Origin of the sequence: Microbacterium abyssi, from assembly GCF_015277895.1 — a bacterium.
GTDB lineage: Bacteria > Actinomycetota > Actinomycetes > Actinomycetales > Microbacteriaceae > Microbacterium > Microbacterium abyssi.
In genome coordinates, this window is the sequence record NZ_CP063815.1 from 787,773 (window position 1) to 899,997 (window position 112,225).

General features: G+C 68.4%; 112 protein-coding genes, 4 tRNA genes and 1 other RNA gene (1 of these 117 running past the window's edge). 78 read left to right on the forward strand and 39 right to left on the reverse strand.

Annotation, left to right across the window (positions count from 1 at the left end):
* The first annotated feature begins 70 nt into the window (after positions 1-70).
* From IM776_RS03880 to IM776_RS03890, 3 genes are read left to right on the forward strand one after another with little or no spacing between them, the layout of a single operon-like run.
* Positions 71-880, forward strand: coding sequence for an amino acid ABC transporter substrate-binding protein (locus tag IM776_RS03880; RefSeq protein ID WP_194421718.1), 810 nt, complete (start codon positions 71-73; stop codon positions 878-880).
* A gap of 2 nt (positions 881-882) precedes the next feature.
* Entirely contained in the window at positions 883-1,545 is a 663-nt protein-coding gene (locus IM776_RS03885) for an amino acid ABC transporter permease (RefSeq protein WP_194421719.1), read from the forward strand.
* Complete coding sequence (locus tag IM776_RS03890) at positions 1,532-2,347, forward strand: amino acid ABC transporter ATP-binding protein (protein WP_194421720.1); 816 nt, start codon at positions 1,532-1,534, stop codon at positions 2,345-2,347. Before IM776_RS03885 ends, IM776_RS03890 begins: the two co-directional genes overlap by 14 nt.
* 12 nt (positions 2,348-2,359) lie before the next feature.
* Here IM776_RS03890 and IM776_RS03895 read toward each other — a convergent pair whose 3' ends face one another.
* Positions 2,360-2,986 (reverse strand): LysE/ArgO family amino acid transporter, encoded by a 627-nt coding sequence (locus IM776_RS03895; protein WP_194421721.1) that lies wholly within the window; start codon positions 2,984-2,986, stop codon positions 2,360-2,362.
* A 69-nt stretch (positions 2,987-3,055) separates the two neighbouring features.
* On the opposite strand from IM776_RS03895, the gene IM776_RS03900 reads away from it, so the two are divergent.
* A complete protein-coding gene (locus IM776_RS03900) occupies positions 3,056-3,943 on the forward strand; it encodes a LysR family transcriptional regulator ArgP (protein ID WP_194421722.1) in 888 nt (295 codons plus the stop codon).
* A 5-nt stretch (positions 3,944-3,948) separates the two neighbouring features.
* Here IM776_RS03900 and IM776_RS03905 read toward each other — a convergent pair whose 3' ends face one another.
* The 4 genes from IM776_RS03905 to IM776_RS03920 form a co-directional block, all read right to left on the reverse strand.
* Entirely contained in the window at positions 3,949-4,452 is a 504-nt protein-coding gene (locus tag IM776_RS03905) for a MarR family winged helix-turn-helix transcriptional regulator (protein ID WP_194421723.1), read from the reverse strand.
* The gene (locus IM776_RS03910) at positions 4,433-6,109 is read right to left on the reverse strand and encodes an MDR family MFS transporter (RefSeq protein WP_194421724.1); all 1,677 of its coding nucleotides are present in this window, start codon (positions 6,107-6,109) and stop codon (positions 4,433-4,435) included. Before IM776_RS03910 ends, IM776_RS03905 begins: the two co-directional genes overlap by 20 nt.
* Positions 6,110-6,249: 140 nt before the next feature.
* A complete protein-coding gene (locus IM776_RS03915) occupies positions 6,250-6,927 on the reverse strand; it encodes a YqaJ viral recombinase family protein (RefSeq protein ID WP_194421725.1) in 678 nt (225 codons plus the stop codon).
* Between the two features lie 64 nt (positions 6,928-6,991).
* Positions 6,992-8,356, reverse strand: coding sequence for a glucose-6-phosphate dehydrogenase (locus IM776_RS03920; RefSeq protein ID WP_194421726.1), 1,365 nt, complete (start codon positions 8,354-8,356; stop codon positions 6,992-6,994).
* Between the two features lie 56 nt (positions 8,357-8,412).
* On the opposite strand from IM776_RS03920, the gene IM776_RS03925 reads away from it, so the two are divergent.
* From IM776_RS03925 to rplL, 4 genes are all read left to right on the forward strand, one after another.
* Entirely contained in the window at positions 8,413-10,221 is a 1,809-nt protein-coding gene (locus IM776_RS03925) for a glycoside hydrolase family 15 protein (protein WP_194421727.1), read from the forward strand.
* A 195-nt stretch (positions 10,222-10,416) separates the two neighbouring features.
* Positions 10,417-11,394 (forward strand): hypothetical protein, encoded by a 978-nt coding sequence (locus IM776_RS03930; RefSeq protein ID WP_194421728.1) that lies wholly within the window; start codon positions 10,417-10,419, stop codon positions 11,392-11,394.
* Positions 11,395-11,751: 357 nt separating this feature from the next.
* Positions 11,752-12,240 carry a 50S ribosomal protein L10 gene (gene rplJ / locus IM776_RS03935; protein ID WP_175985310.1) on the forward strand — a complete coding sequence of 163 codons (489 nt, stop codon included), beginning with the start codon at positions 11,752-11,754 and terminating at the stop codon, positions 12,238-12,240.
* Positions 12,241-12,289: 49 nt separating this feature from the next.
* Complete coding sequence (gene rplL / locus IM776_RS03940; RefSeq protein ID WP_147040488.1) at positions 12,290-12,670, forward strand: 50S ribosomal protein L7/L12; 381 nt, start codon at positions 12,290-12,292, stop codon at positions 12,668-12,670.
* Positions 12,671-12,737: 67 nt separating this feature from the next.
* On the opposite strand, the gene IM776_RS03945 is transcribed toward rplL, so the two are convergent.
* Positions 12,738-13,742 carry a LacI family DNA-binding transcriptional regulator gene (locus IM776_RS03945; protein WP_194421729.1) on the reverse strand — a complete coding sequence of 335 codons (1,005 nt, stop codon included), beginning with the start codon at positions 13,740-13,742 and terminating at the stop codon, positions 12,738-12,740.
* 266 nt (positions 13,743-14,008) lie between these two features.
* Between IM776_RS03945 and IM776_RS03950 the strand changes: the two genes are divergently transcribed.
* The 7 genes from IM776_RS03950 (at position 14,009) to IM776_RS03980 (ending at position 21,502) form a co-directional block, all read left to right on the forward strand.
* Positions 14,009-15,334, forward strand: a complete 1,326-nt coding sequence (locus IM776_RS03950; RefSeq protein ID WP_194421730.1) for an ABC transporter substrate-binding protein — start codon at positions 14,009-14,011, stop codon at positions 15,332-15,334.
* 107 nt (positions 15,335-15,441) lie between these two features.
* A complete protein-coding gene (locus tag IM776_RS03955) occupies positions 15,442-16,581 on the forward strand; it encodes a carbohydrate ABC transporter permease (RefSeq protein WP_228479905.1) in 1,140 nt (379 codons plus the stop codon).
* The gene (locus IM776_RS03960; protein WP_194421731.1) at positions 16,578-17,531 is read left to right on the forward strand and encodes a carbohydrate ABC transporter permease; all 954 of its coding nucleotides are present in this window, start codon (positions 16,578-16,580) and stop codon (positions 17,529-17,531) included. Before IM776_RS03955 ends, IM776_RS03960 begins: the two co-directional genes overlap by 4 nt.
* A 54-nt stretch (positions 17,532-17,585) precedes the next feature.
* On the forward strand, positions 17,586-18,968 hold the full coding sequence (locus IM776_RS03965; protein WP_194421732.1) for a cystathionine beta-synthase: 1,383 nt from the start codon (positions 17,586-17,588) through the stop codon (positions 18,966-18,968).
* Positions 18,969-19,041: 73 nt separating this feature from the next.
* Positions 19,042-20,196, forward strand: a complete 1,155-nt coding sequence (locus IM776_RS03970) for a cystathionine gamma-synthase (protein WP_194421733.1) — start codon at positions 19,042-19,044, stop codon at positions 20,194-20,196.
* 43 nt (positions 20,197-20,239) lie between these two features.
* Positions 20,240-20,884: a phosphatase PAP2 family protein gene (locus IM776_RS03975; protein WP_194421734.1), complete on the forward strand. Its 645-nt coding sequence runs from the start codon at positions 20,240-20,242 to the stop codon at positions 20,882-20,884.
* Between the two features lie 21 nt (positions 20,885-20,905).
* Positions 20,906-21,502: a GNAT family N-acetyltransferase gene (locus IM776_RS03980; RefSeq protein WP_194421735.1), complete on the forward strand. Its 597-nt coding sequence runs from the start codon at positions 20,906-20,908 to the stop codon at positions 21,500-21,502.
* Between the two features lie 112 nt (positions 21,503-21,614).
* Here IM776_RS03980 and IM776_RS03985 read toward each other — a convergent pair.
* Positions 21,615-21,702 (reverse strand) — tRNA-Ser (locus IM776_RS03985).
* A gap of 88 nt (positions 21,703-21,790) precedes the next feature.
* On the opposite strand from IM776_RS03985, the gene IM776_RS03990 reads away from it, so the two are divergent.
* From IM776_RS03990 to IM776_RS04000, 3 genes are read left to right on the forward strand one after another with little or no spacing between them, the layout of a single operon-like run.
* Entirely contained in the window at positions 21,791-23,032 is a 1,242-nt protein-coding gene (locus IM776_RS03990; protein ID WP_194421736.1) for an LCP family protein, read from the forward strand.
* 23 nt (positions 23,033-23,055) lie between these two features.
* Positions 23,056-23,952, forward strand: coding sequence for an oxygen-dependent tRNA uridine(34) hydroxylase TrhO (gene trhO / locus IM776_RS03995; protein ID WP_194421737.1), 897 nt, complete (start codon positions 23,056-23,058; stop codon positions 23,950-23,952).
* Positions 23,953-23,967: 15 nt separating this feature from the next.
* Positions 23,968-24,828: a hypothetical protein gene (locus tag IM776_RS04000; RefSeq protein WP_194421738.1), complete on the forward strand. Its 861-nt coding sequence runs from the start codon at positions 23,968-23,970 to the stop codon at positions 24,826-24,828.
* A gap of 186 nt (positions 24,829-25,014) precedes the next feature.
* Here the strand turns inward: IM776_RS04000 and IM776_RS04005 are convergent, their stop codons facing one another.
* From IM776_RS04005 to IM776_RS04025, 5 genes are read right to left on the reverse strand one after another with little or no spacing between them, the layout of a single operon-like run.
* Positions 25,015-26,001: a hypothetical protein gene (locus IM776_RS04005; protein ID WP_194421739.1), complete on the reverse strand. Its 987-nt coding sequence runs from the start codon at positions 25,999-26,001 to the stop codon at positions 25,015-25,017.
* A gap of 4 nt (positions 26,002-26,005) precedes the next feature.
* Positions 26,006-26,515 (reverse strand): DUF1990 family protein, encoded by a 510-nt coding sequence (locus IM776_RS04010; RefSeq protein WP_194421740.1) that lies wholly within the window; start codon positions 26,513-26,515, stop codon positions 26,006-26,008.
* Positions 26,512-28,734: a transglutaminase TgpA family protein gene (locus IM776_RS04015; RefSeq protein ID WP_194421741.1), complete on the reverse strand. Its 2,223-nt coding sequence runs from the start codon at positions 28,732-28,734 to the stop codon at positions 26,512-26,514. Before IM776_RS04015 ends, IM776_RS04010 begins: the two co-directional genes overlap by 4 nt.
* Complete coding sequence (locus IM776_RS04020; protein ID WP_194421742.1) at positions 28,721-29,920, reverse strand: DUF58 domain-containing protein; 1,200 nt, start codon at positions 29,918-29,920, stop codon at positions 28,721-28,723. Before IM776_RS04020 ends, IM776_RS04015 begins: the two co-directional genes overlap by 14 nt.
* 4 nt (positions 29,921-29,924) lie before the next feature.
* A complete protein-coding gene (locus IM776_RS04025; RefSeq protein ID WP_194421743.1) occupies positions 29,925-30,902 on the reverse strand; it encodes an AAA family ATPase in 978 nt (325 codons plus the stop codon).
* 110 nt (positions 30,903-31,012) lie between these two features.
* Here IM776_RS04025 and ffs point away from each other — a divergent pair.
* The 10 genes from ffs to IM776_RS04075 all read left to right on the forward strand — a co-directional run bounded on the left by ffs (position 31,013) and on the right by IM776_RS04075 (position 42,943).
* An RNA gene (gene ffs, locus IM776_RS04030) (signal recognition particle sRNA small type) lies at positions 31,013-31,108 on the forward strand.
* Between the two features lie 63 nt (positions 31,109-31,171).
* A complete protein-coding gene (locus IM776_RS04035; RefSeq protein WP_228479906.1) occupies positions 31,172-31,780 on the forward strand; it encodes a rhomboid family intramembrane serine protease in 609 nt (202 codons plus the stop codon).
* A complete protein-coding gene (locus IM776_RS04040) occupies positions 31,777-32,379 on the forward strand; it encodes a hypothetical protein (RefSeq protein ID WP_194421744.1) in 603 nt (200 codons plus the stop codon). Before IM776_RS04035 ends, IM776_RS04040 begins: the two co-directional genes overlap by 4 nt.
* Before the next feature lie 28 nt (positions 32,380-32,407).
* Complete coding sequence (gene pta / locus IM776_RS04045; RefSeq protein WP_194421745.1) at positions 32,408-34,522, forward strand: phosphate acetyltransferase; 2,115 nt, start codon at positions 32,408-32,410, stop codon at positions 34,520-34,522.
* Positions 34,519-35,742 (forward strand): acetate/propionate family kinase, encoded by a 1,224-nt coding sequence (locus IM776_RS04050; RefSeq protein ID WP_194421746.1) that lies wholly within the window; start codon positions 34,519-34,521, stop codon positions 35,740-35,742. The genes pta and IM776_RS04050 overlap by 4 nt, the downstream gene beginning before the upstream one ends.
* A 96-nt stretch (positions 35,743-35,838) precedes the next feature.
* Complete coding sequence (locus tag IM776_RS04055) at positions 35,839-36,600, forward strand: HAD family hydrolase (RefSeq protein ID WP_194421747.1); 762 nt, start codon at positions 35,839-35,841, stop codon at positions 36,598-36,600.
* Complete coding sequence (locus IM776_RS04060) at positions 36,597-39,089, forward strand: glycoside hydrolase family 65 protein (RefSeq protein ID WP_194421748.1); 2,493 nt, start codon at positions 36,597-36,599, stop codon at positions 39,087-39,089. Before IM776_RS04055 ends, IM776_RS04060 begins: the two co-directional genes overlap by 4 nt.
* Positions 39,090-39,127: 38 nt before the next feature.
* Positions 39,128-41,392, forward strand: coding sequence for a DNA polymerase III subunit gamma and tau (locus IM776_RS04065; RefSeq protein WP_194421749.1), 2,265 nt, complete (start codon positions 39,128-39,130; stop codon positions 41,390-41,392).
* Positions 41,392-41,985: a recombination mediator RecR gene (gene recR, locus IM776_RS04070; protein WP_144797588.1), complete on the forward strand. Its 594-nt coding sequence runs from the start codon at positions 41,392-41,394 to the stop codon at positions 41,983-41,985. Before IM776_RS04065 ends, recR begins: the two co-directional genes overlap by 1 nt.
* 34 nt (positions 41,986-42,019) lie before the next feature.
* A complete protein-coding gene (locus tag IM776_RS04075; RefSeq protein ID WP_194421750.1) occupies positions 42,020-42,943 on the forward strand; it encodes a DMT family transporter in 924 nt (307 codons plus the stop codon).
* A gap of 10 nt (positions 42,944-42,953) precedes the next feature.
* Here IM776_RS04075 and IM776_RS04080 read toward each other — a convergent pair whose 3' ends face one another.
* Entirely contained in the window at positions 42,954-43,421 is a 468-nt protein-coding gene (locus IM776_RS04080; RefSeq protein WP_194421751.1) for a DUF2871 domain-containing protein, read from the reverse strand.
* Positions 43,422-43,516: 95 nt separating this feature from the next.
* On the opposite strand from IM776_RS04080, the gene IM776_RS04085 reads away from it, so the two are divergent.
* The 8 genes from IM776_RS04085 (at position 43,517) to IM776_RS04120 (ending at position 52,335) form a co-directional block, all read left to right on the forward strand.
* A complete protein-coding gene (locus IM776_RS04085; RefSeq protein WP_194421752.1) occupies positions 43,517-44,713 on the forward strand; it encodes a sensor histidine kinase in 1,197 nt (398 codons plus the stop codon).
* The gene (locus tag IM776_RS04090) at positions 44,713-45,330 is read left to right on the forward strand and encodes a response regulator (protein ID WP_194421753.1); all 618 of its coding nucleotides are present in this window, start codon (positions 44,713-44,715) and stop codon (positions 45,328-45,330) included. Before IM776_RS04085 ends, IM776_RS04090 begins: the two co-directional genes overlap by 1 nt.
* A 93-nt stretch (positions 45,331-45,423) precedes the next feature.
* Positions 45,424-46,710: an aspartate kinase gene (locus IM776_RS04095; RefSeq protein WP_194421754.1), complete on the forward strand. Its 1,287-nt coding sequence runs from the start codon at positions 45,424-45,426 to the stop codon at positions 46,708-46,710.
* A 153-nt stretch (positions 46,711-46,863) separates the two neighbouring features.
* Positions 46,864-47,934 (forward strand): aspartate-semialdehyde dehydrogenase, encoded by a 1,071-nt coding sequence (locus tag IM776_RS04100; RefSeq protein WP_194421755.1) that lies wholly within the window; start codon positions 46,864-46,866, stop codon positions 47,932-47,934.
* An 84-nt stretch (positions 47,935-48,018) separates the two neighbouring features.
* The gene (locus tag IM776_RS04105) at positions 48,019-49,491 is read left to right on the forward strand and encodes a malate:quinone oxidoreductase (protein ID WP_194421756.1); all 1,473 of its coding nucleotides are present in this window, start codon (positions 48,019-48,021) and stop codon (positions 49,489-49,491) included.
* Positions 49,492-49,500: 9 nt separating this feature from the next.
* The gene (locus IM776_RS04110; RefSeq protein WP_194421757.1) at positions 49,501-50,154 is read left to right on the forward strand and encodes a thymidine kinase; all 654 of its coding nucleotides are present in this window, start codon (positions 49,501-49,503) and stop codon (positions 50,152-50,154) included.
* A 203-nt stretch (positions 50,155-50,357) separates the two neighbouring features.
* Positions 50,358-51,065: a FadR/GntR family transcriptional regulator gene (locus IM776_RS04115; protein WP_194421758.1), complete on the forward strand. Its 708-nt coding sequence runs from the start codon at positions 50,358-50,360 to the stop codon at positions 51,063-51,065.
* Between the two features lie 10 nt (positions 51,066-51,075).
* Positions 51,076-52,335: an alpha-hydroxy acid oxidase gene (locus tag IM776_RS04120; RefSeq protein ID WP_194421759.1), complete on the forward strand. Its 1,260-nt coding sequence runs from the start codon at positions 51,076-51,078 to the stop codon at positions 52,333-52,335.
* 31 nt (positions 52,336-52,366) lie between these two features.
* Here IM776_RS04120 and IM776_RS04125 read toward each other — a convergent pair whose 3' ends face one another.
* The 5 genes from IM776_RS04125 to IM776_RS04145 form a co-directional block, all read right to left on the reverse strand.
* Entirely contained in the window at positions 52,367-53,200 is an 834-nt protein-coding gene (locus IM776_RS04125; protein WP_194421760.1) for a DUF1295 domain-containing protein, read from the reverse strand.
* 9 nt (positions 53,201-53,209) lie between these two features.
* Complete coding sequence (locus tag IM776_RS04130) at positions 53,210-53,992, reverse strand: HAD-IIB family hydrolase (protein ID WP_194421761.1); 783 nt, start codon at positions 53,990-53,992, stop codon at positions 53,210-53,212.
* Positions 53,993-54,047: 55 nt separating this feature from the next.
* A tRNA-Pro gene (locus IM776_RS04135) sits at positions 54,048-54,121 on the reverse strand.
* Positions 54,122-54,181: 60 nt separating this feature from the next.
* Positions 54,182-55,123 (reverse strand): metallophosphoesterase, encoded by a 942-nt coding sequence (locus tag IM776_RS04140; protein WP_194421762.1) that lies wholly within the window; start codon positions 55,121-55,123, stop codon positions 54,182-54,184.
* Positions 55,120-57,714 (reverse strand): transglycosylase domain-containing protein, encoded by a 2,595-nt coding sequence (locus IM776_RS04145; protein WP_194421763.1) that lies wholly within the window; start codon positions 57,712-57,714, stop codon positions 55,120-55,122. Before IM776_RS04145 ends, IM776_RS04140 begins: the two co-directional genes overlap by 4 nt.
* Positions 57,715-57,808: 94 nt before the next feature.
* Here IM776_RS04145 and IM776_RS04150 point away from each other — a divergent pair, with 94 nt between their 5' ends.
* Both IM776_RS04150 and IM776_RS04155 read left to right on the forward strand, forming a co-directional pair.
* Complete coding sequence (locus IM776_RS04150) at positions 57,809-58,033, forward strand: Sp36 family protein (RefSeq protein ID WP_194421764.1); 225 nt, start codon at positions 57,809-57,811, stop codon at positions 58,031-58,033.
* Positions 58,030-58,488, forward strand: a complete 459-nt coding sequence (locus IM776_RS04155; protein WP_194421765.1) for a RidA family protein — start codon at positions 58,030-58,032, stop codon at positions 58,486-58,488. Before IM776_RS04150 ends, IM776_RS04155 begins: the two co-directional genes overlap by 4 nt.
* 13 nt (positions 58,489-58,501) lie before the next feature.
* On the opposite strand, the gene acs is transcribed toward IM776_RS04155, so the two are convergent.
* Positions 58,502-60,469 carry an acetate--CoA ligase gene (acs, locus tag IM776_RS04160; RefSeq protein ID WP_194421766.1) on the reverse strand — a complete coding sequence of 656 codons (1,968 nt, stop codon included), beginning with the start codon at positions 60,467-60,469 and terminating at the stop codon, positions 58,502-58,504.
* A gap of 200 nt (positions 60,470-60,669) precedes the next feature.
* Here acs and IM776_RS04165 point away from each other — a divergent pair, with 200 nt between their 5' ends.
* The 10 genes from IM776_RS04165 (at position 60,670) to IM776_RS04210 (ending at position 70,131) form a co-directional block, all read left to right on the forward strand.
* Positions 60,670-61,674: a TadA family conjugal transfer-associated ATPase gene (locus IM776_RS04165; protein ID WP_194421767.1), complete on the forward strand. Its 1,005-nt coding sequence runs from the start codon at positions 60,670-60,672 to the stop codon at positions 61,672-61,674.
* Positions 61,668-62,564, forward strand: a complete 897-nt coding sequence (locus IM776_RS04170) for a type II secretion system F family protein (RefSeq protein WP_194421768.1) — start codon at positions 61,668-61,670, stop codon at positions 62,562-62,564. Before IM776_RS04165 ends, IM776_RS04170 begins: the two co-directional genes overlap by 7 nt.
* A gap of 28 nt (positions 62,565-62,592) precedes the next feature.
* Positions 62,593-62,790 carry a DUF4244 domain-containing protein gene (locus IM776_RS04175; protein WP_194421769.1) on the forward strand — a complete coding sequence of 66 codons (198 nt, stop codon included), beginning with the start codon at positions 62,593-62,595 and terminating at the stop codon, positions 62,788-62,790.
* Between the two features lie 4 nt (positions 62,791-62,794).
* The gene (locus IM776_RS04180) at positions 62,795-63,142 is read left to right on the forward strand and encodes a TadE family type IV pilus minor pilin (protein WP_194421770.1); all 348 of its coding nucleotides are present in this window, start codon (positions 62,795-62,797) and stop codon (positions 63,140-63,142) included.
* Positions 63,142-63,471, forward strand: a complete 330-nt coding sequence (locus IM776_RS04185; RefSeq protein WP_194421771.1) for an Rv3654c family TadE-like protein — start codon at positions 63,142-63,144, stop codon at positions 63,469-63,471. The genes IM776_RS04180 and IM776_RS04185 overlap by 1 nt, the downstream gene beginning before the upstream one ends.
* A 91-nt stretch (positions 63,472-63,562) precedes the next feature.
* A complete protein-coding gene (gene topA, locus IM776_RS04190) occupies positions 63,563-66,400 on the forward strand; it encodes a type I DNA topoisomerase (protein ID WP_194421772.1) in 2,838 nt (945 codons plus the stop codon).
* Positions 66,397-67,023 (forward strand): dTMP kinase, encoded by a 627-nt coding sequence (gene tmk / locus IM776_RS04195; protein ID WP_194421773.1) that lies wholly within the window; start codon positions 66,397-66,399, stop codon positions 67,021-67,023. The genes topA and tmk overlap by 4 nt, the downstream gene beginning before the upstream one ends.
* Before the next feature lie 257 nt (positions 67,024-67,280).
* Complete coding sequence (locus IM776_RS04200; RefSeq protein WP_194421774.1) at positions 67,281-68,435, forward strand: DNA polymerase III subunit delta'; 1,155 nt, start codon at positions 67,281-67,283, stop codon at positions 68,433-68,435.
* Positions 68,432-69,997 (forward strand): alpha/beta hydrolase, encoded by a 1,566-nt coding sequence (locus IM776_RS04205; RefSeq protein ID WP_228479907.1) that lies wholly within the window; start codon positions 68,432-68,434, stop codon positions 69,995-69,997. Before IM776_RS04200 ends, IM776_RS04205 begins: the two co-directional genes overlap by 4 nt.
* Positions 69,998-70,055: 58 nt before the next feature.
* Positions 70,056-70,131: transfer RNA gene (locus IM776_RS04210), tRNA-Thr, on the forward strand.
* Positions 70,132-70,171: 40 nt separating this feature from the next.
* Here the strand turns inward: IM776_RS04210 and IM776_RS04215 are convergent.
* Positions 70,172-70,615: a VOC family protein gene (locus tag IM776_RS04215; RefSeq protein WP_194421775.1), complete on the reverse strand. Its 444-nt coding sequence runs from the start codon at positions 70,613-70,615 to the stop codon at positions 70,172-70,174.
* A 71-nt stretch (positions 70,616-70,686) separates the two neighbouring features.
* On the opposite strand from IM776_RS04215, the gene IM776_RS04220 reads away from it, so the two are divergent.
* From IM776_RS04220 to IM776_RS04230, 3 genes are read left to right on the forward strand one after another with little or no spacing between them, the layout of a single operon-like run.
* Complete coding sequence (locus tag IM776_RS04220; protein ID WP_194421776.1) at positions 70,687-71,286, forward strand: isochorismatase family protein; 600 nt, start codon at positions 70,687-70,689, stop codon at positions 71,284-71,286.
* Entirely contained in the window at positions 71,283-71,816 is a 534-nt protein-coding gene (locus tag IM776_RS04225) for a DUF1697 domain-containing protein (protein WP_194421777.1), read from the forward strand. Before IM776_RS04220 ends, IM776_RS04225 begins: the two co-directional genes overlap by 4 nt.
* Positions 71,813-72,463 carry an IMPACT family protein gene (locus tag IM776_RS04230; protein WP_194421778.1) on the forward strand — a complete coding sequence of 217 codons (651 nt, stop codon included), beginning with the start codon at positions 71,813-71,815 and terminating at the stop codon, positions 72,461-72,463. Before IM776_RS04225 ends, IM776_RS04230 begins: the two co-directional genes overlap by 4 nt.
* On the opposite strand, the gene IM776_RS04235 is transcribed toward IM776_RS04230, so the two are convergent.
* Positions 72,464-72,670: a hypothetical protein gene (locus IM776_RS04235; protein ID WP_194421779.1), complete on the reverse strand. Its 207-nt coding sequence runs from the start codon at positions 72,668-72,670 to the stop codon at positions 72,464-72,466.
* Between the two features lie 25 nt (positions 72,671-72,695).
* Here IM776_RS04235 and IM776_RS04240 point away from each other — a divergent pair, with 25 nt between their 5' ends.
* Both IM776_RS04240 and IM776_RS04245 read left to right on the forward strand, forming a co-directional pair.
* Entirely contained in the window at positions 72,696-73,214 is a 519-nt protein-coding gene (locus IM776_RS04240) for a CGNR zinc finger domain-containing protein (protein WP_194421780.1), read from the forward strand.
* 65 nt (positions 73,215-73,279) lie between these two features.
* Complete coding sequence (locus IM776_RS04245; protein ID WP_194421781.1) at positions 73,280-73,609, forward strand: hypothetical protein; 330 nt, start codon at positions 73,280-73,282, stop codon at positions 73,607-73,609.
* A 449-nt stretch (positions 73,610-74,058) separates the two neighbouring features.
* Here IM776_RS04245 and IM776_RS04250 read toward each other — a convergent pair whose 3' ends face one another.
* Both IM776_RS04250 and IM776_RS04255 read right to left on the reverse strand, forming a co-directional pair.
* A complete protein-coding gene (locus IM776_RS04250) occupies positions 74,059-74,685 on the reverse strand; it encodes a trimeric intracellular cation channel family protein (RefSeq protein WP_194421782.1) in 627 nt (208 codons plus the stop codon).
* Between the two features lie 186 nt (positions 74,686-74,871).
* Positions 74,872-75,528, reverse strand: coding sequence for a fasciclin domain-containing protein (locus IM776_RS04255; protein WP_194421783.1), 657 nt, complete (start codon positions 75,526-75,528; stop codon positions 74,872-74,874).
* A gap of 152 nt (positions 75,529-75,680) precedes the next feature.
* Between IM776_RS04255 and IM776_RS04260 the strand changes: the two genes are divergently transcribed.
* The 6 genes from IM776_RS04260 (at position 75,681) to IM776_RS04285 (ending at position 82,207) form a co-directional block, all read left to right on the forward strand.
* On the forward strand, positions 75,681-77,387 hold the full coding sequence (locus IM776_RS04260; RefSeq protein ID WP_194421784.1) for a cytochrome c biogenesis protein DipZ: 1,707 nt from the start codon (positions 75,681-75,683) through the stop codon (positions 77,385-77,387).
* A gap of 44 nt (positions 77,388-77,431) precedes the next feature.
* Positions 77,432-78,031, forward strand: coding sequence for an ECF RNA polymerase sigma factor SigK (gene sigK / locus IM776_RS04265; protein WP_194421785.1), 600 nt, complete (start codon positions 77,432-77,434; stop codon positions 78,029-78,031).
* A complete protein-coding gene (locus IM776_RS04270) occupies positions 78,028-78,756 on the forward strand; it encodes an anti-sigma factor (protein WP_194421786.1) in 729 nt (242 codons plus the stop codon). Before sigK ends, IM776_RS04270 begins: the two co-directional genes overlap by 4 nt.
* A 19-nt stretch (positions 78,757-78,775) precedes the next feature.
* Positions 78,776-79,402: a DNA-directed RNA polymerase subunit beta gene (locus tag IM776_RS04275; RefSeq protein WP_194421787.1), complete on the forward strand. Its 627-nt coding sequence runs from the start codon at positions 78,776-78,778 to the stop codon at positions 79,400-79,402.
* A gap of 191 nt (positions 79,403-79,593) precedes the next feature.
* Positions 79,594-80,478, forward strand: coding sequence for an aminodeoxychorismate lyase (locus IM776_RS04280; RefSeq protein WP_194421788.1), 885 nt, complete (start codon positions 79,594-79,596; stop codon positions 80,476-80,478).
* Between the two features lie 31 nt (positions 80,479-80,509).
* Positions 80,510-82,207 carry a long-chain-fatty-acid--CoA ligase gene (locus IM776_RS04285; protein WP_194421789.1) on the forward strand — a complete coding sequence of 566 codons (1,698 nt, stop codon included), beginning with the start codon at positions 80,510-80,512 and terminating at the stop codon, positions 82,205-82,207.
* Positions 82,208-82,229: 22 nt separating this feature from the next.
* Here IM776_RS04285 and pstB read toward each other — a convergent pair whose 3' ends face one another.
* The 7 genes from pstB to IM776_RS04320 all read right to left on the reverse strand — a co-directional run bounded on the left by pstB (position 82,230) and on the right by IM776_RS04320 (position 90,301).
* A complete protein-coding gene (pstB, locus tag IM776_RS04290) occupies positions 82,230-83,009 on the reverse strand; it encodes a phosphate ABC transporter ATP-binding protein PstB (protein WP_194421790.1) in 780 nt (259 codons plus the stop codon).
* A 23-nt stretch (positions 83,010-83,032) separates the two neighbouring features.
* Positions 83,033-84,109: a phosphate ABC transporter permease PstA gene (pstA, locus tag IM776_RS04295; RefSeq protein ID WP_194421791.1), complete on the reverse strand. Its 1,077-nt coding sequence runs from the start codon at positions 84,107-84,109 to the stop codon at positions 83,033-83,035.
* Between the two features lies 1 nt (position 84,110).
* The gene (pstC, locus tag IM776_RS04300; RefSeq protein ID WP_194421792.1) at positions 84,111-85,088 is read right to left on the reverse strand and encodes a phosphate ABC transporter permease subunit PstC; all 978 of its coding nucleotides are present in this window, start codon (positions 85,086-85,088) and stop codon (positions 84,111-84,113) included.
* 114 nt (positions 85,089-85,202) lie between these two features.
* Positions 85,203-86,306, reverse strand: coding sequence for a phosphate ABC transporter substrate-binding protein PstS (locus IM776_RS04305; RefSeq protein WP_194421793.1), 1,104 nt, complete (start codon positions 86,304-86,306; stop codon positions 85,203-85,205).
* A gap of 131 nt (positions 86,307-86,437) precedes the next feature.
* Complete coding sequence (locus IM776_RS04310; RefSeq protein ID WP_194421794.1) at positions 86,438-87,403, reverse strand: NUDIX hydrolase; 966 nt, start codon at positions 87,401-87,403, stop codon at positions 86,438-86,440.
* Positions 87,400-89,565 (reverse strand): RNA degradosome polyphosphate kinase, encoded by a 2,166-nt coding sequence (locus IM776_RS04315; protein ID WP_194421795.1) that lies wholly within the window; start codon positions 89,563-89,565, stop codon positions 87,400-87,402. The genes IM776_RS04310 and IM776_RS04315 overlap by 4 nt, the downstream gene beginning before the upstream one ends.
* Before the next feature lie 52 nt (positions 89,566-89,617).
* A complete protein-coding gene (locus IM776_RS04320) occupies positions 89,618-90,301 on the reverse strand; it encodes a winged helix-turn-helix transcriptional regulator (RefSeq protein ID WP_194421796.1) in 684 nt (227 codons plus the stop codon).
* Between the two features lie 136 nt (positions 90,302-90,437).
* On the opposite strand from IM776_RS04320, the gene IM776_RS04325 reads away from it, so the two are divergent.
* From IM776_RS04325 to ygfZ, 3 genes are all read left to right on the forward strand, one after another.
* Complete coding sequence (locus IM776_RS04325) at positions 90,438-90,728, forward strand: hypothetical protein (RefSeq protein WP_194421797.1); 291 nt, start codon at positions 90,438-90,440, stop codon at positions 90,726-90,728.
* A 181-nt stretch (positions 90,729-90,909) separates the two neighbouring features.
* The gene (locus tag IM776_RS04330) at positions 90,910-91,512 is read left to right on the forward strand and encodes a heme-binding beta-barrel domain-containing protein (protein ID WP_194421798.1); all 603 of its coding nucleotides are present in this window, start codon (positions 90,910-90,912) and stop codon (positions 91,510-91,512) included.
* 3 nt (positions 91,513-91,515) lie between these two features.
* A complete protein-coding gene (ygfZ, locus tag IM776_RS04335) occupies positions 91,516-92,631 on the forward strand; it encodes a CAF17-like 4Fe-4S cluster assembly/insertion protein YgfZ (RefSeq protein ID WP_194421799.1) in 1,116 nt (371 codons plus the stop codon).
* A 19-nt stretch (positions 92,632-92,650) separates the two neighbouring features.
* Here ygfZ and IM776_RS04340 read toward each other — a convergent pair whose 3' ends face one another.
* On the reverse strand, positions 92,651-93,472 hold the full coding sequence (locus IM776_RS04340; RefSeq protein ID WP_194421801.1) for a class I SAM-dependent methyltransferase: 822 nt from the start codon (positions 93,470-93,472) through the stop codon (positions 92,651-92,653).
* Positions 93,473-93,505: 33 nt separating this feature from the next.
* On the opposite strand from IM776_RS04340, the gene IM776_RS04345 reads away from it, so the two are divergent.
* Positions 93,506-94,249: a phosphoglyceromutase gene (locus IM776_RS04345; protein ID WP_194421802.1), complete on the forward strand. Its 744-nt coding sequence runs from the start codon at positions 93,506-93,508 to the stop codon at positions 94,247-94,249.
* Between the two features lie 77 nt (positions 94,250-94,326).
* Here IM776_RS04345 and phoU read toward each other — a convergent pair whose 3' ends face one another.
* The gene (gene phoU / locus IM776_RS04350; RefSeq protein WP_194421803.1) at positions 94,327-95,037 is read right to left on the reverse strand and encodes a phosphate signaling complex protein PhoU; all 711 of its coding nucleotides are present in this window, start codon (positions 95,035-95,037) and stop codon (positions 94,327-94,329) included.
* Between the two features lie 197 nt (positions 95,038-95,234).
* On the opposite strand from phoU, the gene IM776_RS04355 reads away from it, so the two are divergent.
* Together IM776_RS04355 and IM776_RS04360 are read left to right on the forward strand one after the other, a co-directional pair.
* A complete protein-coding gene (locus IM776_RS04355; protein ID WP_194421804.1) occupies positions 95,235-96,455 on the forward strand; it encodes a sensor histidine kinase in 1,221 nt (406 codons plus the stop codon).
* Positions 96,452-97,135, forward strand: a complete 684-nt coding sequence (locus IM776_RS04360) for a response regulator transcription factor (RefSeq protein ID WP_194421805.1) — start codon at positions 96,452-96,454, stop codon at positions 97,133-97,135. The genes IM776_RS04355 and IM776_RS04360 overlap by 4 nt, the downstream gene beginning before the upstream one ends.
* 57 nt (positions 97,136-97,192) lie before the next feature.
* On the opposite strand, the gene IM776_RS04365 is transcribed toward IM776_RS04360, so the two are convergent.
* Positions 97,193-97,666, reverse strand: coding sequence for a DNA modification methylase (locus IM776_RS04365; RefSeq protein WP_194421806.1), 474 nt, complete (start codon positions 97,664-97,666; stop codon positions 97,193-97,195).
* A gap of 132 nt (positions 97,667-97,798) precedes the next feature.
* On the opposite strand from IM776_RS04365, the gene IM776_RS04370 reads away from it, so the two are divergent.
* From IM776_RS04370 to IM776_RS04395, 6 genes are read left to right on the forward strand one after another with little or no spacing between them, the layout of a single operon-like run.
* On the forward strand, positions 97,799-98,281 hold the full coding sequence (locus tag IM776_RS04370) for a CarD family transcriptional regulator (protein WP_147039792.1): 483 nt from the start codon (positions 97,799-97,801) through the stop codon (positions 98,279-98,281).
* A gap of 36 nt (positions 98,282-98,317) precedes the next feature.
* Positions 98,318-99,517, forward strand: coding sequence for a 2-C-methyl-D-erythritol 4-phosphate cytidylyltransferase (gene ispD / locus IM776_RS04375; protein WP_194421807.1), 1,200 nt, complete (start codon positions 98,318-98,320; stop codon positions 99,515-99,517).
* Between the two features lie 47 nt (positions 99,518-99,564).
* The gene (locus IM776_RS04380; RefSeq protein WP_194421808.1) at positions 99,565-100,023 is read left to right on the forward strand and encodes a GNAT family N-acetyltransferase; all 459 of its coding nucleotides are present in this window, start codon (positions 99,565-99,567) and stop codon (positions 100,021-100,023) included.
* A gap of 58 nt (positions 100,024-100,081) precedes the next feature.
* Entirely contained in the window at positions 100,082-101,485 is a 1,404-nt protein-coding gene (cysS, locus tag IM776_RS04385; protein ID WP_194421809.1) for a cysteine--tRNA ligase, read from the forward strand.
* Positions 101,478-102,479: a 23S rRNA (guanosine(2251)-2'-O)-methyltransferase RlmB gene (gene rlmB, locus IM776_RS04390; RefSeq protein ID WP_194421810.1), complete on the forward strand. Its 1,002-nt coding sequence runs from the start codon at positions 101,478-101,480 to the stop codon at positions 102,477-102,479. Before cysS ends, rlmB begins: the two co-directional genes overlap by 8 nt.
* Complete coding sequence (locus IM776_RS04395; protein WP_194421811.1) at positions 102,476-103,114, forward strand: NAD(P)-dependent oxidoreductase; 639 nt, start codon at positions 102,476-102,478, stop codon at positions 103,112-103,114. Before rlmB ends, IM776_RS04395 begins: the two co-directional genes overlap by 4 nt.
* Before the next feature lie 98 nt (positions 103,115-103,212).
* On the opposite strand, the gene IM776_RS04400 is transcribed toward IM776_RS04395, so the two are convergent.
* Together IM776_RS04400 and IM776_RS04405 are read right to left on the reverse strand one after the other, a co-directional pair.
* Positions 103,213-104,517 carry a DUF4032 domain-containing protein gene (locus IM776_RS04400; protein WP_194421812.1) on the reverse strand — a complete coding sequence of 435 codons (1,305 nt, stop codon included), beginning with the start codon at positions 104,515-104,517 and terminating at the stop codon, positions 103,213-103,215.
* A gap of 67 nt (positions 104,518-104,584) precedes the next feature.
* Positions 104,585-105,688, reverse strand: a complete 1,104-nt coding sequence (locus IM776_RS04405) for an ABC transporter ATP-binding protein (protein WP_194421813.1) — start codon at positions 105,686-105,688, stop codon at positions 104,585-104,587.
* Positions 105,689-105,903: 215 nt separating this feature from the next.
* Between IM776_RS04405 and IM776_RS04410 the strand changes: the two genes are divergently transcribed.
* Together IM776_RS04410 and IM776_RS04415 are read left to right on the forward strand one after the other, a co-directional pair.
* Positions 105,904-106,848: a DsbA family protein gene (locus IM776_RS04410; protein ID WP_194421814.1), complete on the forward strand. Its 945-nt coding sequence runs from the start codon at positions 105,904-105,906 to the stop codon at positions 106,846-106,848.
* A 42-nt stretch (positions 106,849-106,890) separates the two neighbouring features.
* Positions 106,891-106,966: transfer RNA gene (locus tag IM776_RS04415), tRNA-Thr, on the forward strand.
* Between the two features lie 20 nt (positions 106,967-106,986).
* On the opposite strand, the gene IM776_RS04420 is transcribed toward IM776_RS04415, so the two are convergent.
* Positions 106,987-107,286, reverse strand: a complete 300-nt coding sequence (locus IM776_RS04420) for a hypothetical protein (protein ID WP_194421815.1) — start codon at positions 107,284-107,286, stop codon at positions 106,987-106,989.
* A 65-nt stretch (positions 107,287-107,351) separates the two neighbouring features.
* Here IM776_RS04420 and IM776_RS04425 point away from each other — a divergent pair, with 65 nt between their 5' ends.
* The gene (locus IM776_RS04425) at positions 107,352-108,083 is read left to right on the forward strand and encodes a tyrosine-protein phosphatase (protein WP_194421816.1); all 732 of its coding nucleotides are present in this window, start codon (positions 107,352-107,354) and stop codon (positions 108,081-108,083) included.
* A gap of 3 nt (positions 108,084-108,086) precedes the next feature.
* Here IM776_RS04425 and IM776_RS04430 read toward each other — a convergent pair whose 3' ends face one another.
* Positions 108,087-108,752 (reverse strand): SOS response-associated peptidase family protein, encoded by a 666-nt coding sequence (locus IM776_RS04430; protein WP_194421817.1) that lies wholly within the window; start codon positions 108,750-108,752, stop codon positions 108,087-108,089.
* Positions 108,753-108,819: 67 nt separating this feature from the next.
* On the opposite strand from IM776_RS04430, the gene IM776_RS04435 reads away from it, so the two are divergent.
* Positions 108,820-109,761, forward strand: coding sequence for a DMT family transporter (locus IM776_RS04435; protein ID WP_194421818.1), 942 nt, complete (start codon positions 108,820-108,822; stop codon positions 109,759-109,761).
* 6 nt (positions 109,762-109,767) lie between these two features.
* Here the strand turns inward: IM776_RS04435 and IM776_RS04440 are convergent, their stop codons facing one another.
* Together IM776_RS04440 and msrB are read right to left on the reverse strand one after the other, a co-directional pair.
* Positions 109,768-110,310 (reverse strand): nitroreductase family protein, encoded by a 543-nt coding sequence (locus IM776_RS04440; protein ID WP_194421819.1) that lies wholly within the window; start codon positions 110,308-110,310, stop codon positions 109,768-109,770.
* The gene (gene msrB, locus IM776_RS04445) at positions 110,307-110,720 is read right to left on the reverse strand and encodes a peptide-methionine (R)-S-oxide reductase MsrB (RefSeq protein WP_194421820.1); all 414 of its coding nucleotides are present in this window, start codon (positions 110,718-110,720) and stop codon (positions 110,307-110,309) included. The genes IM776_RS04440 and msrB overlap by 4 nt, the downstream gene beginning before the upstream one ends.
* Before the next feature lie 104 nt (positions 110,721-110,824).
* Here msrB and IM776_RS04450 point away from each other — a divergent pair, with 104 nt between their 5' ends.
* The 3 genes in view from IM776_RS04450 to IM776_RS04460 are tightly spaced (at most 9 nt apart) and all read left to right on the forward strand, a layout consistent with a single transcriptional unit that may run on beyond the window.
* Positions 110,825-111,820, forward strand: coding sequence for a DUF2332 domain-containing protein (locus tag IM776_RS04450; RefSeq protein ID WP_194421821.1), 996 nt, complete (start codon positions 110,825-110,827; stop codon positions 111,818-111,820).
* A gap of 9 nt (positions 111,821-111,829) precedes the next feature.
* On the forward strand, positions 111,830-112,087 hold the full coding sequence (locus tag IM776_RS04455; RefSeq protein ID WP_194421822.1) for a DUF3263 domain-containing protein: 258 nt from the start codon (positions 111,830-111,832) through the stop codon (positions 112,085-112,087).
* Between the two features lie 9 nt (positions 112,088-112,096).
* On the forward strand, positions 112,097-112,225 hold the beginning of the coding sequence (locus tag IM776_RS04460; RefSeq protein ID WP_228479908.1) for a LytR C-terminal domain-containing protein. Its footprint extends 429 nt past the window's final position; 129 of the gene's 558 nt are visible here — the first part of the coding sequence; it begins with the start codon at positions 112,097-112,099; its stop codon lies off the right edge, out of view.

A 112,225-nucleotide genomic window follows, 5' to 3' on the forward strand; every position in this document is an offset into this window, starting at 1 on the left:
CCACCCAACGCAGGGTGGCCATTTTGCGTTAACATCCACATCGGATGAAGTTCCCCCAGAAAGGTCGCACATGTCACGTCGCGTCACCGTTGCAGCAGTCCTCGCCGTCGCAGCATTGGCACTTACCGCCTGCAGCGCGAACAGCGACCCGGGTGACGGCGGCGATGCAGCAGGCGGTCAGTACGGTCTCGTGACCGACGGCACCCTGACAGTGGCCACAGAGGGCACCTATCGTCCCTTCAGCTTCCACGAGGGCGACGGTTCCGGCGCGCTCGTCGGCTTCGACGTCGAGATCATCGAGGCCGTGGCCGAGAAGCTCGACCTCGACATCAAGTTCGAAGAGACGCAGTGGGACGCGATCTTCGCGGGCCTCGACGCCGGACGCTTCGACCTGATCGCGAACCAGGTCACGATCAACGACGAGCGTGAGGCGAACTACCTCTTCAGCGAGCCGTACACAGTCTCGCCCGGCGTCATCGTCGTGAACGCGGACGACGACTCGATCAGCTCCTTCGACGATCTTGCGGGCAAGACGACCGCGCAGTCGCTCACCAGCAACTGGTATGAGCTTGCGACCTCGAGCGGCGCCCAGGTCGAGAACGTCGAAGGCTGGGCCCAGGCCGTCTCGCTGCTCAAGCAGGGACGCGTGGACGCGACGGTCAACGATAAGCTCACGTTCCTCGACTACGAAGCGACCGAAGGCGACACGGGCCTGAAGATCGCGGCCGAGACCGATGAGGCGGGGCTCTCGGCCTTCGCGTTCACCAAGGACAAGCAGGAGCTCGCGGACGCGATCGACGGTGCTCTCGCCGAGTTGCGCGAGGACGGCACTCTCGCCGAGATCAGCGACAAGTACTTCGGCGCCGACATCACCGAGTAGCCATGGACCTGTGGGATGTGTTCCTCAGCTCGGTAGGGCCGATCGCCCTGGCCGGAGTGACCGCAACGATCCCGCTCGCCCTGCTCTCGTTCGCTCTGGGGCTCGCGCTCGCGCTCGGAGTCGCACTCATGCGCATCTCGGAGCACCGCGTGCTCTCCGGCATCGCGCGCGTCTACATCTCGATCATCCGCGGCACTCCGCTGCTGGTGCAGCTATTCGTCATCTTCTACGGGCTTCCCTCGATCGGGATTCTCGTCGACCCGTGGCCGAGCGCCATCATCGCGCTCTCCTTGAACGTCGGCGGCTACGCGGCCGAGGTCATCCGCGCGGCCATCCTGTCCGTCCCGAAGGGCCAGTGGGAAGCCGCCTACACCGTGGGCATGGGGCGCTCGCGCACTCTCACCCGCGTCATCCTCCCTCAGGCGGCCCGCGTGTCGGTGCCGCCGCTGTCCAACACATTCATCTCGCTGGTGAAGGACACCTCGCTCACGTCGTTGATCCTCGTGACGGAGCTCTTCCGCGTGGCTCAGCAGATCGCGGCTTTCAACTACAAGTTCATGGCCGTGTATCTGACCGCGGCGCTGGTCTACTGGGTGATCTGCCTTGTGCTCGCCGGCGGACAGAACCTGCTCGAGAAGAGGCTCGATCGTCATGTCGCCCACTGACCGCCGCCCGATCGACAACGAGCGGACGCCTCTCCTCGCCGCACGTGGCCTCCACAAGAGCTTCGGTGCGAACGAGGTACTCAAGGGCCTGGATCTCACCGTGCACCGCGGCGAGGTCGTCGTGCTGATCGGACCGAGCGGTTCGGGCAAGACGACGGTGCTCCGCTCGCTGAACGGACTCGAGACACCCGACGCCGGAACGCTCGCGATCCAGGGCGGGCCCGACATCGACTTCGCCACCCGCCCGACCAAGAGCACGCGTTTCGCGCTTCGCGACCGTTCAGCGATGGTGTTCCAGCATCACAACCTCTTCCCGCACTTCACCGTCCTGCAGAATGTGATCGAAGGTCCTTGGCGGGTGCAGGGTCGTCCTAAGGACGAGGCCGTGGATGCCGCGCGGAAACTGCTGTCACGGGTGGGGCTGGCGGAGAAGGAGGACGCGTACCCTCACGAACTCTCCGGCGGACAGCAGCAGCGCGTCGGCATCGTGCGCGCGCTCGCCCTCCGGCCGGACGTGCTCCTGTTCGACGAGCCGACCAGCGCCCTCGACCCTGAACTCGTCGGCGAGGTGCTGCTCGTGATCAAGGAACTCGCCGACGAGGGATGGACGATGGTCGTCGTCACCCACGAGCTCGAGTTCGCGCGCGAGGCCGCCGACCACGTGCTGTTCCTGGACGGCGGCGTCGTCGTCGAGGAGGGTCCGCCCGAGCAGTTGTTCACCGCACCCGCGCATGAGCGCACCAGGCGCTTCCTCGCCAGGATCATGCGTCCACTCGACGCGGAACCCACCGAAGACGACTGATCCGGCGCGCGTTCAGATGCTGACCGCCTGCACCACCAGGCTCACCGCCAGGGCGATCATGATCACGGCGATCACGCCGTCGAGGATGCGCCATGCCCTCGGGGTGTTCAGCCAGCGTCCGAGATGGCGCGCCCCGTAGCCGAGCGCGGTGAACCAGAGGATGCTGGCGAGGACCGCGCCGGCGGCGAAGATCCATCGGGCATCGCCGTGCGTCGCGGCGATCGACCCGAGCATGAGCACGGTGTCGAGGTAGACGTGCGGATTCAGCCAGGTCAGCGCCAGCGTCGTCAGGATGACGGCTGCCAGTCGCCCTCCGGAGCGGCCGGCGAGAGGAGCATCGCCGCTGAGACCGAGGTCGGTACCGCGCAGCGCTCTGCGGGCAGCGCCCACTCCGTACACGAGCAGGAACGCGGCGCCCAGCCACTGCGCGACCACGATGAGCCACGGCATCCGCTCTACGAGGAATCCGAGCCCGGCGACGCCGGCGAGGATCAGCACCGCATCGGATGCCGCGCAGATGGCGACCACGGCGAAGACGTGCTCGCGTCGGATGCCCTGCCGCAGCACGTAGGCGTTCTGAGCGCCGATGGCGATGATTAGCGAGAGGCCGAGGCCGAGGCCGGCGAAGAACGAGAGCACCCTTCGACGCTACGAGAACGTCAGCGTAAGCGCCAGCGCACGATGCTTATGTTCCATTAGCATCGCTTCATGGCATCCATCGCCCCGGAGCTCGCGTCCACCGTCGCGGCGATCGTCGACGGCGGAAGTCTCGAGGCCGCGGCGCGCGCCCTCAGCATCACGCCGTCGGCGGTCAGTCAGCGGCTCAAGACGCTCGAGCAGCAGCTCGGCCGCGTCCTGGTCGTGCGCGGACGCCCGGCGACCGTGACTCCCTCCGGCGAAGCGGTGGTGCGGATGGCGCGCCAGATCTCACTGCTTGAGCATGAGGCGCTCGCAGAGCTCGGAATGGAGGGCGCGGGCCGACGGGCGAGCGTGCCGCTGGCGGTGAACGCCGACTCGATGGCCACCTGGTTCCTCGCACCGCTCGCGCGCCTCAGCGCCGTCCACGACATCGACTTCGACCTGCACCGCGACGATCAGGACTTCACCGCGCGACTCCTGGAATCCGGCGAGGTGATGGCCGCGGTCACATCGGAGGCCGTTCCCGTGACCGGTTGCTCGGTCTCGGCGCTCGGAGTGCTCACCTACGAGGCCGTGGCCACGCCCGAGTTCTCGCGGCGCTGGTTCGGCGAAGGCGTCGGACCCGAGGCGCTCCGCCGTGCGCCGTTCGTCGACTTCGACCGCCGTGACGGTCTGCAGCATCAGTGGCTCGCCTCCCGGGGCATCGACGCACACGGCGTCCCGCGCCACTACGTGCCCGCCTCGCACGATTTCGCGCAGGCGGTCACTCTGGGGCTCGGCTGGGGGCTGCTGCCTGGGTCCCAGCTGACGGAGGCCGTGGCTTCCGGCGCCGTCGTCCCGCTCGGCGGGGAACCCGTGCGCGTCCCGCTGTACTGGCAGCAGTGGAACCTGCGCTCCACGCTCCTCGAGGCGATCGCCGCCGCGGTCGCTGAGGAGGCCCGACGGGTGCTCGGCTGACTTCGTCAGAGCTCGCGTGCGGTGCTGGTCAGCCTGTGCAGGAGATCCGTCAGAGACCGGATGTCCTCCACCGGCCACGGTCCGAGCGCACGCAGCACAGCGCCCTCCTGCGGGCGCCGCGCGGCGGCGAGACGCGCCAGCCCCTCCTCGGTGGGGGAGATCACGACGGAGCGCCGATCCGCCGGATCCGGGACCCGCTGGATCAGGCCGAGATCCTCGAGCTCGCGGATCGTGCGGCTGAGCTGCCCCTTGTCCATCTGCAGCACTTCGGCGAGGGTCGATGCGGTGCTCGACCCGTAGCGCACGATCGTCGTGAACGTCTTATAGGCACCCGGCAGCATTCCGGGGCTCAGGCGCGTGGCGTTCGCCATGATGGTGCGCCGGAAGTGGGTGATGAGCTCGCCGAACTCCGACTCCAGCGCGGTCACCGCGGCGATGCGCTCCTCATCGATCTCGGGAACGGACGAGTCCGTCCCCGAGATCGAGGGATCATCGCCGACGGTCGCCATCGCTCTGCTCCTGCTCGACGGCGTGCACCGGGATCGATCCGGTCTCCGCCGTCGCCACGGCGAACTCGTTCTCGCGGCGCTGCTCCCGCACTCGCTCCACGTTGTTCTGGCGGAGCAGCGGGACGTTCGGCAGGAAGACGATCGCGATCAGGCTGAGCACGGCCAGCGGTACGCCGATGAGGAACGCGTGCGAGATCGCCTGCGCCGAGGCATCCTCGATGATGATGCGGATCGACTCCGGCATGTCACGCGTGGTCGGCAGCGACCCGGAGGCGAGCTGAGCGGCGATGACCTTGCCCTTCTCTCCCAGCGTCGCGATCGCCGCGCCCACTTCGGCCGCGCGATCCGACAGCTGCTGGGACATGCTGGCAGCCAGGACGGAGCCCATCACGGCGACGCCGACGGTGCCTCCGACGGTGCGGAAGAAGTTGACTCCGGAGCTCGCGACGCCGACCTCCCGCGGGCTGGTCGTGTTCTGCACCACCAGGACGAGGTTCTGCATCGTCATACCTGTCCCCGCTCCGAGCAGGAACATGTACAGACCGACGAGCCAGAGTGAGGTGTCGTAGTGCAGCGTCGACAGCAGCGAGGTGCCGGCGATCATCAGGATCGCGCCGATCACGAGGTAGCGCTTCCACTTGCCCGTCCGGGTCACCAGCTGCCCGATCACGGTGGAGGCGAGGAGCATGCCAGCAGCCATCGGGATGGTGAGCAGCCCGGCCTCGGTCGGACCGTATCCGCGGGAGATCTGCATGTACTGCGCGAGGTACACCGAGGTGCCGAACATGGCGACGCCGATCGAGATCGACGCGAGGACGGAGAGCGTGAAGGTGCGGTTGCGGAACAGCGTGAGCGGGATGAGCGGCTCGGAGACCTTCAGCTCGACGACGATGAACAGCACTGTGGCGACGACGGCGATGCCGACCATGTACAGCGTCTCCCAGCTGATCCAGCCGTAGGAGGCGACGTTCGAGACCCAGACGAGCAGGAATCCGGATCCCACCGAGAGCAGCACGATGCCGAGGTAGTCGATGCGGACCTTCGCCGCCCTGATCTGCTCGATCCGCAGCGTGCGGATCAGGACGACGATGGCGATGATGCCCAGGGGCACGCCGACGTAGAAGTTCCAGCGCCAGCCGACGCTGTCGGTCAGCACGCCGCCGAGCAGGGGTCCCCCTACTGTGGCGACCGCCATGACGCCCGCGAACAGGCCCATGTACTTCCCGCGCTCGCGCGGCGAGAGGATGTCGGCCATCAGGACCTGGCTGAGAGCTGCCAGGCCGCCGCCGCCGAGGCCCTGGAGGCCGCGGAACATGATCAGCATCTCGGTGTTCTGAGAGAGGCCGGCCCCGGCACTGGCGAGGACGAAGATCGTCAGGGCGAGGATCATGAGGTTCTTGCGGTTCACCAGGTCGGCGAGCTTGCCCCAGATCGGCGTCGAGATCGCCGTGGTGAGCAGCGTCATCGTGATGACCCAGGTGTACGACGTCTGGGAGCCGCCCAGCTCGGGGACGATGATCGGCAGCGAGGTGCCGACGACGGTCGTCGAGACCATCGAGCAGAACATCGCGAGCATCAGGCCGGACAGCGCCTGCAGGACCTGACGATGCGACATCCGGGTCGTCGTCGTGGCGGTCGATGGGGAATGCGCGCTCATGTGCACACCTTTCATGTCGCGGACAGTGCGGACACGACAGCGCTGGCGTGAGAAGTTGAAAAAAGTCAACGATACCCGCGATGTTGATCTTTGGCAACTATTGGTAGACGGATCGCCAGGAGGGCCACCCGCCGAAGTGGTCAGTCGGCGAGCGCGAGCGCCCGGAACGCATCGCGTTCGCGGAGTGCTTCGCGGCGGGATGCGACGACAGCCTGCGCGCTCGGCGGGCGGTTGCCGGTGGTGCGGTGATAGAGCTCGTCGATCAGGCGAGTGGCGAGTCCGACCAGTTGGCCGATCTCACGGTCGTCGCGGTCGATCCACACGCAGCGCGGCTCGTCGTCGACGGGACGGAAGTCGTCGTGCTCCTCCCACACGAACAGGGTGCGCTCGGCGCCGAGCACATGCTGCTGCCACCAGACCTGCCGCAGGTACGTGCGGGGGATCGTGCGCCAGTTCTTGTTCGTGGTCTTGATCTCCGCGAGAAGGATGCGGCCGCCGGCGTCCTGCACGATGCCATCCGGAGTCGCGAGGTGGCGATGTTCGGTCTCGGCGCGGAAGAGCGCGGAGGACGGCCGGATGCCGTGCGTCGCGGCCACCCACGCCGCGATCTCTGGCTCGCGCTTACGGCCATGATCGGTGTACGCGTTGCCGCCGAAGCGCGCGCCGCCGCCGAGCTTGGCGTCGGCCGCGCGGGTGATCGACTTCTCTCCGGAGAGACCGGCGACGTCCGTCGCGGTGATGCCTCTGGCACGTGCCCGGAGCCAGGCGACGCGATCGCGGGAGTCCGCGACGATTCGAGCCTGAAGTTCCGGGGTCACCTCTCGAGATTACCCCGGGGTTACGACGTCACTCGCCGGCCGCGCCGACGAGTGCGGTCACCGATCAGCGTATGCGCGGCCAGTGCTCCGGCCCGCCGGATCCTGCCTGGTACTCGTCGATCGGGACCTCGCCGTGGGCCCATGAATCCAGCACCGACTGGACGATCCGCCAGCACTGTTCGGCCGCGTCGCCGCGTACGGAGAGCGTCGGGTCGGCGTCGAGGATGCCGGAGAGGACCTCCGCGTACGCGAGCAGTTCACCGGGGCCGAGGTCGGCGGACAGCGTGGCGCGCTCGAGTACGAACGGATCGTCCGCCCCGTTGAGGTTGAACTCGAGCGATATCCGGTCCGGGCCGAGTGAGAACCTGAGGATGGCGCCTTCCGCCGTGCCTGTCAACCCGGCCGGAACGTGCCGCACAGCCTTGAACCGCACGACGATCTCGCGCGCGGGATCGCTCAATGCCTTGCCCGATCGGAGCGTGAACGGCACTCCCGCCCAGCGCGCGTTGCGCACTTCGAAGGTCGCCTCGGCGAGGGTCTCGGTGTCGCGCTTCGGATCGACGCCGGGCTCGTCCACGTAGGACGGCTTGTCGACGCCGTCGACGGCCCCGGCGGTGTAGCGCGCGCGTCGGGAGGATGCCGTCGGATCGTCGTCCATGATCCTGGTTGCGCGCAGTACGGCGGACGTCGCCTCGCGGAAGTCCGCCTCGTCGAGCGTCGCGGGTTGCTCCATCGCCAGCACCGCAAGCACCTGCAGCAGATGGCTCTGGATCATGTCCACCAGCGCGCCGGCCCGATCGTAGTAGCCGGCTCTGCCTTCGAGGCCGAGCTTCTCGTCGTAGACGATGTCGATCGATTCGATGCTCTCCGCCGACCAGAGCGGCTCGAGCAGCCGGTTCGCGAAACGCGCACCCAGAAGGTTCAGCGTGGTCGATTTGCCCAGGAAATGATCGACGCGGAACACCTGCTTCTCCGGCACGAGCTCGGCCAGTCGGGCATTGAGAGCTCGCGCGCCCTCCTCGTTCGTGCCGAACGGCTTCTCCAGCACCAGCATCACGCCATCCGGCAGCATCTCGGGCGTCAGCGCGTCGCACGCGGCCGCTGCCACGGCCGGGGGCACGGCGAAGTACAGCGCGACCTGTCCGTCCAGGCCCCTCAGCAGCGCCTCGAGATCCGACGCCTTCGTGATGTCGGCCTGCTGGTACGAGATGTCGACGCGATCAGTGGAAGCGTCCGCATCCGATGCTGCGAACGAGGCGTGCACCACCTTCTGAAGGTCGGCGGTGGACCAGGCCTCAGTGCCGGCGCCGATGACCCGGACGCGCCTGTCCGGTTCCGAGGTGAGCAGCTGGCCGAGCGCCGGGAGGAGGAGGCGCGAAGCCAGGTCGCCGGTCGCACCGAAGATGACGAGTGTGGTCGCAGCATCCATGCGCTCACCGTAACGCGACGCGTGCATCCTGGCCAGGGGCGTGCGAGAATCGGGCGATGCCTGCTCCCATCGAGGATTACGCACTTCTCAGCGATTGCCGCACCGCAGCGCTGGTATCGAGTGAGGGGAGCATCGACTGGCTCTGCCTTCCCCGCTTCGACGCCGCGTCGGTCTTCGGTGCACTGCTGGGTGATCAGGCTCACGGATGCTGGACCCTCCGCCCGCGCGATCCCTCGGCGACCGCGCGCCGATGGTACTTGCCGGACACGTTCATCCTCGTCACGCGCTGGGAGGCCCGGGACGGCGTTGCCGAGGTGCAGGAGTTCCTGCCGATGACCGAGGACCGCACGGATCTGGTGCGACGGGTGACGGGCGTCACAGGAACCGTGGCGTTCACCACCGAACTGCGCATGCACTTCGACTATGCGCGTGCGCTGCCATGGGTGCGGCAGGTGGGAACGGACGACGCGCCGGCGCTCAGCGCGATCGCCGGCCCCGACGCGGTGGTCGTCCGGGGCGTCGCGCTCGCAGCATCCGATCACGTGCACACCGCCGACTTCACGGTCGCCGCCGACGAGCGCCGCGAACTGGTCCTCACCTGGCACGCGTCGCATGAGACCGAGCCACCGCCGCTGGACGTCGAGGACGCGATCGCGCGGACGCGAGCGTGGTGGCAAGGATGGGCGAGTCCCATCGAGCACGACGGACCGCACCGCGAGGCAGTCGTGCGGTCGCTGCTGGTGCTGCGGGCACTGACGGATCGCGACACCGGCGGCATCGTCGCGGCGCCCACCACGTCGCTGCCGGAGGAGTTCGGCGGTTCGCGAAACTGGGACTACCGCTACGTCTGGCTTCGGGATGCCGCCCTCACGCTGGAGTCGCTCGTCGCACATGGTTTCCTCGAAGAGGTGCACCACTGGCGGCGCTGGCTGCTGCGTGCGGTCGCCGGGGAGCCGGCCGAGGTGCAGATCATGTACGGCATCGCCGGGGAGCGCGACCTTGCCGAGCGCGAGCTGACGAGCCTGCCCGGTTATGACGGGGCGGCGCCCGTGCGCATCGGAAACGGCGCAGTGGAGCAGTACCAGGCCGATGTTCTGGGGGAGGTTCTCGTGGCGATGGAGGCGGCGCGGATCGCAGGCCTTGAGGAGACCGCGTTCTCGTGGCCGCTGCAGCGCGCGCTGATCGGTCGCGTGGTCGCGGGCATCGACCTGCGGGACAACGGGATCTGGGAGATCCGCGGTCCCCTGCAGTGGTTCACGCACTCGCGGGTGATGATGTGGGCGGCCCTCGACCGCGGTGTGCGAGCGGTCCGCGAGCATCACCTCGACGGTGACGCGGAGCTCTGGGAGAAGATGCGCGACCGGCTGCGCGCCGAGATCGACGAGCGCGGTGTGCATCCGGACGGGTACTTCGTCCAGCACTACGACACCGACGAGGTGGATGCATCGCTGCTCACGCTCCCGCAGGTCGGGTACTGTGCGGCGGACGACCCGCGGATGCTGCGGACGGTCGAGCAGATGGAGCGCACGCTCATGCGGGATGGACTGCTGCTGCGCTACCGTACGTCGTCCGGAGTCGACGGGCTCGAGGGCGGAGAGCATCCGTTCCTCGCCTGCAGCTTCTGGCTCGTGGAGCAGTATGCGGCCAGCGGCAGGGCCGACGACGGCCGTGCTCTGATGGAGCGGCTGGTCGGATTCGCGAACGACGTCGGGCTGCTCTCCGAGGAGTACGACGTCGGCGGCGGGCGGCAGGCGGGCAACATGCCGCAGGCGTTCTCGCATCTCGCGCTCGTGGGCGCCGCGGATGCCCTCGCCGGTCACGCCGGCCGCGCCGCCCACCGCCACGGCGGCGTCACCTCGCGCTGAGCGAGGATTGCAGCCTGCGGGGTCGCGGTCGGCGCCCCCTGTTCTCGTCGGCGCCCCCAATCCCGTGCGGCTGCAGGTGGGGGCCTCGGGCGGAACGGGGGCGTCGACGCGCGCGACTCATTCTGCACAGGGGCGGGTGCGGCGCGAGGGTGTGGATACGGCGGATGCTGCGCGCGAGACCGAGAGTATGGCGGGATGCCGCGCGCAATCGACATCGCACAGGGAAACGCGCTGCTGCGCTCGCGGGACGCGATGCTCGGCACCCGCACTGAACGGGAGTTGCGAGCCATGGTCACGGCCGGGGCGATCATCCGCGTGCACCGAGGCTGGTACGTGGATGGCGAGGACTGGCGTGGTCTGTGGAACGAAGGCCGCCATCTCGTCCGTGTCCTCGCCGTCGCGAGGGCCGCGACCGGGGCCGGTCCCGTCTTCTGCGGTGTATCCGCCGCAGTCGTCTGGGGACTTCCGCTGTACCGGCTCGCTCCCAAGCGCGTGCACGTCGTGATCGTCGGAGCGCGACACGGGCGGACAAGGGGGAGCGTCGTGCACCACAGCGTGAGCGTTCTCCCTGGCGACATCGTCGAGGTCGACGGCATCCGCTGCACTTCGCTCGACCGCACGGTCCTGGATCTGGCGTGCTCCCTGGGCCCGGAAGCGGCTCTATCGAGCGCGGATGCAGCGCTCCGCAGAATTGCGGTGCGAGGTCAGCGGCAGGACGAGGAGCTCGCGCACGCGTGGCGCGCGCGGATCGGTGAGCGCGCTGCGACCTTGCACGTGCCAGGGGCGCGCCGGGCCCGTGAATTGCTCGCGTTCGCCGATGGCAGGGCGCAGCTGCCCGGCGAGAGCGTCAGCCGCCTTCACCTGCGGCGCCTCGGGTTCACCGACATCGGGCTCCAGGCCAGGGTGGTCGGCCCGGCCGGTGAGGAGTACTGGCTGGACTTCGCGTTCGGCGGCGCACGCGCATTCGGCGAGTTCGACGGCAAGGCGAAGTACCTGAGTGAAGAGTTGCGAGGTGAGCGCACCGCGGAGATGGTGGTGCTGGAGGAGAAGGCGCGCGAGGATGCGGTCCGCGGGGTGACCGAATGGCGAGTGGTGAGATGGGGCTGGGACGATATCGCCTCGGCCGAGGCTCTCGGCGCGCGCCTCGCCGCCTTCGGCGTCCGTCCCACATGACTGCCCGAGCATCTGCGCCCCTGGTTGCCGTCAGCGCCCCCTGTTGCCGATGACTGCAGCTGGGGGCGCGGGCGTTACGTGGGGGCGCGGGCGGACGGGAGCGCGCGCTGATTTTGGGGGAGCGTGGGCGGTGAGGTAGAGTTGGCGTAACCGAAGACCGCTGGTCATCGTCATGCGCGCAAGCGCAAGTCGATTGAAGCACTGCAATGCAGGGGCCCGCGCAGGGGACATGATCGTTCTCCAGGAAACTGGATTCCACGCTCCGTCGCTTGCGCCGGAGCGTTTTGTTTTGCATGCGGGCGGTCCAGGTCGATGCCTCACCACCGTGCGGCATCCCGTACCCACCAAGGAGTGACCATGGCGCAGAAGGATGCATCGGTTGCCGAGCTCACGAAGTCATTCGAGAACTCGAACGCCGTCCTGCTGACCGAGTACCGCGGTCTGACGGTTGCCCAGCTCAAGGAGCTGCGCAACAGCATCCGTCAGGACGCCGAGTATGCCGTGGTGAAGAACACGCTGACCAAGATCGCCGCCAACAAGGCCGGCATCTCTGCGCTGGATGACGACCTCAAGGGTCCGTCGGCAGTCGCATTCGTGCACGGCGACTTCGTCGCCACCGCGAAGGCTCTTCGTGATTTCGCCAAGGCCAACCCGCTTCTCGTGATCAAGGGCGGCGTATTCGAGGGCAACGCCCTCACCGCCGACGAGGTCAACAAGTACGCCTCGCTCGAGAGCCGTGAGGTTCTGCTGGCGAAGGCTGCGGGCATGATGAAGGCGACGATGGGCAAGGCTGCCGCGACCATCGACGCGCTTCGCGAAAAGCTGGAGACCGCACAGGCCGCGTGAGCGACCGTCGATCTCGTTCCACACACCCCATCAATCTAGGAGATACATCATGGCTAAGCTCACCACTGAGCAGCTGCTCGAGCAGTTCGCAGACCTGACCCTCGTCGAGCTCAGCGAGTTCGTCAAGGCGTTCGAGGAGAAGTTCGACGTCACCGCTGCCGCCCCCGTCGCCGTTGCCGGTGCCGGTGGCGCAGGCGCTGCTGAAGAGGTTGAGGAGAAGGACTCCTTCGACGTCATCCTCGAGGCTGCCGGCGACAAGAAGATCCAGGTCATCAAGGCTGTCCGCGAGCTCACCTCGCTGGGCCTCGGCGAGGCCAAGGCTGTCGTCGACGGCGCTCCGAAGGCCGTCCTCGAGGGCGCCAACAAGGAGACCGCCGAGAAGGCGAAGGAGTCCCTCGAGGCTGCCGGCGCCACGGTTACCCTGAAGTAATCACGCCTGTACTGTCACGAAGGCCCTGGGGTTCGCCCCGGGGCCTTCGTTCTGTCCGTGGACCGTTTCAGCGGGACGCGGCGGACGAGCTGCGCACGACGAGGGCGGATGCCGCGACCACGTACTCGCGCGGAGAGTCCGGAGTGTCCAGTTGGCGCAGCAGCAGGCGTACGGCGGCTCTGCCCTGCTCCCGCGGCTGCTGCCGGATGGTCGTCAGCGAGAACATCTCGGCGTGCTGGTGATCATCGATGCCGACCACGCTCAGCTCCGTCGGCACAGCGATGCCCATGCGGCGTGCGGCGATGATCGCCCCGATCGCCACCTCATCGCACACCCCGACCACGGCCGTGGGCCTTGTGCGCCGGTTGCCCAGCAGGTCGACGGCGGCTTCGTAACCGCTCGGCATCGTGCCCGCTGCCGGTGCCACGCGTGACCGATCGTCGAGCCCCGCGGCATCCATCGCCGATCGGAAGCCCTCGAGCCTGCGCGCGTCGCCGAAGGTGAGGGCTTCGGCCTCCGTCGTCCCGCCGACGAACGCGATCTCGGTGTGGCCGAGATCGATGAGGTGCTCCGTCGCGATCCGCGCGGCTGCCGCATCGTCGATCGATACCGCGTTCACGTGCTCGCTGTGCGGTCCCACACTCACCACCGGGCGCCCGAGGCGCAGCAGCTGCGTCATCTCAGGCGAGTCCGGCGGGACCCCGACGGCGATCACGCCGTCGAACCGACGGCGGGGGAGAACTTCGTCGAGCACCTGCTTGCGTGCGGCGGAACGCTCCGGCACGCCGAACAGTGCGAGGTCGTACCCGTGCTCGAGCATCGCCGTCTGCGCCCCGGTGAGCAGCTCGGAGAAGAACCACCGTCCCACATCGGGAAGGATCACCCCGATCGTCTGGGTGCGACCGGTCGCCAGGCTGGTGGCGGAGGAGTGCGCGACGTACGACAGCGCGCGCGCGGCCGTCTCGACCCGGTCCCGGGTGTCGTCCGAGACGTACCCGCGACCGCTCAGTGCTCGGCTCGCCGTCGCCTTCGAGACGCCGGCACGTGCGGCGACGTCCGCGATCGTGCTCATGCGCATCCTCCTCGATGACCGGGCGCACCGGTGCGCCCGTGCACAGCGTAGTAGTGGGAGGCCCGGAAGGGAACCGGTTCCAGGCATCCGGGGCGGGAGCGCTCCCATCCTGGGCGCGGCGTGCGCGTCAAAGGTTGCCAGCTTGTGATCTGTTCCCATTGTGCGGGGAACTGCCGCCCAGTATGTTGGGCCTGGAAGCGGTTCCCGATCCGTTGGCCTTCGGATGGCGACGCTCTGGGGACGTGAACTCGAAGAGGAGAAATCACATGGCACAGTCACAGCGTTACCGGCGCCTCGCACCGCTCGCCCTGCTGGGGGCCGCGGGCATCGCCCTGGCAGGATGCGGCGCCCCTGGTGCGCCCGAAGGGGGCGGCGACGCGGGCAGCGAGGACGTCTCCGGCGAGACGGTCACGATCTACGGCACCATCGTCGACAGCGAAGCGGAGCTCCTGCAGCAGTCCTGGGCCGACTTCGAAGAGGAGACCGGTATCGAGATCAAGTACGAGGGCAGCCAGGACTTCGAGACCCAGCTCGGCACGCGCGCTCAGGGTGGCAACCCGCCGGACATCGCGATCTTCCCGCAGCCCGGTCTGTTCGCCGACTTCGCGAACCGCGACTTCCTCATGCCCGCCCCCGAGGAGGTCGAGCAGAACGCCAACGAGTACTGGACCGAGGACTGGGTCAACTACGGAACGGTCAACGACACCTTCTACGGGGCACCGCTGATGGCCAACGTCAAGGGCTGGATCTGGTACTCCCCGGCGAAGTTCGCGGAGTGGGGTGTGGAGGTCCCCGAGACGCTCGACGACCTGCAGGCGCTGACCGATGACATCCAGGCCGCCACCGGAAGTCCCGCCTGGTGCGCCGGCTTCGAGTCCGGCACCGCGACCGGTTGGCCGGGCACGGACTGGATCGAGGACTACGTGCTGCGCCAGGCCGGGCCGGACGTCTACGACCAGTGGGTCACCAACGAAGTGCCCTTCACCGACCCGCAGATCAAGAGCGCGTTCGACTCGGTCGGCGAGATCCTCCTGAATCCGGAGAATGTGAACGCCGGATTCGGCGACGTGCGCTCGATCAACTCCACGGCGTTCGGTGACGTGGCCCCCAAGGTGGCCGACGGCTCGTGCGCACTGACGCACCAGGCGTCGTTCCTCTCGGGCTTCTTCCCCGAAGGGACGAACATCGCCGAGGACGGCGACGTGTGGGCGTTCATGCTCCCCGGCGAGAGCGCTGACGACAGCGCCGTCACCGGCGCAGGCGAGATCGTCGGTGCATTCAGCGACTCGGCGGCGACGCAGCAGGTGCTCGCATACCTTTCGAGCCCCGAGTGGGCGAACAGCCGGGTGAGCCTCGGCGGTGTCACCTCGGCGAACAACGGCCTCGACCCGGCCAACGCTCAGGACCCGATCCTTCAGGAGACCATCAAGATCCTGCAGGATCCTGACACGACGTTCCGCTTCGACGCCAGCGACCTGATGCCGGGTGCTGTCGGTGCGGGCACGTTCTGGAAGGGCATGGTCGCCTGGGTCAACGGCTCCGCCACGGACGAGGTCCTCGAGCAGATCGAGACGGGCTGGCCGGCCGGCTGATCCGCCTCCGGGTGGGCCGCCGCGGAGTGAATCAACTCCGGGCGGTCCACCCGATCTGGTCCGCGCAACGATGCTCGGACCGTCGATGATCTTGCAAAGGGGACTCTGTGACCGCGACTGACTTCTTCCAGTGGATCGGGACTCTGCCGTCGGTGCTGCAGGCGGTGGCCGTCGTCATCGCCTTCGCCGCGGTGATCGCTCTGATCCTGTTCCTCGTCGACATCGCGCCGCGAACGGGCACCTGGTACACCGTCGCGCGCCTGGCGATGTGTCTTCTCATCCCGCTCGCGGTGATGTGGTTCTTCCGCTCCTACTACTGGGCCATCGGTGTGGCCGTCGTGGTCGGCGGCATCTTCTTCCTGCTCGACTACCGGTCGAAGGCGGGCAAGGGGTATCTCATCCAGCTGATCGCCTTCATGGCACCGGCAGTCCTGCTGCTGACCGTGGGGCTCATCCTTCCGTCGCTGCAGACGATGGTCGCCTCGTTCCTGAACTCCTCCGGAAAGACGTTCGTCGGACTGGACAACTACCTCTGGATCTTCGGGCAGCCCGATGGCATCCGCGTCGTCGTCAACACCATCGTCTGGGTGCTCCTCGTTCCGACGGTCTCGACCATCGTCGGCCTCGCCTACGCCGTGTTCATCGACCGCACCCGCGGAGAGAAGATCTACAAGGTCCTCGTGTTCATGCCGATGGCGATCTCGTTCGTCGGCGCCGGAATCATCTGGCGGTTCATGTACGAGTATCGCGGCCCGCAGTACGACCAGATCGGTCTGCTCAACCAGATCCTGGTCTGGTTCGGCGGTGAGCCGCAGCAGTTCCTGCTCAACCCGCCGTGGAATACGCTGTTCCTCATCGTCGTGCTCATCTGGGTGCAGACCGGTTTCGCGATGGTGATCCTGTCGGCATCCATCAAGGGCGTGCCGATGGAACTGCTCGAGGCCGCAGAGCTCGACGGCGCCAACGCGTGGCAGCGATTCAAGTCCGTCACAGTCCCGTCCATCCGGCCGGCGCTCATCGTCGTGCTGACCACGATCTCGATCGCCTCGTTGAAGGTCTTCGACATCGTCCGAACCATGACCGCCGGAAACTACGAGACCAGCGTTCTCGCCAACGAGATGTACACCCAGTTCTCGAAGTTCGAGGCGGGGCGCAGCGCTGCGCTCGCCGTCATCCTGTTCATCCTCGTGCTGCCGATCGTCATCTACAACGCACGCCAGATCCAGAAGCAGCGGGAGATCCGATGAGCGCCCCGACAACGACTGACAGCACCCGCTCGATCACCACCGAGGGGCGCCTCAGCTCCTCCGCGGCCCGCACGCGCAAGAAGCTCTCCCGGCCGTGGGCGTCCGCGGCGTCCATCATCATCGCGGTGCTGTGGACGATCCCGACGCTGGGACTGTTCATATCGTCGTTCCGTCCGCGCGATCAGATCCTCACCAGCGGGTGGTGGGAGTTCTTCCTGAACCCGCAGGTGACCGGCGAGAACTATGTCGATGTGCTGGCATCCGGCACCACGCAGCTCACGATGCTCGAGTCGTTCGTGAACTCGATCGCCATCACGATCCCGGCGACGCTCGTCCCTCTGATGATCGCCTCGATGGCGGCGTACGCGTTCGCGTGGATCGACTTCAAGGGGCGCAACTTCCTCTTCATCTTCATCTTCGCGCTGCAGATCGTGCCGATCCAGATGGCGCTGGTTCCGCTGCTGAGCACGTTCTCACGAGGGCTGAGCCTGTTCGGGCTGCAGATCACCCTGCCGCTCGGGGCATCCGGCGGGTACGCGCAGGTGTGGTTCGCGCACACGATGTTCGCGCTCCCGCTGGCGATCTATCTGCTGCACAACTTCATGTCCGAGATCCCCGGCGAGATCATCGAGGCGGCGCGCGTGGATGGCGCCTCCCGCGGTCAGATCTTCTTCCGGATCGTGCTGCCGCTGACGATGCCGGCGATCGCGTCGGTCGCGATCTTCCAGTTCCTGTGGGTGTGGAACGACCTGCTCGTGGCACTCGTGTTCGCCGACGGCGGTGCCGCTCCGATCACGAAGCTGCTCGCTGAGATCACGGGAACGCGCGGCAACGACTGGCACCTGCTCACCGCAGGGGCTTTCGTGTCGATCATCGTTCCGCTGATCGTGTTCTTCGCGTTGCAGAGGTACTTCGTGCGCGGACTGCTCGCGGGCTCGACCAAGGGCTGACGGATGCAGCGGATGCCGCGGTAACACGGCATCCGCTGCCCGTACCCTGGAACCATGGATTACGCCGAGCACATCGTCGACCTCGTCGGCAACACCCCCCTGGTGAAGCTTCAGCACGTCACCGAGGGCGTCGCGTGCACGGTGCTCGTCAAGCTCGAGTACCTCAACCCGGGCGGGTCTGCCAAGGACCGCATCGCCACGCGTATCATCGATGCGGCCGAGGCGTCCGGCGAACTGAAGCCCGGCGGAACGATCGTCGAGCCCACCAGCGGCAACACCGGCGTGGGACTCGCTCTCGTCGCTCAGCAGCGCGGTTACCGCTGCGTGTTCGTCCTGCCCGACAAGGTCGGCGAGGACAAGATCGACGTGCTGCGCGCCTACGGCGCCGAGATCGTCATGACCCCGACCTCGGTGCCCGCCGACAGCCCTGAGTCGTACTACAGCGTGAGCGACCGGCTCGCGCGCGAGATTCCCGGCGCGTTCAAGCCGAACCAGTACGAGAACCAGAACGGACCGCGCAGCCACTACGAGACGACGGGGCCGGAGATCTGGCGCGACACCGATGGGAAGGTGACGCACTTCGTCGCCGGCGTCGGCACCGGCGGCACGATCACCGGCACAGGGCGGTACCTCCGCGAGGTCTCCGACGATCGGGTGCGAATCATCGGCATCGACCCGGAAGGCAGCGTCTACTCCGGCGGCACCGGACGCCCGTATCTCGTCGAGGGCGTCGGAGAGGACATCTGGCCCGGCACCTACGACCCCGCCGTGCCGCACCAGATCGTCCCGATCGACGACGCTGAATCCTTCGCAATGACCCGCCGCCTGGCGCGCGAGGAGGGCATCCTCGTGGGCGGATCCAGCGGCATGGCGGTCGCTGGAGCGCTGCGCGTGGCGAAGACCCTGCCGGCGGAAGCCGTCATGGTGGTGCTGCTGCCCGACGGCGGTCGCGGCTACCTGTCGAAGATCTTCAACGATTCCTGGATGCGCTCCTACGGGTTCAGCGAGGTCGGGGCGGGAGAGACCGTCGCCGACGTGCTCGAGGCGCGCGATTCCGCACGACAGGCGCAGGGCGCGATCCCTGATCTCGTCCACGCGCATCCCAGCGACACCGTGCTGGACGCGATCAACATGATGACCGAGTTCGCGGTCTCGCAGCTCGTCGTGCTCAGCGCGGAGCCGCCGGTGATGATGGGCGAGGTCGTCGGCACCGTCGACGAGCGCGGCCTGCTGGATCTGCTGTTCCGCGATGCGGCGAAACCCACGGATGCCGTCGGCAACCACGTCGGCGAAAGGCTGCCGCTCATCGGCATCCACGCCCCCGTCGACCAGGCGCGCACGGCGCTCGCCGGGGCTGACGCACTGCTGGTCACGGTCGACGGTCGACCGCACACGGTGCTCACCCGGCAGGACCTCATCGCCTACCTCGCTCACTGAGCGGCCGCAGGAGCGCTCCGTCGCGCGGCGTAACGCAGGCGCGCCCGGTCAGCGCCGGACGTAGGCTGAAGACATGTCCGATCACGCCTTCGCCACCCGTGCCATCCACGCAGGTCAGGATCCCGATCCGCTCACCGGAGCGATCATCCCGCCGATCTACCAGGCGTCCACGCATGTGCAGGACGGCATCGGAGGTTTCCGGTCCGGCTACGAGTACAACCGCGCGGCCAACCCGACGCGCAGCTCGCTCGAGACGCAGCTGGCGGCACTCGAAGGCGGCGTCGGCGCGCTCTCGTTCTCGTCCGGCCTCGCCGCAGAGGACGCGCTGCTGCGCGGCATCCTGAAGCCCGGCGACCACGTGCTGCTCGGCAACGACGTGTACGGAGGCACCTACCGCCTGCTGACCAAGGTGCACGCGGCGTGGGGTGTGGAGACGACGACCGTCGAGCTCGGCGACGCCGATGCCGTCCGCGCAGCTCTGCGCCCGGAGACGAAGATCATCTGGGTCGAGACGCCCAGCAACCCGCTGCTGAAGATCGTCGACATCGCGAAGACCGTCGAGCTCGCGCACGCCGCTGGCGTTCTCGTCGTCGTGGACAACACGTTCGCCTCGCCCGCGCTGCAGAACCCGATCGCGCTCGGAGCCGACTTCGTGGTGCACTCCACGACCAAGTACCTCGGCGGGCACTCGGACGTACTCGGCGGAGCGGTGATCTTCGCCGACGACCGGTTCTTCGATCAGGTGAAGTTCCAGCAGTTCGCCGTCGGCGCGGTCTCGGCGCCGCTGGATGGCTGGCTCACCACCCGCGGCATCAAGACCCTCGCCGTGCGGATGCGGCAGCACAGCGCGAACGCGCAGGCGATCGCCGAGTGGGCGGCCGCGCGTCCCGAGTTCGAGACGGTCTACTACCCGGGGCTCGACATTCATCCAGGCCACGAGATCGCCGCCCGCCAGATGAGCGGATTCGGCGGGATGCTGTCGTTCGGACTCGCCGCGGGCCCTGATGCGGCTCGTGCCTTCGCCGAGTCGACCGAGCTCTTCCAGCTCGCCGAATCGCTCGGCGGGGTGGAGTCGCTGATCGGGTACCCGCCGGACATGACGCACGCCTCGGTCCGCGGCACCGAGCTCGCCGTCCCCGAGAACGTCGTGCGGCTTTCGGTCGGGATCGAGGACGTCGCCGACCTGCTCGCCGACCTTCAGCAGGGCCTCGTTCGCTCCACACGCTGAACGCGTCGCCGCGGCCGGCGCGTGGATCAGGCACAATAGCCGGATGACGCGTCCGGTGCTGCTGTGGTGGGGGATCGGTGCGATCCTCGCCGCCATGGCTCTCGGCGCGGCGTTGACCGCGGAGGGACCGGACATCCCGTCGGCGATCGACGCGTGGTGGAACTCGCTGATGGACGGCATCAGGTCGCCGTTCTTCGTCGGGTTCGGCTCAGCGCTCGATCGAGTCGGCGGGAGCAGGATCGCGACGATCGTCGGTCTCGTCGCCGTCGCGGTGCTGCTGATCGTGCGTCGATGGCGCGCCGCGGTCTTCGTGGCGGTCTCGCTGCTGGCCAGCGTTCTGGTGGTGCAGTTGCTGAAGGGTCTGTTCGGCAGGACGCGGCCGGAGGACATCCTCGTCGACTCGGACTTCGGTTCATTCCCCAGCGGGCATACGGCGAATGCGACGACGTTCGCCGTACTGGCGGTGATGCTCTTCCCGCGCCTGTGGGTGTGGCTGGTGGCCGGGCTGTGGATCGTCTGCATGGCCTTCTCGCGCACGGTGCTGTCCGCCCACTGGCTGAGCGACACCGTCGGCGGCATGCTGATCGGAGCAGGTGTGACGCTGGTGGTGGGCGGGCTGCTGCTCGACTGGGTGCGATCGACGAGCAGCAGCCCGCCACGTACCGCTGACGACGCGTCGTCGGCTTGAGGCAGAAATGAGGAGTGTGCAGTGATCGGCATTCGCCAGTACCGTGTCGAGGATCGACCGGCGATATTCGAGGTGTGCCTCAAGACCGCTGACGCCGGCCAGGACGCCACCGGACTGTTCTCCGACGATGAGCTCTGGGGGCTCGTCTTCGCGGTGCCCTACGTCGAACGGCATCCCGATCTGGCTTGGATCGTCGAAGCAGACGATGGCCGGGTGATCGGCTACATCGTCGCCACCGACGAAACGGATGCCTTCGAGAAGTGGTTCCGAGATGAGTGGTGGCCGCAGTTCGCCGATCGCTTCCCGCGGTCGGTCACTCCGCAGACGCGCGAAGAGAAGATCGTCGAGTACGCGTATGCACGTGGGCCGGGACGCGAGCCGAGCGCAGCGGAGTATCCCGCGCACCTGCATATCGACCTGCTGCCCGAGACGCAGGGGCAGGGGCTGGGCCGACGGCTCATCGAGACGCTCTTCGCCGAACTGCGCAGGCGGGGGGTGCGGGGCCTGCACCTCGGCATGGACCCTGCGAACACCGGCGCCGCGAGCTTCTACGAGCGGATCGGGATGCACCGGCTGCCGGTCGAGCCAGGCTCGCTTGCCTACGGCATCCGGTTGTAGTTCTCTCAGGTCGCAGAAGTTGCCGCTCACATCGCTGCGAAGCGGCGTTTTCTGCGACCCGGAGCGGCCGGGAACGACTGAAGGCCCCGCTTTCGCGAGGCCTTCAGTCATCTGGCGGTGACGGCGGGATTCGAACCCGCGGTTGCTTGCACAACACACGCTTTCCAAGCGTGCTCCTTCGGCCGCTCGGACACGTCACCAGGAAACAACCTCAACAGTCTATCCGATCGTGCGCACCGCCCGTGCCGCTGCCAGGTGACGGCGACATCGCACGATTAGGCTGACCTCATGAAGCGGGAATCAGCGCCGAACGTGCGCGCCAGACACGGTCGCGAACGGTCGCGATCCCGCGCACGGCGGGTGCTCGGCTGGATCGCGATCGGCCTTGGCACCGTTCTCGTCGCCATCCTCGGCGTCGCCGTATGGCTGTTCCTCGACCTGAGCGCGATCTACAGCGAGGATGCCGTCGAGCTGCAGAGCGAGACGGAGGCTCCGCCCGAGTTCACCGAGCTCGAGGGCAGCGCGAACATCGTCATCGCGGGCACCGACAACTGCGAGCCCGAGTACGCCGATCTGTTCGGCGACCGCTGCTCGGATGCCGAGGAGGGCGTCCGCAGCGACGTCCTCATGCTGGTTCACATCTCGGAGCAGCCCCGCCGTGTGACAGTCGTGAGCTTTCCGCGAGATCTTCTGGTCGACATCCCGTCCTGCACGGACGCCGACGGCAACGAGACGCCGGAGATGTACGGGCAGATGATCAACTCCGCCTTCAGCGCAGGCGGGCTGGCCTGTTCTGTGCAGACGGTCGAAGAGCTCACCGGCGTCGACGTCGGGTACGCCGCGTCCATCAACTGGGGCGGCGTCATCGACGTCACCAACGCGATCGGCGGCGTTCCGGTCTGTCTCGCCACGCCGATGAAGGATGCCGACTCCGGCATCGACCTCCCCGCAGGCACCCATGAGCTGCAGGGAGCGGAGGCACTCGCCTTCCTGCGCGCCCGCTACTCGACAGAGGACGGCAGCGACACCGCGCGCATCGGCAACCAGCAGTTGTACATGTCGAGCCTGGTGCGCAAGGTCACCAGCGAAAAGGTGCTGACCGATCCCGTGGTCCTGTTGCCGCTGGCGCGGACCATCGTGTCGGCGGTCGATCCCAGCACCAGCCTCACCGATCCCGTCACGCTCGTGCGGATGGGCCTTGCGCTCAAGGACATCCCGGTCAGCGACTACGTGTTCGTGCAGTACCCGGCTGTGACCTCGGAAGTCGACGCCAACCGCCTCGAACCACTCACGGATGCGGCGGCCACCCTGTTCGAGGCGTTGGAGGCGAACGAGCCGCTGACTCTCACTCCGGAGGACGACGGCAACTCTGAGACACCCGCGCCGGAGGCGCCCGAATCAGAGGCTCCCGCACCGGAGACGACGGCGCCGGCGACGCCGACGCCCGGGGAAGGCACAGTGACCCTGCCGAGCGACGTCACGGGGACCACCGGCGACGACGAGGGGTGTGCGACGGGGCGCGTCTACTGAGCCGACTCGCCTAAAATCTCAGGGTGAGCACCCCCAAGATCGTTCTGTTCTACGCTTTCGTGCCCCTCGACGACCCCGAGGCGATCCGGGTGTGGCAGCGCGACCTGGGTGAGGCGCTCGGTCTGCGCGGGCGCCTGATCATCTCGAAGCACGGCATCAACGGCACGCTCGGCGGTGACCTGCCCGTGCTGAAGAAGTGGGCCAGGTCGTTCCGCTCGTACGCGGCGTTCAAGGACTCTGACATCAAGTGGAGCGAGGGCACGGGTCTGGATGCGGACGGCCGAAGCCTGGACTTTCCGAAGCTCAGCGTGAAGGTGCGCGACGAGATCGTCTCGTTCGGTGCTCCCGGCGAGCTCCGCGTCGATGAGAACGGCGTCGTCGGGGGCGGCATCCGCCTCACTCCCGAGTCGCTGCACGAGCTCGTCGAGTCGCGCGAGGACGTCGTCTTCTTCGACGGACGCAACGCGCTCGAGGCCGAGATCGGCCGGTTCAAGGATGCCGTCGTGCCCGACACCGAGACGACGCGCGATTTCGTGCAGCTGCTCGACTCGGGCGCCTACGACGACCTCAAGGGCAAGCCCGTGGTCACCTACTGCACCGGCGGCATCCGCTGCGAGGTGCTCTCCAGCCTGATGGTCTCGCGCGGTTTCGGCGAGGTGTACCAGCTCGACGGCGGCATCGTCCGTTACGGCGAGAAGTACGGCGACGACGGACTGTGGGAGGGGTCGCTGTACGTGTTCGACAAACGCGGCTCGGTCGACTTCAGCGATCACGCCACCGTCGTGGGGGAGTGCGCCGGATGCGGTGGGCCGACGAACCGCACCGCGAACTGCCCTGATGCCTCGTGCCGTCGTCAGTTCGTCGTCTGCGACGCGTGCGACGCCGTGGCCTGCGATGAGCACGCCGCGGCGGCAGTCTGATGGTTGGATGATCCGATGAGAATCGCCCCGCGCCGGATCGCCGGCCTGACCGGCCTGGCGGCAGTGAGCATGCTGCTGGCGGGGTGCGCGACACCGGCAGGTGAGCCCGGCGCCACGCCGGCGTCGATGGATGAGCTGTGCGCAGAGCCGCTGGTGCTCACGTGCGAAACCGGCGGCGGCACGACCATCATTGTGGTGCCCGGTGATGCCGCAGACGAGCGCGTGACGGAGTTCGCGCACAGGCTGTACGACTCCGATGCCGCAGCCTCGGGCGGTGACATCATCCTTCGCGGAGAGCACAGCGACCCGCGGGTTCTCGACCCGGAGGTCTCGCCACCGCCGAAGTGGGAGCTCACGGTGCACCCAGGCGAACCCGAGCAGTTCGAAGCGGCGCTGTCGGGCACGCTCGCGGCGGCGGCCGTTCCCGGTGCGGTCGGCGTCTTCGCACAGGGGTGGCCGCACGTCACGGTCGAGACGCTCGACGAGTTCGATGAGGTGTTCACGCGGCTGTCGTCCATGCCGCTGTTCCGGGGCGGCGGAACCTACACGCTGCAGTCCCTCGACGAGCACCTTCGCCTCGTCCACGTCCCGAGCCGCACGGCGGACTCGGCGGTCCTCGAGATCATCGGCATCGCCCGCGACTATCCCGCCGCCGAGGTGCTGCTGGAGGCGCCCGAGAGCGGGCCGCAGTATCCGGCCCTCTACGTCTCCGGACTGACCCCGGCGCAAGCAGCAGAACTGGATGCGCGTCTCAGCGACCCGCGGCTGGCCACGGCAGACGTGGACGGATACGCGCTCGAGTACGTCCTCGGTTCCCTCGGCGAAGACGGCACGACCTACCTCGGCGGAACCTTCGGAGGCGTGCCGGCAGGTTGAATTCGGCGCGGCAGCGGTCGGTCATTGCTCGCAGCCGGCGAGAGCGATCGTGAGCGCCATGAGAGCGAGGGTCGCCGGTCCGTGTGCGCGAAGCGGGGGATTCACGGACGCAGTCGTGGGTCGAGCCTATTCGCCTCCGGTTCGTCGTCGCTCGGTCGCGCGTTCCGGAGCAGGCCCGGCACTCATCTACAGAGCGTCGCGGAGTCGGGTCAGCTCCGCGATCCGGCTCTCGAGCGACGGCGCGTTACCGGCGCGCAGCTCGCGCAGTGGGGAGTCGTAGATCGATTGCGCTCCGTCCTCGCCGCAATCCAGGAGCTGGGTGATTCGGGTCACCGCTTCGCGGTCCGTTTCTGCCGTCGCGATCGCCTCGGCGATTCTGGTCAGCGATGCTCCCGCGGTGATCATCGCACGCGTCTGCGTGATCTGAGCGTCGATCATCCGACGGCGTTCTGTCGGTTGCAGGCTGTGGCGGGGCGATAGGGCGCGATGCCGGGCGATCTGCTCGGCAGACACGTCCAGCCGCAGTGGTCTGTCAGTCCGCAGATCGAGTCCGGTGAGGATGGCGTGGAGGTCATGCTCACCGGGTTCGAGCGTCGCCCAGGTGGCTGAATTGACCGTGACCGGCACTCGAGCGTAGTCGCCGGGATCAAGCGGGACGGCACGGTGCCCGCCGCTGCTGGCCCAGCCGAAGCTGAACGCGGTCACCCCCGGCTCGGTGAAGACTCCGACGGCCTGGAACCCGTCGCCATCCGGGATCCATCGTGAGTGGCCGGCGTTCACGATATCGATGAAGAAGTCATCGGCGACCTGGCGCGTCGTCATCGTCTCCGGCCAGCGCAGCATCAGTCCGCGGCGCCGTTCGGAACGGCTCGCACGCAGGGGCATCACATCGGGATGCACGCGAATCATCGCATCGGCCGCTCTGGTCTGCACATACGCAACGCGCCAGCTCTTGTTCTCAAGATCCGTCGGCGCTCCGAGCAGGATCGAGCCCGCCGAATGGTGGTGCTTGACCACGCGCCAACGGTCGACCGGCGCACCCTGCGCCGACTGCTCGTCGATCTGCACTCCGAGTTCTTCAGCGAGCGCAGCAAGGTCGGCTCCGTCCGCAGCGAGTGCTTCACGATCGACATCGGCGTCACCGAGCTGAGGAGACTCGTCAGTGGGTTCCACGCCTTCATCCTTCCATCTCGTCGGTGGATGGCCGGTTCGCGGACAACGCACGCAGGTAGCGGCGTCGAGCGATGACCTGGGCGATGCGCAGGACGGGATACAGCGCTCGCCACGGTTGCCGTTCGGCGGGCCTGGTCAGTGACCTGACGGTGAACGTCACGTTGTCGCGGTCGCGGGTCACGATGAACGCCTCTTCTCCGGCTACGGGGTGACCGGGGAGGGTGCGGTAGGAGAACCCGACGCGCGCGTCGGTGTCGACCACGGCGACGACTTCGACCGGCTCGCGGACCGTGATGCCCAGCATCCGCGCCGTGATGGTGAGCCGGTCGCCGGCCCGCACCGGTCCCGGGCGGTCGACGGCGAAGCCGCTCCGTGTCTTCACCCTCCAGCGAAGAACGTCATGGGCGGCACGCTGCCAGGCAGCTTCACCCTGGCCGACCACGGCCGACGCCTCGACGCGACGACCGAGCGACGCAGACGTCTCCGGCCACCCCGCCTGCCGAGGCGCCGTCACCTCGCCGCCGAAATGGACGTCCGCGCGGCGAACAGCGATCTCGGCACCAGAACCGCCGAGATTCGGTCGCGCCCGTCGACGCTGCGATGCAGGTCGGCGACGACCGTGCTGAGCGCCTTCGAAAGGTCGTCCGCATCCGTGCCGGACGGTGCGTAGCTCGCGCGCTCCACTGCGTCGACCAACTGCTGCACCGCGCTCGCATCCGCTCCGCGTTTGACGAGCGCCGCTCCGCGTGTGCGGGGTGTGTCGGCATCCGACGCCGGGAGCTGCAGATCGACGAGCGTCGCACGCACCTCCTGCCACGCCGCGCTCGCATCGCCGCCTCGCGCGCGCATTCTCCGTCGCATCCGCACCCCGGCGCGCACCAGCGCCGGGAGCATCAGGACGAGCACGATGCCGGCACCGACCAGCACCACGGGCGTGGGATCCAGCCGCCGCAGCGAATCGGTGCCCGCACCGGTCGAACTGCCCGGGTCCTCGTCCAGCTCCGGTCCACGCGTCGGCGCGGCAGACGGCGCTGCGGAGGGTTCAGGCGCATCGGGGCCGGTCGTGGAGCCGCCGCCGGTCGTGGTCGGCAGATAGTCGGTCGGGATTCCCAGCGATGCAGTCGGCTCGAACGGCACCCAGCCGATGCCCTCGAAGTGCACCTCCGGCCAGGCATGCAGCTGATCGCTGTCGACCGTGTAGATCGACTCGTCGCCGCGCCTCTCGTCCGTGAGCGAACCGGGCAGGTAGCCGACCACGACGCGCACCTGCATCTCGAGCGCCTGCGTCATGAGCGCGAAGGCGCCCGCGAAATGGATGCAGTACCCCGAACGCACTTGGAGGAACTCCTCGACCGCATCGACGCCCGTGCCGTCGAAAGCGCCGTCGACGGGAGCCTCCAGGGAGTACTCGAACTGTGAGCGGAACCAGTTCTGCATCGCGATGAGCCGGTCGTAGTCGGTCGACGCGTCCGCCGTGACCTCGCGGGCGGTCTCGGCGATGAAGGCCGGGACCTCGGCCCCGCCTTCCGAGGTCGCGGATGTCGCCTGGATCTGCTCCCGGGTCGGCTGGACGACCTCGGTCGTCACCGTGTAGTCCTCGTTCGCGGCATCCTGATTCAGCGAGGTGACCGTGCGGTTCGACGGCATCGCCTGCCACCCCGACGAGACGCCGACGATCTTCGTCGCCGCATACGGAACCGGCAGCCATGAGCCGGAGATGCCCGTGATGCGGATCGACGTGCGGCGCTCGACGGCCTCCACCTCGTCAGTCCAGTCAGCGTCACCGAACCCGTCGGCGACCGACTGCAGATCGCCCTCGTCGGGAACCCACGTCGTGCCGTCGAACTCCGACAGGCTCGCCACGCGCAGGTACGGCGCGGTGGTGGCGTTGGTCGCGAGCGTCATCACGGTGAACGGTGTGGGGCGCCGCAGATCCTCGCCCAGGCTCAGCGACGGATCGAGCTGGGCACTGGTGCCCGCGCCCATCCACGTCGTCGATATCGGCAGCACGGGCGTGATCGCGAGCGCCGCCGCGATCGCCGCCGCGCCGACGCTGACCGACAACCCGGCGGATGCCCGCCGGGGCTGATGATCGCTGTGCCGGATGCTGTAGCGCAGCAGGAACACAGCCAGCAGCGCGAGCATGACGAACCACGGGAGGTTCGCATCGCCCAGCGTGATGATCATCGGCAGCGAGCCGACCGCCGCGATGAGGACGATCGCCGGCAGGGCGAAACGCGCGGCGATGAGCTGATCGACCATGATCACGACGATGGCGAAGCCGATGCCGAGCATGGTGCGAAGCGCCGGGGTGTCCACGAGCGGCGCGGTCCCGAACTGCACCTGCTCCACGGCCTCGGCCGCGAGCCGCCCGACACCCGCGAACGTCGCACCTGTTGGGATGATGCCCATCAGCGCACCCTTCGGCAGCAGCATCAGCGTCAGCAGCGGAACCGCCACGACCAGCTGCGCAAGGGCGGACCATGGTCCGTCGGCGAAGCGTCCTCTGCGCAGCAGTCGTGCGAGCATCCCCGTCGCGGCGACGACCACGATGATCGCGACGGTGATCAGCGTCCAGCTACCCGGTGCGACGACCGCCGTGTAGGGCCACATCACGACCACGCCGGCGCAGACGGAGAGCAGCGCGGCGGCCAGCGTCCGATCGCGCAGTCTCAACCGGGCGGCGTAGTCGACCGCAGTGCGCGCCTCTGCGCGCGGCTCATCGCGGAACATGGCCGCCTCCGGGTGCCACGTGCCCAGACAGGGCATCCTCCCACGCCGCTGAGACGTCCTCATCGAGCTCGCCCGTCGACCACCCCAGTGCAGCCGCGGCCGTGAAAGCACCGGGCAGGGGATCGGTCGCCAGCAGGATGGGGGCACCGGCACCGCCGTGCCGCATCAAGGCGGCATCTTCTTCATCGATCCGGCCGGTGATCATCACCAGCGGCCCCGGCGGGGTCCCGTCGAGCAGGGTGACAATCTCGCGTCCTTCGCCTTGCGGATGCACCATCGCGAGCACCACGAGCAGCGAATCCCGATCGTCCTCCTGCCCGCGCAGTGCCCCGAGCACGCTGCCTGCCGAGTCGCGCACGTCGACGCTGTAGCCCTCCTGAACGAGGTGCAGCGCGACCGATGCGCACGCAGCGACGGCCGCCTCGAAACCCGGATCGACGTCGGCACCGTACGGGTCCCATCGGCGTGCTGCGCGGTCGAGGATCACGATGGCGTCCGGGCTCGCCTCCTCCTCCTCCTGCCGCACCATGAGGTCGCCGCGATGCGCGGTCGCGCGCCAGTGGATCCGCCGCATCGAATCGCCGGACACGTACAGTCGCGGCGACAGGTTGTCGCTGCCCTGTCCGAGCCTCGATGACGCCGTGTGCGCGGTGCCGCCGGCGGCACCGGTGTCGCCGCTCATCGGGGCCAGCGGCACGACCTCGGGCACCACGGTCACGGTACGGGCGTCGCCGAATTCCTGGGCGCGCTGCGCGAAGCCGAACGGATCGATCGTCCGCAGCGAGAGCGGACCGACCGGCCAGACTCCGCGCCGCACCCCGGTGATGCTGTACCGGATGTGCGTGCCGTTGTCGGTCGGGAAGTCGCCGGATGCGTCGCCGGCGACGGCGTCCGGAAGCAGATCCTCCCAAGTGCCGAAGGGCACGCGCAGCGCGCGCAGGTCGAACCGCACCGCCACCTGCGACTCCTCGCCGACGGTGAGCAGATCCGTCGAGATGCGCCGGGTGACGCCGCCGCTGCGGCGCGGCACGCGCACGACCAGCACGGCGATGATCACGAGCGCGAACAGCAGCACGGCGACGTACAGCAGGATGGGAGCGGCCAGCATGTTCGCCGCGATCACCAACGCGAGCCCCACGAGCAGCGCGACGACGCCGCGGAAGGTCAGAGGTCGTCGAGAGCTCATGGCGTCACGTACGCGCGGTGAGCGGAACCCGCACGCGCTCGACGATCTGGCGGAGCGCGGCTTCGACGGGTTGGGCTCCCGCCCTGTGGACGCCGCGCGCGGGCAGCAGCCGGTGCGCGAAGACGGGGATGATGAGCGCGGTCAGGTCATCGGGGATGACGAACTCGCGCCCGTCCAGCGCCGCCCACACCTTCGCGGCGCGGACGAGCTGCAGCGTGGCCCTGGGGCTGGCGCCCAGATGCAGGCTCGGGTCGTTGCGGGTGGCCTGGGCCAGTGCGACGGCGTACTCCTCGACAGCGGGGGAGACGTGCACGGCGCGCGCCCAGCCGATCATGCCGGTGATCGCCGCGGCATCCGCGACCGGACGGATCGCCGACAGCGGGTTCACACTGTCGCGCTGCCGCAGCATGAGGGCCTCGGCCGCGGCATCCGGGTAACCCATCGAGATGCGCATCATGAATCGGTCGCGCTGCGCCTCCGGCAGAGCGTACGTGCCCTCCATCTCGAGCGGGTTCTGCGTGGCGACGACGAGGAACGGATCGGGCAGCGGATGGGTGCGCCCGTCCACGGTGACCTGCCCCTCCTCCATGGCCTCCAGCAGCGCGGACTGCGTCTTGGGAGATGAACGGTTGATCTCGTCGGCCAGCACTATCTGCGCGAACACCGCACCCGGCTTGAACTCGAACTCGCGATCGACGGGGTTGTAGACCGATACGCCGGTGACGTCGCCCGGCAGCAGGTCGGGGGTGAATTGGATGCGGCGCACCGCGGCATCGACGCTGGCGGCCAGAGCCCGGGCGAGCATGGTCTTGCCGACCCCGGGGACATCTTCGATGAGCAGGTGGCCCTCGGCCAGCAGGCAGACCAGCGCGCTGCGGACGGCATTCTCCTTGCCGTCGATCACCTCGCCGACCGATGCCAGGATCGCTGACGTCTGCCTCGCGAACTGCTCGGCCGTGATCGCGGGTCCGGTGTCGTCCATGCGTTCCCTCTCGCCCCAGCGCGCTTCTGTGCGCGTGAATCGATCGTAACCCGCGGGGGCGACCTGCGCGCCAGCGGTTCGTCCCTGCGCCGAAGGACGGCTAGACTGTCTGAGGCTCTCCGCGTGGCAGCATCCAGGCCAATCCCCCAGGACGGAAACGTAGCAAGGGTAACCGGGCTCTGCTGGGTGCGCGGAGGGTCCTTTCTTTTCCCCGGCGCCTCTTCGGATCCCGGATCCTCCGCCACAGGTTCACCTGCGAGGATCGTGGTGTGAGCACCTCCGTCGCCTCCCAGCGCTCCAGCGCAGTGTCCCGCTTCGCGTCCCCGATCGCGCTCGTGGCTCTCATGTGGGTCATCCAGTTCGCCGATGCGATCCTCCCCGGGTCGTTCACCGGCTTCGGGCTGCGGTCCTGGGACCTCGGGAGCCTGCCGGGCGTCGTGCTCGGCCCGCTGCTGCACGCCAGCTGGGCGCACCTGATCGGGAACACCCTGCCGCTGCTCGTGCTGGGCTGCCTCGTCGCCGTCGAGGGCGCCGCGAGGTTCTGGCTCGTCACCGCCGTGGTCACGGTCGTGGGCGGTGCAGGAACCTGGCTGGTCAACGCCCCCGGCACGCTCACGGTCGGAGCCTCCGTGCTCGTCTTCGGCTACTTCGCCTACGTCGTCGTGCGCGTGTTCTCGCCACGGCCCATCGCGCACAGGCTGGTCTATGCGCTCATCGCACTGATCGTCATCGTGCTGTACGGCGGGTCGATGCTGGCCGGCATCATCGGCGTGAGCGCCGGAGTCTCCTGGCAGGCCCATCTGTTCGGCGGGGTCGGCGGCGGCATCTCCGCTCTGGTGGGCGGCCGGCGGCCGGGCGGCGGTCGGCGGGGCGCATGAGCGCCCGGTCGAAGTCGCGCAGGCGCGCGCGGCGGCGCGGCTGGCTTCCCGGCATCCTGATCGGCGTCGTCACGCTGGTGGCCCTGCTGGCCGTGCTCGTGCCGATCGCATCCTCCCGTGATCCGCTCGCGCTGTGCGTCTCCGAGCCCACGACGTTCCCGGAATCAGGGATCGATGGCTGGCAGGGCGAACAGCTGGAGAACGCCGCCGTCATCGTCCGCGCGGCGAAGGCGCAGGGATTCGCGCGCGAGGGGCAGATCATCGGGGTGATGGCGGCGATGGGGGAGAGCTCCCTGCGCAACATCGACTACGGCGACTGGGAGACCTCGGGCATCACCAATCCCGACGGCAGCAGGACCAGCAGCATCGGCCTGTTCCAGCAGCAGGACTGGTGGGGCAGCGCCGAGGAGCGCATGGACCCCGCCGCATCCGCAGGGCTGTTCTACGCCCGCCTGGCGCGGCTGAGCGGGTGGCAGGATCTCGAGCCGACGATCGCGATCCATCGCGTGCAGATCAACGCCGACCCCGAGCACTACGCCCGCTTCGAAGAGGATGCGGTCTCGGTGGTCGATGCCCTGTCGGGACCCTGCCCGTCCTAGGTGTGGGGAGAGCACCTAAGCTGGCACCGTGGCGCGGAGCATCTACATCACCTCGGCAGAAGGCCATTCGGGAAAGTCCACGATCGCACTGGGCGTCCTCGATGCCCTGATGCGCGCCACGCCGCGGGTCGGGGTCTTCCGGCCCATCGCGAGATCATCCGCCGAGCGCGACTACGTGCTCGAGCTGCTGCTCGCCCATGACGGCGTGCACCTCGACTACGACGACTGCATCGGCGTCACCTACGACGAGGTGCGCGACGACCCCGATCGTGCCCTCGCCACGATCGTCTCGCGCTTCAAGTCGGTCGAAGCGCAGTGCGACTCCGTGGTCATCATCGGCAGCGACTACACGGATGTCGCGAGCCCCGCCGAACTCGGCTACAACGCGCGCATCGCCGCGAACCTCGGCGCCCCGGTGCTGCTCGTGATCGGCGGACGCGATCAGCAGGACCGCGCTGAGCAGCTCGGTACCTCGACTGCCCGCACTGCGGCCGCTGTAGGCCAGAGCGCCGCGCTCGCGATCGCAGAACTGCAGGCCGAGCGTGCAGAGCTCTTCGCGGTGATCGTCAACCGCGCCGACCCGGATTCCCTGTCTGCGACCGTGGATGCCGTGCGCGCAGTGAAGGAGCAGACGACTCCGATCTGGGCGATCCCCGAAGATCGCACGCTCGTCGCGCCGTCGATCCGCGGCATCCTCTCGGCGGTCGACGGCCACCTCATCAAGGGTGACCCGGATCTGCTCACCCGCGAGGTGCTCAGCGTCGTCGTCGCCGGCATGTCGATGGTCAACGTCCTCCCTCGACTCACCGAGGACGCTGTCGTCGTCGTGCCGGCCGACCGTACCGAGGTGCTGCTCGCGCTGCTGCTGGCCGACGCCTCCGGCACCTTCCCCTCGATCGCCGGCATCATCCTGAACGGCCCCTTCCCGCTGCCGGACACCATCGAACGGCTTCTCGACGGTCTCGCCTCACGGGTCCCGATCATCACCACAGACCACGGCACCTACGACACGGCGGTGCGGGTGATGGGTGCGCGCGGACGCCTCGCGGCCGACTCGCGGCACCGCTATGACAAGGCGCTCGGCCTGTTCCAGACGCACGTCGACATCGCTGAGTTGACCACGCAGCTGGGGCTGGCGGAGTCCACGGTCGTCACACCGCTCATGTTCGAGTACGGGCTGCTCGAGCGCGCCCGTGCCGACCGCAGGCGGATCGTGCTGCCCGAGGGGGAGGATGACCGGATCCTGCGGGCTGCCGCGACGCTCATCGCGCGCGACGTCGCCGACCTCACGATCCTCGGCGATCAGGCTGAGATCCACGCCCGAGCCACCTCGCTCGGCGTCGACATCTCGGCCGCGCAGATCATCAGTCCAACCGACCCCGAATACGTCGAGCGCTTCGCCGAGGAGTACGCCCGGGTGCGTGCGCACAAGGGCGTCACCGTCCAGCAGGCCGCCGACACGGTCACGGACGTGTCGTACTTCGGCACGATGATGGTGCACCTGGGGCTTGCGGACGGCATGGTCTCCGGTGCCACCCACACCACGGCGCACACGATCCGGCCGTCGTTCGAGATCATCAAGACCCGGCCCGGCGTCGACGTCGTCTCCAGCGTGTTCCTGATGGCGCTCGCCGACCGGGTGCTGGTGTACGGCGACTGCGCCGTCATCCCGGATCCCACCAGCGCGCAGCTCGCCGACATCGCCATCTCGTCCGCGGAGACGGCGCAGCAGTTCGGCATCGACCCGCGCGTGGCGATGCTGTCGTACTCCACGGGGGAATCCGGCTCCGGCGCCGACGTCGACAAGGTCCGCGAGGCCACGGCGCTGGTGCGCGAGAGGTCACCGGAGCTGCCGGTCGAGGGGCCGATCCAGTACGACGCCGCGGCCGATGCCGCGGTCGCGAAGGCGAAGCTTCCGGACTCAGCGGTCGCCGGCCGCGCGACGGTGTTCATCTTCCCCGACCTGAACACCGGCAACAACACCTACAAGGCCGTGCAGCGGTCGGCCGGAGCCGTCGCCATCGGGCCGGTGCTGCAGGGGCTCAACAAGCCGATCAACGACCTGTCGCGCGGCGCTCTGGTCGACGACATCGTCAACACCGTCGCGATCACCGCGATCCAGGCCCAGGGAGGTGTGGCGTGAGCGTCGTCCTCGTCATCAACAGCGGCTCGTCGTCGCTGAAGTACAGCCTCATGGACATGGATCGCGAGGTGCCGCTCGGAGAGGGGCTCATCGAGCGGATCGGCCAGGAGACGAGCGACATCTCGCACACAGTCCGTCGTACGGCATCCGCGGGCGAGCCGGCGCCGACCGTACTCGACACGACCGAGCGCGGCCAGCAGTCGATCGCGGATCACGATGAGGCAATGAAGGTGATGCTCGAGCAGTTCGCGGAGCACGGGCCGCAGCTGACGGAGCATCCGCCCGTCGCGGTGGGGCACCGCGTCGTGCACGGCGGTGCCCGCTTCTTCGCGCCGACCCTGATCGACGACCTCATCGAGATCAACATCGAAGACCTCTCGGTGCTCGCCCCGCTGCACAACCCGGGCGCGGTCGCCGGCATCCGCGCGGGCAGACGATCGTTCGCCGATGTGCCGCACGTCGCGATCTTCGACACCGCCTTCCACCAGACGCTGCCGCCGTCCTCCTACACCTACGCGATCGAGCGCAAGGTCGCCGAGCGGCACCGCATCCGTCGCTACGGTTTTCACGGCACCAGCCACAAGTACGTCTCCGAGCAGGCCGCGGCGTTCCTCGGCAGGCCGCTGGGTGAGCTGAAGCAGCTCGTCTTCCACCTCGGCAACGGCGCCTCGGTCACGGCGATCGACGGCGGCCGCTCGGTCGAGACGTCGATGGGCATGACTCCGCTGGAGGGTCTCGTGATGGGCACGCGCTCCGGCGACATCGACCCGGCCGTCGTCCTGCATCTCGGCAGGGTGGCGCAGCTCGACAATCGCGAGATCGACACGCTTCTGAACAAGCAGAGCGGGATGCTGGGCCTCGCCGGCCGCATCGACATGCGAGACATCCTCGCCGGTGTCGAGGCAGGCGAGGAAGCCGCGACGCTCGCATTCGACGTGTACATCCACCGCCTGCGCGCCTACGCCGGTGCCTACATCGCCCAGCTCGGCGGGGTCGACGTCATCTCCTTCACCGCAGGAGTCGGTGAGAACGCGGCCCGCGTGCGTGCCGAGGCGATGGCCACGCTCGGCTTCCTCGGCCTCGAGATCGACCCTGCCCGCAATGAGCGGCGCGCCCCCGGCGTCCGGCGGATCTCGACGGACTCGTCCCGCATCGACGTGCTGGTCGTACCCACCGACGAGGAGCTCGAGATCGCGAGGCAGGCCCTGAGCGTCGCCTGAGCGGGGTTCCTGTGATCGGCGTGCGCCACTACGCTGGCACCGTGGCACGGAGGTGCCGGCCCCATTCCTGTTTCTCTCTCTCTATTGGAGTGCTGAGTGCCTGACAGCTTGCCTGATCTTCGCCGCGCCGAGGGCGTCCTGTTCGATCTCGACGGCGTGCTGACGCCGACCGCAGAGGTGCACATGCGCGCCTGGCAGGCGGTCTTCGACGGCGTCTTCGCGCAATGGGGGATCACACCGCCGTACACGGATGCCGACTACTACGCCTACGTCGACGGCAAGAAGCGGTACGACGGCGTCGCGAGCCTGCTGCGCAGCCGGAACGTCGAGATCCCGTGGGGCCAGGTCGACGATCTTCCCGAGAAGCAGACGATCTGCGGCATCGGCAATCGGAAGAACGCCGCGTTCGCGACGGCTCTCCGGCGTGAGGGCATCGCACCGTTCCCGGGATCTCTCGCTCTCATCCAGCAGTTGCGTGACGAAGGCATCCCGCAGGGCGTCGTCTCGAGCTCCAAGAATGCCGAAGAGGTGCTGGAGACCGCCGGCATCCGCGATTTCTTCACGGTCGTCGTCGACGGCCGTGTCGCAGAACGCGACGGCCTCGCATCGAAGCCTGCACCTGACATGTTCCGCGCCGGCGCCGTCGCGCTGGGCGTGAATCCCGGCGAGAGCGTCGCGATCGAGGATGCTCTCTCTGGGGTCGCGTCGGCCGTGGCGGCCGGCTTCTCCATCGTCGTCGGCGTCGACCGCGGCGCCGGCGCCGGCGCGCTGCGCGAGGTCGGCGCCACGTGTATCGTCGATGACCTTGCCCGACTGCTGCTCGAACCGTCGCCCGACGACACCCTGGAGACTGAATGATCGATCGCGACCGCTTTCCCGCGGATCCGTGGCGTCTGACCGAGACCCGCTACTCCCAGGACGGCGTCTCAGAGACGCTGTTCGCGGTGGGGAACGGCTATCTGGGGCTGCGCGGCAACCACATCGAAGGGCGAGGTGCGCACGAGCACGGCACGTTCATCAACGGGCTGCACGAGACCTGGCCGATCCGCCACGCCGAGCAGGCGTACGGCTTCGCCGAGGTCGGCCAGACCATCGTGAACGCTCCGGATGCCAAGATCATGCGTGTCTACGTCGATGACGAGCCGATCTCGTTCGACGAGGCCGAGGTGCGCGAGTACACCCGCACGCTCGACATGCGCACCGGCGTGCTCTCGCGCAGCTTCGTGTGGGAGACGCCGTCCGGCAAGCGCATCCGCATCCGCGACGAGCGCATGGTCAGCTTCGAGGAACGGCACCTCGCGATCCTCAAGGTCGAGGTCACGGTCGAGAACGCCGACGCGCCGGTGACCATCAGTTGCCAGCTGCTCAACCGGCAGGACGGCGGAGACGTGTACGGCGGCACGCCACCGGCCGCCGGCCAGAAGCAGAAGGCGGGGTTCGACCCCCGCAAGACCGAGAAGATCACGGATCGCGTGCTCGAGCCCGTCGAGTACTGGCAGGACGGACTGCGCTCCGCGCTGTCGTACCAGGTCGCCGATTCGGAGATGACGGTCGCGCTGGTCGCCGACCACGTCATCGCGACCGACAACGAGTACAGCGCTCGCATCCTGATCGAGCCGGACATCGCCAAGAACGTGTTCCGGGTGCAGGCCAAGGCCGGCATCCCGATCACGATCACGAAGCTCGTCAGCTACCACACCTCCCGCGGTGTGCCGGCCCGGGAGCTCGTCGACCGGTGCCGCCGTTCGCTCGACCGCGCCGAGGTCGAGGGCGTCGAGGCGCAGTTCGAACGCCAGCGCGAGTGGCTCACCGCATTCTGGGAACGTTCGGACGTCGTGATAGAGGGGCACGACCACCTGCAGCAGGCGGTGCGCTGGTGCCTGTTCCAGCTCGCGCAGGCATCCGCGCGGGCCGACGGCACGGGCGTCCCCGCGAAGGGCGTCTCCGGCTCCGGGTACAGCGGCCACTACTTCTGGGACACCGAGATCTATGTGCTCCCGTTCCTCACGTACACGAGCCCGCAGTGGGCCCGCAACGCGCTTCGCGCACGGGTCCTGATGCTGCCCGCGGCCCGTCGCCGCGCCAGTCAGCTCAACGAGGCGGGCGCGCTCTTCCCGTGGCGGACGATCAATGGCGAAGAGGCGTCCGCTTACTACGCGGCCGGCACCGCGCAGTATCACATCAACGCCGACGTGAGCTTCGCGCTCGGCAAGTACGTCCGCGCCACCGGCGACGACGACTTCCTGCGTCATGAGGGCGTCGACATCGCGGTCGAGACGGCGCGGCTGTGGGCGACGCTCGGCTTCTGGCGCGGGTCGAACGGAGACGCGACCTTCCACATCCACGGCGTGACGGGGCCGGACGAGTACACCACGGTCGTCAACGACAACCTGTTCACCAACGTCATGGCCCGCTACAACCTGCGCTACGCCGCGCGCGTCGTGCGGGAGATCGAGCAGGACGACCCGAAGGCATACGCGGGGATCGTCGAGCGCACCGGATTGGATGCCGGCGAGCCGGACGCCTGGGATCGCGCCGCGGAGGCGATGTTCATCCCATTCAGCGAGAGCCTCGGCATCCATCCGCAGGACGCGATGTTCCTCGAACGCGAGGTCTGGGACCTGGAGCACACGCCGGACGACCAGCGTCCGCTGCTGCTGCACTTCCACCCGCTGGTGATCTACCGGTTCCAAGTGCTCAAGCAGGCCGACGTCGTGCTCGCGCTCTTCCTGCAGGGCAACCACTTCACGGCGGAGGAGAAACGCGCCGACTTCGAGTACTACGACCCGCTGACCACCGGCGACTCGACGCTCTCGGCGGTCGTGCAGTCGGTGCTCGCGGCGGAGGTCGGCTATCAGGACCTCGCCAGAGAATACTTCGAGCACTCGCTGTTCGTCGATCTCGGCGACCTGCACGGCAACGCCTCCGACGGCGTGCACGTGGCCTCGGCGGGTGGTGTGTGGACCGCGCTCGTGTCCGGCTTCGGGGGCATGCGCGACCACGCCGGCGAACTGAGCTTCGACCCCCGGCTGCCCACGGACTGGCCGTCGATGTCGTACGCGCTTCAGTGGCAGGGCAGCTCGCTTCGAGTCAACCTCAGGCGCGACGAGCTGCGGGTGCGCGTGCACGCGGGCGACCCCGTGACGTTCACGGTGCGCGGTGCGGAGTACTGGGCATCCGAGGGTACCGAGGCCGTGGTGCCGCTGGCGGATCAGGGTCCCGTGCTGCCGGGGCGACCACGGCTCGGCCAGTTCGAGGGCGCGCGCCGCGAGGACGGCACGCGGATCTCGGCATCCGTCCCGGTCGTCACGAGCGCCATGCCGGTGATCGCGACGTTCGAAGACTAGGCGAGGTCAGTGTCCGTGGCACGCCGTAGGCTGGACGAGTGACCACAGCCCTATACCGCCGCTACCGGCCCGAGAACTTCGGGGAGATGATCGGGCAGTCGCAGGTGACCGATCCGCTGATGACGGCGCTGCGCAGCGACCGCGTCGGTCACGCCTACCTCTTCTCCGGTCCGCGCGGCTGCGGAAAGACCACGTCGGCGCGCATTCTCGCGCGCTGCCTGAACTGCGCAGAGGGTCCGACAGACACCCCTTGCGGCACGTGCCCGAGTTGCGTCGAGCTGTCCCGCTCGGGCGGCGGTTCGCTGGATGTGGTCGAGATCGACGCCGCGAGCCACAACGGTGTCGACGACGCTCGCGATCTGCGTGAGCGGGCGACCTTCGCACCGAGCCGCGACCGATTCAAGATCTTCATCCTCGACGAGGCGCACATGGTCACCCCGCAGGGATTCAACGCCCTGCTCAAACTCGTCGAAGAACCTCCGGCGCACGTCAAGTTCATCTTCGCGACCACTGAGCCCGACAAGGTGCTCGGCACGATCCGCTCGCGCACGCACCACTACCCGTTCCGGCTCGTGCCACCCGCGGCCATGCTCGAGTACGTCGAGAAGCTCTGTGTGGAAGAGGGCGTCAAGGTCGATCAGGGCGTACTGCCGCTCGTCGTCCGCGCCGGTGGCGGATCGCCGCGAGACACCCTGTCGCTGCTCGACCAGCTCATCGCCGGGTCCGACGGCGACTCAGTCGCGTATGAGCGTGCCGTCTCGCTGCTCGGCTACACGCACGGTGCACTCCTCGACGAGATCGTCGACGCGCTCGCCGCGGGGGATGCCGCTGCCGCGTTCCCGGCGATCGACAGGGTCGTGCAGACCGGTCAGGACCCGCGACGCTTCGTCGACGACCTGCTCGAGCGGCTGCGCGACCTCATCGTGATCGCCGCGGTGGGGGATGGAGCATCCGCCGTGCTGCGCGGGCTCGCGGAAGACGAGCTCTCCCGCATGCGCGCACAGGCCGAAGCGTTCGGCGCCTCGCGGCTCTCACGGACGGCCGATGTCGTGAGCGCCGCCCTCGATGACATGACAGGGGCGACCTCGCCTCGGCTGCACCTGGAGCTCATGATCGCTCGCGTTCTGAGCGCGGCGGGGGCAGGTGCCGGGGGTGGTGCCGGCTTCGACTCGCCGAGGCTCGCTCAGCCCGTTTCGTCTCCGGCGCCCGCGGCGCCTGCGCTCAACGACCCGCAGACGGAGGCGCCTGCGTCGAAGGCCCCCCAGCCTGCGGCGACCGCCGCGCAGGCGGCCGCCGCCCCTGCGGGGGCGGCGGAGACTTCTTCGCGGGTCGTTGAGCGAGAGAGCGAAGTGAACGAGACGAAACGCGTTGAGCGAGCGGAGCGAGTCGAAGCGTCTCCAGCCGCCGAAGCATCCGCCGCGCCTGCACCTGACCAGGCATCCGCGCCCGCGGCTCCTGCTGCTCCAGCCCCCTCCGCCCCGGTCGATATCGACCGCATCCGCGCGGTGTGGCCCGCCGTCCTCAAGCGCCTCGAGACCGTCAGTCGTACTTCGTGGCTGCTGGTCACGGCCGTGCAGCCGCTCGAGTTCGACGCCGATACGGACGTGCTCACCGTCGGGTTCTCCAGCCCGCACGATCTGGCGAAGTTCAAGGGCACGACGCCAGGGAACGGTCCGTCCGATCACCTGCGCGCCGCCATAGAGCACGAGCTCGGGGTGAAGGTGAAGTATCGGCCGGCGCAGCTGCCTCCTGCGGCGCTGTCCGAGGCGGCTGCCCCCGCCCCGGTCCGCACCGCCCCTCCCGCTCCGCAGCCCGCGGCGCCACAGGCCGCGGCCTCGTCCGGCCCCGTCACCGATTGGGCTGTCGCGTCGATCCCGACCGAGTCCGCAGCCGTCGCTGAGGCGGCGCCGCAGCCGCAGTTCCCCGTCGACGAGGAGCCGGCCGAGGTCGAGGCATCTGCTCCCGCCGCGCCGCAGGACGGCCTCGTCGACCGCGACGAGCCACCCCTGCCCGACGATGACGACGCCCCGCCGCCCGAGGACGAGCCGCCGTATGAGCCTGCGGGCGGACCGCGAGCGGCCGCCCCGGCGTCCGTTCCTCCCGCCGCCGCGGCAGCTGCCGCATCCCCGGCGCCGGCATCCGTCCCGGCCGCGCCGCAGCAGGCGACGCCGCGCATCGCGCCGGCCGTCACCGACCGCTCTCCCGGTGGTGTGCAGCGCTACGGCGAGGCCGTGATCCGGCAGATCCTCGGTGCGACGTTCGTGCGCGAAGAGCCCTACGAGCCGCCGACGAGGTTCGCCTGATGTACGACGGCATCGTCCAGGAGCTCATCGACGAGTTCGGCCGCCTTCCCGGAATCGGGCCGAAGTCCGCGCAGCGCATCACGTTCCACATCCTGCAGACGCCGTCCTTCGACGTCGCCCGCCTCGCCGAACTGCTCACCGAGGTCCGCGCCCGCGTGCGATTCTGCGAGATCTGCGGCAACGTGTCGGAGCAGGACCGCTGTGCGATCTGCCGCGATCCGCGCCGCAACCCCGCGCTGATCTGCGTCGTCGAAGACGCCAAGGATGTCTCGGCCATCGAGCGCACCCGCGAGTTCCGAGGCCTCTACCACGTGCTCGGCGGGGCCATCAGCCCGATCGCCGGCGTCGGGCCCGACGACCTTCGCATCACGCAGCTCATGTCGCGCCTGGCCGACGGCACGGTGCAGGAGGTCATCATCGCGACCAACCCGAACCTCGAGGGCGAGGCGACCGCCAGCTACCTGAGCCGCCTGCTCACCACCATGCAGATCACGGTGTCGCGTCTGGCATCCGGACTGCCCGTCGGCGGCGACCTCGAGTACGCCGACGAGGTCACGCTCGGCCGTGCATTCGAGGGCCGGCGCACGCTGTGAGCGCGCGGAGCATGTCCGTCGTGGTCGCGGCCGCGTGAACGCCCAGGGCGGATTCACGCGCAAGGGCTGGATCCTCTTCGCCGTCATGGCGTTCGTCTGGGGCATCACCTACCTCTTCATCAAAGAGGCCGTGCATTCGATCACACCGCCCGCCGTCGTGGCGGGGCGGACTCTGCTGGGCGGCCTCGTGCTCCTGCCGTTCGCACTGCGCAGCGGGGCGCTGAAGGCCGCGTGGAAGCACTGGCCATGGGTGCTCGCGTTCGGCCTGGTCGAGATGGCGGGGCCGTTCCTGCTGCTCAGCCACGCCGAGACGCAGCTGCCGTCAGGGCTGACCGGGCTTCTGGTGGCGACCGTGCCGCTGTTCGCCGTCATCATCGCGCTGCTGCGCGGCGATCGCACTGCGCTGTCCCCGGTGCGACTGGGCGGGCTGCTGCTCGGGTTCGCCGGCGTCGCGGTGGTCGTGGCCGGCCCGGGACTCTTTCCGCACGAGCCGGCGAGCGTCTTCGCGATCGGCGAGATCCTGCTCACGGCACTGCTGTACGCGATCGCGCCGTTCATCATCGCGCACAAGCTCGCGGACGTCCCGTCCATCGGAACGATCACGCTCGCCCTGTTCACGATCGGCATCGGATACCTCCCGGCCGCCCTGCTCACTCAGCACGAGCTTCCGACGCTCCGCTCGACCGTGTCTCTGCTGCTGCTCGGCATCATCTGCACGGCCGTCGCCTTCGTCGCATTCTTCGCGCTGATCCGTGAAGTGGGCCCGGTACGCGCGCCGCTGTTCACCTACGTGAACCCGGTGGTCGCGATCGTCCTCGGCACCATCTTCCTGGCCGAGCCGATCACGCCGGGGCTTCTGTTCGGCTTCCCGCTGATCATCGCCGGATGCTGGTTCGCCGCCACCGGCGGGAGGCTGCGCACTCGCAAGGAGGCGCTGCCCCCGCCGCAGATGCCCTGACCGCCCGGGCTCACTTCTCCCGGCGGATGGCGGAGAACAGCGCGAGCAGCAGCAGCACGAATCCGCCGCCCACGAGCATGTGACCGAGGCCGGCGATTCCGGCGATCATCTTGGACGATTCCAGATCCTGCACCTGCAGCATCCCGTGCCAGATGAGCATCGCACTCGTCAGCACGACACCGGCGTTGTATATCCAGAAGAACCAGCGGAACAGCAGGCTCGACGACATCGCGAACGACTTCTCCAGCGCCAGCACGATCAGCAGCACGACCATGCCGAGAGTGAGGATGTGCGTGTGCGCGAGGCCGAGCTGGCCCATCATCCCCTCCTCGAAGCCGCTCGCCTTGGTGAACTCGCGGTAGAAGAGCCCTGCGGCGAGGCCGAGCACCGTGTACACGGTGACGGCGGTCAGGAGCTGAAGCTGGGCGGAGCGCGACACGGCGCGCGAAGCACTCGAGGTGATGGTCTCTGTGGTCATGAATCCAGCCTGCACGGGCGGTCGGCGACGCGGATCCATCGAAAGATCGATATCGCCGCGCCGCATTGCGCGGCCGAACGGGAGAGAATCGGAGCATGTCGTCGCCGTCCGCCCCGGAACCGCCGGGCACCGATCCCTCGCGTCGACGGATGCTGACGATCGCCCGTTTCGCGCTGCATCTGATCACGGCGCTGCTTTCGGCGGTGACGGCTTTCCGCGCGATCACGACCGGCGTGCCGCTGCTGCCCGCGATGCTCGCGGCCGGCGCGTTCCTCGCCTGGTACGCCGCCGGCGCCGCGTTCGCGCGCGGACGCTTCACCGGGTGGTGGCTCGTCGGGCTCACCATCCTGTGGCTCGGCATGCTGCTGCTCTCGGCCGAGTTCGTGTGGCTGTCGTTCCCGCTGCTGCTTCTCGCCGGGCATGTGCTGCGCCGATGGCCGTCCGTCGCGTTCGCGCTCCCCGTGCTCGCCGCGGCCATCATCGCACCGATCCTGCACCAGACTTCCCTCACGTTCGCTCACATCGCGGGCCCGCTGCTGGGCGGCGGCTTCGCGCTCGCGATCTCGCTCGGCTACGACGCGCTGCTGCGCGACGCCGTCGAACGCGAGCGCCTGATCGCCTCCCTCGTGCGCACGCAGCAGGAGATGGCTTCTCTGCAGGAGGAACTCGCCCGCACTCAGCGAGATGCCGGCGCCGCTTATGAGCGCACCCGTCTGGCCAGGGATCTGCACGACACCATCGCTCAGGAACTCAGCTCGATGGTGCTGATGGCGCGCAGCGGCGACGCCGACCGCATGCCGCAGGTCGAGTCGCTCGCGCAGCACGCGCTGACGGATCTGCGGCGGATCGTCGCCGCCCTCGCACCGGCGGAGCTCGAGGGCGCGGCGCTGTCGGCGGCGATCGGGCGGATGCTGGACGCCCTGCAGCAGGACACCGGGATCGCGACGGACTTGAGCGTCGTTCCCGGCCTGCCGCCGCTGGCGACATCGCAGGAGGTGGTCTTCCTGCGCGTCGCGCAGTCCGCTCTCGCCAACGTCCGGCAGCATGCCGACGCATCGCACGTCTCGGTCGCGTTCGCGGCGGACGCGGGCACCGTGACGATGACCGTGCGCGACGACGGAGTCGGGTTCGTCGCCGATGGTGCGGCGCTGCCGACGACCTCGTACGGGCTGTCGGCGATGCGTTCGCGACTGCGCGAGTTCGGCGGAGCGCTCGAGGTGCGCTCCGGGCCAGGGGAGGGCACGACGCTGATCGCGGCGCTGCCGTCCGGACGCGGAGGGGAAGCGGGCTGATGGTGACGAGGATCCTGCTGGTCGACGACCACCCGATCGTCCGTGCAGGACTGCGCGCCGTGATCGAGGCGCGCGGCTTCCGCGTCGTGGGAGAGGCCTCGACGGGCGAGGAGGCGCTGGTGATGGCATCCGACCTGCGCCCCGACGTCGTGCTGTGCGATCTGCGCCTCGGCGACGGCATGGACGGCGTCGAGACGACGGCCGCACTGCGCAGGATGCCGGATGCTCCGGCCGTCGTGATCCTGACGACCTTCGACCACGACGCGCAGATCATCCGCGCGATCGAGGCGGGCGCGGCGGGATACCTGCTCAAGGACGTCGACAACGACACGATCGTCGCCGCGATCAGCGATGCCGTGGCCGGGGCGATGGTGCTCACTCCCGGTGGGGATGCCAGGGTGATCGCCGCACTGCGCGCACCGAGGGTGCAGCTCACGGATCGTGAGCGCGAGGTGCTGGTGCTGGTCGACGAGGGTGCGGCCAACAAGGAGATCGCTGCCCGGCTGTTCATCTCCGAGTCGACAGTGAAGACCCACGTGGTCCATCTGCTGGAGAAGCTGAACGTCGCCAGCCGCGCCGCCGCGGCCAGTGAGGCTCGACGGCTCGGGCTGCTCTGACCAGCCGGACGTCCGTCACATGCACCCGGGAGCATACGCGTCGAAAGTAGAATGACGCGTGGGCGGATCTGCCCGAGATCCCTGGGAGTGAACGTGGCCCTCATTGTGCAGAAGTACGGCGGCTCGTCCGTCGCCGATGCCGAGAGCATCAAGCGCGTCGCCAAACGCATCGTCGATACCCGGCGCGCAGGGCACGACGTCGTCGTCGCCGTGAGCGCGATGGGCGACACCACGGACGAGCTGCTCGATCTCGCGAACGAGGTCGCCCCCATCCCCGCTCCGCGCGAGATGGACATGCTGCTGAGCAGCGGGGAGCGCATCTCGATGGCGCTGCTGGCGATGGCGATCCACTCCATGGGCTTCGACGCACGCTCCTTCACCGGCAGCCAGGCGGGGATGATCACCGACGATCACCACGGGTCAGCACGTATCGTCGACGTGACCCCGGTGCGACTGCGCGAGGCGCTCGACGAGGGCGCGATCGTGATCGTCGCGGGCTTCCAGGGCTTCAACCGCGACACCCGCGACATCACCACGCTCGGGCGCGGCGGCTCCGACACCACCGCCGTGGCGTTGGCAGCTGCGCTCAACGCCGACGTGTGCGAGATCTACAGCGATGTCGACGGCATCTTCACCGCCGACCCGCGCGTGATCCCGCGGGCGCAGAAGCTCGACCATGTCTCCAGCGAGGAGATGCTCGAGCTCGCGGCCAACGGCGCCAAGGTGCTGTACATCCGCGCCGTCGAGTTCGCGCGCCGGCATGGCGTGCTCATCCACGCTCGCTCGACGTTCTCGTCGAGCGAGGGCACCTACGTTCTGGGCGAGGGCATGAAGAACCCGCGCGAAGCTGAGGGAGAAGTCATGGAAGAACCGATCGTCGCCGGAGTCGCCACAGACAAGGGCCAGGCCAAGATCACCGTGGTCGGGGTGCCCGACGTGCCGGGCAAGGCCGCCGAGATCTTCAAGATCGTCGCGAAGTCCGGCGCGAACGTCGACATGATCGTTCAGAACGTGTCGGCGGCCGCGACCGGTCGCGCGGACATCTCCTTCACTCTGCCCAAGGCGGACGCCTCGCCCGCACTCAAGGCGCTCGCCGCGGAGCAGGACGCCGTCGGCTTCGACAGTCTGATCCACGACGACCAGATCGGGAAGCTGTCGGTGGTCGGCGCGGGCATGCGCGTGCACTCCGGTGTCTCGGCGACCCTGTTCGAGGCGCTGTCGACCGCTGGCATCAACATCGAGATGATCTCGACCTCCGAGATCCGCATCTCCGTCGTGCTGCGCGACACCGATCTCGCCGACGCCGCCCGCATCGTGCACACGGCCTACGGCCTGGATGCCGACGACGACGCCGTCGTGCACGCCGGCACCGGCCGCTGAGCCGCGCTCAAGGCTCCGCTCCCTGAGCCTGTCGAAGGGTCGGAGCCGGTAGACTCACCGAACCCTGACATCGGCGCCAGGCGCGGCATCCGCATCCCGACGCCGTGCTTCGCGCTTCGTTCGCAGTATCGTTCGACGCCAAGGAAAACTCTCATGACCCGTATCTCCGACTCAGGACACTCCGTCGCCATCGTGGGCGCCACCGGCCAGGTGGGCACCGTCATGCGCGAGATCCTCGCCGAGCGTTCGTTCCCGATTCGCGAGCTGCGGCTGTTCTCGTCGTCACGATCCGCCGGAAAGGCGATCGCGTTCGGCGGCGTGGACGTCATCGTCGAGGACGTCGAGACCGCCGACCCGGCCGGCGTCGAGATCGCACTGTTCTCCGCCGGCGCCACAGCCAGCCGCGCGTACGCCGACCGCTTCGCCGCGGCCGGTGCCGTCGTGATCGACAACTCCAGCGCCTGGCGAAACGACCCCGAAGTTCCGCTCGTGGTCAGTGAGGTCAACCCGCATGCGATCGACGAGCGCCCGCGTGGCATCATCGCGAACCCGAACTGCACCACCATGGCAGTGATGCCCGTGCTCAAGCCTCTGGCCGAAGCCGCCGGCCTCGAGCGTCTCATCGTCTCCACCTACCAGGCCGTATCCGGTTCCGGTCTCGCAGGGGCCCAGGAACTGCTCGGCCAGGTAGAGGGCGTCCTCGCCCAGGGCGACACGTTGCGCCTCGTGCACGACGGCGCTGCGGTCGACTTCCCGCAGCCGGAGAAGTACGTCGCCCCGATCGCCTTCGACGTCATCCCGCTCGCGGGATCGATCGTCGACGACGGACTGAACGAGACCGACGAGGAGAAGAAGCTCCGCAACGAGAGCCGCAAGATCCTCGAGCTGCCCGACCTCCGCGTCGCGGGCACCTGCGTGCGCGTGCCGGTCTTCACCGGCCACTCGCTGTCGATCCACGCCGAATTCGCCGACGACATCACGCCCGACCGCGCGCGCGAAATCCTGGCATCTGCACCCGGCGTCGTGCTGGAAGAGGTTCCCACCCCGCTGTACGCGGCGGGCAAGGACCCGAGCTACGTGGGCCGCATCCGCGCCGACCAGTCCGCACCCGAGAACAAGGGGCTCGTGCTGTTCGTCAGCAACGACAACCTCCGCAAGGGCGCGGCACTGAACGCCGTCCAGATCGCCGAACTCGTCGCAGCCCGCCTCCCCGTCGCATCCTGACGCTCGCCGCCTGACCTCCTGCGGGGTGAGGCGTCCGGAGGTCCCGATTCGGGGGGTCACCCGCGGGCGAACTAGGATGGACTGGTGACTGAATCCGTCGACGTCGTCCTCATCGGTGGTGGCATCATGAGCGCCACACTGGGCACTCTGCTGCACGAACTGCAGCCGGACTGGAAGATCGTCGCCTTCGAGCGACTGTCCGATGTGGCCCAGGAAAGCTCGAACCCGTGGAACAACGCGGGCACCGGCCACGCGGCCCTCTGCGAGCTCAACTACATGCCGAACAATGGCGACGGACCGCTGGACCCGGCCAAGGCGATCTCGATCAACGAGCAGTTCCAGCAGAGCCGCCAGTTCTGGTCGTCGCTCGTGGAGAAGGGCGTGCTCGACGCGCCCTCGACCTTCATCAACGCCACGCCGCACATGACGTTCGTGCGCGGTGAGAAGGACGTCGCCTACCTCAGGAACCGCTACGAGGTGCTCAAGGAGCAGCCGCTGTTCGAGGGCATCGAGTTCAGCGACGATTCCCGCGTCATCAACCAGTGGGCGCCGCTGCTCATGCAGAAGCGCCGCAAGGGCGAGCCGTTCGCCGCCACGCGCGTGCCTGCGGGCACCGACGTCGACTTCGGCGCGCTCACTCACCAGCTCTTCGACCACCTGCGGGATGCCGGCACTCAGGTGCTCACGAACCACGAGGTCCGTTCGCTCAAGAAGCAGAAGGACGGCAGCTGGAACATCAAGTACCGGAACGCCCTCGGCCACACGCCGGGGCGCCTGAACGCGAAGTTCGTGTTCGTCGGTGCCGGCGGCTGGGCCCTGAAGCTGCTGCAGCGCTCCGGCATCCCGGAGATCAAGGGCTACGGCGTTTTCCCGATCGGCGGTCAGTTCCTGAAGACCACCAATCCGGCGGTCGTCTCCCAGCACAAGGCGAAGGTCTACTCGCAGGCATCCGTCGGAGCCCCCCCGATGTCGGTGCCGCACCTGGACACCCGCGTCGTCGACGGTGAGGCATCCCTGCTGTTCGGTCCGTTCGCGACCTTCAGCCCGAAGTTCCTCAAGAACGGGTCGATCCTCGACATCGTCTCGCAGGTGCGCACACACAACCTGTGGCCCATGCTGCGGGTCGCGTTCGCGAACCCGGACCTCATCACCTACCTCCTCGGCGAGCTGACCAAGACGCACCGCAAGAAGGTCGACAGCCTGCGGATCTTCATGCCGACCGCGAAGGACGAGGACTGGACGCTGATCCAGGCCGGACAGCGCGCGCAGGTCATGAAGAAGGACCCGAAGAAGGGCGGCGTGCTGCAGTTCGGCACCGAGGTCGTCTCGGCGGCAGACGGTTCGATCGCGGGGCTGCTCGGGGCTTCTCCCGGCGCTTCGACGGCCGTGCCGATCATGCTCCAACTGCTCAAGAGCTGCTTCCCCGAGCAGTACGGCGCGTGGGAGCCCGCGTTGCGCCAGCTCATCCCGACGTACGGTCAGACGCTGAACGACGACCCGGCCGCAGCCGACGAGTCGATGTCGGCGACCGCCGACGCCCTGAACATCGCGAAGTGACCGGGCGCCGTGGCGAAGCTGTACTTCCGCTACGGGGCGATGAACTCCGGCAAATCCACCGCGCTGCTGCAGGTCGCGTACAACTATGAGGAGCGCGGCCAGCAAGTGCTGCTGGCCAAGCCCGAGATCGACACGAAGGGCGCCGCGCAGGTCGAGAGCCGCCTGGGCATGACCCGCCAGGTCGACTTCCTGATCCCCGCCGACGGGGACGTGCGCGCACTGTTCCGGCACGAACGCGAACGGCTGCGGCAGCGCAGCACCGAGGGGCTGATCCCGGCCGACCCGGCCGACGTCGCCTGCCTGCTGGTCGACGAGGCGCAGTTCCTCACCGCGGAGCAGGTGGACGATCTGTTCCGCATCGCGGTGGAGGACGGCATCCCGGTGATGGCCTACGGGATCCGCAACGACTTCCTCACGCACGCGTTCCCGGGCTCTGCGCGCCTGCTGGCGATCGCGCACTCGCTGGAGGAGATGAAGACCATCTGCCGCTGCGGGCGCAAGGCGGTCTTCAACGGCCGCGTCGTCGGCGGAACGTTCGTCTTCGACGGTGATCAGGTCGCGATCGACGAGGCAGCTACCGGGGGCGCCGCCACCGACGTCGTCACCTATGAATCGCTGTGCGGGCACTGCTACCTCGAGGAGTCCGCCGGGCGGCTCGGCTGAGCCCGCATCGGGAGAGGCTTCGACTCGTCGCTGCGCCCCTCGCTCACCCCGTTTCGACTTCGGGGCTGCGCCCCTCCGCTCAACGCCCCGCGGGACCGGGCACCGGGTCGTTGAGCGAGCGGAGCGAGTCGAAGCCTGGACCCTCCCGACTTTGCGTGGTCTGACCACACGCGCTATTCTGTGGTCAGACCACAGGAGGAGCAATGGCGGAGCGCGCCTGGCAACTGGTGCTCGAGCAGGTCGAGAGCGACCTCCTCGACGGCCGTCTCGGCCCCGGTGATCGCCTGCCGTCCGAGCGCGAACTCTCGGCGGACCTCGGCGTCGGTCGCTCCAGCGTCCGCGAGGCGTTCCGTGTCCTCGAGGTGATGGGGCTGATCCGCACCGCGACCGGCTCGGGCCCCACGTCAGGAGCGATCGTGATCGCCACGCCGACGGGAGGCCTCTCGGCTCTCATGCGGCTGCAGGTGGCTGCACAGGGCTTCCCGCTGGCGGATGTCGTGCAGACCCGACTCGTGCTGGAGGACGCCGTGGCGACATCCCTCGCCTCCAGCCGCACCCGCGACACAGCCGACGCGCACCGCATCCTCGATGCCATGGATGCCGACGACCTCACCGCCGCGGAATTCCTCGCCCTCGACGCACAGCTGCACCTCGCTCTGGCCGAGTCGAGCGGCAACACGGTGATCGCCGCCATGATGGCGGGGCTGCGCACCGCCATCGAGTCCTATGTGCTCACAGGCTCCCAGCAGATCCGCGACTGGGATGCCATGACTTCACGACTGCGCGCGGAACACCGCGCGATCGTCACCGCCATCGACGCGGGCGATGCGGATGCCGCTCGCACCCGCGTCCGCGAACACATCACCGGCTATTACACCGCCGCCGGGCTGACGCCCGGCGCTGAAGACTGAAGGAAACGCCATGGTCCAGCGCCAACTGCCCAACCCCGTCGAGCTTCTCGAGCTGATGAAGTTCAAGAAGCCCGAACTCGACGGCCGCAAGCGCCGCCTCGAAAGCGCGCTCACGATCGCCGACCTACGACTGATCGCGAAGCGACGCACGCCGAAGGCCGCCTTCGACTACACCGACGGCTCGGCGGAGGGCGAGATCTCGCTCACCCGCGCGCGGCAGGCGTTCGAGGACGTCGAATTCCATCCCGGCATCCTCAAGCCGGCACCCGACGTCGACACCTCGGTCGACATCCTCGGAGGACCCAGCGCCCTTCCTTTCGGCATCGCGCCGACCGGGTTCACGCGCCTCATGCAGACCGAGGGTGAGATCGCCGGCGCCGGCGCTGCGGCGGCCGCCGGCATCCCGTTCACGCTGTCCACCCTCGGAACGACCTCCATCGAGGGAGTGAAGGCGGCCAACCCCGACGGACGCAACTGGTTCCAGCTGTACGTCATGCGCGATCGGGAGATCTCCTACGAGCTCACCCGTCGTGCTGCCGCGGCCGGCTTCGACACGCTGCACTTCACCGTCGACACTCCGGTTGCCGGCGCCCGTCTGCGGGACAAGCGCAACGGGTTCAGCATCCCGCCGCAGCTGACGCTGGGCACGATCATCAACGCGATCCCGCGCCCGTGGTGGTGGTTCGACTTCCTCACGACGCCGAAGCTCGAGTTCGCCTCGCTCAGCACCACCGGCGGCACCGTCGGCGAGCTGCTGGATGCCGCGATGGATCCCACGATCAGCTACGAGGACCTCGCCGTCATCCGGGACCTGTGGCCAGGCAAGATCGTCATCAAGGGCGTCCAGAACGTCGAGGACTCGTTGCGCCTGCGTGATGCGGGCGTCGACGGCATCGTGCTGTCGAACCACGGCGGTCGCCAGCTGGATCGCGCGCCGGTCCCGTTCCACCTGCTGCCGAGCGTGCGCAAGGCGGTCGGCGACGACTTCACGGTGATGGTCGACACCGGCATCATGAACGGCGCCGACATCGTGGCGTCCGTGGCGCTCGGCGCCGACTTCACGCTCATCGGCCGCGCTTACCTGTACGGCCTGATGGCGGGAGGCCGGCAGGGCGTCGACCGCACCATCGCGATCCTGCGCACCGAGATCGAGCGCACCATGCGTCTGCTCGGCGTCGCGTCGCTCGAGGAGCTCACCCCGGCGCACGTCACGCAGCTCGCGCGCCTGGTGCCCGTGACTCGGGATGCCGCGGAGGTCGCCGCGCGCTGAGTGCTCAGGTGCGCGTGATGGGGCGTGTCGCTCAGAGCGACACGCGCTCCCGCGGGACCCACGGGATGATCATCGACGTCGTGCGACGATACCGGGCGTACTCCGGGTAGCGGGATGCCGAGATCGACTCGGTGAACATCGTCGAGCCGATGAACAGCGCGGTCAGCAGCAGAGGGCCGACGATCGTCCAGTTCAGAGCGCCTCCGACGAACCCGAGACCGGACGCGACGGCCGCCGCCGCACCGATCGCGTAGAACACCCACCACTGCGCCTGCTCGAAGAAGAAGTTCGGGTGCCGGCTGTATCGGAACAGCCCTGTGGTGAGGAAACCGGGAGCGAGAGCGCCGCCGGCGGCCCTCTTGCGGCGGTGGAAGTCCCACTGCTGCTGATCGGCGATCGTCTCTCCTGTGAGCAGGGCGAGGAAGACGACCGCGAACAGCGCGTCCCACGCGGTGAGAGGCGCCGCGTGCATCAGCGCCACGTGCGCCGGAAGGGTGATGAGCACGAGCAGAGTCATCTGGAGCCCGACGATGAACAGCAGATTCAAGACCTGGAACTGCAAGGGGTGCAGGCGGGCGCGCAGGATCGCCCAGCGGTAGTCCTCCGTGCCGGTGTAGCCGCCCTTGCGTGCGAAATTGAACGTCAGGCGCGCGCCCCACGCCGTTGCAAGCAGCGCCATCATCACCAGGCGCGCGGCATCGAGGCCCGATGCCAGTGCGGCGCCGGCGAAGATCCACGCGTAGACGACCGGCACGATGGACCATGCCCGGTCGACCCACGAGGTGTCGCGCGTGAGGAGCGAGAGCACCCAGCAGGCGCCGCTGACGACGGCCGCGACGACGACGATGAGCGTCAGTGGTTCCATGCCGTCATGTTATGACGGCCGGGACTCCATCTGCGGCTGAAGCGTCGGAAGCAGTGCGTCGAGCTCGTCGGCGGTGCCCTCCCAGCCGGTCACCGCGACCGAATGGACCCCGAGCGCCAGCACAGGGTAGTCGTTTCCGCCTTCGTCGAGCCGGTCACCGTAGAACAGCATTTCCTCGAGGGGAATGCCGGTGTGCTGGGCGAGTGCCTTCATGCCGTAGGCCTTGTCGATGCCGGCGCGGGTGATGTCGATCGACGTCGAGCCGCCGGCGCGCACCTCCAGGCCCGGTAGCCGAGCGGCGACGGCGTCACGCAGGTGCAGGCGCTTCTCTCCGGTCGGATCCCAGGCGTGCTTCGCGTCGCCCGGTGCCTTCTGCCCGAGTGCCGAGAACGTGATCTGCGAGCCGCGATCCTCGAGGATGTCGCCCCAGGGGCTCCGCTCCCAGAGGCCGAGGCGCTCGGCCTCCTCGCGCAGCGCCTGGAGGGCAGAGGTCTTCTCGGCATCCGACAGATCGTGTGCGTAGACGGCAACGAAGTCCTCGCCGTCATGGCGCAGATACCGAGTGCCACAGGTCGGCAACAGGTGCAGGCGCGCGAGCTCAGCAGTATCCGCATCACCGAGCTGGGCGACCACCTGAGAACGGAACTGCGCCTCGTTGCCACCGGAGATTATGGCGACCTCGACGACGCGCAGCAGCGCGCGCAGCTGCGCCGCGATGCGCGGATCGATCGCACTCTTGGACGCGGCAAGAGTGTCATCCAGGTCGAAGGCGACCAGACGCGGTGAAGTCATGATGTCTCCAGGATATGGAAGAAGGCCGCCCCGGAGGGCGACCTTCCTGCAACTGTCGGGGTGACAGGATTTGAACCTGCGGCCTCTTCGTCCCGAACGAAGCGCGCTACCAAGCTGCGCCACACCCCGTTGCAACCGTTCGAGTCTACATCGAATCGTGTGCCGCACCGAATCGAGCGCCGGCGACGGTCACGCGGGCGTGTCCTTGGCCGTGAGCGTCAGCAGCGTCGCTTCGGGACGGCACGCGAAACGCACGGGCGCGTAGATCGAATGACCGCAGCCGGCGCTGACGTTCAGCGGGATGCTGCGTTCCCCTTGCGTCCACGTGCTGAGGCCCTTGGCCTGCTTCAGCGGGATATCGCAGTTCGCGACGATGGTGCCGTAGAACGGCAGACACACCTGCCCGCCGTGCGTGTGGCCGCCGAAGATCGCCTGTGCGCCGAGGTCGGTGAACGTGTTCAGTACCCGCTGGTACGGCGCGTGCGTCACGCCGAGCAGGGGAGTGGCGGCATCCCGCGCACCCAGCCGGGCGATGGCATCCGGGAGGACGTCCAGGTCGTCCCAGTCGCGATGCGCATCGTTCACGCCGAAGAGGTCGATGTCCCTGTCGCCGACGCGGACGCGTGCGGCGGAATTGTTGAGGTCGGCCCAGCCGAGCTCTTCGCCGAGGAAGGCATCGAGGCCGGCGGTGTCGAGGTTCTCAGGCTTCACATGCCGCTTCGAGGGGCCGGCGAAGTAGCGCAGCGGGTTGCGAGGAGTGGGGCCGTGCACATCGTTGGACCCGTGCACGAACACGCCAGGGGTGCCGGCGAACGGCTCGAACGCCCTGCGGACGCCGTCGAGACCGTCGCGGTGGCCGAGATTGTCGCCGGTGTTGACGATGAGGTCGGGCTCGAGATCGGCGAGGGACGCCAGCCACTCCTGCTTGCGGCGCTGCCACGGTGTCATGTGCGCATCGGAGATGTGCAGAACGCGGAGCGGAGCGGAACCCGCGGGGAGGGCCGAGGCCGTCGCCTCACGAACCGTGAACAGGTACCGCTCGATGCCGATGCCCCACACCGCGCACGCCGCGCCGACGGCCCCCACCGCGCCGAGCGCGATGAGGACCGGACGGGCGGAGCCCCTGCTCAATCGCCTTCGCCGTCGCCGTCGCCTTCGCCTTCGCCGCCGGCGCACGCGAGCGTGACAGTGCTGCCCGGAGCGGCCTTGCCGCTGGTGGGAACCTGTGCGACTACCTCGTCACCGCCCTTGCAGTTCGGCGCGGCGACCTCGAAGCCGGCCGCTTCGATCTTGCTCTTCGCCTGCGAGTACTTCTCTCCGACGACGTTCGGTACCGCTGTGGCCGCAGGCTTGCCCGTGCTCGGCGTGATCGTCACGGTGGTGCCGCTGGTGACGCGTCCGGCACCCGGGTCCTGCTCGGCGATCATGCCGGCGTCCTCATCGCTGTCGATCGGCTTCGCGACCGTGACGGCGAATCCGGCATTCTCGAGCGTTCTGGTGGCATCCTCGACGGACATGCCGACGACACTCGGAAGCTCGACGTAGGTGACCTTCGTCAGCTCCTTGTCCGGCTGCGGGAACGCATCGCCGCCGAGCAGGGCGTTCGCCGCGGCCTGCATGTCGCGTGCGATGTCGTAGCGGATGTTCTGCAACAGGTTGCCGTTGTACCACTGCCCCCAGATACCTTCTCTGCCCTCCGTGCGACCGACGTAGACCGCCGTGGTGGCCTTGGTGCTCGACTCGATCATCATGGTCGAGTAGTTGTTGTGAGACCCGGTCTTGCCGATCAGCGGCGTGCCGTCCCACGGGTTCGCGGCGGAGCCGGTGCCTCCCGAGGCCATCACGCCCTGCAGCGCGTATGCCGCGGTCGCGGCGACCTCGGGTGTGAGCACCTGCGAGCACTTCGACTCGGGTACGGGAAGCTCGGCGCCCTCCTGGTCGAGGACCTTGTCGATCACCTTCGGCGTGCAGTACTTGCCGCCGCTGGCGACGGTCGCGTAGGCACCCGCCATATCGAGCGGGGAGATGAACTTGTCGCCGAGGACGTTGAACGGGAGATTGACGTCGGTGGTGCTCGTGCCGTCGGCCACGTTGACGCCCATACGCTCCGCGACCTTGTTGATGTCGCAGATGTCGAGTTTCGCGGCCATCGCGAAGTAGCCGGAGTTCAACGAGTTCCGAGTGAACGTCATGGCAGTGCCGGTGTAACCGCCGTTGCTGCCGAAGTTGCCGACGTCCTTCGTGTCGAAGGTGATCGGCCCGCCCGCGCATTCAGCGGGCATCTGCAGCACCTGGTTGCGGCCGTTGATCGATTCGTTGACAGAGTGCCCGTTCTCGAGCCAATCGACGAGGGTGAACAGCTTGTAGGCGGACCCGACAGGGAAGCCGTTCGATCCGCCGTGTGCGTTGTCCGTGGCGTAGACGATGGATGTGTACGCTTTGTCCTTGCTGACCGTCTCGCGGAAGTTGGTGTTCTGGGTCACGGCCAGCACGCGGCCGGTGCCCGGCTCGACCGTGACTCCGGCAGCACCGAAGTAGTTGTTGTCGTAGTTCGCCGGCACGCGGTTGCGCAGGGCGATGATCGCGGGCTCCTGCACGCGCATGTCGAGTGTTGTGTAGATCTCAAGCCCGTCGCGGTACAGCGCCTTGGTGCGCTCCTGCCGGGTGTCGCCGAACGCCGGGTCGCTCAGGACGACGCTCTTCGCGTACTGGCAGAAGTAGGCGTTGTTTCCTGCGGCCGCGCATCCCTGCGACGACTGCTTGATCTTGGGCACGATCGGCGAGGCGTCAGCCTTGTCATACTGCGCCTGCGTGATCTTGCCATCGTCAAGCATGCGGCCGAGCACGTAGTGGCGGCGGTCGAGCGTGAGCTTGTACCCGTCGGCCTCCGAGTTGACGGCGTTGCCCTCGCTGTCGGTGGTCGTGCCGTCCTTCATGTCGATGCGGTACGTGTTCGGGTTCTGAACGATGCCGGCCAGCGTCGCGGCCTGTGACACGTTGAGTTTGGCGGCGGTCGTGCTGAAGTAGTAGTTCGCCGCGGCTTCGATGCCGTAGACGGTGCCGCCGAAGCTCGCGATGTTCAGATAGCCGAGCAGAATCTCGTTCTTCGAATAGTCCTTCTCGATCTGGATCGCGTAGCGCATCTCCTGCAGCTTGCGCTCGATGCCATCGCTGCCGGTGGCGTTCGTGGCATCGAGCCAGCACTGCGCGATCGCGTCGGAGTATCCCTCGGAGCCAGGAAGCACACCCTGTTCGCACTGCTGTACGAGCACGTTCTTGACGTACTGCTGGCTGATCGTGGACGCGCCGCGCGATGACGTGCCGCGGAGGTTGTCGATCAGTGCCTTCGCGGTCGCGCCGAGGTTGACACCGCCGTGCTCGTAGAAGTCCTTGTCCTCGCTGGAGAGGACGGCGTCGTACATGACCGGGTTGATCTGGTCGAAGGTGACCTGGGTGCGGTTCTGGTCGAAGAACGTCGCCAGCGCGAAGGGCTTGCCGTCCTTGCCGGTTCCGTAGATCGTGCTCGGCTCCATGGGCGCGTCGATCTTCAGGTACGACGGCAGCTTCTCGAACATGTTGAGAGCCTGGGAACCTGCGGCGCCTGCGACAGCGAGTGCGGGGGTGACCGTGGCGGTCACGAGGATGCCGGCGACAGCGCTGAGTCCGACCAGGCCGAGGAGGCCGCCGAGCACACCTTTAGCCGTGCGATTCTTCTGAGGCATACGCTAGATCGTAGGGGACTTCCCTGAATAATCGCCTCTGACGCTCGGTCGATTCGTCGCCGTCACCGTCCGCCACACAACCTGCAGGAGTGCCATGACCACGTGGGAGTATCTGACAACCCCGCTGCTGATCCACAACACCGCCGCGATCCTCAACAACTGGGGCAAGCAGGGGTGGGAGCTCGTTCAGGTCGTCCAGGGCCCGGAGGGCGGCCTGGTGGCCTACTTCAAACGCCCCGTCTCGGACGACGGCTCGAACTCGGCCGGGCTCGCCGCCGCAGCCGAGGCCTCGCGTCAGTTCGACGGTGGCGACGCATGAGCGTCGCAACACGCCTCACCGAGCTCGGCATCGAGCTTCCCGAGGTCGCAGCTCCCGTCGCCGCCTATGTCCCTGCGGTCGTGCACAGCGGCCTCGTCCACACGTCCGGCCAGTTGCCGTTCGCCTCGGGTGCCCTGCCGGCGACCGGCAAGGTAGGCGCAGAGGTCACCGCTGAGGATGCCAAGGTTTACGCCCGCACATGTGCGCTGAACGCTCTCGCCGCCGCGGCATCCGCCGCTGGCGGTGTGGAGAAGATCGGCGGGGTGCTGCGCGTCGGCGGCTTCGTGGCATCCGCCCCGTCGTTCACCGGTCAGCCCGGCGTCATCAACGGCGCGAGCGAAGTGCTCGGCGAGATCTTCGGGGATGCCGGGCAGCATGCCCGCGCCGCCGTCGGCGTCGCGGTGCTGCCGCTGGACAGCCCCGTCGAGGTCGAGGTGACCTTCATCCTCGCGTGAAGCCGAGCACCGGCTACTTCACCTGCGCAGAGATGATGCTCATGACCGCGGTGTCTGCGAGCGTGGTCGTGTCGCCGACCTCGCGTCCCTCCGCGACATCGCGCAGCAGTCGCCGCATGATCTTGCCGGATCGGGTCTTGGGCAGCTCGCCGACGATGTACACGTCCCGCGGACGCGCGATCGCGCCGATCTGCTCTCCGACCCACTGCCTCAGCTGCGTCGCGAGGCCGGCCGGGTCGTGCTCGGCGAGGTAGCTCTCCTTGATGATCACGAAGGCCACCACCGCCTGACCGGTCGTCTCGTCGGATGCGCCGACCACGGCGGCCTCTGCCGTCGCCTCGTGCGCGACGAGCGAGGACTCGATCTCCGCGGTGGACAGACGGTGACCGGAGACGTTCATCACGTCATCCACTCGTCCGAGCAACCAGAGGTCGCCGTCGGCATCCAGGCGCGCGCCGTCACCGGCGAAGTAGTACCCCTGGTCTTCGAACTTCTCCCAGTACGTCTCCTTGTAGCGTTCGGGGTCGCCCCAGATGCCGCGGAGCATGGCGGGCCACGGTTCGGTGATCACGAGGAGTCCGCCGTTGCCGTTGCCCACCTCGCTGCCGGACTCGTTGACCACGTCGATCGAGATGCCGGGCAGGGGCACCTGCGCGGACCCCGGCTTGGCCGCCGTCACACCGGGCAGCGCGGAGACCATGATCGCGCCCGTCTCGGTCTGCCACCAGGTGTCGACGATGGGCGTCTCGCCGGCGCCGATCACCTCGCGGTACCACATCCACGCCTCGGGGTTGATGGGCTCACCCACGGACCCCAGGAGGCGGATGGACGACAGATCGAACTTCTGCGGGACCGCGCGACCGGTCTTCATGAACGAGCGGATCGCGGTCGGCGCGGTGTAGAAGATCGTCACGCCGTACTTCTGGATGATCTCCCACCAGCGCCCTGGATGCGGGGTGTCGGGGGTTCCTTCGTACAGCACCTGGGTGGCGCCGTTCGCGAGCGGGCCGTAGGTGACGTAGCTGTGCCCCGTGACCCAGCCGATGTCGGCGGTGCACCAGAACACGTCCGATTCGGGCTTGAGGTCGAAGACGTTCCGGTGGGTGTAGGCGGCCTGCGTCAGGTAGCCGCCGGAGGTGTGCAGGATGCCCTTGGGCTTGCCCGTGGTCCCGGAGGTGTACAGGATGAACAGCGGATTCTCGGCGGGGAAGGCCTGCGCGACGTGATCGGCGGATGCCGCAGGCACAGCCTCGTGCCACCAGTGGTCGCGCCCCTCCACCCAGTCGACCTCGTTCTCGCCGCGCTTGACGACGAGAACGTGCTCGACGGTCTGCTGCTCTCCGTCGCCGCGGTCGCTGAGCGCCTGGTCGACCGCGGGCTTGAGCGCGGAGACGCGGCCCTTGCGGTAGCCGCCGTCTGCCGTGATGACGACCTTGGCGCCGGCGTCGTCGATGCGTGAACGCAGGCTGTCGGCGCTGAATCCGCCGAAGACGACCGAGTGGATCGCGCCGAGACGGGCCACCGCGAGCATCGAGGCGACGGCCTCGGGGATCATCGGCAGGTAGATCGCGACGCGGTCGCCGGTTCCGATACCGTAGCCGGCCAGCACATTGGCGACGCGCTTGACCTCGTCGGTGAGTTCGGCGTAGGTGATGCTGCGCTCGTCGCCGGGCTCGCCCTCCCACAGCAGGGCCACACGGTCGCCGTTGCCGGCTTCGACGTGGCGGTCGAGGCAGTTGTACGCCACGTTGAGCTCGCCGTCGTCGAACCACTTCGCGAACGGCGGGGCAGACCAGTCGAGGACGTTCGTGAACGGCTTGTGCCAGTGCAGCAGCTCGCGGGCCTGCTCACCCCAGAATCCCTCGCGATCGGCGGCGGCGCGCTCATACAGTTCGGGCTTCGCGACCGCGGCGGCGGCGAAGTCCGCAGTCGGCGGGAACTGCCGGGTCTCGTCGAGGAGGTGGTCGATCTGGCTGCTCATGGCACGCGCTCCTTTGCGGTGAACGAGGTCGTGCGCATGACACGACCGTGACACGGTGAATCTAGTCTCGCGCGAAATCAGCAGATACCGCCGAAAGTGGGTAGATCAGTCGTTCTGCACCGTCGCTCCGCAGTGCGAGTTGCGCACAGAGCGCGGGTTTCCGGCTCCGGCGCGGATGCCGCTGCGCATAGCTTCGGGGCATGCCACAGCCGTTCATCATCGAGCCGCGCGGGTCCTCGACCGTACGCGATGTCCGCGGTGCGCTGCCCGAAGGCGCGGATTCCGTTCTCGGACCTCTCGCGGAGCACTGCGCCGACCCGCGGGTGACCGACGTCTTCGTCAACGGTGCGGACGGGCTGTTCGTCGATCGCGGCGACGGTGCCGAGCGCGTGGCGGGTTGGGCGGCATCCGAACGGGAAGTGCGGGACCTCGCCGTCGCGCTCGTCGGCGCCGGCGGGCGCCACCTCGATGATCAATCCCCGTGCGTCGATGTGCGGCTGGCCTCCGGCATACGCGTGCATGCGGTCCTCTCGCCGGTGTCGACCTCGGGAACCGCCGTGTCCGTCCGAATCCCGCGGGTCGGTGCCGCCGACCTCGACGCCCTTGCGGCGCTCGGCGCGTTCGACCCACGCCGTCGTGCGTGGCTGGAGCAACTCGTCGCCGACCGGGCGAACATCCTCATCACCGGCGGCACCGGCACGGGCAAGACGACGCTGCTGTCGGCGCTGCTCCACGCCGTGCCCTCGCGTGAGCGGATCGTCACGATCGAGGACGTCGCCGAACTGCGACCTGGTCATCCGCACCATGTCGCGCTCGAAGCGCGCCAGTCGAATCTGGAGGGCGCAGGCTCCATCACCCTCGCGCGACTGGTCAGGGAGTCGCTCCGCATGCGCCCCGATCGGCTGATCGTGGGGGAGTGCCGCGGCGAGGAGGTGAGGGAGCTGCTGTCGGCGCTGAACACCGGGCACGACGGCGGCGCGGGCACCCTGCACGCCAGCGGTCTCGTCGATGTGCCCGCGCGCCTCGAAGCCCTCGGCGCGCTGGCAGGAATGGATGCCACGGCACTCGCGAGACAAGCCGTCAGCGCCTTCACCGTGGTCGTGCATCTCGCGCGGAACGCAGACGGTGTGCGACGGATGGCCCAGGCAGGGCGCTTCCTGCTGCGCGACGAGCGGCTCGATATAGAGGAGGTGCAGCCGTGGTGACGCTCCGAAGCCGCGAGGTGGATGGCGGGGCCGAGGCGGCTGCGTCGTCCGTCCGCACGCTGGCCGTGCTGCTGCAGGCGGGAGCCGCGCCGCTGAACGCCTGGCGGCACCTCGCCGACTCCGGCGACCCGCACGCCGAACGCGTCATCGCGCGCTGCGATGACGGCATCCCGCTGATCGACGCGATCGGCACCGAGGGCGGCGCGTGGAGCGACGTCGCTGCCGCGTGGGACGTCGCCACGGTCGTCGGCGCCCCGCTCGCCGTGGTGCTGAAATCCCTCGCCGAAACCATGCGAGACGCCGCAACGGCCGCCGACGATGTGCGCATCGCACTCGCGGAGCCCGCCGGGACCGCACGGCTGCTGCTGTGGATGCCGCTGGCGGGACTGCTGCTCGGATTCGCGCTCGGCTTCGACACCGTGTCCGTCCTCATCGGCAATCCGATCGGCACCGCTTGCCTGATCGCTGGGCTGCTGCTCGTGCTGGCCGCCCGGCTGTGGACGCGGCGACTGCTGCGGCGCGCGCAACCCGATACGGGTTCCCCGGGACTCCACGCCGAACTCGTCGCGGTCGCGCTCTCCGGAGGGGCATCCATCGCCCGCTCTCTGCAGCTCGTCGAGGACAGCCCCGCCCGGGATCGCGTGCACGGCACGCGCACCACCGAGGTGCTCGAGCTGTCGCGTGCCGCCGGGGTTCCGGCTGGCGAGCTGCTCCGCGCGGTTGCCGCGCAGGACCGTCACGACGCCAGGGTGCACGGCAGGATGCGCGCTGCGAAGCTCTCCTCGCAGCTGCTGATCCCCCTCGGCGTGTGCACGCTGCCCGCGTTCCTGCTGCTCGGCGTCGCACCCCTGATCCTGTCCGTGCTCGCATCCACCCCGCTGCCGATCTGACGGCGGCACCAGAGAAAGAAGGAACACCATGAACACTCTCCCCATGCTGACCAGGAGACGCGCCGCGTCCCTGTTCACCGACGAATCCGGCGCGGCCACCGCGGAGTACGCGATCACGACGATGGCCGCGGTCGCCTTCGCCGGCCTGCTGGTCGTCATCATGAGGTCGGACGAGGTGCGCGGCATCCTCACGGATCTCGTGCGCCGGGCGCTGACCGTGTCGTGACGACATGATCGGTTCGGCGCACGACACCGAGCGCGGCTCCGTCGCCGCCGAGCTCGCCCTCGCCCTGCCTGCTGTGGCGATCACGCTGCTGCTCGGCGCGGGGGCGCTCGGCGCGGCGGCCCAGCAGGTGTCCCTCCAGGATGCCGCGGCCGACGCCGCGCGGCTGCTCGGCCGCGGAGAGAGCGAGGCGACCGCACATGCGGCGGTGGTTGCTGCCGTCGACGGGGCGCGTGCATCCAGCGCGGCCCGCGGCGATCTCGTCTGCGTGAGCGCACGGATCGATGCACAGATCGGGCGGCTCATCAGCATCCCGTTGTCCGCGTCCAGCTGTGCGCTCAGCGGAGGCCTCTGATGGCCGGCACCGCGCTGTCGGCGAGCATCCTCGCCGTCGCCGCCACCCTCTCGATCGGACTCGCGGCCGTCGGTGGTGCGGCCGTCACGGCTCAGCGCGCCGCGGGAGCTGCGGATGCCGCGGCGCTCGCCGCAGCGGATGCCGCGTCCGGCGCGATCATCACCGACGAAGAGCCGTGCGCGCTCGCCGCCAGGGTGGCCGCGGCATCCGGAGCGACGCTCGTCGCATGCGTACTCGAGGGCCCTCTGGCGACCGTGCGGGTCGAAGCGGCGTACGCTGGTCTTGCTGCCGTCTCCCGAGCCCGCGCAGGGCCACCCGAGGGATTCTGACGGCGACACCACCGAGATTCCACTCACGGCTCCGCTGTGAACACGCCACGACAGTGGTGTGTATGGTGTGCTTCGAAGAAAGGACGCACCCTTGGCTGAAGGCAAGAAGCTCGTCATCGTCGAGTCTCCGACGAAGATGCGGTCGATTCAGGGGTACCTCGGCGATGACTACGAGGTGCTCAGCTCGGTCGGCCACATCCGCGATCTGGCAGACAAGAAGGACATCCCCGCGAGCGACAAGGCCGCCTACGGGAAGTACTCCATCGACGTGGAGAACGGCTTCGATCCGTACTACGTCGTCTCCGATCGCAAGACGAAGACCGTCGCCGAGCTCAAGCGCGCCCTCAAGCACGCAGACGAACTCCTGCTCGCCACTGATGAGGACCGCGAGGGGGAGGCCATCGCCTGGCACCTGCTCGAGACCCTGAAGCCCAAGGTGCCCGTCAAGCGCATGGTGTTCCACGAGATCACCAAGGACGCCATCCAGGCCGCCGTCGGCAACACGCGCGAGCTCGACCTCGCGCTCGTCGACGCGCAGGAGACCCGCCGCATCCTCGACCGCCTGTACGGCTGGGACGTCTCGCCGGTACTCTGGTACAAGGTCAAGACCGGTCTGTCCGCCGGGCGCGTGCAGTCCGCAGCGACGCGCATGATCGTCGAGCGGGAGCGCGAGCGCATGGCGTTCGTCTCCGCCGACTACTGGGACGTCGAGGCGTCCGCCGCATCGGGCACCGCGTTCAAGGTGCGCCTGGTGCGCGTCGACGGAGGACAGCTCGCCCGCGGCACCGACTTCGACGACAGCGGAAAGCTGAAGAAGGCCGTCGTCGTCCTCTCCGAGAAGGACGCCACCGCGCTCGCCGACGCCGTCGACGCCGCAGGCGCCGGCACAGTCACAAAGGTCGAGGCCAAGCCGGGAACCCGCAGCCCCTACGCCCCCTTCACCACCTCCACGCTGCAGCAGGAGGCCGGACGCAAGCTCTCGATGAGTGCGAAGCAGGCGATGAGCGTCGCCCAGCGCCTGTACGAGAAGGGCTTCATCACCTATATGCGAACCGACTCGGTCGCGCTCAGCACCCAGGCGGTGCAGGCTGCGCGCAGCCAGGCGGTCGCTCTCTACGGTGACGGCGCGGTGCCGCTGAAGCCCCGGGTGTACAAGTCCAAGAGCAAGAACGCGCAGGAGGCGCACGAGGCCATCCGTCCCTCGGGCGAGAACTTCCGCAAGCCGGCGTCCGTGGCCGGCGAGCTCGACCGCGAAGAGCTGCGACTCTACGACCTCATCTGGAAGCGCACCGTTGCCAGCCAGATGGCCGACGCGAAGTACGAGACCACCACGGTGACGATCGCTGTCGACACCTCAGCGGAGCTCAGCGCGAGTGCCGGGAAGCTCGCCGAGTTCACGGCATCCGGCACCGTGTACACGTTCAAGGGCTTCCTCGAGGCGTACGAGGAGGGCAAGGACGAGAAGCGCGGCGACACCGACGCCGACTCGAACCAGTCCCTGCCCGCCGTCGCCGTCGGCGACGAACTCGGAATGTCGGATGCCGAGGCGAAGGGCCACAAGACGACGCCGAAGCCCCGCTACACCGAGGCTTCTCTGGTCAAGGCGCTCGAGGAGCACGGCATCGGCCGCCCCTCCACCTTCGCCAGCATCATCGGCACCGTGATCGACCGCGGCTACGCCACCAAGCGCGGCCAGGCGCTCGTGCCGACCTGGATGGCGTTCAGCGTCGTGCGGCTGCTGGAGGAGCACTTCTCCGATCTGATCGACTACGACTTCACCGCGGCGCTCGAAGACGACCTCGATGCGATCGCGCGCGGGGAGCAGAAGCGCGTCGAATGGCTGAAGTCGTTCTACTTCGGCTCCGACGCCCAGGTCGGGCTCCGCCAGGTCGTCGACAACGTCGGCGAGATCGACGCGCGCGCGCTGAATTCCACGCGCATCACCGACACCGCCACCCTGCGATTCGGCAAGTACGGCCCGTACCTCGAGGTCATCGACCCGGCGACACCGGAGGAGCGCGGACGCATCGTCAACGTTCCCGAAGACCTCGCCCCCGACGAGCTCACCGCGGAGAAGGCCCAGGAGCTCATCGACGCTCCGGTCGCCGGCGATCGCGTTCTCGGCGAGAACCCCGAGAACGGCCGAGTCATCGTCGTCAAGGACGGCCGCTATGGCCCCTACGTGCAGGAGAACCTGCCGGAGGAGGACCCCGTCATCGACGAGGCCACCGGCGAGGTCGTCGAGGCGCCGAAGAAGAAGACCGCGAAGAAGGACGCGCCCAAACCGCGCACCGGATCGCTGTTCCGCTCCATGTCGGTCGAGGACATCGACCTGGACACCGCGCTGAAGCTGCTCAGCCTTCCCCGCGTCGTCGGCACCGACCCCGAGAACGGCGATGAGATCACGGCGCAGAACGGCCGGTACGGGCCCTACTTGAAGAAGGGCACCGACTCGCGCTCGCTGGAGAGCGAGCAGCAGATCTTCGATGTCACCCTCGAGCAGGCGCTCGCGATCTACGAACAGCCGAAGTACGGGGCAGGGTCTCGCCGGGCGTCCAGCGCGCTCGCCGAGTTCGAAGCCGACCCGGTCAGCGGCAAACCGATCCGCGTGCGTGACGGACGCTTCGGCCCGTATGTCACGGACGGCGAGACGAACGTGACGATCCCGCGCGGTCAGAAGCCCGAGGACATCACGTTCGAGATTGCGGTGCAGATGCTCGCCGACAAGCGTGCGAAGGGCCCGGCTCCCAAGCGAGGCGCGAAGAAGGCTCCGGCGAAGAAGGCTCCGGCGAAGCCTGCAGCCAAGAAGGTGCCCACGAAGAAGACGGCCGCGAAGTCGGATGCCGACAAGGCTGCCGCCCGCTCGGCGGCAGCGAAGAAGGCCGCAGCGACCCGGGCCGCCAACGCCAAGAAGAAAGCGAACGCGTGACCGCACGCCCTGGGCTCTGGATCACTCTCGAGGGCGGCGACGGCTCAGGAAAGACCACGCAGGCGGAGATTCTCGAGAGTTGGCTGCGGGACGCCGATCACACCGTGCTGCGCACACGCGAGCCCGGAGGCAGCGAGGTCGGGCAGCTGATCCGTGACATCGTGCTGCATCACCGCGGCGACATCGCGCCCCGCGCCGAGGCGCTGTTGTACGCAGCCGACCGCGCGCACCACGTGGAGACCGTCGTACTCCCAGCGCTGGAGCGCGGTGAGATCGTGCTGCAGGATCGCTATCTCGACTCGTCCGTCGCCTATCAGGGGGCAGGCCGGGTGCTCGACGGCGCGCAGGTGCGCGACCTCTCGCTATGGGCGACGAACGGCGCGCTGCCCGATCTCACGGTGCTGCTCGACTTGGACCCCGTCGCGGCGCGACGGCGTCTGGACTCAGCGGACAAGCCGTTCGACCGGCTCGAAGCGGAGAAGCAGGACTTCCACGCCCGGGTGCGCGAGGCGTATCTCGCGCTGGCGGATGCCGAGCCCGATCGGTTCATCGTGCTGGATGCCGCGGCATCCCCTGATCGGATCGCCGACGCGATCCGCACCCGCGTCGCCCCGCTCCTCTGACCAAGCGGGGTCCTGACTCGAGTGGTTTCGACTCCGCCGCTGTGCGGCTTCGCTCACCCCGTTTCGGCTGCGCGCTTCGCGCTTCGCTCAACGACCGCAGGAGACCTTCCCCCGACGGGTCGTTGAGCGAGCGAACCCCCGACGGGTCGTTGAGCGAGCGAAGCGAGACGAAACGGATTGAGCGAGCCGCCGGCGAGTCGAAATCGCTGAACAACGAGCGCGCAAGCGGTGTCGGCGGCGACGGATAGGCTGAGATCATGACCGCGACCCTCGCCCCGTTCCCGTGGACGGACGTGTGGGGGCAGGGCGACGCCGTCGAGGCGCTGCGATCTGCGGCATCCGATCCCGCGTCACTCTCGCACGCGTGGCTGATCACCGGCCCTCCCGGATCCGGGCGCTCGACGCTCGCGTACGCCTTCGCCGCCGCGCTGATCGCCGACGGCCCCGACGACCAGCAGACGATGCGACAGGTGCTCGCCGGTACCCACCCCGACGTCACGGCGCTGCGCACCGACAAGGTCATCATCACGATCAAGGAGGCCCGCGCGCTCGTCGAGCGGTCCTACTTCGCCCCCTCCGCGGGTCGTTACCGCGTGATCGTGGTCGAGGATGCCGATCGCATGGTCGAGCGCACCTCGAACGTGCTCCTGAAGGCGCTCGAGGAGCCGCCGGAGAAGACCGTCTGGGTGCTCTGCGCGCCCAGCGAGGCCGATCTGCTGCCGACGATCCGCTCGCGGGTGCGCCCGCTGCGGCTGCGCGAACCCGACGTCGACGACGTCGCGCGACTCATCGTCGAACGCACGGGCGCGGACGCGTCAGTGGCAGAGCAGGCCGCGCGCCACTCGCAGCGTCACATAGGCATGGCCCAGCGGCTGGCGACCGACGACTCCGCCCGCAGCCGCCGCGAGGGCACGCTGCGATCGGCGCTGGCCGTGCGTGGCGTCGGCAGCGCGGTCGAGGTCGCGGGAGAGATCATCCAGGCGGCAACAGACGACGCCAAGGCCCTCACCGCCGAGCGTGACGCCGCCGAGCGGGCCTCACTGCTGCGCACGGTCGGCATCGCGGAAGGGCAGGCGGTGCCCCCGGCGCTGCGCGCGCAGATCGCAGCCCTCGAAGACGATCAGAAGAAGCGCGCCACGCGCAGTCTGCGTGACGGTATCGACCGGGTTCTGACGGACCTCCAGTCGATGTTCCGCGACGTCGTCATGCTGCAGTACGGCAGGGGACACGACCTGATCAACCGCGAGCTGGGCGAGGAGCTCGGCGCGCTGGCGACCGCATGGCCGGTGGAACGTACGCTGGTGGTGCTCGACCATCTTGCCGAGACCAGGGAATCGCTGGAGCGCAACGTCGCCCCGACGCTGGCCCTGGAGAGTTTGCTCGTGACCGTCGCGAGCGGGAGGAAACCGTGAACACTCGACAGACGTCCCGCCTGCGACGGCTTGCGGCGATCACCGCGGGGCTCGCCGTGGCATCCATGATGCTCAGCGGATGCCTGTACACGATGATTCCCGAGGGGACGGAGCCCCGTCCGTCCACGACGAACGCCCCCGACACGGAGGGCGTGTCCGCGGACCTCCTGCCCTTCTACGAGCAGACCCTGGAGTGGGAGGCGTGCGACCGTGGCGGGGCGATGTTCGACTGCAGCTCGGTCACAGCCCCTCTGGACTGGGAGAACCCCGAAGCCGGTGAGATCGAACTCGCGGTCGTGCGTCACCAGGCGACCGGCCAGCCGATGGGATCCCTGCTGACCAACCCGGGCGGCCCCGGGGCGAGCGGACGCGACTTCATCCTCGACAGCGTCGACTACGCGGTCGGCGCCGACCTCATCGAGAACTACGATGTGATCGGTTTCGATCCTCGCGGCGTCGGCGGCTCCACCGCCGTGACCTGCTTCGACGCCGCCGACATGGACTCGTACCTCTACGACATCCCTGCATCGACGCGCGGGACGGCGGAGTGGGAAGCCGAACTCACCGAGCGCAACGAGCACTTCGCCGATGCGTGCGAGGCCAACAGCGCCGGCATCCTGCCGCACGTCACGACGGTGAACTCGGCACGAGACATGGACCTGATCCGTGCGGTGCTGGGCGACAAGGAACTGAACTACCTGGGCTACTCGTACGGCACGTTCCTCGGTGCGACGTACGCGAACCTCTACCCCGAGAAGGCCGGGCGCCTCGTCCTGGACGGCGCGATCGACCCCGCCGTGTCCGGTATCGAGGTCGGCACGACGCAGGCCCTCGGCTTCGAGTCGGCCCTGCGCGCTTACATGCAGAACTGCCTCGACTCCGACTCCTGCCCCTTCAACGGCACGGTCGACGAGGCCATGGCCGACCTCGGGGCGCTTCTCGCGGCCGTCGACCGCACCCCTCTGGAGAACGACGACGGGCGGACGCTCGGCGCGGATTCGCTCATGACCGCGATCATCGCCGCGCTGTACTCGGAGGACAACTGGGCGTACCTGACGCAGGCGCTCGATGGAGCGCTGCAGGGCGACCCGTACGTCGCGTTCGTCCTCGCGGACTTCTACAACGGCCGCGAGGACGGCGTGTACCTCGACAACTCCACCGAGGCGTTCCGCGCCTACAACTGCATGGACTACCCGGTCGAAGACGACCAGGCCGCACAGGATGCCGCCGACGCGAAGCTCGCCGAGGGGGCGCCGACCATCGCGCCGTACTGGAACGGACCGGATCCCTGCGCCGTCTGGCCGCACCCGCCCACCGGCACGCGCGGCGAGATCCACGCCGAAGGCGCAGGTCCCATCCTCGTCGTCGGCACGACCAACGACCCGGCGACCCCGTACGAGTGGTCGGTGTCGCTCGCAGAGCAGCTCGACGAGGGCGTGCTCATCACGCGCGTCGGCGAAGGGCACACCGGCTACAACAAGGGCAATGTCTGCGTGGATGACGCGGTCGACGCGTTCTTCCTCGAGGACGCGGTTCCGGACGGCGACCTGAACTGCGAGTGATTCGCGATGGCGGCGCGGACAGGGTAATATCGTTGATCGCGCCGCTTGTGCGACGCACGCCGCTTTAGCTCAGTCGGCAGAGCATTTCACTCGTAATGAAAAGGTCGTCAGTTCGATTCTGACAAGCGGCTCCACCGGCCCCGTGACGCGAAGAGCATCACGGGGCCTTTTCGTTCATCCGAGCCGTTCGGCGAGGGCGACGATGATCCCCTCGGGTCCGCGGACGTACGTCATGCGCCATTGATCCTCGAACTCGCCGACGCTGCCGTCGAGGCGATACCCCTCCGCAGTGAGTCTCGCGACCATCTCCTCGAGCCCGGCGACCTCGAACGCGATGCTGCGGATGCCGAGCTCGTTCGCCATGGCCTCAGGCTGCCCCTGACCCAGCGCCGGGCGGTGGAACGTCGACAGCTCGACGCCGGTTCCGCCGCCCGGCACCTGCAGCATGACGATGGTCGTCTTCGCGCCGGGGATGCCGCACACGGCGTCGAGGAACTCTCCCTCCATCGGGGTCGGGTCTCCCAGTCGTTCGAGGCCGAGGTCGAGGAAGAATCTCGTCACCTCCTCGAGGTCGGAGACGGTGATGCCGACGTGGTCGAATCGCTTGATGGCAGACATGCCGCGATTCTCCTCGGCTCGTCGACGGATATCCACGTGCTCCGCGAACGCCTGACGCGTACGCTCGAAGCATGAGCAGAGCACTTCTCATCGTCGACGTGCAGAACGATTTCACCGAGGGCGGCGCGCTGGCGGTCGCGGGCGGGGATGCCGTGGCATCCGCCGTGTCGGCGTTCCTGTCCGCACACGCCGGCGAGTACGACGTGATCGTCGCGTCACGCGACTGGCATGAGCCCGACCGCGACAACGGCGGGCACTTCGCCGATGAGCCGGACTTCCAGAGCTCCTGGCCGGTGCACTGCGTCGCCGGTACGGCGGGCGCCGAGTACGACCCACTGCTGGCGACGGATGCCGTCACGCATCACGTCCGCAAGGGCCAGGGCATACCGGCGTACTCGATGTTCGAGGGGACGACCGATGACGACGCCACCGTCGCCGCGGTACTGAGCGAGCGCGGCGTGCTCGTGGCGGATGTCGTGGGCCTGGCGACCGACCACTGCGTGCGGGCGTCCGCGATGGATGCGATCGCGCACGGCGTGCACGTGCGGGTGCTCACCGACCTCGTCGCCGGGGTCGGCGCGGAGTCCAGCGAGCGGGCTCTCGCCGAGCTCGCGCACGCGGGAGCGGAACTCGTCGAGAGCACTCAGGCGTTCGGCGGCGCGCCCTCGTGAGCCGCAGCGTCCTGCTGCTGCGGGCGGTGAACGTCAGCGGCCGCAACAGCGTTCCCATGGCGCGGCTACGTGAAGTACTGGCATCCGAGACCGATCTGCAGAACGTCTCGACATACATCGCCAGCGGCAACATCGTCTGCGACGCGCCAGCGGGTGCCCGTTCCGCCTGCGCGCGAGTGCGGGAGGTGATCGCGGCCGACTTCGGCGTCGACGCGCCGGTCATCGCGCGCAGCCACGACGAGCTCGTTGCGGCCCTCGCCGCGTGTCCGTTCGACGGCGGAGCGGAGAAGTTCGTGCACGCGATGTTCCTCGAGGGCGAACCGTCAGCGGGGGCGGTCGCGGTGCTCGAGGAGCGCCTCGTGCCGGGAGAGGAGCTCGCGCTCATCGGCCGCGACCTCTGGATCAGCTACAGCGAGGACGGCGTCGCCGCCACGAAGCTCACGAAAGCGGTCCTCGATCGGGCGCTCGGCGTCGCCGGTACTGCGCGGAACCTTCGGACCACGCGGAAGCTCGCCGAGCTCACGGCATGACCGCCTACCCCGCCACGATCGCGAAGGCCGTCGATCACGAGCTGGTGATCAAGAAGTCGCGCTTCCTCGCGCATGCGGCTCCGGTCTCGTCCCCTGAGGAGGCTGACGCTGTCATCGCCGCGGTCAGGAAACGGGCGTGGGATGCCAGGCACAACTGCTCGGCGCAGGTCACGGGCGCGCTCGGGGAGCGGGCGCGGTCGTCGGACGACGGCGAGCCGTCCGGGACTGCCGGGGTGCCCATGCTCGAGGTGCTGCGGCGGCGTGAACTCACCGATGTCGTCGCCGTGGTCACACGTTATTTCGGTGGCATCAAGCTCGGTGCGGGCGGGCTCGTGCGGGCATACTCTTCGGCGGTGGCCGAGGCGCTCGATCTCGCGACGGTCGTCGACCGGCACCTGCTCGCCGGCGTCGAGGTGCCGGTGATGCACGCTGATGCCGGACGGTTCGAGAACCTGCTCCGCGAGTGGGTGCACGGTCGCAGCGCGGTTCTCGACGCGCCGACCTATGCTGCGCGGGCGACGTTCACCGTGTGGGTGCCGCCCGGGGCTGTCACAGTCCTCGCCGCAGAGATCGCGGCGGCGTCGGGCGGAGCAGTGAGCATCGAGCCGACGGGAGCCGAGCGCCTCATCGACGTGCCACGGGTCTGATCAGGAACGTGGGATGCTGCGGCTGATGCCGATGGACGGAAGCTGCGAATCCTGCTGCAGGTCCACCCGTCGCGCGGCGCAGCCGGTGCAACGCACGTAGACGACCGTGCCGTCGGTGGTGCGGTGGCGGGACTCGGAGACCCAGGCGTGCTCGTGAGCGAGGGCAGCTGTGTGGTGGGGGATCCGGCGAGTGCGCAGTGTGGGCATGAGACCAGCGTGATGTAATGGTCTTATGCATCTCAACCCTTACGGTGAGTATGCCGTTCTGCTCGCGGCATCCCTTGCGAATGACTGGCCGGATGACCGGCAGGGCATCGAGGAGCGAACGCTGGATCTCGGCATGACGATGACGTTTCCGCCCGCGGCAGACGATCACGCGAGAGTTCGCGAGGTCATCGACGACTGGCTGCGGATCGTCGACGAGGCCGATCATGCGAACCGCGCCGACCTGCTGAACGCGCAGCTCGCGCAAGCTGCGGCGTACCCGCGACTCACCGATCACGACGGCGAAGGGTGGCATCTGCACTACCGCGATGATGTGCAGTCGCTGCCCTACGTGCTGCGCGCGATCATCAGCGTCGGCACGTCACTGCATCTGGTCACCCGAGGCATGGACCGCTTGGGCCGGTGCGCGGCATCCCCGTGCGAGAACGTCGTCGTCGACGTGACCCGTAACGGGCGTCAGCGGTTCTGCTCCGTGCGCTGCGCGAATCGCGCCGCCGTGCGCCGTCACCGTGGGCGAGTCGCCTGAGAGTCGGCGGCTGCAGCGATCTCCGACCGCCAGTTCCGACCCATGCGCTTGTACGTGACGATCGCGTGACAGTTACGGCAGCGGGCATCGCACTTCGCGATCTCATCGATGATCGTCGCGATGCTGAAGCCGTTTCGCACGAGTTGCATGACGCCGTCCCGTTTGGCGCTGCCCGGTCGATGATCGAAATCGAGCACGCGGACGTCAACGGCTCCGCAGTCGACGCAAGGATGCTTGAGCAGGTATTCTCCGATGAACCTTATGCTCTCCGCCCGCTGAGCGTCCGTGCGTCGCCGGATCACGGCGAGGTGATGCTCGCGATTCGAATCGTAGTACCTGCGAGACGCTGCCCGGTTGCACTCTCGGCAGAGTTCCTGACGTCCGTCTGCGCGTGAGGATTTTCGATTGAAGTCGGTCAACGGCTTGACCCTTCGGCACGTGCCGCATCGTTTCATGGCGTCACGGTACTGTCGAGGTCCGACATTGGGATGCGGTGGGCCCCGAGGGGCTCGAACCCTCGACCCGCGGATTAACTTGCCACTTCGGCTTTCGCCGCCGCCCAGTGGGCGTTCGTGGTCTGGACTGTCCCTTCACCTTGGCTTTCGCTGTAGGTGCCACCCGTCCAGTCTCTACACCTTCCGGACTTGCGTCCGGCTTGGCTCGGGATTGCCAACTGGTTTCCCAGGAAGGGTTCCCCGACTTTGAGTGGTGTCATCCCCGGAGTTTCCCCCGAGGCGCTCCTATTATGTTGAAGTCCGATGCTCTGCCAACTGAGCTAGAGGCCCGCACGCTCGAGTCTAGCCGTTGTTCTCAGGGCCGAGCCACGCCCGCAGTGCGAACCACCTCAGGCCTCTCTGCTCTTCGGTTGCCCCTTGGCGTGCGGGATGCGCCAGCGGAAGTGCAGTGACAGCACCCGGAAGACGAACACGACGATCGCCGCGACGAACACCGTCACCACGTTCGGGAGCGCGGTGAACCAGAGACCGGCGACGATCGCGGCACCGAGGAACGCGGGCACCGCGTAGAGGTCAGATGAGTTGAACAGCTGCGGGTCGCGGTTCGCGACGACGTCGCGCAGCAGTCCGCCCCCTACACCGGTGGTGACGCCGAGGAGCATTGCCGCCACCGGGTTCATGCCCGCCTCGAGTGCCTTGACGGCGCCCGTCGTGCAGAACAGCGCGAGGCCGGCGGCGTCGAAGATCAGCAACGGCCTTGAGTAGCGCTCGATGCCGCTGGAGAGGAAGAACACCAGCGCCGCCGCGGCGACGGGCGCCGCGAGATGGATCGGCTCGTCGAAGGCGGTCGGAGGCACCCTGATGATGAGGTCGCGGATGACGCCGCCGCCGAGGCCGGTCAGACTCCCCAGCAGCAGCGAGCCGACGATGTCGTAGCCGCGCTGGGCGGCCAGGAGGGAACCCGAGATGGCGAAGAAGAAGGTGCCCAGCAGATCGAGCGTGAGCGCCCAGTTCACGAGCGCTCGCTGAAGTCTTCCGCGAACCGCATGAGGCCAGGATGCCGTACCGCGGATCGCTCACACGAGGGGCGCGCCGCGCGGCTGCCGTGCCTGCGCGCACACGGATGCGGTCGTCAGCGCTCTCGTCGCTGACGACCGCATCGCGCGGTGCTGTGACTCCCCAGCCCAGCACCCGAACCGGCCTCACTCAGCCGGCGGCATGAGGACCGAGTCGATCAGGTACACGGTCGCGTTGGCCGTCTGCACGCCACCGCAGACCACATTGGCGTCGTTCACCATCCACATGTCACCCTCGCCGGTGACCTCGAGGTCGGCGCCCTGCACGGTGGTGTGCATGCCGGCGATGTCGGCGGGCTCGATCTGACCGGGGACCACGTGGTACGTGAGGATCGACGACAGCATCTCGGAGTCGGTCTTCAGCGTCTCGAGCGTCGCCGCGTCGATCTTGGCGAACGCGTCGTCCACCGGTGCGAACACCGTGAACTCGTCGCCGTTGAGCGTGTCGACGAGGTTGACGTCGGGGTTGAGCTCACCGCTGACCGCCGAGACCAGCGTGGTCAGCATGGGGTTGTTGGATGCCGCGACCGCGACAGGATCCTGCGACATCCCCTGGATCGAGCCGTCGCCGTCCGGCACGGCCTCCGCGTACGCCTCGCAGCCGGGGCCGACGAGGTTCGCGGCGGGATCCATCGCCATGGGCGTCTCCTCGGACGTCTCAGGCGCTGCGGACTCGGCGGGCTCCTCAGCCGTGTCCGAGCTCATCGAGCAGCCCGACAGCACGAGAACGCTCGCGAATCCGAGCGACAGTGCTGCGGTCATCTTCTTCTTGGTGCTGAACATCTCTACCTCCGGAGATCGGAGCCGCGGCCTTCCCGCGGCGTCGACGGTTCTTCGGAGCGCCCGCGGCATCGGATGGGACGGATCGCAGAAGGGGCCTCCGACAATCCGATCGGATGGTCGGAGCCGAACAGGATGCGACGGAAGGCGGGGACATGGACCTCATCATCATCGGGCTGCTCGGCGGCCTCATCACCGGCATCTCGCCGTGCATCCTGCCGGTGCTGCCGGTCATCTTCCTGACCGGCGGTGCGGCGTCCGCACGCTTCGACGGCGAGGCGGCACCGGCGCGACGCAGCCGTCCCTACCTCGTCATCGCCGGGCTCGTATTGAGCTTCAGCCTGGTGACGCTGGCAGGATCGCTGATCCTCGGGCTGCTCAACCTGCCCCAGGACATCATCCGATGGGTGGGGATCGCCGTGCTGGCCATCCTCGGCGTCGGGCTGCTCGTGCCGCGGTTCGAGCGCCTCCTCGAAAAGCCTTTCCAGCGCCTCCAATCACGCAAGGAGGTGAAGAACCAGGGCAGCGGCTTCGGCGTCGGACTCGCGCTCGGCGCGGTGTTCGTGCCCTGTGCCGGTCCCGTGCTGGCGGCCATCATCGTCGCGGGCGCCACCGGTCAGATCGGCGTCGGCACCGTCGCGCTGACGCTCGCCTTCGCCATCGGCGTGGCCGTGCCGCTGCTGATCTTCGCCCTCGCCGGTCGCGGCGTCGTCGAACGTATCCGCGCGTTCCGCACCCGAGAGCGCGGGCTGCGCATCGCCGCGGGAGTTGCCATGATCGCGCTCGCCATCGGCCTCGTCTTCAACGTGCCGCAGATGCTCCAGCGTCTTCTCCCGGACTACACCGCCGAGCTCCAGGAGGGACTCGCCGAGCAGCAGGCCGACGCCCTCGACCTCGGTGGCCTCGTCACCGACGAGAACCGCGAACTCGACAAGTGCACCAACGGCGCCGAGGAACTCGAGTCGTGCGGTACCGCGCCGTCGATCCGCGGGATCGAGCAGTGGCTGAACACCCCCGACGGCGAGGCGATCGATCTGGACGAGCTGCGCGGCCAGGTGGTGCTCATCGACTTCTGGGCGTACTCGTGCATCAACTGCCAGCGCTCCATTCCGCATGTCGTCGCGTGGGACGAGGCCTATCGCGACGTGGGGCTGCAGGTCATCGGCATCCACTCGCCCGAGTACGCGTTCGAGAAGGATGCCGGCAACGTCGCCGCCGGCATCCGCGATTTCGGAATCGACTATCCGGTCGCCCTCGACAACGATCTCGCCACCTGGACCAACTACCGAAATCGGTACTGGCCGGCGCACTACCTGATCGACGCCGACGGCACCGTGCGGCACATCTCGTTCGGAGAGGGCAATTACGCCGCGACCGAGAAGATGATCCGAGAGCTGCTGGAGACGGCCGATCCCGGGGTCGAGCTGCCGCCGGCGACCGACGTCGAGGATGTCACGCCTGAGGTGGACTCGACCACGCCCGAGACGTTCCTGGGCTCGTCGAAGGACGTGAACTACGGCGGCCAGGGGCCGTATCGCGCCGGCGCCGCGACTTTCGAGTTCCCGGGTACGCAGGACGACGACACGTTCGCGCTCGACGGAGACTGGGAGATCGCCACGCAGTACGCCACTCCCACCGCAGACGGCGCCGCGGTGCGCCTGAGCTACCGGGCATCCGAAGTGAGGATGGTGCTCGCGGGCAGCGGCGAGATCACCGTGCGCACCGACGACGGTGAGAGCCGGACGATCCCTGTCGACGGTGCACCCCGCTCCTACCGGCTGCTGCAGGGCGCGGCAGAGGACGGCGAACTGACCGTCGAGATTCCGCAGGGGATCCAGGCGTACTCGTTCACTTTCGGATGAATCATGAACCGGCGCGTGGTTCGAACCTGGCGAGCGGATGCGGCATGCTTGTGGAGATGGTCATCGACGGTGTGGACATGCCGGAGGACGGCACGGCGGGAGACCCCGTCGCCGACCTCCTCGTCCGCGTTGCCGGCGGCGACCAGGCGGCCTTCGCCGAGGTCTACGACCTTCTCTCGTCGCGCGTCTTCGGGCTCATCCTCCGTGTGCTCGTCAATCGCTCGCAGAGCGAAGAGGTGCTGCAGGAGGTGTTCCTCGAGATCTGGCAATCCGCGGCGCGGTTCGCTCCGAACAGAGGACAGGGACGCACCTGGGTTCTCACGATCGCCCACCGCCGCGCGGTCGATCGTGTCAGGGCGTCGCAGTCCAGCACGGATCGGGACGTCCGTGCCGGGATACGCGACATCGGCGTCGCCCACGACAGCGTCGCCGAGCAGGTGGAGCTGAGCATCGAGGGCGAACGCGTCGTGGCGGCGCTGGGTACGCTACCGGACCCGCAGCGGGAGGCGCTCGTCCTGTCGTACTACGGCGGTTACAGTCAGAGCGAGATCGCCGTGCTGATCGGTGCGCCGCTGGGAACGGTGAAGACGAGGATGCGAGACGGACTCTCGCGCCTGAGGAATGAGATGGGGGTGAACGCATGAATGAGAACGAGTTCGCAGAACTCGCCGCAGGGCACGCCCTGCGCGCGCTGTCGGATGCCGACGAGCGACGCTATGCGGATGCCCTCGCCGCGCACCCCGAATGGGCCGCGATCGCCGAGCACGACGCCGAGACGGCGGCTCTGCTGTCGGATGCCGCCGCCCCTGTCGCACCGCCCGCGAGCATCCGGGACTCGCTGCTCGCGCAGATCGCCGTCACGCCCCAGGACGACGCCGTCGAACCCGAACCGCAGCACGCGCCGAAGCCTCGGCGCTGGAGCCGCGGACTGTTCGCGCTCGCCGCATCGGTGGTGCTGATCGTCGGGCTCGGGATCGGTGCGGCCATCCTCATCCCGCAGCTCACGCAGCCGGCATCCGTCGTCGCGCTCGAAGAGATCGAGGCCGCACCCGATGCGCAGCAGGCGACGGTCGAACTCGACGCCGGCGCGCAGGCGACGGCGCACTGGTCGACCTCCGTCGGCAGCGCCGTGCTCGTCACAGAGGGACTGGAAGAACTCGACGAGGATCAGACGTACCAGCTCTGGCTCGTCCGCGGCGAGGATGCGCTGCCCGCAGGTCTGTTCGAGGCGGATGCCGGGAGCGCGACGGCCCTGCTGGACGGCTCGATGCACGAGGGCGATGTGATCGCGGTCACGGTCGAGCAGGCGGGCGGATCTCCGACCGGGCTGCCCACGACGGACCCGATCATCGCGATCCCCACCGCCTGAGCGCGAGTACCCTGGACGGATGCCTGAGCATCACCGTCCCGTCCGCCGGCCGTCGGCGGCCTTCGACAATCTGGTCGGCTCGGCCGATTCCGCGGAGGCCGTCCGCGTCGCGCATGCCACGGCATCCGCCCTGCTCACGCGGGCGCGCGAGGACGAGAGCGGCGAGAGCGCCGAGCGTCTGATCGCGTTCACCGCCGAACACGGGATCGACGACATCGCCGAGTTGTGGGCGACAGCGCCTGCGGTGTCGCTGCCGGGCGCGCTTTGGCGGCTGTACCTGCTGCAGCTCGCGATCCACAGCGATCCCCAGACGTCGGCGCTGCTGTATGAGCGCGGCCGCGTCGAGCTCGCCTCCGCGGATGCCGTCGTGGCCGGCGCGCCGGCGCCCGCGAGCCCTGAGGAGCTGGTGGCTCTGATCGACACGATCCTGCGCGGGGTGTTCCGCGGCGACTTCTCGGTCGCTCTCGACCGGGCCGCGGCCTTCTGCAGGGTGCAGGTGTCGGGGGCGACCCACGTCGCGGACGACTACGAGAGCACTGAAGCCGAGCGGGCTTCGGAATTCACGACCCGCGCGCGGCGGCTTCATACTTACGCGAACGATCTGACCGCAGCGTCCGGTCTGTGGCGCGTCGGCGGCCTGAACTAGTCGCACGTGCCACCGGCCGGGCCCGGGCATGAAAAGACCGGGCCGCAAGAACGCCTCTCGGCGGAAGGCCGCTCGCAGCGGCAAAATTTGGAGCCCGGGGTTATGCGGCCCGGCCATTCAAGTGTAACGTCCCGGCGCCGGAGGTATTCCTGAACATCGGGTGTTGATCGCAGTGGCCGTAGGGTGATCTCATGCCACAGCGTTTCGCCCTGATCATCGATCCCGTGGAGGCCTCCGAGGAGCGGGCCGACTTCTCCGGCACGTTCACGGTCGTGGATGCCGCCGCTCCCGCGCTGAGCGTGGGAGAGCTGAGCACGCAGCGCGGTGACGGCGTGTTCGAGTCGATCGGTGTGATCGACGGGCACGCGCAGGAGGTCGTGCCGCACCTGGAGCGCCTGGCGAACTCTGCGCGGATCTGCGACCTTCCCGTGCCGAACCAGGAGCAGTGGCGTCAGGCCGTCGCCGTCGCGGCGGCCGAGTGCCCGGCCGGTGAGGCGGTCATCAAGCTCATCCTCAGCAGGGGAGTCGAGCACGGGCCGACTCCGACGGCGTGGGTGACGGCGGCACCGGCATCCGACTTCTCGAACGTGCGCGCGAACGGCGTCAAGGTGGTGACACTCGACCGCGGGCACCCGCTCGACGTCGCCGAACGTGCGCCCTGGCTACTGTTGGGTGCGAAGACGCTGTCGTACGCGGTGAACATGGCGGCGCTGCGCGAGGCGAACCGCCGCGGGGCGGACGACGCCGTGTTCCTCTCCAGCGACGGGTACGTGCTGGAGGCGCCGACGGCCTCGCTCATCCTCCGGTTCGGCGACCGTTTCGTCACGCCGGCGCCGACCGGCGGCATCCTGCACGGCACGACGCAGTTGAGCGTGTACGACTACCTCTCCGGTCGCGGCTTCGACACCGGGTACGACCGCATCCCGGCATCCGATCTCCCTCGCGCCGAGGCGGCGTGGCTGGTCTCCAGCATCCGCCTCGCCGTCCCCGTCACCGCCGTCGACGGCACGTCCCTGCGCGTCGACCACGGCCTCACAACCGAGCTGAACGGGTATCTCCTCTCGCCGCGCAACTGACAGATGCCGCCGTTCGCGGCAGGATGGGAAGATGTCCGGCACCCCGTACGACTCGCGGCCATGGCTCACGTCCTACGCCGAAGGCGTTCCGCACGAGATAGACGCGCCGACGCAGACGCTGCCGGAGATGATCGCGACGAGCGCCAGATCGTTCGGGCGTCGGCCCGCACTCGAGTTCTTCGGCGCTGTCACGACCTACCGGCAGCTGGGGGAGCAGATCGAGCGTGCAGCAGAGGGATTGCGGCTTCTGGGCGTGAAGAAGGGCGATCGAGTCGCCCTGGTGCTGCCCAACTGCCCACAGCATGTCATCGCCTTCTATGCGGCGCTGCGCCTCGGCGCGATCGTCGTAGAGCACAATCCGCTCTACACCGCTCGGGAGCTGCGGCACCAGTTCGAAGATCACGGGGCTCGATTCGCCATCGTCTGGGACAAGAGCTTCGATACGATCGCCGGATTCCCGGCCGACCTTGAGCTCGAACGCGTCATCCGCGTCGACATTACCGAGGCGCTGCCGTTCGCCAAGCGGCTGGCACTGCGCCTGCCGCTGAAGAAGGCGCGTGCGTCGAGGGCGAGGCTGACCGAGACACCCAAGACGAAGCATCCGCTGACCTGGAGGAAGTTGGTCGACCACCGTCGTGTTCCGCGTCGGATCGCCGGCCCGGCCCTCGGGGACACTGCACTGCTGCAGTACACGAGCGGCACCACAGGAAGCCCGAAGGGCGCGATCCTCACCCACTCGAACCTGCGCGCGAACGCCATGCAGGGGCGCGCCTGGGTGCCGGGACTCGTCGACGGGAAGGAGACGTTCTATGCGGTGCTGCCGCTGTTCCACGCCTACGGCATGACGCTGTGCCTCACCTTCGCCATGAGCATCGGCGCGAAGCTCGTGCTGTTTCCTGCCTTCGATCTCGAGCTGGTGACCGATGCCGCTCGCACGAGCCCTCCCACGTTCCTGCCCGCCGTACCGCCGATATACGACCAGCTCGCCCGCGCGGCATCGCGTGGAACCATCGACCTCTCCAGCATCCGGTTCGCCATCTCGGGCGCGATGAGCCTGCCGCTCGCAACCGTCCGCGCCTGGGAGGATGCGACGGGAGGCATCCTCGTCGAGGGGTACGGCATGACGGAGAGTTCGCCGGTGGCGCTCGGCAACCCGATGGGCAGGACGCGACGACCCGGCACCGTCGGCGTTCCCTTCCCAAGCACCGAGATCCGCATCGTCGATCCGCACGATCCGTCCGTCGATCTGCCTCTGGGCGAGCGCGGCGAACTCCTCATCCGCGGGCCTCAGGTCTTCCAGGGCTACTGGGCGCGTCCAGGCGACACCGCGGCCTCTCTGCTTGCCGACGGCTGGCTGCGGACCGGTGACATCGCAGAAGTCTCTTCGGATGGGTTTGTGACGATCGTCGATCGACTGAAGGAGCTCATCATCACCGGCGGGTTCAATGTGTCGCCCAGCGAGGTCGAGGACGCGCTCGAAGCACACCCGGATGTCGCTGCTGCTGCGGTCGTCGGCCTTCCGCGATCGAGTGGCGGCGAAGACGTCGCAGCGGCCGTCGTGCTCCGGGAAGGGGCCGTGTTCGATGCCGGCGCGCTGCGGGACTTCTGCCGGACGAGACTCACCGCATACAAGGTGCCCAGGCGCGTCATAGCTGTGGACGACCTGCCTCGGTCGCTCATCGGCAAGGTGCTGAGGCGCGAGGTGCGCGAGAGCATGCTCTCCGCGTAGCGGAGCCGCTCGGATCCCGGGCTCAGCCGAAGCGGCCGGAGACGTAGTCCTCAGTCGCCTGCACCGAAGGCGTGGTGAAGATCGTGGTGGTGTCGTCGTACTCGATGAGCTTGCCCGGCTTGCCGGTGCCGGCGATGTTGAAGAACGCGGTCTTGTCGGACACGCGGCTGGCCTGCTGCATGTTGTGCGTCACGATGACAACCGTGTACTGGTTCTTCAGCTCGCCGATCAGCTCCTCGATCGCGTAGGTCGAGATCGGGTCGAGGGCGGAGCAGGGCTCGTCCATCAGGATGACCTGGGGCTCGACCGCGATCGCACGCGCGATGCACAGACGCTGCTGCTGACCGCCGGAGAGTCCGGAGCCGGGACGGTCGAGGCGGTCCTTGACCTCGTTCCACAGGTTCGCGCCGGTCAAAGCACGTTCGACCAGAGCGTCCTGATCGCCCTTGGACATGCGGGTGTTATTGAGCTTGACGCCGGCCAGCACGTTCTCCTTGATCGACATCGTCGGGAACGGGTTCGGGCGCTGGAACACCATGCCCACCTGTCGGCGCACCAGCACGGGGTCCACACCCGGGCCGTACAGGTCCTTTCCGTCGAGAAGCACTTCGCCCTGCACGCGCGCGCCGGGAATGACCTCGTGCATGCGGTTCAGGGTGCGCAGGAATGTGGACTTTCCGCAGCCGGACGGGCCGATGAACGCGGTCACGCTGCGCGGCTGGATGTCGAGGGAGACGCCCTCCACGGCGAGGAAGTCGCCGTAGAAGACGTTGAGGTCGTTGACTTCGATGCTCTTGGACATGTGAGGTTCCTTCGGGTTACGGCTCAGCGGCCGGAGGTCTTCGGGGCGAACCACTTCGCGATCAGACGCGCGAGCAGGTTCAGCACCATGACGATCAGGATCAGGGTGAGCGCGGACGCCCAGGCGCGATCGAGCGCAGCGTCAGGGTTTGTGCCCTGGTTCATGTACTGGTTGTAGGCGAAAACGGGTAGCGTCATCATCTGACCGCTGAAGATGTTCGTGTTCAAGCTCAGCGTGAATCCGGCTGTGAGCAGCAGGGGAGCGGTCTCGCCGATGACGCGCGAGATCGACAGCATCACCGAGGTCATGATTCCGGCGATCGATGTCGGCAGCACGACCTTGAGGATCGTCAGCCACTTCGGCACGCCGAGAGCATAAGCGGCCTCGCGTAGCTCGTTCGGCACGATGCGAAGCAGCTCCTCGCTGCCGCGCACGACGACCGGCGTCATGAGCACAGCCAGGGCGAGAGCTCCCATGACGCCCATCGAGATCCCCGGTCGGATCAGCAGCGAGAACACGGCGTAGATGAACAGACCGGCGACGATCGAGGGGATGCCGGTCATGACGTCGACGAAGAATGTGATGCCCTTGGCGAGCTTGCCGCGGCCGTACTCCACCAGGTAGATCGAGGTCATGAGGCCGATCGGCACCGAGATGACTGCGGCCGTGAGCGTGATCAGGACGGTGCCCCAGATCGCGTGCACGATGCCGCCGCCCTCGCCGACGATGTTGCGCATCGAGTAGCTGAAGAACTCGGCGTCGAATCGGTGGATCCCGTTGGCTGCGACCGTCCAAAGCAGCGAGACGAGCGGCATCAGGGCGATGAGGAACGCCGTCGCCACCAGCGCCGTCATCAGGCGGTCGACGGCCTTGCGTCGGCTCTCCGCAATCGCGGAGATGATCGTGATCAGCACCATGTAGAGCAAGATGCCGACGATCGACGCTCCCACGATGTTGAAGTTCGCGAGATCCTGGCCGATGCTCGCGACGGCGAACACCGCGAACGAGATCGTGAAGGATGCCAGTAGCAGGGCCCATGGCGCCCACTTGGGCAACTTCCCGGAGGTGAGCGACGGGGCAGGCGAGTTGAGGACGGTCATGTCAGTTCGCCCCCGAGAACTCAGCGCGCCGGGCGACGATCCAACGCGCCAACGCATTGACCGCGAAGGTCACGATGAACAGGATGAGGCCGGTCGCGACAAGCGTGTTGACTCCGGTGCCGTGTGCTTCGGGGAAGGCGAGCGCGATGTTCGCGGGAATCGGCGTGGGGTTCGTCGCGGTCAGCACCAGGAAGCTCACGACGGCGGATGGTGAGAGCACCATCGTGACGGCCATCGTCTCACCGAGGGCACGGCCGAGGGCTAGCATCGCCGCGGAGACCATCCCGCCGCGGGCGAAGGGCAGCACAGCCATGCGCACCATCTCCCAGCGGGTGGCGCCGAGAGCCAGAGCTGCCTCCTCGTGAAGCTTCGGCGTCTGCAGGAACACCTCGCGGCAGATCGCCGTCATGATCGGGATGCACATCACAGCGAGCACCAGGGCCGCGGTCATGATCGTCTTACCGGTCGAGGAGACCTGCCCCTGGAAGAAGGGGACCCAGTTGGCGTTCTCGTTCAACCACGCGTAGATCGGCTGCAGGAGCGGCGCGAGCACCAGCCCACCCCACAGGCCGAAGACTACCGAGGGGACCGCGGCGAGCAGATCGATGATGTAGCCGAGGAAAGAGGCGAGCCTGCGTGGCGCGTAATGGGAGATGAACAGCGCGATGCCGATAGAGATCGGGGCGGCGATGACCAGCGCCATGAAAGAGGCCCACAGCGTGCCGAACACGAGCGGCCAGACGTAGGTCCAGAATGACTCGCCGTTCAGGATGTGGTTGTCGCTCGTGTCGAGCTGGAACGCAGGGACGCTCTGGATGACGAGGAACGTGGCGACCGCAGCGAGCACGACGAGGATGACGATCCCGGCGCCGAGAGCCGTACCGGAGAAGACGCGGTCGCCCAGTCGTTGTTTCGCCTTGATCGGTGCGGGCGGCGCTTGCGGCGCCTGCTCGGTCTGTGCCTGTTCGGTCGTGGTCATGATCTCCCTGTTTCGGGCCGAGGAGTCGGGTGGAACGGTTTCTGACTCGTCGATGCCCCCGAGTCCGTCAGGACGCGAGGGCATCGACGTCAGAGATCAGCCATATGGCTGGTCTCAGCCGACCTGGATGAGGTCGATGGCGGCGTTGACCTTCTCGCGCAGGCCGTCCGAGATGGGCGCGTTTCCGGCGTTCTCGGCGGCGGCGTCCTGGCCCTCGGCGCTGGCCACGTAGGTGAAGTACTCCTTGACGAGTTCGGCGACGTTCGCGTCCTCGTACTGCTCGCAGCCGATCAGGTAGCTGACCAGGGCGATCGGGTAGGCGCCATCTGCGGCAGCAGCGGGATCGACATCGAACGCGAGGTCGCCCTCGCCACGGCCGTCCTCGAGCGATGCACCCTCGACGAGCTGCGATGCCGCCTCGGCTGAGTACGGGACGTACTCGCCACCTACGCCGACGTGCACCTGGCCGAGGTCGCCGACCTGGGAGGCGTCGGCGAAGCCGATCGCGCCGTTGCCCGCTGTGATGGCCTGGACGACGCCGGACGTGCCCTGAGCGGCTTCGCCGCCCTCGATGGGCCACTCGTCCGAGACCTCGTAGGTCCAGATCTCGGGAGCGGTCGCCGCGAGGTAATTGGTGAAGGTCTCCTGCGTGCCCGACGGGTCCGAGCGGTGGACCGGCGAGATCGCCAGGTCGGGGAGCGTGGCATCCGGGTTGAGCGTCGCGATCGCGGAGTCGTTCCAGTTGGTGATCGTGCCGGCGAAGATACTCGCGATGGTGGCGGCATCCAGGTTCAGCGTGTCGACGCCCTCGAGGTTGAACGCCACGGCGACCGGCGAGATGTACACGGGAATCTCGACGATGTCGTCAGTGGTGCAGGCGCCGAAACCACCGGCGGCGATCTCGTCGGCGTTGAACGCGCGGTCGGAGCCGATGAAGTTGCTGCCGCCCTCGAGGAAGTTCTCACGGCCTGTCCCGGAGCCGGTGGGCTCGTAGTTGATCGTCACATCGGGGTTGGCGGTCTGGAACCCGGCGACCCATGCCTCCTGCGCAGCAGTCTGCGAAGACGCGCCGGTGGCGTCGAGCGTGCCGGACAGAGTGGACGTGGTGGGCTCCTCGGAGGAGCCGCCGGCGCCGTCTTCGTTCGCGGCACAGCCGGCGAGAGCGAGAGCGGCGACGGCGCCGATGGCGCTGATTCGAGCGATTCGGGAGATCTTCACTGTGGATCCGTTCGATCGTGGATGGTTGAGGCCCGGTGCAGGGCACACAGTGACGCTAGGCGTGACGGTTAACGAGAGTCGCCCTCGCAGGTAAACGGCAGGTGAACGGGAGCCGTCCCCTTGGATGAGCGTCAGACCTTCGGGACGTGCGTCTCGATCGAGATGATTCCGGAGCCGGGATTGGTCGCTGACAGATGCACGACGGAGAATGCGGCGACCTCCAGCGCCGAGGCGCTGCCGAGATACGAGCCGTGCATCGTGCCGGTCGCGAGCGCGAGCTCGGACAGGATGCCGGGCAGCACGGGCCCATGGCTGCAGATGACCGCCGGCTTGCCGGAGCGCACGCGCTTGCCCACGACGGTTCTCACGTCGGACACGCCTTCCTCCCAGGCATCCTGGCCGACGAGCGCGGTCTCGACCGGTGTCCGTCCGAGGGCGTGCGCGAGCGGTGTGACGGTCTGCACGCACCGCACGGCATCGCTGGTGACGATCTTCCGGATGCCGAACGCGCGCAGTGGCGCGACGATCGCGCGCGCCTGCAGGAGCCCGCGCTCGGCGAGCGGACGCGTGGCATCCGATCGATCCCACTCGGTGCGCGACACGGCCTTCGCATGACGCAGCGCCACAATCGGGAAGGTGCGCAGCACTCCGTCGTCGACGAGTCTCTCGAACTCGTCGAGGATCTCCAGGTCGATGGGGTAGCTGAGGGTCTTGCGCGCCTTCTTCAGGCCCACCCACTCCAGGGCGGCGATCTCCTGATTTGGGACGAAAGCGGAGCGGCGGATCGCGTCTTCCGTGGCTTCGGCAGCCCAGTAGTGCACGACCTTCTGACGCTTCGCGCGCATGAAGTAGCGGCTGACGCCGACGGGAACGCCGAGATTCACCCGGATGCCGGTCTCCTCGTGGACCTCGCGCACTGCGGTCTGGGCGAGCATCTCACCCGGATCGACCTTTCCCTTGGGCAGGGTGACGTCGCGGTACTTGGTGCGGTGGATGAGGAGGATCCGCAGCTTGCCGTCGACGATTCGCCACACCACGGCGCCGGCGGCATAGACCGCCTTGTCGTCTCGCACGACCTCGACTGCCCCCTGCGTCATCTCACCGACCGCGAGCGTCGCCGGCGGCGGATCTGGTTCATGGTCCTATCCTGCAGATCCACGAGCGGCTTGCCTTCGGCATCGACGGAGTGTCGTTCCCATACGCCCCCGGCACCGAGATGCCAGCTGCTCGTCCCGTCGTTCATCGCCAGGTCGAAGAACTCGAGCAGCTCCTTGACGTGGCGTCCGTCCGTGACGCGCACCAGCGCCTCGACGCGGCGGTCGAGGTTACGGTGCATCATGTCGGCGCTGCCGATGAACACCTGAGGGTCGCCGTCGTTCTCGAACGCGAAGATCCGGGAATGCTCGAGATAGCGGCCCAGGATGCTGCGGACCGTGATGTTGTCGCTGATGCCGGGAAGGTCGGTCTTGATGCTGCAGATGCCGCGCACCCAGATGTCGACCTTCACACCTGCCCGGCTGGCGCGGTAGAGCGCGTCGATGATCTCCTCGTCGACCATCGAGTTCACCTTGATGCGGATGTGCGCCGGCTTACCGGCGTCGGCGTTCTTGCGCTCGTTGTCGATGTGGCGCAGCAGCCCCTTCCGCAGGTGCAGCGGGGCGACGAGGAGACGCTTGAACTTCTTCTCGATCGCGTAGCCGGAGAGCTCATTGAACAGCCGCGTGAGATCCTTGCCGACCTGCGCGTCCGCGGTGAACAGCCCGAAGTCCTCGTAGATGCGGCTGGTCTTCGGGTTGTAGTTACCGGTGCCGACGTGCGAGTAATGGCGCAGCTGGCCCTCCTCCTCACGGATCACGAGGGCGAGCTTGCAGTGCGTCTTCAGACCGACCAGGCCGTACACGACGTGCACACCGGCCTTTTCGAGCTTTCGCGCCCAGACGATGTTGTTCGCCTCGTCGAAGCGCGCCTTCACCTCGACCAGCGCGAGGACCTGCTTGCCCGCCTCCGCCGCGTCGATCAGCGCCTGCACGACAGGGCTGTCGCCGGAGGTGCGGTACAGGGTCTGCTTGATCGCGAGCACCTGCGGGTCTCGGGCGGCCTGCTCGAGGAACGCCTGCACGCTCGTGGCGAAGGACTCGTAGGGGTGGTGCACCAGAACGTCGTTCTTGCGGATCGCCGCGAAGATGTCGGCCCTGTTGCTCGAACCGGTCGGCTGGAACGCGACCGCGGTCGTGGGCAGGTGGGGCGGATAGCGCAGATCGGGGCGGTTCACCTTCGACAGGGAGAAGAGGCCGCGCAGGTCCAGCGGACTCGGCAGCCGGTACACCTCCTGATCGGTGATATCGAGCTCCTTGATGAGCAGGTCGAGCGTGACCTCGTCCATGTCATCGGCGATCTCGAGACGGATCGGCGGACCGAATCGCCTTCGCAGCAGCTCGGCCTCGAGCGCCTGGATGAGGTTCTCGCTCTCGTCCTCCTCGATCTCTACGTCTTCGTTGCGAGTGAGGCGGAACGCATGATGATCGAGCACCTCCATGCCGGGGAAGAGGTCGTTCAGGTGGTTCGAGATCAGATCCTCGAGCGGCAGGTAGCGCGCGATCTCGCTCGTGCCGGGCACCTCGACGAGCCTCGGCAGCATCGGCGGCACCTTCAGCCGCGCGAACTCCTGCCTACCGGTGCGGGCGTTGCGGATGCGGATCGCGAGATTCAGCGAGAGGCCGGAGATGTAGGGGAAGGGGTGCGCGGGGTCGACCGCGAGCGGCATGAGCACGGGGAACACGTGCAACTGGAAGTACTCGGTGAGAGCGGCCTGCTCCGGTTCACCGAGCCGATCCCAGTCGGTGATCTCGATGCCGGCGTCCGCGAGCGCGGGACGGACCAGGTCGGTCCACGCCTGCGCATGTCGCAGCTGCAGGGCGTGCGCCTCGCGCGAGATGTCGGCGAGCACGTCCGACGGAGCGCGACCCACGTTGGTCGGCACGGCGAGGCCGGTGACGATGCGGCGTTTGAGGCCGGCCACGCGGACCATGAAGAACTCGTCGAGGTTGCTGGCGAAGATCGCCAGGAAGTTCGAGCGCTCCAGTTCCGGCAGTGTCGGGTCCTCCGCCAGCTCGAGCACGCGCTGGTTGAACGCCAGCCAGCTGATCTCCCTGTCGTGATACCGGTGATCCGGCAGCAGCGAGTCGGGCGCCTCGACGGCGTCGAAGTCGTCGTCCTCTGCATCGCCCAGGCCGGCGTCGGTGATTGCGGCATCGATCATGGAGTACATCTTCGCACCGCCGGATGACGCGTGCATGAACGGCTGAGGAGCGTCAGCGCTCCACTGCGGCGAGCTGCTCGTCGTCGTAGACGTTGAACCGGTACCCGACGTTGCGCACGGTGCCGATGATCTGCTCCTGGTCGCCGAGCTTGGCGCGCAGGCGTCGCACGTGCACGTCGACCGTGCGCGTGCCGCCGAAGTAGTCGTAGCCCCAGACCTCGCTGAGCAGCTGCTCGCGGGTGAACACACGAGAGGGGTGCGTCGCCAGGAAGTGCAGCAGCTGAAACTCCTTGTACGTCAGATCCAGCGGACGGCCGTGCAGCTTCGCCGAATACGACTGCTCGTCGATCGTGATCCCGGATGCCTGCACCCGAGCGGGCGCGGCGGTCGATTCGGCGCGCGCGATGGCCAGACGGATCCGCGCGTCGGTCTCGGCCGGACCCGCGTCGGAGAGGAGGACGTCGTCGATTCCCCACTCGCCGGACACGGCGGTCATGCCGCCCTCGGTCACGACGAGCAGGAGCGGGGAATCCTGTCCGGTGGTGCGCAGCAGTTTGCACAGCGACTTCGCGCCGGCGAGGTCGAACCGCGCGTCGATGATGACGATGTCGCACTCAGGGGCCGTGACCAGCTGGGCGGGTTCCGCGGGGATCTGACGCACCTGGTGGCTGAGGAGCTCCAGCGCGGGCAGCACCTGCTCCGAGGGGGCCGGGGTCAGAACCAGGATCGATGCCACACGCATTCCTTCCGGGCGTCGGGGTCGTCCGCCCTGAGCGGCGTCCAGGGCGCCGTGGGGCAATGATACCGAGCGCGACGCGAGTGCTGCGACGTCGCAGAGGACAGGCGCCTGTCGGATGCGTAACAATGGAGGCATGTCCGAACCGGCTCTGGCACCTCGCAACGCGCTCGTCGGCGTCGGCATCGTCTGGGCCGCGGCGCTGGTCGCGTCCATCGCGATCGGACTGTTCGTCCCCGAGGACTGGCGGTTGCCGTGGTTGCTCGTCGGCGTCGGCACTGCAGTGCTCGTGTCGTTCGCACTGCAGCTCTGGTACGGGCAGACCAAGGGCTTCATCTTCCGGGTCGCGGTGAGCGCGATCGGCGCCCTGCTGCTGTTCGGGGTCGTTTCGGCCGGCTTCGGGCTCGCCGCACTCATCCCGGCCTGACGGCTCGCGCTCCCTGCGAAAGGCCGGGGTAGAGTGGTGCCATGGACCTCGTCGCACTCGAATTCTTCTTCATCGGTCTGCTCGGCCTCGCGAGTCTTGCGATCGCGTTCGTCGCCGGCACGGTGCTGTGGAACCTCTTCCGCGGCCAGCGCTGACCCGAGTGCGCTGACGGCATAGCACCATGCTCGAGCTCCCCACCGACCTCCCGGCCGATCTCGCACCGCTGAGCTGGCTCATCGGCGTGTGGGAGGGCACCGGCGTCATCGAGTACACCGCCGGAGACCACCGTTTCCAAGGCGAGTTCACGCATCGCGTGAGCTTCAGCCATGACGGTGCCGGCTATCTGAACTACGCCGCGACCGGCTGGATGGCCGCCGCGGAGGGCGAGGCATCCATCCCGCTCGTCGCTGAGACGGGATTCTGGCGGCTGTCGCGCCCCGCCACGGCATCCGACCCCGGACCGGCACTGCTGCCGCCCACCGGGCCGGCTGTGGAGCGCACGGTCGACGACGTCGAGGAACTGCGCGCGGCATCCGGCGGCTTCGCGATCGAGGTCTCGCTCGCGCACTCCGACGGCGCGCTGGAGCTCTACCTCGGAGAGATCAACGGCCCGCGGATCGACATCGCGACCGATGCGATCGTGCGCGGCGCAGGAGGCAAGTCTTACGGGGCGGCGAGCCGCATGTACGGGCTGGTCGACGGACACCTGCTGTGGGCTTGGGACATCGCGGCGCTCGGTGCGGAGATGGCGTCGCACGCCTCCGCGCGCCTGGCCCGGGTCTGACCCATGTCTGCTTTCAGGGATGGGTTCGCAGCGCGGCCGGGCACGGTCGTCGACGACGGCATGATCTCCCACTTCGGTGACCCGATGCGCGAACAGCGCGCGCTCTCCGCCGGCAGCGCCGCGGCGCCCCTCGGAGACCGCACCGTGATCGAGGTCGCGGGGGAGGACCGCCTGAACTGGCTGGACTCCATCACCTCACAGGCGGTCTCGGGACTCCGGGCCGGTGACAGCACCGAGCTGCTCGTCCTCGATCCTCAGGGCCGCGTCGAGCATGCCGCGGGCGTGTTCGAGGACGGCGCGTCGGTCTGGCTCATCGCGGACGCTGCCGATGCCGAACCGCTCGCCACCTGGTTGCAGCGCATGGTCTTCCGCTCGCGCGTGACCGTCGCCGTGCGGACGGATCTGCAGCTGGTCGGGTTCTTCGCGGGTGGGGATGCCGAGGTCGCGGTGCGCGCGATCGCCGCCGCACCGCACGGGATGCCGCTGGTGTGGGCCGATCCGTGGACCGCCGTCCAGGCGGGCGGGTACCAGTACTCGCACGTCGCCGATCATCCATCTGCCGACTACGCATGGCGGGTCGCGATCGTCGAGGCGGATGCCGCAGCTCCCGCCGATCTCGAAGTCGCCGGCCTCCTCGCCGCAGAGGCGCTGCGCGTCGCGGCCTGGCGGCCCCGCTGGTCCGGCGAAGTCGATGAGCGCTCGCTGCCGCACGAGTCGGACTGGATCCGCAGCGCGGTGCACCTGAGCAAGGGCTGCTACCGCGGCCAGGAGACCGTCGCGAAGGTGCACAACCTCGGGCACCCGCCGCGGCGGCTCGCCGCGCTGCACCTCGACGGGAGCGACGACGTGCTGCCGCCCGCCGGTGCGACCGTGTTCGCCGGTGACGACGAGGTGGGTCATGTCACCTCGGTGGCGCGCCACTTCGAGGATGGGCCGATCGCGCTGGCGATCCTGTCGCGCAGGGCCCCCATCGGTGACCTGACCGTGCGCGCCGAGGGCATCGACATCGCGGCCGCGCAGCAGGTGATCGTCCCGGCGGATGCCGGCGCCACAGCCGACGTGCCGCGCCTGACGCGGCTCTCCCGGCGTCCCGCCGGGCAGGATCCTCGCAAGGCATAGGCCATCGCGAGGCACGGGCCTATCGCGGGGCGACTGCCTCCCACGGGACCGTGAGCTCGCCCAATCGCCACCGCCCACGGTTGCCGAGAACAGGGTGACCCTGCTCCTTCAGTGCCGTGACCGCGGCGAGGAAGCGCTGCGTCGCACCGAACGTCGACAGCGGTGCAGCGCGGTCCCACTCGCGATCCAGCGCCACCAGCAGATCGTGGATGCCTTCGCCGCGAACATTGCGGTGGATGAGCGCCTTCGGCAGCCGCTCCGCGACGATGCTCGGTCGCTCCAGCTCGGCCAGGCGCAGCGAGATGGTGAAGCGCACCGGCGCGCCGGTCGGCGCCACATCAACCCAGCTCGCGATGCGGCCGATCTCGTCACAGGTGCCTTCGAACAGCATTCCGGCGGGAGGCAGGCGCGCTGCCATCGACCGCCACGCCTCAGGGACGTCCTCCTCGTCGTACTGGCGCAGCACATTCATCGCGCGGATCACGGCGGGCTGCCGGTCGCCGGAGAGGGGAACCTCGAAGCCGCCACGGGCGAACGACACGGGGAGGTCGGGCGCGAACGCCGTGCGGCCCGCACGCACCGCGTCGAGCTGTGCGCGGGCGGCGGCCACGCGCTCCGGATCGAGCTCGAAGCCGATCACCTGGACGTCGCGGCGGACCTTCATGAGCCGCGCGGCGAGCTCGAGGGCGGTCACCCCGCTCGCGCCGTAGCCGAGATCGATGACCAGCGGATCGACCGCGTCGCGAAACGCGTCGCTCGCCGCGATCCAGCGGTCGTTGCGGCGCAGTCGATTCGTCCCCGTGGTGCCCCTGGTGGGGCGGCCGAGAGGGGATGACGCCATGGCCCCATTGTCCCATCGTCCTAGACTGGGATCATGACCCGCACTCTCATCCTGCTCCGCCACGGCCAGAGCGAGTGGAACGAACTGAACCTCTTCACCGGCTGGGTGGACGTCCGCCTCACGGAGCAGGGCAGGGCAGAAGCACGCCGCGGCGGCGAGCTGCTCGCCGAATCGGGCCTGCTGCCCGATGTGCTGCACACCTCGCTGCTCAGCCGCGCGATCCAGACCGCCGACATCGCCCTGGACTCCGCCGACCGGCTGTGGATCCCGGTCAAGCGCACCTGGCGCCTCAACGAGCGCCACTACGGTGCCCTGCAGGGCAAGGACAAGGCCCAGACGCTCGAGGAGTTCGGTCCCGAGCAGTTCCAGCTGTGGCGTCGTTCGTTCGACGTGCCGCCGCCGCTGCTCGACGACGACAGCGAGTTCAGCCAGGTGAACGACCCCCGTTACGTCGGCATCGACGGCGAGGTGCCCCGCACCGAATCTCTGAAGATCGTCATCGACCGGATGCTGCCGTACTGGGAGAACGAGATCATCCCGGACCTCGAGGCCGGTAAGACGGTGCTCGTCGCTGCGCACGGCAATTCGCTGCGCGGTCTCGTCAAGCACCTCGACGGCATCAGCGACGCCGACATCGCCGGACTCAACATCCCCACCGGCATCCCGCTGGTCTACGACCTCGATGACGACAACCTGCCCACCGGGCCCGGCCGCTACCTCGACCCCGAGGCCGCGGCCGCCGGCGCCGCCGCGGTCGCATCGCAGGGCAAGAAGTAGCGCCGAGCCCCGTTTCACGCTGAGACCCCCGCCTGCTGACGTCAGCAGGCGGGGGTCTCGGCGGTAAGGCGGGGGTCTCAAAGCTGGTCTGTGGCGCGAAGAGCCTCGTCGTGCGCCTCGGCCGCGAGGGCGATGTCCTCTTCGCCGGCAGCCCAGTCGCCGGTCGCGAGGTAGACGACCTTCTTCGCGACGGCGACGGCGTGGTCGGCGAACCGCTCGTGGTAGCGGCTGGCCAGGGTCGCATCGACGGTCGCGGTCGGCTCGCCCTTCCAGTTGTCGCTGAGGACCTTCTCGAAGACCTTGGCGTGCAGTTCGTCGATCTCGTCGTCCGCGTTGCGGATGACGTCGGCCAGCCGCAGGTCCTGCGTCCGGAGCAGTTCCGACAGCGTGCGTGCGACCTCGACATCGCGCTCGCCCATCTTCGAGAAAGTGCCCTTCAGGCCCTTCGGGATGGCGCGCTCGGGGAAGCGGAGGCGCGCGAGCTGCGCGATGTGCTCTGCCATGTCGCCCATGCGCTCCAGCGAGGCGCTGACGCGGAGGGCGAACACGACGATGCGCAGGTCGCGTGCGACCGGCTGCTGGCGGGCGAGGACCTCGATGGCGAGCTCGTCGAGGCTGATGGTCAACTCGTCGATGTGGGCGTCGTCGGCGATCACCTCTTCGGCCAGGGCCACGTCACTGTTCGCGAAGGCGCGAGTGGCCTTGTCGATGGCCACCGCGACGAGGTCGGTGATCTCCACGAGACGGGCCTGGATGTCCTCGAGGGACTGATGGAAGACTTCGCGCATGAGCGTCGCAACCTTTCGTTCGGGGCTCGGGCCGTTCGGCCCGCCGATGGTGGCGCAGCACTGTTCGCACGCCCACCGAGATTGTGTTCGCCGAAGGTTAACGAACGGTGCCGGATAGGTGAATACTACTTCTTCGGCGTCGGTGAAGCCCCGGATCCCGGCGTAAGAGGAGGTGAACGAGCCCTACGCTGTAGATCATGACCCCGCCGAACACCGCGCTCATCGCCCTGGCCGTCGGCCTGGTGATCGGCATCGGTCTCTCGGCGATCATCGCATGGGCTTACCGCGCTCGCGCGCGCGTCGTGGAGGCCGCATCGTCGGTCGTTCCGCAAGGCACAGCCGACGTCCTCGACAGCATGGACGATGCGGCGTGCGTCGTCGACGCATCCGGACTGGTGCTGGCGATCTCGAATCCCGCCGCGCGTTTCGGCATCGGCGTCGGCTCGACCCTCGACAACCAGGAGCTGCGGCAGCTGGTACGGACCGTGCGCTCGACAGGTGCGTCAGCCACCGAGACCATGCGCATCACCCGGTCGGGAGTCAGTCTCAGCCCGCGCCTGGTCTCCGCACGGGCGAGCGCGCTGGGCGGGCAGCTCACCCTGCTTATCATCCGCGACGTGACCGAGCAGGAGCGGCTGGACCAGGTGCGCCGCGACTTCGTCGCCAACACCAGTCACGAGCTCAAGACGCCGGTCGGGGCGGTGAGCCTCCTCGCCGAGGCCATCGAGTCCGCCGCCGATGATCCGGCGCAGGTGCGGATCTTCGCCTCGCGCATCTCCGCGGAGGCCGCCCGCCTCGGGCAGCTCACGGGCAGGATCATGAGCCTGTCCCGGTTGCAGGCGTCCGACGGCATCACCGATTTCGACACCGTCGCGATGGATGAGGTGGTCGCATCCTCCATCGAGGGTCACACCGTGCAGGCGGATTCCGCCGGCGTCGAACTCGTCCGGGGCGGCGATCGGGGAGCGTACGTGCGCGGCGACGCCCAGATCCTCATCGAGGCGGTGGGGAACCTCATCGCGAACGCCATCGTGTACTCCCCGAAGGGCTCGCGTGTCGGTGTCGGAATCAAGATCGACGCGGACACCGTCGAGATCGCCGTGTCGGACCAGGGCATCGGGATCACCGAGGCTGACCGCGATCGCATCTTCGAGCGCTTCTACCGTGCGGACGAGGCGCGATCCCGTCGCACCGGAGGCACCGGACTCGGACTGTCGATCGTCAAGCACGCGACGCAGCGGCACGGCGGCGAGGTGCGGGTGTGGTCGCGGCCCGGTCGCGGATCGACCTTCACGATGGTGCTCCCGCGCATCGACGCGCCGGCGCCGGAGACAGCCAAGAAGATCAAGAAGAAGCGCGCGCGGAAGGCCGCCAAGGCCACCGACCCCACGCGCGTCCGAAACGGAGAGAACGCATGACCCGTATCCTTCTCGTCGAGGACGAGCCCGACCTCGCGGATCCGCTCGCATATCTGCTACGCCGCGAAGGCTACGAAGTGGAGATCGCCGAGGACGGACCTGGCGCGTTGACGGCGTTCCGCGAGCGGGGTGCCGACATCGTTCTGCTGGACCTCATGCTCCCGGGGATGCCGGGAACCGAGGTGTGTCGCCAGATCCGTTCGAGCTCGGCTGTGCCGATCATCATGCTCACCGCGAAGGACTCCGAGGTGGACATCGTCGTGGGGCTCGAACTCGGGGCCGACGACTACATAACCAAGCCCTACTCGTCGCGCGAACTCCTCGCCCGCATGCGCGCGGTGCTGCGCCGGATCGTTCAGGCCGACAGCGACCTGGACGAGCGCGTGCTCGAGGGTGGTCGCGTCGCACTCGACATCGACCGCCACACGGTCACGGTCGGAGGCTCCGAGATCAACATGCCGTTGAAGGAGTTCGAACTGCTCGAGGTCCTGATGCGCAACTCCGGCCGGGTGCTGACCCGGGGGCAGCTCATCGACCGTGTGTGGGGCAGCGACTACTTCGGCGATACCAAGACGCTGGACGTGCACATCAAGCGCATCCGCTCGCGGATCGAGGAGAACCCGGGTGAGCCTGTCATGCTCGTGACCGTCCGAGGCCTCGGCTATCGCTTCGAGGGCTGACAGACGAAGAAGAGGCCGGCATCCTGATGGATGCCGGCCTCTTCTGATGCAGGGAGGTCAGTCCTCTTCGGGGACGAGGTCCGAGTAGTAGGGGAGGGTGCCGTCCAGGACCGGGATCTCGGCCGTGGCGCCGGTCGCGTCACCGGACTGGAAGTACACCTCGATCGTGGCACCGGGCATGGTGTCCAGGTCGTCGATGCGCAACGGCTCGGCGTCTGCGCCGAGGCTCAGAGTGTCACCGGGACCGACCCGGACCGTCAGCGGATCGATGCCCTCGATCTCGACCGTGAGGACCTCTGCCCGATCGGCCGAGTTCACGATCGCGGCGACGAGGTTGCCCGTGGAGCCGTCTTCCGTCGCGATGATCATCGCATTGCGGACCAGGAGAGGGCCTTCGGAGTCGGTGACGTTCACGCCATCGGACGCCGAGTACTTGACCTCGGTCGACTGCGGGGTGATGAACGTGCATCCGGTCGCACCGAGCAGAACGAGGGCGCTGACGGCGGCTGACGCAACAAGGCGCGATTTCACGGATCCTCCTGGAGCTGTGGGACGTCCTGTCCATTCTATGGGTATCGACCAGGCTCGCAGGGACGATGCGGAGGCAAACCTTAGCGCATGTCGCCTGTGGTATTCTGGAGGTTGCCGAAAGGACACGATTTTATGCTTTTTGAGGTTGGCGAGACGGTCGTCTATCCGCACCATGGGGCCGCGACGATCATCGAGGTCAAGGATCGCGTCATCAAGGGCGAGACGAAGAAATATCTGAAGCTCAACGTCACGCAGGGCGACCTGATCATCGAGGTTCCTGCTGAGAACGTCGACCTGGTCGGCGTGCGCGATGTGATCGGCCAGGAGGGTCTGGATCACGTCTTCGAGGTGCTTCGCGCACCGTTCACCGAAGAGCCCACGAACTGGTCCCGTCGCTACAAGGCGAATCTTGAGAAGCTCGCCTCCGGCGATGTGATCAAGGTCAGCGAGGTCGTCCGCGACCTGTGGCGTCGCGATCAGGACCGCGGTCTCTCCGCGGGGGAGAAGCGCATGCTCGCCAAGGCGCGCCAGATCCTCATCTCCGAGCTCGCGCTCGCTGAGAAGTGCGACGAGGAGAAGGCCGGCGCGCTGCTCGACGAGGTTCTGGCTTCCTGAGGACAGACGCGAGCTGCGCCTCGCTAGGGTGAGAGCGTGACTCTCATTCCGGTGCCGACGACGGCGATCATCGTCGTCGCGGCCGGTTCGGGCACGCGCCTCGGCGCGACAGCACCGAAGGCCTTCGTCGGCATCGACGAGCGCTCTGTGCTGCGCCATGCGCTCGACGGCGTCTTCGCGGCGTCGCCGGCGCAGGTGATCGTCGTCGCGCCCGCGGGGCACGAGGGGGATGCCGAGAGCGAGCTTCTCGCGGCAGCTGGTGACCGCAGCGACCTGGGGCGGGTCGTCGTCGGAGGCGAGACCAGGCAGCAGTCGGTCGCCGCAGGTCTGCGCGCACTGTGGGGAGACATCACGACGGTGCTCGTGCACGATGCGGCGCGGGCCCTGACGCCGCCCGCCCAGATCGCCGCCGTCGCGGATGCCGTGACCTCCGACACCGGCGTCATCCCCGTGCTGCCGGTGATCGACACGATCAAGCGCGTGGACGAGGAGCACATCGTCGCCGCAGTGGACCGTTCGGAGCTTGCCGCAGCCCAGACACCACAGGGCTTCCCGCGTGCGCTGCTCGAGAACGCTTACGCGCGGGTCGAGGGTGTCGAGTACACCGACGATGCCGCGCTGTTCGCTGCAGCAGGCCACCCCGTCCGTCACATCACCGGATCCGCGCGGGCGTTCAAGATCACGACCGCCGATGACCTCGAACGCGCGCGACGGCTGCTGAACGACATGCCTCAGACCGTGCGCCCTCGTGCCCACCACTACATCCCGCGCATCGGGATCGGCACAGACGTCCACGCGTTCGGCGGGGACGGCAGCCTGTGGCTCGCCGGGCTGGAATGGCCTGAGGAGCCCGCGCTGTCCGGGCACTCAGACGGGGATGCCGTCGCCCATGCCATCGTCGACGCGCTCCTGGGAGCAGCGGGGCTCGGCGACATCGGCCAGCACTTCGGCACGTCGCATCCCGAATACGCCGGCGCGCACGCCGATGTGTTCCTCTCCCGCACGCGCGACCTGCTGGGCGAGGCCGGCTACGTGATCGGCAACGTCTCGGTGCAGTTCCAGGGCAACCGTCCCCGGTTCAGCAGCCGGCGCGCCGAGGCTGAGAAGATGCTTTCGGCGGCGCTCGGCGGCGCAGCGGTTTCGGTGTCCGCGACCACCACGGACGGCCTGGGATTCACCGGCCGAGGCGAGGGCATCGCCGTCACGGCCGTCGCCCTGCTGCTGCCGCAGTTCTGAGCGCCCGGCGTCATTCCGCCGAAACATGCGCGTGCGAGCATTGGCCCATGTGGCAGTTCCGCGATGACGATCTGACCGGCGTGCATACTCGCGCGTTCGTATCGGACCATCTCGCGCAGATGCAGGCTCAGTCGCCGGCCGAGAGCGTGCACGCCCTGGACGTGGATGCGCTGCGCGCACCGGATATCCGGTTCGTCACCGCATGGCGCGACGACCAGGTGTGCGGCATGGGCGCGTTCCGCCGGATGGAGGATCACGCCGCCGAGGTGAAGTCGATGCGGGTCGCCGAAGCTGTCCGCGGGCTCGGCCTCGGACGATTGCTGCTGCGCCACCTGATCGACAGGGCGCGCAGCGAGGGCATCAGCGTCCTGTGGCTCGAGACCGGATCGTCGGCGGACTTCCGCTCGGCCCGTGGGCTGTACCTCTCCGAGGGGTTCGTCCCGTGCGATCCGTTCGGCTCATATCGGGAGGACCCGGAGTCGGTCTTCTTCCGCCGCGACATCTGATGGCCTGCGACCGGACTCACACGGGATTCCCGCTGGTGCCGCCGGGTACGCTGGAGCAGTGACACTCCGCCTCTACGACACCCGCGCACAGCAGCTGCGCGATTTCGTGCCTCTCGACCCCGAGAACATCACGATGTACGTGTGCGGACCCACGGTGCAGTCGGGCCCGCACATCGGGCACGTCCGCGCGGCGCTGAGCTTCGACATCCTGCGCCGCTGGCTTGAATACCGCTTCGGCCGGGTTACGTTCGTGCGCAATGTCACGGATATCGACGACAAGGTGCTCGCGAACGCCACGGCCACCGAGCCGTGGTGGGCGCTGGCCTACCGCATGGAGCAGGAGTTCACCGCCGCCTACACCGGCGTCGGCATCCTGCCTCCGACGTACGAGCCGCGCGCGACGGCATCCGTCCCGCAGATGCAGGAGCTCATCGCGACGCTCATCGAGCGCGGACACGCATACCCCGCGACGGATGGATCGGGAGACGTCTACTTCGACGTGCGCTCCTGGCCCGAGTACGGCGCGCTCACGCATCAGCAGGTCGACGCCATGGAGGCCGCCGAGGACGCGGATCCGCGCGGCAAGCGCAACCCGCAGGACTTCGCGCTGTGGAAGGGCGGCAAGCCCGGCGAGCCGGCGGATGCCAGGTGGTCGTCGCCGTGGGGCGCAGGACGCCCCGGCTGGCATATCGAGTGCTCTGCGATGGCGAAGCGCTACCTGGGTGCCGAGTTCGACATCCACGGCGGCGGCCTGGACCTGCGCTTCCCGCACCACGAGAACGAGCTCGCCCAGTCGACCGCCGCAGGCGACGGCTTCGCCCGCTACTGGGTGCACAACGGGCTGGTGACCGTTGACGGGCAGAAGATGTCCAAGTCGTTCGGTAACTTCACGCTCGCAGCCGACGTGATCGGCGAGCACGACCCCCTGGTCGTGCGCTACGCGCTCGCCGCGGCGCACTACCGTTCCAGCCTCGACCTCACGGAGTCGTCGTGGGCCGAGGCTGAGGCCGCGCTCGGACGCATCGAGACCTTCCGCCAGCGCGTGCTGCGCGCGACGGATGCCGATCCCGCCGTGCGCGCACCGGGCGATGTCCCGGAGGCGTTCCGCACGGCGATGGACGACGACCTCGGGGTGCCGCAGGCGCTCGCGGCCGTGCACGAGGCGGTGCGTGCGGGCAACTCCGCACTGGATGCCGGCGACACGGCGGCAGCGGTCTCCGCCGCTCGCGCACTCGCGGCAATGCTCGACGTACTCGGGCTGGACGGCCCGGTGACCGCCGTCGGCGGTGGAGCCGAGGCATCCGCTCTCGACGCCCTTGTGCAGGCGATGATCACACAGCGCGCACAGGCGCGGGCTGACAAGGACTGGGCCGCGGCGGATCGCATCAGGGATGCGATCGCCGCTGCAGGAATCACGCTGGAGGACACTCCGGCCGGAACTCATTGGAGTATTGATGGCTAAGCCAGGACGCCCCGGAGCGGGCAACAGCAAGAAGAAGGGCGCTCTCAAGGGCACCGGCGGACTCGGCCGCAAGTCGCTCGAGGGCCGTGGACCGACGCCGAAGGCCGAGGATCGCGCCTGGCACGTCGCAGGCAAGCGCAAGGCCGCGAACGAGCGCTACGCCGCCGCGGGCGGCAAGGGACGCCCTGGTGGGCGACCGAGCACGGCCAGCAACCCGAACCGCTCGCCCAAGTCCAAGGCGGGCGACGACACCGAGAACGTGACGGGTCGCAACTCCGTGCTGGAGGCGCTGCGCGCCAAGATCCCGGCGACGGCGTTCTACATCGCCCAGCGCGTGGAGATGGACGACCGTGTGAAGGAGATGCTGTCGATCGCGACGCACCGCGGCATCCCGGTGCTCGAGGTCACCCGCCAGGAGCTCGACCGCATGGCCGGCTTCGACGGCGTGCACCAGGGCGTCGCGCTGAAGGTCCCGCCGTACGAGTACGCGCATCCGCAGGATCTGCTGGAGCAGGTCATCGACCGGGGCGAGACGCCCCTGTTCGTGGCGCTCGACGGCATCACCGACCCGCGCAACCTCGGTGCGATCATCCGTTCCACGGCAGCCTTCGGCGGGCACGGGATCATCCTGCCGCAGCGACGCTCGGCCGGCGTGAACTCCGCCGCGTGGAAGACCAGCGCGGGAGCAGCGGCGCGCATCCCCGTGGCGATGGCGACGAACCTGACCACGCAGCTGAAGGAGTTCAAGAAGCAGGGCGTCTTCGTGATCGGCCTCGACGGCGACGGCGACGTCTCCCTTCCGGAGCTGGCCCTCGCCGACCGCCCCGTCGTGATCGTCGTCGGTTCCGAGGGCAAGGGGCTCTCGCGTCTGGTCACGGAGAACTGCGATCAGATCGTCTCCATCCCGATCTCGGCCGCGACCGAGTCGCTGAACGCGGGTATCGCGGCATCCGTCGCGCTGTACCAGGTGGCCACCGTGCGGGGGCAGGCATGACCCGCATCGCCGTCATCGGAGGCACCGGCTACGCCGGATCGAACATCGTCGCAGAGGCCGTGTCCCGCGGCCACTCGGTGATCTCGATCGCCCGCTCGATTCCCACCGAGCGCGTCGAGGGGGCGGTGTACCTCGAGGGCAACATCCTCGACGTTCCGAGCCTGCTCGAGCAGATCGATGAGGCGGATGTCGTCATCCAGGCGCTCTCGCCCCGCGGCGATATGGTCGGCAAGGTGCGCCCCGCGACGGCCGAACTGTTCGCCGCGCTTCCCGAGAACGTGCGCCTCGGCGTCGTCGGCGGTGCCGGCGGCAGCCTCGTCGCGCCCGACGGCCCGCGCCTGGTGGATGCCGGATTCCCGGAGGAGTTCAAGGCGGAGGCGCTCGAGGCGATCGGCGTGCTGGAGGACCTCCGGGCCGACACCAGCGGCCGGGACTGGTTCTTCGTCCACCCCGCCGGCGGCTTCGGCAACTGGGCGCCCGGTGAGCGCACCGGCAGCTACCGCGACGGAGGCCCCGTACTGGTCACCGACGACAACGGCGACTCGTACATCTCGGGCCGCGATCTCGGTGCCGCCTTCGTCGACGAGATCGAGAACCCGAAGCACCACCGCGAGAACTTCGCCGTCGGCTACTGATTCCCACGCCCACTCAGGTCATCGCTACGCGCTGTCCTGAGCCTCGGGGGCGCGTGGCCCCTCGACGGCAGCAGTTCGCGCGCTCAATGACGGCCTGATCACACGAGGTCGCGCCAGTCGATCCCATCGGTGTCGTCCGACACGGGCAGAGTGCCGGTGACCACCGGCAGGCTCATCGTCTCGGTCGGCGGGCCCATGATGGTCGCCTCGTCACGGCGATGACGCAGTACGTCGTTGATGTACGAGGTCAGCACCTCGGCCAGGGGGATCGACCGCCCATTCGCCTGTGACAGGTACCACCGGTGCTCCAGCACCTGATGGAAGACCTCTGCGGGCTCCAGCTTCGCGCGCAGCTCGTACGGGATCGCGCGCACGACCGGCTCGAACACCCGGGTGAGCCATTCGTGCGCGTACATCTCCTCGTCGGCCCATTCCTTCTTCGAACGGGCGCGGAACTCGTCCAGGTCGTTCAGCAGCCGACGTGCCTGGTTCTCCTCGACGTCGAGCCCGGTCAGCCGGATGAGGCGGCGCTGGTGATGGCCCGCATCGACGACCTTCGGCTGGATCTGCACGACGGTGCCGTCGATGGTCGTCGTCATCGACATCTCGTCGATGTCGAAGCCGAGGGCGTTCAGGCGCTCGACGCGTTCGGTGATGCGCCAGGTCTCGTTGGCCGAGAAGGACTCCTCGGCGGTCAGCGCCGCCCACAGCGAGTGGTATGAGGAGACGATGCCGTCGGCGACGGCGACGGCATCCACGCCGTGCTCGAGCCGCCCGCCGGCGGCGAGGTCCATGATCTCGCCGGCGATGTTCGTGCGGGCGAGGTCCAGGTCGTAAAGGCGCTGCCCCTCGGTGAGGCCCTCCTCGTGCAGCTCGCCGGTCTCGGCATCCACCAGGTAGGCGGCGAAGGCGCCGGCGTCACGGCGGAACAGCGTGTTCGACAGCGACACGTCGCCCCAGTAGAAGCCCACGTTGTGCAGGCGGACCAGCAGCAGCGCCAGCGCGTCGACGAGGCGCGTGGCGGTGTCGGGGCGCAGCACCCGTGTGAACAGCGCCCGGTACGGCATCGAGAACCGCAGATGCGCGGTCACCAGCACCGCCGGCAGCGCCGTGCCCTCGGCATCCGTGCGTCCGGCGATGACCGCCACCCGATCCACGCACGGCACGTCGAGGCGGGCGAGGTTGCCGAGCATGTCGTACTCCCGCTGCGCCATCTCGGCCGTCGTCTCCTTGACGGCGACGACGCGGCCGGACAGATCGGCGAAGCGCACCAGGTGACGGGAGAGTCCCTTCGGCAGGGACACGATGCGCTCGGAGGGCCACTTCGCCAGCGGCGTCGACCACGGCAGCGCGAGCAGTTCGGGGTTGACCTTGCTGGCGGTGATGCGAAGTGCGTTCTGCATGATGCCCCTCGGGAACGACGCGGCGCGGGCGACCAGATGGTCAGCCCGCGCCGCGCGATGGAACTTATCAGGCCGAGACGACCGGCTTGTCGTTCAGTCGAACGCCCGACTCGATGTCGAACGCGTGGACGTGTCCGGCGTTCGCCGCGAGGGTGACGGTCTCGCCGGCGTTCGGGTGGCTGCGGCCATCGACGCGCGCGACGATGTCGGTGCGCTTGCCGTTGATGTCGGTGTGGCCGTAGAGGTAGCCGTCTGCACCGAGCTCTTCGACGAGGTCGACCGTCACGGAGAGGCCCTTGCCATCGGCCGGTCCCACCGTGATGTCCTCGGGGCGAACGCCGACCGTGACCTGGCTGCCGTTCGCACGGCCGACCGTGTCGCGGTCGAGCGGCACGACCTCGGTGCCGAACTGCACGCCGCCCTCGGCGAGGTCTGCCGAGAACAGGTTCATCGCAGGCGAGCCGATGAAGCCGGCGACGAACACGTTCTCAGGCTTCTCGTACAGGTCGCGTGGCGTACCGACCTGCTGCAGGAGGCCGTCCTTGAGCACCGCGATGCGGTCGCCCATGGTCAGCGCCTCGGTCTGGTCGTGGGTGACGTAGACCGTGGTGACGCCGAGGCGACGCTGCAGCGACGCGATCTGCGTGCGGGTCTGCACGCGGAGCTTGGCGTCGAGGTTCGACAGCGGCTCGTCCATGAGGAACACCTGCGGCTGGCGGACGATGGCGCGGCCCATCGCGACACGCTGACGCTGACCACCCGAGAGGGCCTTCGGCTTGCGGGTGAGGTACTCCTCGAGGTCGAGGAGCTTGGCGGCCTCGAGCACGCGAGCGGCACGCTCCTCCTTGCCGATGCCGGCGATCTTGAGCGCGAAGCCCATGTTCTCGGCGACGGTCATGTGCGGGTACAGCGCGTAGTTCTGGAAGACCATCGCGATGTCGCGGTCCTTCGGCGGGACGTCGGTGACGTCGCGGTCGCCGATGAGGATGCGACCCTCGTTGACCTCTTCGAGGCCGGCGAGCATGCGCAGGGAGGTCGACTTTCCGCAGCCGGAAGGGCCGACCAGGACGAGGAACTCGCCGTCGGCGACCTCGAGATTCAGCTTGTCGACGGCGGGGCGGGTTCCGCCGGGATACAGCCGAGTGGCGTCGTCGAACGTTACAGATGCCATTGTTTCTCCTTCACCGGCAGGTACGTGCCGGACGATCCGTTGTGATGGAAGCGGTGAGGATACCCCTCGCCGTGGCCCGCCATCGGGCCGGTTTCAGTATGGCACGAACGAGACCGCCTGGGTATTTCCCAGCCTGGCTCGTTAACATCGAACGTGGTCCTGCTTCTTCAGCGGACACCGGGGAGCCCGTCCCCACCAGACTTTCAAGAGGAACGATGTCGAGCGACGAAACGCCGAATGTCCCCTCCGCTCGCAATTCCCGTGAGGCGGTTCGGGAGAAGGCCCAGCAGGTGCACGCCAAGCAGTCGAGGGCGCGCATCATGCGACGCGTCATCATCGGCGCCGTCGCCATCATCGCCGTCGGCGCCATCGGCACTGCCGTGACGCTCGCGGTCACGTCCAGCGTGTCCGAGCCGGCTCTGGATCCGCAGGGTCTCGAGGGCGACGGCATCGTGGTGAACAGCATCTCCGAGGGCGACGTGGCGACCGTGCCCTCGACCCCCGCGCCCGACGAGTCCGGTGCCGGAACCGAGGAGCCGTCTGAGCCGACACCGGCTCCGACGGCGGCACCGGCGGCGGACGTGCATGTCTACGTCGACTACCTCTCGCCGGGATCCGGCGAGTTCGAGCGGGCGAACAGCCGACAGCTCGCCGGGTGGATCAACGAGAGCGCGGCCACCGTGACCTATCACCCGGTGTCCATGCTCACCGCGAGCTCCAACGGCACCAAGTACTCGCTGCGTTCCGCTGCCGCGGCAGCGTGCGTCGCCACGCACTCACCGGACAAGTTCTACGCGTACAACCACGAACTGCTCGTCGACCAGCCCGACGTCGACAGCAGCGGTCGCAGCGACATCGAACTGGCCGATCTCGCCGTCGCGGTCGGCGTGGACACCCCGAAGGTCGTCCGCTCCTGCATCGAGGGCCAGGACTTCGTCACGTGGGCGAAGGAGGCCACCTCCCGTGCTCTCGCCGGTCCACTCGACGGCTCGGATGATCTCGTGCTCACCAGTGCGCCGATGATCGTCGTCAACGGCGAGGTGTATGTCGGTGCACTCGACGACCCGGCCGAGTTCTCACAGTTCGTGCTGACCGTCGCCAGTGAGACCGAGGCGACTCCCACGCCGACGCCGACGGCCACCGAGACCCCGGCGCCGTAGTTTCCGTCGCGTCCTCGCGGCTCGCTAAGCTGTAGGACGTTCGCCGACTTAGCTCAGCTGGTAGAGCACCTGTCTTGTAAACAGGATGTCACGGGTTCGAATCCCGTAGTCGGCTCCACTCAGGCGTCCACCGCATCATCAGGCGCTGCCCGGCTTCCTTCCGCGCCGCGGCCGGTTGTGCCATGCCTCGATCGCCTCTGGGGTGAGGTCGTCGCGATCCCACAGGTAGCCCGAGACGTTGCCGATCGGATCGATGAACGAGTCACTGGCTGCGGAGGCCTCACCGGCATCCCGGCGACGCATCGTCTGCCGCAGCGACACTGGCGTGACGCCGAGGAGCGCTGCGACTTCGTCGATCGTCGCGTAGCGGGCGGCGAACCGCGGCTCCGTGGTGCCGTCGCGCAGCGCGCGCGGACGCGGCTTCTTCTGGTCGGTCATGCGCGCCTTCCTGTCGTGCGCCCCACGATAGTCGACACCCGTGCCGACGCGGCTAGCATGGCGGCATGGACGACCTGGTCACCCGCCTCGAAGTGCCGGGCACGCACAACTTCCGCGAGGTCGCCCCTGGCGTGCTGACGCCCGGTCGTCTGTACCGATCCGACGCCCTGCATCGAGTCACCCGCGATGGGCGTCGCAGGCTGAAGGAACTCGGCATCGGGCAGGTCATCGATCTGCGCTCGGCCTTCGATCGACGCATCGCCGGTCGTGACAGGCTGCGCGGCACGGGAGCCGCCTACCTCTCCGTCCCGATCGACGGCACCCCGCAGGACCGGCGCCGCTTCGATCCGAGCACGCTGACGCTGTTCGACGTGTATCGAGCCGTCCTGACGCGGCACCAGGAACACCTCGGCCTCGTCGTCCGCACGATCGCATCCGCTGAAGGCGCCGTGGTGGTCCACTGCACCGCGGGCAAGGATCGAACCGGCCTGGTCTCTGCTCTCATCCTCGCGACACTGGGCATCGAGCGTGACGTGATCGTCGCCGACTACGCCGCCACCGCGGCGAACCTGTCTGGGGAGTGGACCGAGCGGATGCTGCGCAAGGTGCGGCGCTTCCGCGTGCCGATCACCGAGAACCTGCTCGAGATCCTCTCCGGATCGCCGCCCGCCATGCTCAACGAGACGCTCGACTGGCTCGACAGCGAGCACGGGGGAGTTCTGGCCTATCTCGAGGCGGCGGGAGTCGACGCCGCCGTTCGCGATCGCCTGCGGGCATCGCTGCTGCCCTCGAGCTGACGTTCAGAACAGCCGACCCGCGTCGCCTTTCCCCGCCGCGTCTGTGTCACGTGCCGTCGCCGTGACCCGCTCGTCGAGTGATGCCGCGGCCAGCAGCGCCTCGTCGATGATCTCGCGGTCGGCCTCCGCGTTCAGCCAGTCGTGCGCGAACGCGGTCGGGATGAGGACCGGCATCCGATCGTGGAGCTCGGCGAGGTGTTCGGGTGCGGGACGCATCACGATCGAGTAGCACGTTACCCACTCGCCGTCCGGGGTGCGCCCGCGCTGGGCGACCGCCGCCATGCCGAAGAGCACCCGCTCGCCGAGCGTGAACTCGTGCCAGACGCGCTCGGGCTTGCGCATCTCGAACCAGCCCGTCGTGGGGACGATCGCGCGCGTCTTGAGCCCGCCCGGGCGCTGCTGCAGGCGCTCGGAGCGCGTGTTGATCGAGGGGAACTTGGCGGGCTGACCATCGATGAGGAATCCCCACCACGCCGGCTCGAGCTCGGCCTGCCCATCGCCGGAGACGATCACCGGATTGAGATTGCGCAGGTTCTTCCCGGTCGGGCGCAGCGTCTCGCCGTCGTTGTGCTCTGCCCAGGAGCGCAGGCCGTCGAGGATCTCGGCGTCTGCCTCGGCCAGCAGCTCGGCGTCGGTGAATCGTGGATCGAGTCCGTAGCTCGCGCACATGGCGACAGCGTATCGCCGGGCACGGACACGCGCAGGTCTGCGTGCTGCGCTCGGATAGTGTGCTCAGGTGACCCCGTCCCGGCTGCCCGCTTCCGTCGCGCTGGGCGGAGCGGTCTCGATCGGCGCGATGACGGCGATTCAGGCCCGCGTGAACGGCGTGCTGGGCGTCCGCATCGACGACGGCATCGTCGCCGGCCTCATCTCATTCGGCGTGGGCCTGGTCATCCTCATCGTCGTCACCGTGCTTCTTCCGTCGACGCGCGCCGGGGCCGTGCGGCTGTGGCGCGGTGTGCGATCGCGTCGTATTCCGGTCTGGATGCTGCTCGGAGGCGCCTGCGGAGCCCTCACGGTGTCCACGCAGGGGCTGACGGCGGGCGTCCTCGGCGTCTCGCTGTTCTCGGTCGGCATCGTCGCGGGCCAGACCGTGAACGGCCTGCTGCTCGACCGGCTGGGAGTGGGACCGGCCGGCGTCGTCGCCGTCACCCCTGGGCGCGTTCTGGGAGGGATCCTCGCGCTCGCCGCCGTTGCGATCTCGCTGAGCGGCGACGCCATCGCGACCACACCGCTGTGGCTGCTGCTGCTTCCGTTCGCCGCCGGTGTCGGCATCGCGTGGCAGTCGGCCGCGAACGGGCGACTGGCGCAGCGCGTGCATTCGCCGATGACGGCGACCCTGATGAGCTTCATCGGCGGCACGCTCGTGCTCGCGGTCGCGGCGGCCGTCAGCGTCGCCTTCGGCGGGATGCCGCAGGCGCTGCCGACCGAACCGTGGCTGTATCTCGGCGGACTGCTGGGCTTCGTCTACATCCTGCTCGGGGCGACGATCGTGGCGCACACGGGCGTGCTGCTGCTCGGACTCGGGTCGGTGCTCGGGCAGCTGCTGACCTCAGTCATCATCGACCTGCTGTGGCCGGCGATCTCGGTGCCGACGGTGTGGCAGCTGCTGGCGATGGTCGCGGTGGCCGTGGCATCCGTCCTGGTGGCGCTGCCGTGGCGGCGCCGGCGACGCTGAGGTTCGCTACTTCTTCGACGGCATGCGGCTCAGTAGCGCGTCGGCGTCGACGGGCTTGCGCCGGCTCGGCCTCTTGCCCTCCGGCTTGCCGCCCACGTACAGCCAGCCGAGCAGCTCCTCGGTCTTCTTCAGCCCGTGCGCCTTGGCGACCGCCTTGGAGCGGGTGTGGCCGCCGGTGCGCCAGAACACGCCCCAGCCGGCCTCGTCCAGCAGCAGACTGAGCGTGTGCGCGACACCGGAGGCCACCGCCTCCTGCTCCCAGCGCGGCACCTTCGCGCTCTTGCGGAAGCTGCCGACGACGGCGATCAGCAGCGGGGCGCGCAGCGGCTTCGAAGACGGGTGCGACGAGCCGTCGGCCTTCGCGATCGCCTTCGCGAGCAGCACGCGGTCGTCGCCGCGCAGCTCGATCAGCCGCCATGGCCGCAGCGACGAATGGTCGGCGACGCGACCGGCAGCCGCCACCAGGGTCAGCAACTCCTCACGCGTCGGCGCTTCGTCGGTGACTTTGGACCACGACTGCCGCGCCAGCGCGGCGTCGAGTGCGCTCACGCCGGCGGGTCTGCTTCGGGGGTGAAGTTCAGCGCCAGCGAGTTCATGCAGTAGCGGTCGCCGGTCGGCGTGCCGAAGCCGTCGGGGAACACGTGGCCGAGGTGCGAGCCGCAGTTCGCGCAACGGACCTCGGTGCGCTGCATGCCGAGGGTGTTGTCCTCGAGCAGCTGCACGGCATCCGGGCGGATCGACTCGTAGAAGCTCGGCCAGCCGCATCCCGAGTCGAACTTCGTGCCGCTCTTGAACAGCTCGGCGCCGCACGCGCCGCAGGTGTACAGTCCCGCGCGCGCCTCGTCGAGCAGCTCGCCCGTCCAAGCGCGCTCCGTCGCTGCCTCGCGCAGTACCGCGAACTGCTCATCGCCGAGTTCCGCGCGCCACTGCTCGTCGGTCTTCTTCACGCTGTAGTCCATCAGTCCTCCTGGCCGTTGTCGGGCGAAGCCTCTTCCATTGTCCACCGTGCGCGGGCAGGGCGGGTCATCATGACGAGCGGGCGTCACGGCGGCACAATGGACGGATGACGGATGCCGTGCGCGAGCGCTACGAAAGGTTCGCGAGGGACGAGGCTCCAGGGCGTTCGGCGCTCTACGAGGAATGGGCCCATGGCGTGGCATCGGATGCCGGCGTCCAGGCGATCCTCGCGCGAATCCCCGAGACCCGGCGTCAGCCGCCGCTCGTCTTCGCCGTGACGCGGATGCTGGGGGCACCGCTGCTGGGATTCCCGCAGTGGCGGCGTTTCCTGATCGCGCATGCCCGCGCCGTCATCGAGGAGTGCTCCCGGCGGCGCGTGCAGACCAACGAGCCGCTCCGGCTGGCGCCGCTGCTGCCGGTCCTCTCCGAGATCGACGGACCCATCGCTCTGCTCGAGGTCGGAGCCTCCGGCGGGCTGTGCCTGTACCCCGATCGCTACTCGTTCCGGTTCGTCGATCAGGCCGGCAGGATGCTGCGCCCGCACCTCGATCCGATCGGAGGAGTCTCGCCCGTCGTGCTCACCAGCGAGGTGCGCGGCGCCATGCCCGAACTGCGCATGCCGGAGGTCGTGTGGCGCGCGGGGATCGACCTCGCGCCGCTGGACGCGCGCGACCCGCGCGACAGGGCATGGTTGCAGGGGCTCGTGTGGCCGGGTGAGACCGGCCGCGAGGAGCGGATCACGGCGGCACTCGACATCGTCGCCTCCGACCCGCCGTTGATGGTGCGCGGCGACGCCGTCGAGAAGGTCGCCGGGGTCGCGGCATCGGCACCGTTCGACGCCACGCTCGTGATCACGACGCCGGGCGTGCTCGCCCACATCCCGCGTTCGACGCGCGCGGCGCTCATCGACGCGGTGCGCGCGCTGCCCGCCCGCTGGATCACGATCGACGCGCCGGAACTCCACGATGCGTGGCGTCCGGCGGTGGATGCCGCGACCTGGCCCGGCTTCGTCGTCGCACTCGACGGTCAGGTGCGCGCGGCGGCCGATCCATTGGGGCGCTGGTGGGAGTGGCGCGCTGATTCGGGGCCTCTCCGCGCATAGCCTGGGGTCATGCTCGGAGATCTCACCGATCGCGATCGCGCGATCCTCGCCCTGGAGGCGGCCTGGCCGCGCCACGGCGGAGCGAAGGAAGAGGCCATCCGCAGCACGCTGGGCATGAGCCCGGCCCGGTATTACCAGCTGCTGTGGCGGCTGATCGACACCGAGCGGGCGCTGGAGCACGACCCGCTGCTGGTGCGGCGCCTGCGGCGGCTCCGCGACAACCGGAGCGATCAGCGCGTTGCACGGATGCGCGGGTTCGCCGGGTAACATCGACGCGTGCCCCAGCCCGTCAGAGACCGCTTCGACGACATCCGCCATACCTCCGGACGCGTCGGCGCCCACCGCGCGGAGCAGCCGGGGATGAACGGCTGGGTCGTGCTGCTGTGGTCGTTCGTCGCGGCCCTC

Excerpts from the sequence above, each read along its gene's own strand:
- IM776_RS03880 (WP_194421718.1), top strand. The coding sequence starts at position 71 with ATGTCACGTCGCGTCACCGTTGCAGCAGTCCTCGCCGTCGCAGCATTG.
- IM776_RS03885 (WP_194421719.1), top strand. The coding sequence starts at position 883 with ATGGACCTGTGGGATGTGTTCCTCAGCTCGGTAGGGCCGATCGCCCTG.
- IM776_RS03890 (WP_194421720.1), top strand. The coding sequence starts at position 1,532 with ATGTCGCCCACTGACCGCCGCCCGATCGACAACGAGCGGACGCCTCTC.
- IM776_RS03900 (WP_194421722.1), top strand. The coding sequence starts at position 3,056 with ATGGCATCCATCGCCCCGGAGCTCGCGTCCACCGTCGCGGCGATCGTC.
- IM776_RS03905 (WP_194421723.1), bottom strand. The coding sequence starts at position 4,452 with ATGGCGACCGTCGGCGATGATCCCTCGATCTCGGGGACGGACTCGTCC.
- IM776_RS03910 (WP_194421724.1), bottom strand. The coding sequence starts at position 6,109 with ATGAGCGCGCATTCCCCATCGACCGCCACGACGACGACCCGGATGTCG.
- IM776_RS03920 (WP_194421726.1), bottom strand. The coding sequence starts at position 8,356 with ATGGATGCTGCGACCACACTCGTCATCTTCGGTGCGACCGGCGACCTG.
- IM776_RS03925 (WP_194421727.1), top strand. The coding sequence starts at position 8,413 with ATGCCTGCTCCCATCGAGGATTACGCACTTCTCAGCGATTGCCGCACC.
- IM776_RS03930 (WP_194421728.1), top strand. The coding sequence starts at position 10,417 with ATGCCGCGCGCAATCGACATCGCACAGGGAAACGCGCTGCTGCGCTCG.
- rplJ (WP_175985310.1), top strand. The coding sequence starts at position 11,752 with ATGGCGCAGAAGGATGCATCGGTTGCCGAGCTCACGAAGTCATTCGAG.
- rplL (WP_147040488.1), top strand. The coding sequence starts at position 12,290 with ATGGCTAAGCTCACCACTGAGCAGCTGCTCGAGCAGTTCGCAGACCTG.
- IM776_RS03945 (WP_194421729.1), bottom strand. The coding sequence starts at position 13,742 with ATGAGCACGATCGCGGACGTCGCCGCACGTGCCGGCGTCTCGAAGGCG.
- IM776_RS03950 (WP_194421730.1), top strand. The coding sequence starts at position 14,009 with ATGGCACAGTCACAGCGTTACCGGCGCCTCGCACCGCTCGCCCTGCTG.
- IM776_RS03960 (WP_194421731.1), top strand. The coding sequence starts at position 16,578 with ATGAGCGCCCCGACAACGACTGACAGCACCCGCTCGATCACCACCGAG.
- IM776_RS03965 (WP_194421732.1), top strand. The coding sequence starts at position 17,586 with ATGGATTACGCCGAGCACATCGTCGACCTCGTCGGCAACACCCCCCTG.
- IM776_RS03970 (WP_194421733.1), top strand. The coding sequence starts at position 19,042 with ATGTCCGATCACGCCTTCGCCACCCGTGCCATCCACGCAGGTCAGGAT.
- IM776_RS03975 (WP_194421734.1), top strand. The coding sequence starts at position 20,240 with ATGACGCGTCCGGTGCTGCTGTGGTGGGGGATCGGTGCGATCCTCGCC.
- IM776_RS03990 (WP_194421736.1), top strand. The coding sequence starts at position 21,791 with ATGAAGCGGGAATCAGCGCCGAACGTGCGCGCCAGACACGGTCGCGAA.
- IM776_RS04000 (WP_194421738.1), top strand. The coding sequence starts at position 23,968 with ATGAGAATCGCCCCGCGCCGGATCGCCGGCCTGACCGGCCTGGCGGCA.
- IM776_RS04015 (WP_194421741.1), bottom strand. The coding sequence starts at position 28,734 with ATGTTCCGCGATGAGCCGCGCGCAGAGGCGCGCACTGCGGTCGACTAC.
- IM776_RS04020 (WP_194421742.1), bottom strand. The coding sequence starts at position 29,920 with ATGAGCTCTCGACGACCTCTGACCTTCCGCGGCGTCGTCGCGCTGCTC.
- IM776_RS04025 (WP_194421743.1), bottom strand. The coding sequence starts at position 30,902 with ATGGACGACACCGGACCCGCGATCACGGCCGAGCAGTTCGCGAGGCAG.
- IM776_RS04040 (WP_194421744.1), top strand. The coding sequence starts at position 31,777 with ATGAGCGCCCGGTCGAAGTCGCGCAGGCGCGCGCGGCGGCGCGGCTGG.
- IM776_RS04060 (WP_194421748.1), top strand. The coding sequence starts at position 36,597 with ATGATCGATCGCGACCGCTTTCCCGCGGATCCGTGGCGTCTGACCGAG.
- recR (WP_144797588.1), top strand. The coding sequence starts at position 41,392 with ATGTACGACGGCATCGTCCAGGAGCTCATCGACGAGTTCGGCCGCCTT.
- IM776_RS04080 (WP_194421751.1), bottom strand. The coding sequence starts at position 43,421 with ATGACCACAGAGACCATCACCTCGAGTGCTTCGCGCGCCGTGTCGCGC.
- IM776_RS04085 (WP_194421752.1), top strand. The coding sequence starts at position 43,517 with ATGTCGTCGCCGTCCGCCCCGGAACCGCCGGGCACCGATCCCTCGCGT.
- IM776_RS04090 (WP_194421753.1), top strand. The coding sequence starts at position 44,713 with ATGGTGACGAGGATCCTGCTGGTCGACGACCACCCGATCGTCCGTGCA.
- IM776_RS04100 (WP_194421755.1), top strand. The coding sequence starts at position 46,864 with ATGACCCGTATCTCCGACTCAGGACACTCCGTCGCCATCGTGGGCGCC.
- IM776_RS04115 (WP_194421758.1), top strand. The coding sequence starts at position 50,358 with ATGGCGGAGCGCGCCTGGCAACTGGTGCTCGAGCAGGTCGAGAGCGAC.
- IM776_RS04120 (WP_194421759.1), top strand. The coding sequence starts at position 51,076 with ATGGTCCAGCGCCAACTGCCCAACCCCGTCGAGCTTCTCGAGCTGATG.
- IM776_RS04125 (WP_194421760.1), bottom strand. The coding sequence starts at position 53,200 with ATGGAACCACTGACGCTCATCGTCGTCGTCGCGGCCGTCGTCAGCGGC.
- IM776_RS04130 (WP_194421761.1), bottom strand. The coding sequence starts at position 53,992 with ATGACTTCACCGCGTCTGGTCGCCTTCGACCTGGATGACACTCTTGCC.
- IM776_RS04145 (WP_194421763.1), bottom strand. The coding sequence starts at position 57,714 with ATGCCTCAGAAGAATCGCACGGCTAAAGGTGTGCTCGGCGGCCTCCTC.
- IM776_RS04150 (WP_194421764.1), top strand. The coding sequence starts at position 57,809 with ATGACCACGTGGGAGTATCTGACAACCCCGCTGCTGATCCACAACACC.
- IM776_RS04155 (WP_194421765.1), top strand. The coding sequence starts at position 58,030 with ATGAGCGTCGCAACACGCCTCACCGAGCTCGGCATCGAGCTTCCCGAG.
- acs (WP_194421766.1), bottom strand. The coding sequence starts at position 60,469 with ATGAGCAGCCAGATCGACCACCTCCTCGACGAGACCCGGCAGTTCCCG.
- IM776_RS04165 (WP_194421767.1), top strand. The coding sequence starts at position 60,670 with ATGCCACAGCCGTTCATCATCGAGCCGCGCGGGTCCTCGACCGTACGC.
- IM776_RS04175 (WP_194421769.1), top strand. The coding sequence starts at position 62,593 with ATGAACACTCTCCCCATGCTGACCAGGAGACGCGCCGCGTCCCTGTTC.
- IM776_RS04180 (WP_194421770.1), top strand. The coding sequence starts at position 62,795 with ATGATCGGTTCGGCGCACGACACCGAGCGCGGCTCCGTCGCCGCCGAG.
- IM776_RS04185 (WP_194421771.1), top strand. The coding sequence starts at position 63,142 with ATGGCCGGCACCGCGCTGTCGGCGAGCATCCTCGCCGTCGCCGCCACC.
- IM776_RS04200 (WP_194421774.1), top strand. The coding sequence starts at position 67,281 with ATGACCGCGACCCTCGCCCCGTTCCCGTGGACGGACGTGTGGGGGCAG.
- IM776_RS04215 (WP_194421775.1), bottom strand. The coding sequence starts at position 70,615 with ATGTCTGCCATCAAGCGATTCGACCACGTCGGCATCACCGTCTCCGAC.
- IM776_RS04220 (WP_194421776.1), top strand. The coding sequence starts at position 70,687 with ATGAGCAGAGCACTTCTCATCGTCGACGTGCAGAACGATTTCACCGAG.
- IM776_RS04230 (WP_194421778.1), top strand. The coding sequence starts at position 71,813 with ATGACCGCCTACCCCGCCACGATCGCGAAGGCCGTCGATCACGAGCTG.
- IM776_RS04235 (WP_194421779.1), bottom strand. The coding sequence starts at position 72,670 with ATGCCCACACTGCGCACTCGCCGGATCCCCCACCACACAGCTGCCCTC.
- IM776_RS04240 (WP_194421780.1), top strand. The coding sequence starts at position 72,696 with ATGCATCTCAACCCTTACGGTGAGTATGCCGTTCTGCTCGCGGCATCC.
- IM776_RS04255 (WP_194421783.1), bottom strand. The coding sequence starts at position 75,528 with ATGTTCAGCACCAAGAAGAAGATGACCGCAGCACTGTCGCTCGGATTC.
- IM776_RS04260 (WP_194421784.1), top strand. The coding sequence starts at position 75,681 with ATGGACCTCATCATCATCGGGCTGCTCGGCGGCCTCATCACCGGCATC.
- sigK (WP_194421785.1), top strand. The coding sequence starts at position 77,432 with ATGCTTGTGGAGATGGTCATCGACGGTGTGGACATGCCGGAGGACGGC.
- IM776_RS04270 (WP_194421786.1), top strand. The coding sequence starts at position 78,028 with ATGAATGAGAACGAGTTCGCAGAACTCGCCGCAGGGCACGCCCTGCGC.
- IM776_RS04275 (WP_194421787.1), top strand. The coding sequence starts at position 78,776 with ATGCCTGAGCATCACCGTCCCGTCCGCCGGCCGTCGGCGGCCTTCGAC.
- IM776_RS04280 (WP_194421788.1), top strand. The coding sequence starts at position 79,594 with ATGCCACAGCGTTTCGCCCTGATCATCGATCCCGTGGAGGCCTCCGAG.
- IM776_RS04285 (WP_194421789.1), top strand. The coding sequence starts at position 80,510 with ATGTCCGGCACCCCGTACGACTCGCGGCCATGGCTCACGTCCTACGCC.
- pstB (WP_194421790.1), bottom strand. The coding sequence starts at position 83,009 with ATGTCCAAGAGCATCGAAGTCAACGACCTCAACGTCTTCTACGGCGAC.
- pstA (WP_194421791.1), bottom strand. The coding sequence starts at position 84,109 with ATGACCGTCCTCAACTCGCCTGCCCCGTCGCTCACCTCCGGGAAGTTG.
- pstC (WP_194421792.1), bottom strand. The coding sequence starts at position 85,088 with ATGACCACGACCGAACAGGCACAGACCGAGCAGGCGCCGCAAGCGCCG.
- IM776_RS04310 (WP_194421794.1), bottom strand. The coding sequence starts at position 87,403 with ATGACGCAGGGGGCAGTCGAGGTCGTGCGAGACGACAAGGCGGTCTAT.
- IM776_RS04315 (WP_194421795.1), bottom strand. The coding sequence starts at position 89,565 with ATGATCGATGCCGCAATCACCGACGCCGGCCTGGGCGATGCAGAGGAC.
- IM776_RS04325 (WP_194421797.1), top strand. The coding sequence starts at position 90,438 with ATGTCCGAACCGGCTCTGGCACCTCGCAACGCGCTCGTCGGCGTCGGC.
- IM776_RS04330 (WP_194421798.1), top strand. The coding sequence starts at position 90,910 with ATGCTCGAGCTCCCCACCGACCTCCCGGCCGATCTCGCACCGCTGAGC.
- ygfZ (WP_194421799.1), top strand. The coding sequence starts at position 91,516 with ATGTCTGCTTTCAGGGATGGGTTCGCAGCGCGGCCGGGCACGGTCGTC.
- IM776_RS04340 (WP_194421801.1), bottom strand. The coding sequence starts at position 93,472 with ATGGCGTCATCCCCTCTCGGCCGCCCCACCAGGGGCACCACGGGGACG.
- IM776_RS04345 (WP_194421802.1), top strand. The coding sequence starts at position 93,506 with ATGACCCGCACTCTCATCCTGCTCCGCCACGGCCAGAGCGAGTGGAAC.
- phoU (WP_194421803.1), bottom strand. The coding sequence starts at position 95,037 with ATGCGCGAAGTCTTCCATCAGTCCCTCGAGGACATCCAGGCCCGTCTC.
- IM776_RS04355 (WP_194421804.1), top strand. The coding sequence starts at position 95,235 with ATGACCCCGCCGAACACCGCGCTCATCGCCCTGGCCGTCGGCCTGGTG.
- IM776_RS04360 (WP_194421805.1), top strand. The coding sequence starts at position 96,452 with ATGACCCGTATCCTTCTCGTCGAGGACGAGCCCGACCTCGCGGATCCG.
- IM776_RS04370 (WP_147039792.1), top strand. The coding sequence starts at position 97,799 with ATGCTTTTTGAGGTTGGCGAGACGGTCGTCTATCCGCACCATGGGGCC.
- IM776_RS04380 (WP_194421808.1), top strand. The coding sequence starts at position 99,565 with ATGTGGCAGTTCCGCGATGACGATCTGACCGGCGTGCATACTCGCGCG.
- rlmB (WP_194421810.1), top strand. The coding sequence starts at position 101,478 with ATGGCTAAGCCAGGACGCCCCGGAGCGGGCAACAGCAAGAAGAAGGGC.
- IM776_RS04395 (WP_194421811.1), top strand. The coding sequence starts at position 102,476 with ATGACCCGCATCGCCGTCATCGGAGGCACCGGCTACGCCGGATCGAAC.
- IM776_RS04400 (WP_194421812.1), bottom strand. The coding sequence starts at position 104,517 with ATGCAGAACGCACTTCGCATCACCGCCAGCAAGGTCAACCCCGAACTG.
- IM776_RS04405 (WP_194421813.1), bottom strand. The coding sequence starts at position 105,688 with ATGGCATCTGTAACGTTCGACGACGCCACTCGGCTGTATCCCGGCGGA.
- IM776_RS04410 (WP_194421814.1), top strand. The coding sequence starts at position 105,904 with ATGTCGAGCGACGAAACGCCGAATGTCCCCTCCGCTCGCAATTCCCGT.
- IM776_RS04420 (WP_194421815.1), bottom strand. The coding sequence starts at position 107,286 with ATGACCGACCAGAAGAAGCCGCGTCCGCGCGCGCTGCGCGACGGCACC.
- IM776_RS04425 (WP_194421816.1), top strand. The coding sequence starts at position 107,352 with ATGGACGACCTGGTCACCCGCCTCGAAGTGCCGGGCACGCACAACTTC.
- IM776_RS04430 (WP_194421817.1), bottom strand. The coding sequence starts at position 108,752 with ATGTGCGCGAGCTACGGACTCGATCCACGATTCACCGACGCCGAGCTG.
- msrB (WP_194421820.1), bottom strand. The coding sequence starts at position 110,720 with ATGGACTACAGCGTGAAGAAGACCGACGAGCAGTGGCGCGCGGAACTC.
- IM776_RS04450 (WP_194421821.1), top strand. The coding sequence starts at position 110,825 with ATGACGGATGCCGTGCGCGAGCGCTACGAAAGGTTCGCGAGGGACGAG.
- IM776_RS04455 (WP_194421822.1), top strand. The coding sequence starts at position 111,830 with ATGCTCGGAGATCTCACCGATCGCGATCGCGCGATCCTCGCCCTGGAG.